General features: G+C 70.7%; 107 protein-coding genes and 4 tRNA genes (1 of these 111 running past the window's edge). 73 read left to right on the forward strand and 38 right to left on the reverse strand.

Annotated features, from left to right (window positions below; genetic code table 11):
- Positions 1-265: 265 nt before the first annotated feature.
- Positions 266-745 carry an SRPBCC domain-containing protein gene (locus ACFYXK_RS21885; protein WP_389412645.1) on the reverse strand — a complete coding sequence of 160 codons (480 nt, stop codon included), beginning with the start codon at positions 743-745 and terminating at the stop codon, positions 266-268.
- Positions 742-1,215, reverse strand: coding sequence for a VOC family protein (locus ACFYXK_RS21890; protein ID WP_389412646.1), 474 nt, complete (start codon positions 1,213-1,215; stop codon positions 742-744). The genes ACFYXK_RS21885 and ACFYXK_RS21890 overlap by 4 nt, the downstream gene beginning before the upstream one ends.
- Positions 1,216-1,280: 65 nt before the next feature.
- On the opposite strand from ACFYXK_RS21890, the gene ACFYXK_RS21895 reads away from it, so the two are divergent.
- Positions 1,281-1,724, forward strand: coding sequence for a MarR family winged helix-turn-helix transcriptional regulator (locus ACFYXK_RS21895; RefSeq protein ID WP_389412647.1), 444 nt, complete (start codon positions 1,281-1,283; stop codon positions 1,722-1,724).
- Between the two features lies 1 nt (position 1,725).
- Here the strand turns inward: ACFYXK_RS21895 and ACFYXK_RS21900 are convergent, their stop codons facing one another.
- Positions 1,726-2,115, reverse strand: coding sequence for a hypothetical protein (locus tag ACFYXK_RS21900; RefSeq protein ID WP_389412648.1), 390 nt, complete (start codon positions 2,113-2,115; stop codon positions 1,726-1,728).
- 291 nt (positions 2,116-2,406) lie between these two features.
- Between ACFYXK_RS21900 and ACFYXK_RS21905 the strand changes: the two genes are divergently transcribed.
- Entirely contained in the window at positions 2,407-4,083 is a 1,677-nt protein-coding gene (locus ACFYXK_RS21905) for a lytic transglycosylase domain-containing protein (protein ID WP_389412649.1), read from the forward strand.
- 198 nt (positions 4,084-4,281) lie between these two features.
- Here the strand turns inward: ACFYXK_RS21905 and ACFYXK_RS21910 are convergent, their stop codons facing one another.
- Positions 4,282-4,485, reverse strand: coding sequence for a cold-shock protein (locus tag ACFYXK_RS21910; RefSeq protein ID WP_030162033.1), 204 nt, complete (start codon positions 4,483-4,485; stop codon positions 4,282-4,284).
- A gap of 237 nt (positions 4,486-4,722) precedes the next feature.
- On the opposite strand from ACFYXK_RS21910, the gene ACFYXK_RS21915 reads away from it, so the two are divergent.
- The 4 genes from ACFYXK_RS21915 to ACFYXK_RS21930 all read left to right on the forward strand — a co-directional run bounded on the left by ACFYXK_RS21915 (position 4,723) and on the right by ACFYXK_RS21930 (position 9,621).
- The gene (locus ACFYXK_RS21915) at positions 4,723-5,586 is read left to right on the forward strand and encodes a menaquinone biosynthetic enzyme MqnA/MqnD family protein (RefSeq protein ID WP_389412650.1); all 864 of its coding nucleotides are present in this window, start codon (positions 4,723-4,725) and stop codon (positions 5,584-5,586) included.
- 268 nt (positions 5,587-5,854) lie between these two features.
- Positions 5,855-7,639: a serine/threonine-protein kinase gene (locus tag ACFYXK_RS21920; RefSeq protein WP_389412651.1), complete on the forward strand. Its 1,785-nt coding sequence runs from the start codon at positions 5,855-5,857 to the stop codon at positions 7,637-7,639.
- 87 nt (positions 7,640-7,726) lie between these two features.
- A complete protein-coding gene (mqnC, locus tag ACFYXK_RS21925; protein ID WP_266664913.1) occupies positions 7,727-8,926 on the forward strand; it encodes a cyclic dehypoxanthinyl futalosine synthase in 1,200 nt (399 codons plus the stop codon).
- Between the two features lie 44 nt (positions 8,927-8,970).
- Positions 8,971-9,621, forward strand: coding sequence for a hypothetical protein (locus ACFYXK_RS21930; RefSeq protein ID WP_389412652.1), 651 nt, complete (start codon positions 8,971-8,973; stop codon positions 9,619-9,621).
- Here the strand turns inward: ACFYXK_RS21930 and ACFYXK_RS21935 are convergent.
- Both ACFYXK_RS21935 and ACFYXK_RS21940 read right to left on the reverse strand, forming a co-directional pair.
- Entirely contained in the window at positions 9,587-9,928 is a 342-nt protein-coding gene (locus ACFYXK_RS21935; RefSeq protein WP_389412653.1) for a response regulator transcription factor, read from the reverse strand. The two genes, ACFYXK_RS21930 and ACFYXK_RS21935, sit on opposite strands and share 35 nt — an antisense overlap.
- Positions 9,929-9,988: 60 nt before the next feature.
- Entirely contained in the window at positions 9,989-10,948 is a 960-nt protein-coding gene (locus ACFYXK_RS21940; RefSeq protein ID WP_389412654.1) for a DUF3152 domain-containing protein, read from the reverse strand.
- A 191-nt stretch (positions 10,949-11,139) separates the two neighbouring features.
- Here ACFYXK_RS21940 and ACFYXK_RS21945 point away from each other — a divergent pair, with 191 nt between their 5' ends.
- Positions 11,140-11,832, forward strand: a complete 693-nt coding sequence (locus ACFYXK_RS21945; RefSeq protein WP_389412655.1) for a demethylmenaquinone methyltransferase — start codon at positions 11,140-11,142, stop codon at positions 11,830-11,832.
- Between the two features lie 5 nt (positions 11,833-11,837).
- Positions 11,838-12,749 (forward strand): glutaminase, encoded by a 912-nt coding sequence (locus tag ACFYXK_RS21950; RefSeq protein ID WP_389412656.1) that lies wholly within the window; start codon positions 11,838-11,840, stop codon positions 12,747-12,749.
- A gap of 31 nt (positions 12,750-12,780) precedes the next feature.
- Here ACFYXK_RS21950 and ACFYXK_RS21955 read toward each other — a convergent pair whose 3' ends face one another.
- Positions 12,781-13,317: a GNAT family N-acetyltransferase gene (locus ACFYXK_RS21955; protein ID WP_389412657.1), complete on the reverse strand. Its 537-nt coding sequence runs from the start codon at positions 13,315-13,317 to the stop codon at positions 12,781-12,783.
- 100 nt (positions 13,318-13,417) lie between these two features.
- Here ACFYXK_RS21955 and ACFYXK_RS21960 point away from each other — a divergent pair, with 100 nt between their 5' ends.
- A complete protein-coding gene (locus ACFYXK_RS21960; protein WP_389412658.1) occupies positions 13,418-14,701 on the forward strand; it encodes a geranylgeranyl reductase family protein in 1,284 nt (427 codons plus the stop codon).
- A gap of 57 nt (positions 14,702-14,758) precedes the next feature.
- Here the strand turns inward: ACFYXK_RS21960 and ACFYXK_RS21965 are convergent, their stop codons facing one another.
- Together ACFYXK_RS21965 and ACFYXK_RS21970 are read right to left on the reverse strand one after the other, a co-directional pair.
- Positions 14,759-15,040: a hypothetical protein gene (locus tag ACFYXK_RS21965; RefSeq protein ID WP_389412659.1), complete on the reverse strand. Its 282-nt coding sequence runs from the start codon at positions 15,038-15,040 to the stop codon at positions 14,759-14,761.
- Positions 15,041-15,235: 195 nt separating this feature from the next.
- On the reverse strand, positions 15,236-16,057 hold the full coding sequence (locus ACFYXK_RS21970; protein WP_389412660.1) for a C40 family peptidase: 822 nt from the start codon (positions 16,055-16,057) through the stop codon (positions 15,236-15,238).
- A gap of 758 nt (positions 16,058-16,815) precedes the next feature.
- Between ACFYXK_RS21970 and ACFYXK_RS21975 the strand changes: the two genes are divergently transcribed.
- Genes ACFYXK_RS21975 through nuoN form a run of 14 tightly spaced genes read left to right on the forward strand, consistent with a single transcriptional unit; the run spans position 16,816 to position 32,657 of the window.
- Positions 16,816-17,175: an NADH-quinone oxidoreductase subunit A gene (locus ACFYXK_RS21975; protein WP_030028256.1), complete on the forward strand. Its 360-nt coding sequence runs from the start codon at positions 16,816-16,818 to the stop codon at positions 17,173-17,175.
- Positions 17,176-17,190: 15 nt separating this feature from the next.
- The gene (locus ACFYXK_RS21980) at positions 17,191-17,745 is read left to right on the forward strand and encodes an NADH-quinone oxidoreductase subunit B family protein (protein WP_030298030.1); all 555 of its coding nucleotides are present in this window, start codon (positions 17,191-17,193) and stop codon (positions 17,743-17,745) included.
- A complete protein-coding gene (locus tag ACFYXK_RS21985; RefSeq protein WP_389412661.1) occupies positions 17,742-18,488 on the forward strand; it encodes an NADH-quinone oxidoreductase subunit C in 747 nt (248 codons plus the stop codon). The genes ACFYXK_RS21980 and ACFYXK_RS21985 overlap by 4 nt, the downstream gene beginning before the upstream one ends.
- Positions 18,488-19,813 carry an NADH-quinone oxidoreductase subunit D gene (locus ACFYXK_RS21990; protein WP_389412662.1) on the forward strand — a complete coding sequence of 442 codons (1,326 nt, stop codon included), beginning with the start codon at positions 18,488-18,490 and terminating at the stop codon, positions 19,811-19,813. The genes ACFYXK_RS21985 and ACFYXK_RS21990 overlap by 1 nt, the downstream gene beginning before the upstream one ends.
- On the forward strand, positions 19,810-20,574 hold the full coding sequence (gene nuoE / locus ACFYXK_RS21995; protein ID WP_389412663.1) for an NADH-quinone oxidoreductase subunit NuoE: 765 nt from the start codon (positions 19,810-19,812) through the stop codon (positions 20,572-20,574). Before ACFYXK_RS21990 ends, nuoE begins: the two co-directional genes overlap by 4 nt.
- Entirely contained in the window at positions 20,571-21,920 is a 1,350-nt protein-coding gene (gene nuoF / locus ACFYXK_RS22000; protein WP_389412664.1) for an NADH-quinone oxidoreductase subunit NuoF, read from the forward strand. Before nuoE ends, nuoF begins: the two co-directional genes overlap by 4 nt.
- On the forward strand, positions 21,917-24,424 hold the full coding sequence (locus ACFYXK_RS22005; RefSeq protein ID WP_389412665.1) for an NADH-quinone oxidoreductase subunit G: 2,508 nt from the start codon (positions 21,917-21,919) through the stop codon (positions 24,422-24,424). The genes nuoF and ACFYXK_RS22005 overlap by 4 nt, the downstream gene beginning before the upstream one ends.
- The gene (gene nuoH, locus ACFYXK_RS22010; protein WP_389412666.1) at positions 24,421-25,791 is read left to right on the forward strand and encodes an NADH-quinone oxidoreductase subunit NuoH; all 1,371 of its coding nucleotides are present in this window, start codon (positions 24,421-24,423) and stop codon (positions 25,789-25,791) included. The genes ACFYXK_RS22005 and nuoH overlap by 4 nt, the downstream gene beginning before the upstream one ends.
- On the forward strand, positions 25,784-26,401 hold the full coding sequence (nuoI, locus tag ACFYXK_RS22015) for an NADH-quinone oxidoreductase subunit NuoI (RefSeq protein WP_389412667.1): 618 nt from the start codon (positions 25,784-25,786) through the stop codon (positions 26,399-26,401). Before nuoH ends, nuoI begins: the two co-directional genes overlap by 8 nt.
- Positions 26,398-27,207 (forward strand): NADH-quinone oxidoreductase subunit J, encoded by an 810-nt coding sequence (locus ACFYXK_RS22020; RefSeq protein ID WP_383514300.1) that lies wholly within the window; start codon positions 26,398-26,400, stop codon positions 27,205-27,207. Before nuoI ends, ACFYXK_RS22020 begins: the two co-directional genes overlap by 4 nt.
- On the forward strand, positions 27,204-27,503 hold the full coding sequence (gene nuoK / locus ACFYXK_RS22025; RefSeq protein ID WP_054223348.1) for an NADH-quinone oxidoreductase subunit NuoK: 300 nt from the start codon (positions 27,204-27,206) through the stop codon (positions 27,501-27,503). Before ACFYXK_RS22020 ends, nuoK (ACFYXK_RS22025) begins: the two co-directional genes overlap by 4 nt.
- Before the next feature lie 12 nt (positions 27,504-27,515).
- A complete protein-coding gene (gene nuoL / locus ACFYXK_RS22030) occupies positions 27,516-29,411 on the forward strand; it encodes an NADH-quinone oxidoreductase subunit L (protein WP_389412668.1) in 1,896 nt (631 codons plus the stop codon).
- A 1-nt stretch (position 29,412) separates the two neighbouring features.
- Positions 29,413-31,005: an NADH-quinone oxidoreductase subunit M gene (locus ACFYXK_RS22035; RefSeq protein WP_389412669.1), complete on the forward strand. Its 1,593-nt coding sequence runs from the start codon at positions 29,413-29,415 to the stop codon at positions 31,003-31,005.
- 5 nt (positions 31,006-31,010) lie between these two features.
- A complete protein-coding gene (nuoN, locus tag ACFYXK_RS22040) occupies positions 31,011-32,657 on the forward strand; it encodes an NADH-quinone oxidoreductase subunit NuoN (protein WP_389412670.1) in 1,647 nt (548 codons plus the stop codon).
- 59 nt (positions 32,658-32,716) lie between these two features.
- Here the strand turns inward: nuoN and ACFYXK_RS22045 are convergent, their stop codons facing one another.
- The 8 genes from ACFYXK_RS22045 to fahA all read right to left on the reverse strand — a co-directional run bounded on the left by ACFYXK_RS22045 (position 32,717) and on the right by fahA (position 41,617).
- The gene (locus ACFYXK_RS22045; RefSeq protein WP_389412671.1) at positions 32,717-33,298 is read right to left on the reverse strand and encodes a Uma2 family endonuclease; all 582 of its coding nucleotides are present in this window, start codon (positions 33,296-33,298) and stop codon (positions 32,717-32,719) included.
- A gap of 90 nt (positions 33,299-33,388) precedes the next feature.
- Positions 33,389-36,118, reverse strand: a complete 2,730-nt coding sequence (locus ACFYXK_RS22050; RefSeq protein WP_389412672.1) for a fumarate reductase/succinate dehydrogenase flavoprotein subunit — start codon at positions 36,116-36,118, stop codon at positions 33,389-33,391.
- A gap of 29 nt (positions 36,119-36,147) precedes the next feature.
- Entirely contained in the window at positions 36,148-36,915 is a 768-nt protein-coding gene (locus ACFYXK_RS22055; RefSeq protein ID WP_389412673.1) for an ABC transporter ATP-binding protein, read from the reverse strand.
- Positions 36,916-36,955: 40 nt separating this feature from the next.
- Positions 36,956-37,804: an ABC transporter permease gene (locus ACFYXK_RS22060; protein WP_389412674.1), complete on the reverse strand. Its 849-nt coding sequence runs from the start codon at positions 37,802-37,804 to the stop codon at positions 36,956-36,958.
- Positions 37,801-39,153 (reverse strand): ABC transporter substrate-binding protein, encoded by a 1,353-nt coding sequence (locus ACFYXK_RS22065; RefSeq protein ID WP_389412675.1) that lies wholly within the window; start codon positions 39,151-39,153, stop codon positions 37,801-37,803. Before ACFYXK_RS22065 ends, ACFYXK_RS22060 begins: the two co-directional genes overlap by 4 nt.
- Positions 39,154-39,203: 50 nt before the next feature.
- Entirely contained in the window at positions 39,204-39,431 is a 228-nt protein-coding gene (locus ACFYXK_RS22070) for a ferredoxin family protein (RefSeq protein WP_389412676.1), read from the reverse strand.
- Between the two features lie 37 nt (positions 39,432-39,468).
- Positions 39,469-40,239, reverse strand: a complete 771-nt coding sequence (locus tag ACFYXK_RS22075; RefSeq protein ID WP_389412677.1) for a GntR family transcriptional regulator — start codon at positions 40,237-40,239, stop codon at positions 39,469-39,471.
- A gap of 151 nt (positions 40,240-40,390) precedes the next feature.
- Positions 40,391-41,617 carry a fumarylacetoacetase gene (gene fahA, locus ACFYXK_RS22080; RefSeq protein ID WP_389412678.1) on the reverse strand — a complete coding sequence of 409 codons (1,227 nt, stop codon included), beginning with the start codon at positions 41,615-41,617 and terminating at the stop codon, positions 40,391-40,393.
- Between the two features lie 141 nt (positions 41,618-41,758).
- Between fahA and ACFYXK_RS22085 the strand changes: the two genes are divergently transcribed.
- Positions 41,759-42,580 carry a Cof-type HAD-IIB family hydrolase gene (locus ACFYXK_RS22085; RefSeq protein ID WP_389412679.1) on the forward strand — a complete coding sequence of 274 codons (822 nt, stop codon included), beginning with the start codon at positions 41,759-41,761 and terminating at the stop codon, positions 42,578-42,580.
- A gap of 17 nt (positions 42,581-42,597) precedes the next feature.
- On the opposite strand, the gene ACFYXK_RS22090 is transcribed toward ACFYXK_RS22085, so the two are convergent.
- On the reverse strand, positions 42,598-44,628 hold the full coding sequence (locus ACFYXK_RS22090) for a CocE/NonD family hydrolase (RefSeq protein ID WP_389412680.1): 2,031 nt from the start codon (positions 44,626-44,628) through the stop codon (positions 42,598-42,600).
- Entirely contained in the window at positions 44,625-44,879 is a 255-nt protein-coding gene (locus ACFYXK_RS22095; RefSeq protein WP_389412681.1) for a hypothetical protein, read from the reverse strand. Before ACFYXK_RS22095 ends, ACFYXK_RS22090 begins: the two co-directional genes overlap by 4 nt.
- 190 nt (positions 44,880-45,069) lie before the next feature.
- Here ACFYXK_RS22095 and ACFYXK_RS22100 point away from each other — a divergent pair, with 190 nt between their 5' ends.
- From ACFYXK_RS22100 to ACFYXK_RS22115, 4 genes are all read left to right on the forward strand, one after another.
- Complete coding sequence (locus ACFYXK_RS22100; RefSeq protein ID WP_389412682.1) at positions 45,070-46,080, forward strand: polyprenyl synthetase family protein; 1,011 nt, start codon at positions 45,070-45,072, stop codon at positions 46,078-46,080.
- A gap of 174 nt (positions 46,081-46,254) precedes the next feature.
- Entirely contained in the window at positions 46,255-47,499 is a 1,245-nt protein-coding gene (locus ACFYXK_RS22105) for an outer membrane lipoprotein carrier protein LolA (RefSeq protein WP_389412683.1), read from the forward strand.
- A gap of 118 nt (positions 47,500-47,617) precedes the next feature.
- A complete protein-coding gene (locus tag ACFYXK_RS22110; RefSeq protein ID WP_229337077.1) occupies positions 47,618-47,821 on the forward strand; it encodes a ribbon-helix-helix domain-containing protein in 204 nt (67 codons plus the stop codon).
- Complete coding sequence (locus tag ACFYXK_RS22115; RefSeq protein ID WP_266626542.1) at positions 47,818-48,237, forward strand: hypothetical protein; 420 nt, start codon at positions 47,818-47,820, stop codon at positions 48,235-48,237. The genes ACFYXK_RS22110 and ACFYXK_RS22115 overlap by 4 nt, the downstream gene beginning before the upstream one ends.
- Positions 48,238-48,274: 37 nt before the next feature.
- Here the strand turns inward: ACFYXK_RS22115 and ACFYXK_RS22120 are convergent, their stop codons facing one another.
- The 3 genes from ACFYXK_RS22120 to ACFYXK_RS22130 form a co-directional block, all read right to left on the reverse strand.
- Complete coding sequence (locus ACFYXK_RS22120; RefSeq protein ID WP_389412684.1) at positions 48,275-49,591, reverse strand: M28 family metallopeptidase; 1,317 nt, start codon at positions 49,589-49,591, stop codon at positions 48,275-48,277.
- A 232-nt stretch (positions 49,592-49,823) separates the two neighbouring features.
- The gene (gene rarD, locus ACFYXK_RS22125) at positions 49,824-50,780 is read right to left on the reverse strand and encodes an EamA family transporter RarD (protein ID WP_389412685.1); all 957 of its coding nucleotides are present in this window, start codon (positions 50,778-50,780) and stop codon (positions 49,824-49,826) included.
- Between the two features lie 146 nt (positions 50,781-50,926).
- A complete protein-coding gene (locus ACFYXK_RS22130) occupies positions 50,927-51,781 on the reverse strand; it encodes an SDR family oxidoreductase (protein ID WP_389412686.1) in 855 nt (284 codons plus the stop codon).
- A 102-nt stretch (positions 51,782-51,883) separates the two neighbouring features.
- On the opposite strand from ACFYXK_RS22130, the gene ACFYXK_RS22135 reads away from it, so the two are divergent.
- Positions 51,884-52,246: a winged helix-turn-helix transcriptional regulator gene (locus ACFYXK_RS22135; RefSeq protein WP_389412687.1), complete on the forward strand. Its 363-nt coding sequence runs from the start codon at positions 51,884-51,886 to the stop codon at positions 52,244-52,246.
- Between the two features lie 71 nt (positions 52,247-52,317).
- On the opposite strand, the gene ACFYXK_RS22140 is transcribed toward ACFYXK_RS22135, so the two are convergent.
- The 5 genes from ACFYXK_RS22140 to ACFYXK_RS22160 form a co-directional block, all read right to left on the reverse strand.
- Positions 52,318-53,385, reverse strand: coding sequence for a 2-oxoacid:ferredoxin oxidoreductase subunit beta (locus tag ACFYXK_RS22140; protein ID WP_389412688.1), 1,068 nt, complete (start codon positions 53,383-53,385; stop codon positions 52,318-52,320).
- Positions 53,378-55,321: a 2-oxoacid:acceptor oxidoreductase subunit alpha gene (locus ACFYXK_RS22145; RefSeq protein ID WP_389412689.1), complete on the reverse strand. Its 1,944-nt coding sequence runs from the start codon at positions 55,319-55,321 to the stop codon at positions 53,378-53,380. The genes ACFYXK_RS22140 and ACFYXK_RS22145 overlap by 8 nt, the downstream gene beginning before the upstream one ends.
- A 287-nt stretch (positions 55,322-55,608) precedes the next feature.
- The gene (locus ACFYXK_RS22150) at positions 55,609-56,280 is read right to left on the reverse strand and encodes a response regulator transcription factor (protein WP_078622395.1); all 672 of its coding nucleotides are present in this window, start codon (positions 56,278-56,280) and stop codon (positions 55,609-55,611) included.
- 145 nt (positions 56,281-56,425) lie between these two features.
- A complete protein-coding gene (locus ACFYXK_RS22155; RefSeq protein WP_389412690.1) occupies positions 56,426-57,709 on the reverse strand; it encodes a sensor histidine kinase in 1,284 nt (427 codons plus the stop codon).
- A 239-nt stretch (positions 57,710-57,948) separates the two neighbouring features.
- Entirely contained in the window at positions 57,949-59,142 is a 1,194-nt protein-coding gene (locus ACFYXK_RS22160) for a sensor histidine kinase (protein WP_389412691.1), read from the reverse strand.
- 147 nt (positions 59,143-59,289) lie between these two features.
- On the opposite strand from ACFYXK_RS22160, the gene ACFYXK_RS22165 reads away from it, so the two are divergent.
- The 14 genes from ACFYXK_RS22165 (at position 59,290) to ACFYXK_RS22230 (ending at position 72,282) form a co-directional block, all read left to right on the forward strand.
- Positions 59,290-59,697: an NADH-quinone oxidoreductase subunit A gene (locus tag ACFYXK_RS22165; RefSeq protein ID WP_389412692.1), complete on the forward strand. Its 408-nt coding sequence runs from the start codon at positions 59,290-59,292 to the stop codon at positions 59,695-59,697.
- On the forward strand, positions 59,688-60,290 hold the full coding sequence (locus ACFYXK_RS22170; RefSeq protein ID WP_389412693.1) for an NADH-quinone oxidoreductase subunit B: 603 nt from the start codon (positions 59,688-59,690) through the stop codon (positions 60,288-60,290). Before ACFYXK_RS22165 ends, ACFYXK_RS22170 begins: the two co-directional genes overlap by 10 nt.
- Positions 60,287-61,507 (forward strand): NADH-quinone oxidoreductase subunit C, encoded by a 1,221-nt coding sequence (locus ACFYXK_RS22175; RefSeq protein WP_389412694.1) that lies wholly within the window; start codon positions 60,287-60,289, stop codon positions 61,505-61,507. Before ACFYXK_RS22170 ends, ACFYXK_RS22175 begins: the two co-directional genes overlap by 4 nt.
- On the forward strand, positions 61,504-62,463 hold the full coding sequence (locus ACFYXK_RS22180; RefSeq protein ID WP_383514247.1) for an NADH-quinone oxidoreductase subunit H: 960 nt from the start codon (positions 61,504-61,506) through the stop codon (positions 62,461-62,463). The genes ACFYXK_RS22175 and ACFYXK_RS22180 overlap by 4 nt, the downstream gene beginning before the upstream one ends.
- Positions 62,463-63,059 (forward strand): NuoI/complex I 23 kDa subunit family protein, encoded by a 597-nt coding sequence (locus tag ACFYXK_RS22185; protein ID WP_389412695.1) that lies wholly within the window; start codon positions 62,463-62,465, stop codon positions 63,057-63,059. The genes ACFYXK_RS22180 and ACFYXK_RS22185 overlap by 1 nt, the downstream gene beginning before the upstream one ends.
- Complete coding sequence (locus ACFYXK_RS22190; protein ID WP_389412696.1) at positions 63,056-63,652, forward strand: NADH-quinone oxidoreductase subunit J; 597 nt, start codon at positions 63,056-63,058, stop codon at positions 63,650-63,652. The genes ACFYXK_RS22185 and ACFYXK_RS22190 overlap by 4 nt, the downstream gene beginning before the upstream one ends.
- On the forward strand, positions 63,652-63,999 hold the full coding sequence (nuoK, locus tag ACFYXK_RS22195; protein WP_389412697.1) for an NADH-quinone oxidoreductase subunit NuoK: 348 nt from the start codon (positions 63,652-63,654) through the stop codon (positions 63,997-63,999). The genes ACFYXK_RS22190 and nuoK (ACFYXK_RS22195) overlap by 1 nt, the downstream gene beginning before the upstream one ends.
- Complete coding sequence (locus ACFYXK_RS22200; RefSeq protein ID WP_389412698.1) at positions 63,996-65,996, forward strand: NADH-quinone oxidoreductase subunit L; 2,001 nt, start codon at positions 63,996-63,998, stop codon at positions 65,994-65,996. The genes nuoK (ACFYXK_RS22195) and ACFYXK_RS22200 overlap by 4 nt, the downstream gene beginning before the upstream one ends.
- Positions 65,997-66,034: 38 nt before the next feature.
- Positions 66,035-67,600: a NuoM family protein gene (locus ACFYXK_RS22205; protein WP_389412805.1), complete on the forward strand. Its 1,566-nt coding sequence runs from the start codon at positions 66,035-66,037 to the stop codon at positions 67,598-67,600.
- A complete protein-coding gene (locus ACFYXK_RS22210) occupies positions 67,597-69,138 on the forward strand; it encodes an NADH-quinone oxidoreductase subunit N (protein WP_389412699.1) in 1,542 nt (513 codons plus the stop codon). Before ACFYXK_RS22205 ends, ACFYXK_RS22210 begins: the two co-directional genes overlap by 4 nt.
- Positions 69,139-69,392: 254 nt before the next feature.
- Positions 69,393-70,256, forward strand: coding sequence for a zinc metalloprotease HtpX (gene htpX, locus ACFYXK_RS22215; RefSeq protein WP_383514236.1), 864 nt, complete (start codon positions 69,393-69,395; stop codon positions 70,254-70,256).
- Positions 70,253-70,645 carry a YccF domain-containing protein gene (locus ACFYXK_RS22220; protein ID WP_266664815.1) on the forward strand — a complete coding sequence of 131 codons (393 nt, stop codon included), beginning with the start codon at positions 70,253-70,255 and terminating at the stop codon, positions 70,643-70,645. The genes htpX and ACFYXK_RS22220 overlap by 4 nt, the downstream gene beginning before the upstream one ends.
- A gap of 41 nt (positions 70,646-70,686) precedes the next feature.
- The gene (locus ACFYXK_RS22225) at positions 70,687-71,667 is read left to right on the forward strand and encodes a glycosyltransferase family 2 protein (protein ID WP_389412700.1); all 981 of its coding nucleotides are present in this window, start codon (positions 70,687-70,689) and stop codon (positions 71,665-71,667) included.
- An 87-nt stretch (positions 71,668-71,754) separates the two neighbouring features.
- Positions 71,755-72,282, forward strand: coding sequence for an SMI1/KNR4 family protein (locus ACFYXK_RS22230; protein WP_389412701.1), 528 nt, complete (start codon positions 71,755-71,757; stop codon positions 72,280-72,282).
- Here the strand turns inward: ACFYXK_RS22230 and ACFYXK_RS22235 are convergent.
- The 3 genes from ACFYXK_RS22235 to ACFYXK_RS22245 form a co-directional block, all read right to left on the reverse strand.
- Positions 72,266-73,513, reverse strand: a complete 1,248-nt coding sequence (locus ACFYXK_RS22235; protein WP_389412702.1) for an APC family permease — start codon at positions 73,511-73,513, stop codon at positions 72,266-72,268. The two genes, ACFYXK_RS22230 and ACFYXK_RS22235, sit on opposite strands and share 17 nt — an antisense overlap.
- Positions 73,514-73,531: 18 nt before the next feature.
- The gene (locus ACFYXK_RS22240; protein ID WP_389412703.1) at positions 73,532-74,959 is read right to left on the reverse strand and encodes a SulP family inorganic anion transporter; all 1,428 of its coding nucleotides are present in this window, start codon (positions 74,957-74,959) and stop codon (positions 73,532-73,534) included.
- Between the two features lie 203 nt (positions 74,960-75,162).
- Complete coding sequence (locus ACFYXK_RS22245; protein WP_030298135.1) at positions 75,163-75,651, reverse strand: YajQ family cyclic di-GMP-binding protein; 489 nt, start codon at positions 75,649-75,651, stop codon at positions 75,163-75,165.
- A 200-nt stretch (positions 75,652-75,851) separates the two neighbouring features.
- Between ACFYXK_RS22245 and ACFYXK_RS22250 the strand changes: the two genes are divergently transcribed.
- Positions 75,852-75,933: transfer RNA gene (locus tag ACFYXK_RS22250), tRNA-Tyr, on the forward strand.
- Between the two features lie 94 nt (positions 75,934-76,027).
- Here the strand turns inward: ACFYXK_RS22250 and ACFYXK_RS22255 are convergent.
- Complete coding sequence (locus ACFYXK_RS22255; protein WP_389412704.1) at positions 76,028-76,597, reverse strand: maleylpyruvate isomerase N-terminal domain-containing protein; 570 nt, start codon at positions 76,595-76,597, stop codon at positions 76,028-76,030.
- Positions 76,598-76,635: 38 nt separating this feature from the next.
- On the opposite strand from ACFYXK_RS22255, the gene ACFYXK_RS22260 reads away from it, so the two are divergent.
- Positions 76,636-77,073, forward strand: a complete 438-nt coding sequence (locus ACFYXK_RS22260; protein ID WP_389412705.1) for a DUF3574 domain-containing protein — start codon at positions 76,636-76,638, stop codon at positions 77,071-77,073.
- A 24-nt stretch (positions 77,074-77,097) separates the two neighbouring features.
- Here the strand turns inward: ACFYXK_RS22260 and ACFYXK_RS22265 are convergent, their stop codons facing one another.
- Positions 77,098-77,754 (reverse strand): SDR family oxidoreductase, encoded by a 657-nt coding sequence (locus ACFYXK_RS22265; protein ID WP_389412706.1) that lies wholly within the window; start codon positions 77,752-77,754, stop codon positions 77,098-77,100.
- Positions 77,755-77,821: 67 nt separating this feature from the next.
- Positions 77,822-79,132 carry an amidohydrolase family protein gene (locus ACFYXK_RS22270; RefSeq protein WP_389412707.1) on the reverse strand — a complete coding sequence of 437 codons (1,311 nt, stop codon included), beginning with the start codon at positions 79,130-79,132 and terminating at the stop codon, positions 77,822-77,824.
- Between the two features lie 496 nt (positions 79,133-79,628).
- Between ACFYXK_RS22270 and ACFYXK_RS22275 the strand changes: the two genes are divergently transcribed.
- From ACFYXK_RS22275 to ACFYXK_RS22320, 10 genes are all read left to right on the forward strand, one after another.
- Positions 79,629-79,701 (forward strand) — tRNA-Thr (locus tag ACFYXK_RS22275).
- A gap of 48 nt (positions 79,702-79,749) precedes the next feature.
- Positions 79,750-79,822, forward strand: a tRNA-Met gene (locus ACFYXK_RS22280).
- Positions 79,823-79,910: 88 nt separating this feature from the next.
- Entirely contained in the window at positions 79,911-80,075 is a 165-nt protein-coding gene (gene rpmG / locus ACFYXK_RS22285) for a 50S ribosomal protein L33 (protein WP_003956487.1), read from the forward strand.
- 122 nt (positions 80,076-80,197) lie between these two features.
- Positions 80,198-80,650, forward strand: a complete 453-nt coding sequence (locus ACFYXK_RS22290) for a MaoC family dehydratase N-terminal domain-containing protein (protein WP_389412708.1) — start codon at positions 80,198-80,200, stop codon at positions 80,648-80,650.
- Position 80,651: 1 nt separating this feature from the next.
- Positions 80,652-81,080 (forward strand): MaoC family dehydratase, encoded by a 429-nt coding sequence (locus tag ACFYXK_RS22295; RefSeq protein WP_383514215.1) that lies wholly within the window; start codon positions 80,652-80,654, stop codon positions 81,078-81,080.
- 102 nt (positions 81,081-81,182) lie between these two features.
- Positions 81,183-81,755, forward strand: coding sequence for a TetR/AcrR family transcriptional regulator (locus tag ACFYXK_RS22300; RefSeq protein WP_389412709.1), 573 nt, complete (start codon positions 81,183-81,185; stop codon positions 81,753-81,755).
- Positions 81,756-81,863: 108 nt separating this feature from the next.
- Entirely contained in the window at positions 81,864-83,321 is a 1,458-nt protein-coding gene (locus ACFYXK_RS22305) for a DHA2 family efflux MFS transporter permease subunit (RefSeq protein WP_389412710.1), read from the forward strand.
- Positions 83,322-83,356: 35 nt separating this feature from the next.
- On the forward strand, positions 83,357-83,761 hold the full coding sequence (locus tag ACFYXK_RS22310) for a DUF3291 domain-containing protein (protein WP_389412711.1): 405 nt from the start codon (positions 83,357-83,359) through the stop codon (positions 83,759-83,761).
- On the forward strand, positions 83,758-84,873 hold the full coding sequence (locus ACFYXK_RS22315; RefSeq protein WP_389412712.1) for a UDP-N-acetylmuramate dehydrogenase: 1,116 nt from the start codon (positions 83,758-83,760) through the stop codon (positions 84,871-84,873). The genes ACFYXK_RS22310 and ACFYXK_RS22315 overlap by 4 nt, the downstream gene beginning before the upstream one ends.
- A gap of 15 nt (positions 84,874-84,888) precedes the next feature.
- A complete protein-coding gene (locus tag ACFYXK_RS22320) occupies positions 84,889-85,305 on the forward strand; it encodes a hypothetical protein (protein ID WP_389412713.1) in 417 nt (138 codons plus the stop codon).
- A 3-nt stretch (positions 85,306-85,308) separates the two neighbouring features.
- On the opposite strand, the gene ACFYXK_RS22325 is transcribed toward ACFYXK_RS22320, so the two are convergent.
- Complete coding sequence (locus ACFYXK_RS22325; protein WP_389412714.1) at positions 85,309-86,328, reverse strand: adenosine deaminase; 1,020 nt, start codon at positions 86,326-86,328, stop codon at positions 85,309-85,311.
- A gap of 144 nt (positions 86,329-86,472) precedes the next feature.
- Positions 86,473-87,699, reverse strand: coding sequence for a pyridoxal phosphate-dependent aminotransferase (locus ACFYXK_RS22330; protein ID WP_389412715.1), 1,227 nt, complete (start codon positions 87,697-87,699; stop codon positions 86,473-86,475).
- 192 nt (positions 87,700-87,891) lie between these two features.
- Here ACFYXK_RS22330 and ACFYXK_RS22335 point away from each other — a divergent pair.
- The 9 genes from ACFYXK_RS22335 to ACFYXK_RS22375 all read left to right on the forward strand — a co-directional run bounded on the left by ACFYXK_RS22335 (position 87,892) and on the right by ACFYXK_RS22375 (position 100,272).
- Positions 87,892-87,964 (forward strand) — tRNA-Trp (locus ACFYXK_RS22335).
- A gap of 105 nt (positions 87,965-88,069) precedes the next feature.
- Positions 88,070-88,351, forward strand: coding sequence for a preprotein translocase subunit SecE (gene secE, locus ACFYXK_RS22340; protein ID WP_030298162.1), 282 nt, complete (start codon positions 88,070-88,072; stop codon positions 88,349-88,351).
- 84 nt (positions 88,352-88,435) lie between these two features.
- Positions 88,436-89,356, forward strand: coding sequence for a transcription termination/antitermination protein NusG (gene nusG, locus ACFYXK_RS22345; protein WP_389412716.1), 921 nt, complete (start codon positions 88,436-88,438; stop codon positions 89,354-89,356).
- 169 nt (positions 89,357-89,525) lie between these two features.
- Positions 89,526-89,960 carry a 50S ribosomal protein L11 gene (rplK, locus tag ACFYXK_RS22350; RefSeq protein ID WP_030154660.1) on the forward strand — a complete coding sequence of 145 codons (435 nt, stop codon included), beginning with the start codon at positions 89,526-89,528 and terminating at the stop codon, positions 89,958-89,960.
- 87 nt (positions 89,961-90,047) lie between these two features.
- Positions 90,048-90,776 carry a 50S ribosomal protein L1 gene (gene rplA / locus ACFYXK_RS22355; RefSeq protein ID WP_030767269.1) on the forward strand — a complete coding sequence of 243 codons (729 nt, stop codon included), beginning with the start codon at positions 90,048-90,050 and terminating at the stop codon, positions 90,774-90,776.
- A 385-nt stretch (positions 90,777-91,161) separates the two neighbouring features.
- A complete protein-coding gene (rplJ, locus tag ACFYXK_RS22360) occupies positions 91,162-91,692 on the forward strand; it encodes a 50S ribosomal protein L10 (RefSeq protein WP_099889951.1) in 531 nt (176 codons plus the stop codon).
- Positions 91,693-91,802: 110 nt separating this feature from the next.
- Positions 91,803-92,186 carry a 50S ribosomal protein L7/L12 gene (rplL, locus tag ACFYXK_RS22365; protein ID WP_328968991.1) on the forward strand — a complete coding sequence of 128 codons (384 nt, stop codon included), beginning with the start codon at positions 91,803-91,805 and terminating at the stop codon, positions 92,184-92,186.
- A gap of 606 nt (positions 92,187-92,792) precedes the next feature.
- The gene (gene rpoB, locus ACFYXK_RS22370) at positions 92,793-96,275 is read left to right on the forward strand and encodes a DNA-directed RNA polymerase subunit beta (protein ID WP_389412717.1); all 3,483 of its coding nucleotides are present in this window, start codon (positions 92,793-92,795) and stop codon (positions 96,273-96,275) included.
- Positions 96,276-96,372: 97 nt separating this feature from the next.
- Positions 96,373-100,272: a DNA-directed RNA polymerase subunit beta' gene (locus ACFYXK_RS22375; RefSeq protein WP_383514189.1), complete on the forward strand. Its 3,900-nt coding sequence runs from the start codon at positions 96,373-96,375 to the stop codon at positions 100,270-100,272.
- Between the two features lie 112 nt (positions 100,273-100,384).
- Here the strand turns inward: ACFYXK_RS22375 and ACFYXK_RS22380 are convergent, their stop codons facing one another.
- Complete coding sequence (locus ACFYXK_RS22380) at positions 100,385-102,847, reverse strand: YfhO family protein (protein WP_389412718.1); 2,463 nt, start codon at positions 102,845-102,847, stop codon at positions 100,385-100,387.
- 442 nt (positions 102,848-103,289) lie between these two features.
- On the opposite strand from ACFYXK_RS22380, the gene rpsL reads away from it, so the two are divergent.
- The 4 genes from rpsL (at position 103,290) to tuf (ending at position 107,648) form a co-directional block, all read left to right on the forward strand.
- Positions 103,290-103,661, forward strand: a complete 372-nt coding sequence (rpsL, locus tag ACFYXK_RS22385) for a 30S ribosomal protein S12 (protein WP_007265893.1) — start codon at positions 103,290-103,292, stop codon at positions 103,659-103,661.
- A 2-nt stretch (positions 103,662-103,663) separates the two neighbouring features.
- Positions 103,664-104,134, forward strand: coding sequence for a 30S ribosomal protein S7 (gene rpsG, locus ACFYXK_RS22390; RefSeq protein WP_007265894.1), 471 nt, complete (start codon positions 103,664-103,666; stop codon positions 104,132-104,134).
- A 39-nt stretch (positions 104,135-104,173) separates the two neighbouring features.
- Positions 104,174-106,306: an elongation factor G gene (gene fusA, locus ACFYXK_RS22395; RefSeq protein WP_383514184.1), complete on the forward strand. Its 2,133-nt coding sequence runs from the start codon at positions 104,174-104,176 to the stop codon at positions 106,304-106,306.
- Between the two features lie 148 nt (positions 106,307-106,454).
- Positions 106,455-107,648 carry an elongation factor Tu gene (gene tuf, locus ACFYXK_RS22400; protein WP_053788688.1) on the forward strand — a complete coding sequence of 398 codons (1,194 nt, stop codon included), beginning with the start codon at positions 106,455-106,457 and terminating at the stop codon, positions 107,646-107,648.
- 187 nt (positions 107,649-107,835) lie between these two features.
- Here the strand turns inward: tuf and rfbC are convergent, their stop codons facing one another.
- Together rfbC and rfbA are read right to left on the reverse strand one after the other, a co-directional pair.
- Positions 107,836-108,438, reverse strand: a complete 603-nt coding sequence (gene rfbC, locus ACFYXK_RS22405; protein ID WP_383514183.1) for a dTDP-4-dehydrorhamnose 3,5-epimerase — start codon at positions 108,436-108,438, stop codon at positions 107,836-107,838.
- The gene (rfbA, locus tag ACFYXK_RS22410) at positions 108,435-109,310 is read right to left on the reverse strand and encodes a glucose-1-phosphate thymidylyltransferase RfbA (RefSeq protein WP_383514182.1); all 876 of its coding nucleotides are present in this window, start codon (positions 109,308-109,310) and stop codon (positions 108,435-108,437) included. The genes rfbC and rfbA overlap by 4 nt, the downstream gene beginning before the upstream one ends.
- Positions 109,311-109,392: 82 nt before the next feature.
- Between rfbA and rfbB the strand changes: the two genes are divergently transcribed.
- The 5 genes from rfbB to ACFYXK_RS22435 form a co-directional block, all read left to right on the forward strand.
- A complete protein-coding gene (gene rfbB, locus ACFYXK_RS22415) occupies positions 109,393-110,370 on the forward strand; it encodes a dTDP-glucose 4,6-dehydratase (RefSeq protein ID WP_389412719.1) in 978 nt (325 codons plus the stop codon).
- Positions 110,367-111,299 (forward strand): dTDP-4-dehydrorhamnose reductase, encoded by a 933-nt coding sequence (rfbD, locus tag ACFYXK_RS22420; protein WP_389412720.1) that lies wholly within the window; start codon positions 110,367-110,369, stop codon positions 111,297-111,299. The genes rfbB and rfbD overlap by 4 nt, the downstream gene beginning before the upstream one ends.
- Complete coding sequence (locus ACFYXK_RS22425; RefSeq protein WP_389412721.1) at positions 111,296-112,627, forward strand: hypothetical protein; 1,332 nt, start codon at positions 111,296-111,298, stop codon at positions 112,625-112,627. The genes rfbD and ACFYXK_RS22425 overlap by 4 nt, the downstream gene beginning before the upstream one ends.
- A 68-nt stretch (positions 112,628-112,695) precedes the next feature.
- The gene (locus tag ACFYXK_RS22430; protein WP_389412722.1) at positions 112,696-113,382 is read left to right on the forward strand and encodes a glycosyltransferase family 2 protein; all 687 of its coding nucleotides are present in this window, start codon (positions 112,696-112,698) and stop codon (positions 113,380-113,382) included.
- Positions 113,382-113,447, forward strand: the beginning of a protein-coding gene (locus ACFYXK_RS22435) for a DUF2304 domain-containing protein (RefSeq protein WP_389412723.1). It continues 387 nt past the right edge of the window; 66 of the gene's 453 nt are visible here — the first part of the coding sequence; the start codon lies at positions 113,382-113,384; its stop codon lies beyond the right edge, outside the window. Before ACFYXK_RS22430 ends, ACFYXK_RS22435 begins: the two co-directional genes overlap by 1 nt.

The following is a 113,447-nucleotide window of genomic DNA, read 5'->3' on the forward strand; positions in this document are numbered from 1 at the left end:
GGAGCGCCCTTGAGGGACCGGCACGACACGGAAGGACAGTGGACTGCCGGGAAACCCCCGGACGCTCTCCCGACACCGGACGCGGGGATCCCGCCGGTGGGGTCCCCGCCCCGGGGGTGCAGCCGGGCCGTCGGTGCAACGGCCCGCGCGGGCCGGCCGTCACTTTTCGATCCGGCTGGTCGCAACAGCGCGCGGTCCCGCACGACGCGGCCCCCGACCTGCACCCGCCCCGCAGGCCGAGCCGCCCCGAGCCCCCTCCGCCCGCCTACGACGCGGGGCCGGTGAGGGCCTCGTCCTGGTTCGCCAGGACCTCGTGCCAGGCCGATTCGTGGGCGTCGCGGGCGGCTTCGTCGTAGAACCCGGCGTGGGTGAGGTGCAGCCGTGTGCCGATCGGGTGGGGGCTGAGCTCGACGGTGACCACCGTCTCGGCGCCGGCCGTGCCGGCCCGGCCCGTCACCCAGGTCAGCTCCACCAGCCGGTCGGGCACCAGGCGCAGGAAGCGCCCGTAGTGGGGGTGCCTGGTCCGCGGAGCCCCCGGCTCCTTCGCGAACTCCGTTTCGAAGAAGAACGGCGCGTTCACCTCGGCCGTCATCACCACCGAGCCCGGAGCGGCGAACCAGCGGTCGAACTCCTCGGTCCACGCCGCGTACAGGGTGTGCTCGGAAGCGATCATCGCGCGCTCGACGGTCAGCCGGTGGGGGCGCTCCGTCAGGTCGGGGACGCGGATCGGATCGGTGTCGGTCATGGCACCTCACCGTAGTGAGCGGGGAGCCCGGCGCCCGGCTGCGACGCTCGGTACGACTGGAGCTCCCACAGATTCCCCTCGGGGTCGCGGACCTGGGCGCTGCGCAGCGTCGGGCCCCACTCCGGGCGGTCGGCCGGCGGGCCGGCCGGGGCGGCGCCGCGGGCCAGGCAGGCGGCGTAGGCGGCGTCCACGTCCGGGACACGGCTGACCAGCATCGTGCGGTCGGCCGGGCCGGCCGGGCCGGTGGAGTGGACCGGGCCGGCGGCGCCGGCCGGTGCCGCCGTGGCGGCCATCGTCGCGCGGTCGAACAGTGCGAGCACGCCTTGGCCGTCCACGTCCCACGAGGCGTACGGGCCCTCGGCGCCGCCCCGTGTGCGCGTCGCGCCGAGCAGGGCGGGGAGCAGGGCGTCGTAGAAGCGGAAGGCGTCGCCGAAGCGGGCGACGAGGAGGCGGGTGTGCAGGGCGTCCATGGGGCTCCGTTCACGCGCAATCAGTAGGGTGACACCAATGATTGGTGTCACCCTACAATGTGGCCATGGTTGCCCCCTCGACGCCCCGACTGACCGCCCTCACCCCCTACTTGCTCTCCACGGTGGGCAAGGAGGCCCGCGCCCTCGTCGGCGACCGGGTCGCCGCGCGCGGTCTGCGGCTGTGGGACATGGCCGTGCTCGCGGCCCTCGCCGATCACGGGCCGCAGCCGCAGCGCGATCTCGCCGAGCGGCTCGACGTGCACCCGAGCGACGTGGTCAAGGTGCTCGACGGGCTCGCCCGGCTCGGATACGTCGACCGGGAGCGCGACACGGCCGACCGCCGCCGTGTCCTGGCGAGCATCGGCGAGTCGGGCCGGCGGCTGCTGGGCGAGCTGACCGCGGAGGTCGCGGCCGTCCGCGACGACCTGCTGGCCCCTCTCGACGCGGCGGAACGGGCCACCCTGCACGCGCTTCTGCTGCGCGTGCACACGCACGCGGCGAGCCGGTGATTCAGCGCTTGGGCAGGGCCCGGAGTACGGCCAGTTCCTCGGTGTGGCGGCGCAGGGCCAGGCTGACGGTGCCCGAGGTGTACTGGAAGACGCCGACGGCCGCGAGCGGGAGGGAGACCACGAGCATGCCGAGCAGGTCGGCCGAGTCCCGTGCGACCGCGCAGCGGTCGCCCTCGGCGTCGGCGTAGCTGCGCTTCCCGGAGTCCCCCTCGTCGTAGAAGACGCGGGAGGCGCACGTCCGGGTGCCGCTCGAGCCGAGGCTGAAGGGGGCGAACAGCTGGTACGCGAGCCAGAGCCAGATGCCCCCCGTCGCGATGAACAGGAAGACCCCCACGGTCCGCTTGCGTTCCGCCCGCTGGCGGAAGGTTATTTCGTACGCCTCAGCTGTCATGGGGGCCGAATCTAGCCGAATCCGGCCGGGCGGTCCGGATCCTTTCCTTCGCGCGCCGCGCCGCGCGCTCACGAGCCAAGAACGGTCAAAACAGGGAGTATTGGGGTGTTCCCGGCGCCTGTCTAGATCCTTTGTGCGTTCGGCCGTGAGGACCCGGTGAAGCCGAGACGAATGGTGTGTCACATCTGCCGGGGCAGCGGCGAGTCGTATCCGAATACCTGATAGACAGTGGATATCCACGGCTCGACCCGCCGTATACCTTGTCGGCCGCCTTGGGGGGATCGCCGCACTGTGAAGCCGCTTCACCGTCACCTCGTCAACACCTCGCGCAAGGTCCTGTGTACGGCCGCGCTCGCGGCCAGCCTGACGACCGCCGCCGTGGTGACCAACACGCCCACCGCCGACGCGGGCGAGTCCGAGCCCACCCCGGACAGCCCCCAGGCCACCGACCGCGGCGACGCCCGCCTCGACCTGCCCGACCCGCTCGCCGACCCTGCCGTACCGCCGGCCGGCACTGCGGGTGAGGGTGCCAGCGGCATTCCCGCGACCGCCCTCGACGCGTACCGGCGCGCCGAGGTCTCCGTGGCCGCCGCGCTCCCCGGCTGCAAGCTGCCCTGGCAACTGCTCGCCGGCATAGGCCGGGTCGAGTCCGTGCACGCCTCCGGCTACGGGCTCAAGGCCGACGGCTACACGGAGAAGCCGATCCGCGGTCCCCGCCTCGACGGCAACGGCTTCGCCGAGGTCAAGGACACCGACAAGGGCGAGTTCGACGGGGACGCCGTCTACGACCGCGCCGTCGGCCCGATGCAGTTCATCCCCTCCACCTGGGCCACGTGGGGCGCCGACGGCAACGGGGACTCCAAGCGCGACCCGAACAACATCTACGACGCGGCGCTGGGCGCGGGCCTCTACCTGTGCGCGGGCGACCGGAACCTCTCGGACCAGGCGCAGCTCGACCGGGCGATCCTCAGCTACAACAACTCGCGCGAGTACGTGAACACCGTGGTCGGGTACATGCACCAGTACCAGAACGGTGCCGCGGGCGTGCCGAACCCGCCCGTCGGGAACTACCCGACGCCGCCGGTGACGACGCTGCCGACGCCGTCGCAGACGAAGCCGAGCAATCCGGGCAGCCAGACGCCGAAGCCCACGCCGACCCCGACTCCGACCCCGACGCCCACGCCGTCGAAGCCGGCCGAGCCGCAGAAGCCCGCGCCGACCCCGACCCTGGCCAAGCTGGAGCTGCTCGGCAGCCCGGAGCTCAAGGCCGAGGCCGGGTCCGCGTTCACCGCGGTGCCGCGGATCAAGGCGGTGCTCAGCGACGGCAAGCCGGCCGCCGCGAAGCCCATCCTGTTCGAGCTCAAGGGCGACACGACGGGCAGCTTCATCGGCGCCGAGGGCAAGACCTTCCTCGTGGTCGAGACGGACGCCGAGGGCATCGCGGCCCTGCCCGGCCTGAAGGCCGGAGCCAAGGCGGGCGGGTTCACCCTGCGGGTGGCCGCCTACAACACCGAGGCCCAGCTCACGGTGAACTTCACCGGCACGGTCACGGCGAAGCCGGCGCCGGTCGCGGACAAGCTGACCCGTACCGACGCCGACGCGGCGAAGCCGCTGGAGGTCGTGGCCGGGAGCAGCTTCACGGGCGTGCAGGTCACGGCCACCGCCCAGGACAAGCCGGTGGAGGGTGCGCAGGTCACCGCCGGGCTGGTGGAGAAGAACCAGGACGGCGCGTGGGTGCCGGTGGACCCGGCGAAGGCCAAGGGCCCGTGGTTCAAGGACAAGGACGGCGCGAAGGTGACCAGCCTGCTGCTGGCCCCGGCCGGCGCGGACGGCAAGATCGCGCTGCCCGAGCTGTTCACCACGGACGTCGCCCCGGGCACGTACCACCTCCGCCTGATCACGAAGGACAACGTGGTCCTGGTCCTGGACCTGAAGGTCACGGCAGCCCCGACGACGCCTCCGGCGTAGCGGGCCCGCGCTCAGACGCAAGCCGCCCCGGTCACCGTGCAACGGTGACCGGGGCGGCTTGCGTACGAAGGCCCGATTTTGCCCGCAAAGGCCTCAAGGCGTTCGATGCAAAGGCAGGAGCCCCGCGACCTCCGTCGGAACGGAGGAGGCAGGGCTCCTTGGGTACTGCTATCCAACCGCGAGAGTTGGCCCAGGCGACTAGGCCGGGGTGACGTTCTCCGCCTGCGGGCCCTTCGGACCCTGCGTGACGTCGAAGTTCACCATCTGGTTCTCCTCGAGGGAGCGGAAGCCAGAGGCGTTGATCGCGGAGTAGTGGACGAAGACATCCGGGCCGCCGCCGTCCTGGGCGATGAAGCCGAAGCCCTTTTCAGCGTTGAACCACTTCACGGTTCCGGTAGCCATGAGCCCTCCTATGGGCCAAAGGGTCGCCCTGCTCCAGAACCTGCTAAGAAGTCTGAAAACTACAAAAGCCTGCGGGTCACATTCTCCGCAGGCCTCGTACTGCAAGGGAAACCAAACTGCAACTTGCGTCGAGCCTAGCACGCACACTGCGGCGGAGACCAGAGGGAAAGATCACGTCACCCGGACGTTTGAGGCCCGCCCGAAGGCTGACGCAGACCCGGGGGCTAGTCTCGCGATGTGGACGTCTATCGCAGCCGGCCCCGCGTCGGCCACATTCAGTTCCTGAACTGCCTTCCCCTCTACTGGGGACTGGCCAGAACCGGCACGCTGCTGGACCTGGAGCTGACCAAGGACACCCCCGAGAAGCTCAGTGAGCGGCTCGTCCAGGGGGACCTGGACATGGGTCCCATCACCCTCGTGGAGTTCCTCCGCAACGCCGACCAGCTCGTCGCGTTCCCCGATCTCGCGGTCGGCTGCGACGGCCCGGTCATGTCCTGCGTGATCGTTTCGCAGGTGCCGCTGGAGCGGCTGGACGGGGCCCGGGTCGCCCTCGGCTCGACCTCCCGCACGTCCGTACGCCTTGCCCAGCTGCTGCTTTCCGAGCGGTACGGGGTCCAGCCGGACTACTACACCTGCCCGCCGGACCTGGGCCTGATGATGCAGGAGGCCGACGCGGCCGTGCTGATCGGCGACGCCGCACTGCGGGCCTCGCTGCACGATGCGCCCCGGCTCGGCCTCGACGTGCACGACCTGGGGCTGATGTGGAAGGAGTGGACCGGACTGCCGTTCGTCTTCGCCGTCTGGGCCGCCCGCAAGGACTACCTCGCCCGCGAGCCGGCCGTCGTGCGCAAGGTCCACGAGGCCTTCCTCGACTCCCGCGACCTCTCCCTGGAAGAGGTCGCCAAGGTCGCCGAGCAGGCTGCGCGCTGGGAGGCCTTCGACGCCGATCTGCTCCAGCGGTACTTCACGACGCTCGACTTCCGCTTCGGACCCGAACAGTTGGCCGGTGTAAGGGAATTCGCGCGTCGCACGGGACCGACCACGGGCTATCCCGCGGATGTCGCGGTGGAGCTGCTGAGCGGGGTCGGCGCCAGCCTCTGATCACTTACGGCCTCTTGTGCTGATCGAATTACCGGGCGGTGGACCGGGTTCCGGTAGACGGGCCCGGTAGAGGGGTATCCCGTTTCCCGGGAATTCCCCCTCTTATCGCTTTTCTGTCCCGACCGGCAGGCCCTCGAGCAGCTGCCCGCCGGGTCGGAGCCCGCCGGATCCGCCCCCTGATCCGCCGGACACCCCCTAAGGTGCTCTTGGCGATCAGCGATCAGCGATCAGCGATCAGCGATCAGGGACCACGGGGGAGGGGCAAGCGATGCAGCCGCTCGAAGCCGGCGAACCGCGGACCATCGGCGCGTACCGGTTGCTCGGCCGGCTCGGCTCGGGTGGCATGGGGCGGGTCTACCTGGGGCGCAGTACCGGCGGCCGGACGGTGGCCGTCAAGATCGTGCACCCGCACTTCGCCTCCGACGAGGAGTTCCGCGCCCGGTTCCGCCGCGAGGTCGAGGCCGCCCGGCGGGTCGGCGGCGAGTGGACCGCGCCCGTGCTGGACGCCGACCCGCAGGCTCCGGTCCCGTGGGTGGCCACGGGGTACGTTGCGGGGCCCTCCCTGGGTGGCGCGGTGGCCGCGCACGGGCCCCTTCCGGAGGCCTCCGTACGGGCCGTCGGCGAAGGCCTGGCCCGCGCGCTGGTGGCCGTCCACGGGCTGGGGCTCGTCCACCGGGACGTGAAGCCGTCGAACGTGATGCTGACCCTCGACGGCCCCCGGCTGATCGACTTCGGGATCGCCCGCGCCACGGACGGCACGGCCTCGCTCACCTCCACCGGCGTCTCCATCGGCTCGCCCGGCTACATGTCGCCCGAACAGATCCTCGGCAAGGGGATCACCGGGGCGGCCGACGTCTTCTCGCTCGGCGCCGTGCTGGCCTTCGCGGCGACCGGGCAGCCGCCGTTCACCGGGGACAACTCGGCGACCCTGCTCTACAAGGTGGTCCACGAACCGCCGGACCTCGACGAGGTCCCGGCCGGCGGGCTGCGCGAGCTGATCGCCGCCTGCCTGGCCAAGGCGGCGTCCGACCGGCCCGCGCCGGAGGAGATCGCGCAGGCACTCGCCGGCGCTCTGAGCGTCCCCGGCTGGCTTCCCGCGCCCCTGGTGGAGGAGGCCAGCCGCGCGGCGGTCGCCCTGCTCGACCTGGAGGCCGCACCGGCCGGCCCCGCCGCGGCGCCCGGCTTCGAACCCGCTTCGGCGCCGGTGCCGTTCACGGCCTCCTCGTCCGGGGGACCGGCGGTCGGTTTCGGGGCGCCGGACCCCTCGTACGGGAGCGCGGCCGTGTCCGGCGCCGGCTCGGCGGGCACCTCGTACGGCCCGTACGGTCCGCCCGCGGACGCGGTGCACGGCCCCTACGGGCCGCCGCCGGGCGCCGTCCACGGCAGCCCCACCGAGACCGCCGGCGGGGGTGTGCCGCAGCCGCGGACCGCACCCGACCAGGCGCGCCAGGTCACCTTCAGCGCGGCCGGGCGGCGGTTCAGCTGCTCGCTGGTCCTCGCGGCGACGGCCGTCCTGGCCGTGCTGTCCGGGGGCGGGCTGTACGGACTCGGGCTGCTGCCGGGTACGGGCGGCGACTCCGACCAGCACGCGTCCGGGGACTCCGCAGCCACGCCCCCGGCGACGGCGGCGTCCGGCACCCCCGCCCCGACGGGCTCGGCCACGCCTTCGGCGGCCACGCCGACCGGCACCCGGGGCGACGTCCCCAAGGAGCTCACCGGCACCTGGAAGGGGACGGTCACCACCGCCCGCGCGGGGGTCTCCAGCGAGTTCCAGATCACCATCAAGGGCGGCAAGGTCGGCGAGGTCGTCGCCCGGGACAAGTCGATCCTCCCGCTCTTCGGCACCGACTGCAGCGGCGACTGGAAGCTCTCCTCCGCCACCGACCGCTCCCTCGTCCTCGACACGGCGGGCGGCCCCAACCCGGCCCCCGGCATCTGCTCCAACGGGTCCGCCGACGAGCGCTTCACCCTCAACGCCAACGGGACGCTCCACTACAAGTCGGGCGACGGCCCGGCCGGAAACCCCGAAGGCGACCTGACCCGCATCCCCTGAAAGCCGCGGACGGCCCCTGGCGTAGGCTGGATCGGTCCGTACCTCTTGACACACCGCCTTGACACACCGCCGAAAGGTGACGCACCGGTGACCGACCAGGCCGCTCTCCAGTCTGTCCTCGACCGCGCCGCCGCAGGGGGCCGGATCACCAAGGAAGAGGCGCTCGACCTCTACCGGCACGCCCCGCTGCACGCGCTCGGCCAGGCGGCCGACGCGGTGCGCCGCCGCCGCTACGCCGGCACCGAGCACATCGCGACGTACATCATCGAGCGCAACATCAACTACACCAACGTGTGCGTCACGGCGTGCAAGTTCTGTGCCTTCTACGCGGCCCCGAAGGACACCAAGAAGGGCTGGTCCCGCGACCTCGACGACATCCTGCGCCGCTGCGCGGAGACCGTGGAGCTCGGCGGCACGCAGGTGATGTTCCAGGGCGGGCACCACCCGGACTACGGCGTGGAGTACTACGAGGAGCACTTCTCCGCCATCAAGAAGGCGTTCCCGCAGCTGGTCATCCACTCCCTCGGCGCGTCCGAGGTCGACCACATGGCCCGCATCTCCGGCGTCTCCGCGGAGGAGGCCATCCGCCGCATCCACGCGGCCGGCCTCGACTCGTTCGCGGGCGCCGGCGCCGAACTCCTGCCGGAGCGGCCGCGCAAGGCGATCGCCCCGCTGAAGGAGTCCGGCGAGCGCTGGCTGGAGATCATGGAGATCGCCCACAAGCTGGGCGTGGAGTCCACCTCCACCATGCTCATGGGCACCGGCGAGACCAACGCCGAGCGCATCGAGCACATCGCGATGATCCGCGACACGCAGGACCGCACGGGCGGCTTCCGCGCGTTCATCCCGTACACGTACCAGCCCGAGAACAACCACCTCAAGGGCCGGACCCAGGCGACGGTCTTCGAGTACCTGCGCATGATCGCGATCGCGCGGCTCTTCCTCGACAACATCGCCCACATCCAGGGCTCCTGGCTGACCGTGGGCAAGGAGGCGGGCCAGCTCTCGCTGCACTACGGCGCGGACGACCTCGGCTCGATCATGCTCGAGGAGAACGTGGTCTCCTCGGCCGGGGCCAAGCACCGCTCCAACCGCCAGGAGATCATCGACCTGATCCGCAAGGCGGGCCGCGTCCCCGCGCAGCGCGCGACGACGTACGAACACCTGCTGGTGCACGACGACCCGGCGAACGACCCGGTCGACGACCGCGTGGTCTCGCACATCTCGTCCACGGCGATCGAGGGCGGCACGGCGCACCCCGAGCTGAAGCTCATCTCGACGAACTGACGACTCGACGATCCGAGACGGACTGACGACGGACTGACGCGCCCGTGCTGACCCTCCACACCGCCGAACTGCTCGTCCCGGGGGCGGGTTCCGCCGCGCTGCCCGGCGGGGCCGTCCTCGTCGACGGCGACCTGATCGCCCGCGTGGGCCCGTACGCGGAGCTCGCCGCGGAGTTCCCGCACGCGCGGGTCCGGCGCTGGCCCGGTGTGCTGACCCCGGGGCTGTTCGTGCGCGGGGCGGACGTGCTGCTGGAGCGCACGTACTACCCGGACGACCCGTACGAGACCGCCGAGCTCGGCGCCGACCCGATCACCGGCGCCGAGGCACTGGCCGGCCTGTTGCCGACCGAGTCCCGCTGGGGCAACAGCGCCCGCCGGGCCACGCAGAAGCTGCTGGCCCGCGGGGTGGTGGCGGTGGCCGGGCGGCTCACGATCCCGGCGGTGCGGACGGCGGTGGTCCGCTCGGGGCTGACGCTCCTCCCGCCGGCGGCCGCGGTGTCCCCGGGCCCGCCCTCGCTGGACCCGTTCGCCGGCCGGGACAGGGCCGAGCAGGCCTTCTTCGGCATCCTGGAGCCGGGCGCCCCGGCCCGTTTCGCGGTGTTCGCGGTACCCGACGCCGAGGCGCTGCTCGCCCGGGGCGCCGCCACCTGCGTGGCCACGGTCATCGCGGGCCGCCTCCTCCACCGCCGCCGCTAGGCAGTGTCCTCCCGGGGCCCGTCCTCCGGATCGGGCGCTGGGTTCTGCCGCCCTCGCGGGCCAGGGCGGCCAGGAGGCAGGCCTGGAGGCGGCTGATGCCGCCCAGTTTCGCCCGTATGTTGTGGACGTGGAACTTGACCGTGCTGACGGACAGTTGCAGCTCGCCGGCGAGTTCCGCGTTCGAGGCGCCCGTCGCGAGGCACAGGAACACGGTCGACTCCTGCTCGGTGAGCTGGACCTCCGGCCGCACCTCCTCCCCCGTACGGGGCGGAAACCAGGCGGGGACGCTGAAGCTGACGACACGCACGTTTCCACTCCTCGCCCCGGCCGATGCCCGAATCGTCGACTCATCGGCTCTCCCTGTGCCCTAAGGGACGGGCGGTCCCGACAGGTAGGTTCCATTTCCGTCGAACGGCCATGCGTTGGCCTCGCAGCCGAGCAGCCCCTTGATCTGCTGCATCATTGCCGGGGCGCGCTTTCCGGGGCCGGGGCAGGTCTCGTGGTCGCGGCCTATCTCGTGGCCCACCTCGTGGTTGACGATCAGCGCCCGGTACTCCTCCACGGCGCCCTTGAACTGCGGTGATCCCTCCAGCCAGCGCTTGAGGTTCACCACGACCGTGTGACCGGCCCGGCAGTTCGTCTCGCCGATGAGCTCCGGGGTGACCACCTCGCACAGCCGGTCGGTGGTCTTGGGTGTGGCGATCTTCACCGTGAAGTCCACCGGCTGGCCGGCGCCGACGAGCTGGAAGCCGTACGCCGGGTCCTTGGTCCAGCCGCGGGGGTCCCCGAGGATCGCCTCCACCGACTGGGCGGCGGCGTTGGGGTCGACCCCGCTGCCCTCCTCGACCTCGATGCGCCAGCGGCGTGCGGGCCCCTTGCCCTGCGGCTGCCCCGAGCGGGAGGAGGCCGCGAACACCCCCGGCCCGGACTGCGGGACGGTGGAGGCCGAGCTGCCGCCGCCGGGCTTCGAGGTCGCGCCGCCCGGGTCCGGCGAGGCCGGGGCGGAGGACTGCCCGGGCGCGGGCGCGCCGGACGAGGCCGACGGGGACGGAGCGGCGGCGGGGTCCCGGTCGGGCGATGCGGAGGCCGGCGCGGCCACGCTGTCGGAGACGGAGGCGGCGTCGTCCAGCGGCACGATCGCGTACGCGGTCGCCGAGAGGGCGACCACCGCGGCCGAGCCGAGGACGGTACGGCGCAACCGCCTGCGCCGCTCGGCCCGGCGCTGGGCGCGGGGGCCGAGGGCGGAGCGTCGACCGGTGGAATGGCCTGCCGGCATCGTGAACCCTTTGTTCGGCAATATCTTCATGATCTTCACGAACGTGTTCATGGAAATGCTCGTGAATGTCGTGTTTCGGTAGGCCTTGTCAGGCCCTACCGGCCAGTCAACGCGGACGCGCGGGCTCCGCGTAACTGTCCTTCGGGCCAGTTGTGCCCCCGGCGGTGGGGCGTGGGGGCGCCTGCGAGAATGGCCCGGTATCAGCCCACCCGCACCGCACCGCACCTGAGGGGCCAACGCCAGTGACCCGCGCTTCCCTGGACAAGCAGCCGCACGAAGTCGCCTCCATGTTCGACGGTGTGGCGGCGAACTACGATCTCACCAACGACGTCCTCTCCCTCGGGCAGGCCCGCCTGTGGCGCAAGGAGGTCGCCAAGGCGGTCGGTGCGCGTCCGGGGCACACGGTGCTGGACCTGGCCGCCGGAACCGCGACCTCCTCGCTGCCGTTCGCCGCGACCGGCGCCTACGTCGTCCCCTGCGACTTCTCCCTCGGCATGCTCCGCGAGGGCAAGAAGCGGCACGCCTGGCTGCCGCTGACCGCGGGCGACGCGACGAAGCTGCCGTTCAAGGACGACGTCTTCGACACCGTGACGATCTCCTTCGGGCTGCGCAACGTCCAGGACACCGACGCCGCGCTGCGCGAGCTGTACCGGGTGACGAAGCCCGGCGGCCAGGTCGTCATCTGCGAGTTCTCCCAGCCGACCTGGGCGCCGTTCCGCACGGTGTACGTGGAGTACCTGATGCGCGCCCTGCCGCCGGTGGCCCGCGCCGTGTCCTCCAACCCCGACGCGTACGTGTACCTCGCCGAGTCGATCCGCGAGTGGCCGGACCAGCCGGCGCTGGCCGGGCTGCTGCAGAAGGCCGGCTGGTCCAAGGTCGCCTGGCGCAACCTGAGCGGCGGGATCGTCGCGCTGCACCGCGGTTCCAAGGCGTAGGAGGCGTGGACTACCAGGCCCTCCTGGAGCAGATCGCGGCGGACGTCGCCCCGTTGGTGGGCAGCGGCACACCGGCCGAGTACATCCCGGCGCTCGCGTCCGTGGATCCCGGGCAGTTCGGGATGGCCGTCGCCGATCTCGACGGCAACGTCTTCGGGGTGGGGGACTGGCAGGTTCCGTTCTCCGCCCAGTCCATCACCAAGGTCTTCGCCCTGGCCCTGGCGCTGGCCGAGGGCGGCGACAGCCTGTGGGAGCGGGTCGGCCGCGAGCCGTCGGGCAACCCGTTCAACTCCCTCGTGCAGCTGGAGTACGAGAACGGGATCCCGCGCAATCCGTTCATCAACGCGGGCGCGCTCGTGGTCACCGACCGGCTGCAGACCCTGACGGGCGACGCGAGCAGCGAGCTCCTGAAGTTCCTCCAGGAGGAGAGCGGCAACCCGGACCTCGGCTTCGACGCGGAGGTGGCGGCCTCGGAGCACGAGCACGGGGACCGCAATGCCGCGCTGGCCCATTTCATGGCCTCGTACGGGAACATCGACAACCCCGTGCCGGCGCTGCTGGACCACTACTTCTGGCAGTGCTCGATCGAGATGTCCTGCGCGGACCTGGCGCGGGCGGGGCGCTTCCTGGCCCGCCACGGGCTGCGCGCGGACGGCTCCCGCCTCCTCACGCGCAGCGAGGCGAAGCAGGTCAATGCGGTGATGCTGACCTGTGGGACGTACGACGCGGCGGGGGAGTTCGCGTACCGCGTCGGCCTGCCGGGCAAGAGCGGCGTGGGCGGCGGGATCGTGGCGGTCGTCCCGGGCCGCTGCACGCTGGCCGCGTGGAGCCCGGGCCTCGACCTCCACGGCAACTCCGTCGCGGCGGCAGCCGCCCTCGACCGCTTCACGACCCTGACGGGCCTTTCCGTCTTCTGACCGCCCGCCCGCTCCCCGGAGCCGGCGGGGGTCACTCCGGGGCGAGGGACAGTTCGTAGCGGCGGCCGTAGCGGACTGCGTTCGGCAGGAGGAAGCGCTCCGCGAGCTTCATGCCCAGCCGCTCCGCGACCGCGATCGAGCGCCTGTTCTCGTCGTTGATCATCGCCACCACCTTCGGAACGCCCGCCTCCCGCAGCCGGTCGAGGGTGGCCAGCGCCGCGGCGTACGCGTAGCCCCGGCCCCAGGCGGAGCGGGCCAGGCGCCAGCCGATCTCGATCTCGCCCACCGGGCCCCACTCCTTCTCCGCCGGCCACGGCTGCGCGCCCGTGAAGCCGATCACCGCACCCTCCGCGTCCAGCAGCGTCCACAGGCAGTAGCCGAGCAGTGCGTCGTGCATCCGCTGCCGCGCGGTGAACTCCTCGTACAGGGACAGCTCGGCGGGGCCGCCGAGGAACTCCATGACATCGGGGTCGTCGAAGACCCCGTGCCAGGCCCGCGCGTCCTCATCGGTGGGCACGCGCAGCTGTACGACGGGGAGCGAGGCGGGCGAAGCAGGCGAGGTGGTCATCGGGGGGCAGCCCTTCGGGTTCGTGATCTCTCTCGCTGCATAGACTGCACATGTCCTGTGCCGTTGGGCACCCCTTATCGAGCCTTCGGGAGACCCCGCAGTGACCGAGCCCCTCTCCGAACACTCCGCGGATGTGATCGTCGTCGGAGCCGGGCCCGCCGGCTCGACCACCGCCTACTACCTCGCCAAGGCCGGACTGGACGTCCTGCTGCTGGAGAAGACGGCCTTCCCGCGCGAGAAGGTCTGCGGCGACGGCCTGACCCCGCGCGCCACCAAGCAGCTGGTGGCGATGGGCATCGACATCTCCGAAGAGGCCGGCTGGCTCCGCAACAAGGGCCTGCGGATCATCGGCGGCGGCCAGCGGCTCCAGCTGGACTGGCCGGAACTCGCCTCCTTCCCGGACTACGGACTGGTCCGCAAGCGCGACGACTTCGACGAGACCCTGGCCCGCCAGGCCCAGAAGGCCGGCGCGCGCCTGTACGAGCGCTGCACCGTCGGCGAGCCCGTCCGCGACCCGCGCACCGGCCACATCACCGGCGTGCACGCCAAGCTGGGCGAGGAGAAGACCCCGGTCACCTTCAGCGCCCCGCTGGTCGTGGCCGCCGACGGCAACTCCTCCCGTCTGTCGCTGGCGATGGGCCTGCACCGGCGCGAGGACCGCCCGATGGGCGTCGCGGTCCGGACGTACTTCACCTCGCCCCGGCACGACGACGACTACCTCGAGTCCTGGCTGGAGCTGTGGGACCGGCGCGGTCCGCAGGACCGGCTGCTGCCCGGCTACGGCTGGATCTTCGGCATGGGCGACGGCACGTCCAACGTCGGCCTCGGCATCCTCAACTCCTCCTCCGCCTTCAAGGAGCTGGACTGGCGCGAGGTCCTCAAGGCCTGGTGCGCGTCCATGCCGGCGGACTGGGGCTACACCCCCGAGAACATGACGCAGCCGATCCGCGGCGCGGCCCTGCCGATGGCCTTCAACCGGCAGCCGCACTACACCAAGGGCCTGCTGCTGGTCGGTGACGCGGGCGGACTCGTCAACCCGTTCAACGGCGAGGGCATCGCGTATGCGATGGAATCGGGGCAGATCGCGGCCGACGTCATCGTGCAGGCGCACGCCCGGGCCACTCCGGCCCAGCGCGAACTGGCGCTGCACAGCTACCCGAAGGTGCTCAAGGAGACCTACGGCGGCTACTACACGCTCGGCCGCGCCTTCGTGAAGCTGATCGGCAACCCGAAGGTCATGAAGGTCGCCACCCAGCGCGGCCTGACCCACCCGGTCCTGATGAAGTTCACGCTGAAGATGCTCGCCAACCTGACCGACCCGGCGGGCGGCGACGCGATGGACCGCATCATCAACGGCCTCTCGAAGGTGGCCCCCAAGGCCTGAGCCGCGCTGCGCCGAGGAGCGGGCCGGGCCGGGATTCCACCGGTCCGGCCCGCTTCGTCACTCCCGGCCCCGCCGGGTCCGGTCCCCGTGGGCCGGCTGCCGCGGGCCGTGGACCGTCCGTACGCAGCGGGCCACCAGCACCGTCCCCCACACCAGCAGCGCGCACGCAACGGCCCAGCCGAGCCCCAGAATGACGGGATGTCCGGGTTTGTGCCACGGGCGGGTGGTGTTCAGCAGCCAGCCGCCGATGGCGAGCAGGAAGAGCCCGGCGGCGGCGGGTACGGCCGTCGGGTCGGCGCCCTCCCCGCCGGAGCCGTGTTCCTCGTACGCGTCGGTCATTGCGGTCCGGCACCTCCTGGCCTGAATCGGGCGCTGCGCACCGCCATCCTCTCAGGGCGCCGGCGAACGCGGAAAGGGCCGGCACTCCGCCCCCGAGCGGGGGAGTGCCGGCCCTCGGGCCGTGCCGAGACGTGCCTGAGACGCGCCTGAGAGGGGCTCAGGAGCCCCTGGGGAACCTCAGGGGACGTCAGGGGGTCAGAGGACGCGGCGGGCGCCCGTCGGCGGGTCGTAGCTCAGGGAGCGCTCGACGATGCCCGTGCCGGAGTTCTGGGCGCCCACGAACTTGCCGCCGCCGACGTAGATGGCGACGTGGTAGGCGCTGCCGCTGGGGCCCCAGTACAGGATGTCGCCCGGCTGCAGGGCGCTCAGGGAGACCGCGGAGCCCCTCGTGGACTGGTCCTGCGACACGCGCGGCAGGGAGACGCCGGCCTGGCGGTAGGCGGCCTGGACGAGACCGGAGCAGTCGAAGGAGTACGGGCCGGTACCGCCCGAGATGTACGCCTTGCCGACCTGCGCGCGGGCGAAGTTGACGATGGCGGCGGCGGAGCCGGCGGCCGGGGCGGCCACGGTGTCCTCGTCGTTGGACGCGGCGGTGCTCTGCAGCGAGCCGCGGGCGGAGCTGCGGGTGGCGCGCTCGGCCACGGCCTTGCGGTCCGCCTCCTCCTTCGCCTTCTTCTCGGCGTCGGCCTTCTCGGCGTCTTCCTTGGCCTTCTTCGCCTCGGCGGCGGCGCCGGTGCGCGCCTGCTCCTCCTGGGAGCGCAGCTCACCGGTGACGGCGGCGGCGGCCGTGTTCTCGGCGGCGGTGGTGACGGCGGAGGAGACGTCGGCGGCCAGGTCCAGGTTCAGGACCGGCATTTCGAGCGTCGTCTCGGTCACGGGCTCGGACGGGGACGCGCTCGCCGTGCCGGCCATCGCCAGGGTGCTGAGGACGCCACCGGCAACTCCGGCGCGGACCGCGAGCTTCGAGGCGCTGCGACGGGGCTTCCGGTGGCTGGGTATGTGAGCGGTGTGGGACATGAGGACAACCGCTATCAGGGCGTCCGGGGTCCCTTCAAGAAACGTGGTCTGCGCCACAGTTGCGCGCGAAGCGGGCTAACCGGGCGCGTCGCGCGTCTTATTGACGCCGTAACGGACGTATCGGACACCCCTTCATAAGGCTGTGATCAAGGGGTTTCCGCAATAAGTCCGAATTGATCTGCGGCCTACCATCCCTGCGCACAGATGGCCAAGCCCTCTTTCGGAACCAAGAATTCGACGTGGCGCAGGTCACAGGAATGTCTCGCTGTGAGGGCGCTGTGGCCTGTCCGTGACCCAGCCGTGAAGTTGCCGTGCGGTGGGACCCGGCGCTCGTGAACGTGTGCACGCGTCCACTCCCGTCCCCGGGGGCTCCCCCGACCGGGCGACGCGGCTTCCTTTACCCTGCAAGGCTTGATGGCGCAAATTTGCCTGCACCCGACATCGTTTGATAGTGCCGCCCGCCTTCTACCTGCGGTAACGGGGTCGGATGTCACCTTTGGTGATCATGTGGATGCTTCGCGTATGAAGATCACAGCTCATCGGACTTCATGATCGTTCGTCAGGTGGTGGAGATCACAAACTCCTTGTTGTTACCCGTGTCGCAGATCACAGACCGACGGGCATAAGATGCGCAGCAGTCCGGCTTGTGAACTGCCTCACATGCAAGTGCTCGATCACAGCGTGATCTTCGCGAGGCGGCTCGCTCGGCGCCGGCACAGCGGTCCAACGGTCAAGGACGACTGGAAGGAGCGAGGAGCGTGAATGCGTACGCGCCCATCCTCGTGCTCGGCGCCCTCGGCGCAGGGTTTGCGATCTTCTCCGTGGTCATGGCCACGCTGATCGGCCCAAAACGGTACAACCGGGCGAAGCTCGAGGCGTACGAGTGCGGCATCGAGCCGACGCCCACGCCGGCCGGCGGCGGTCGCTTCCCCATCAAGTACTACCTGACGGCGATGCTGTTCATCGTCTTCGACATCGAAGTTGTCTTCCTCTACCCCTGGGCCGTCACCTTCGACTCCCTGGGGATCTTCGGGCTCGTCGAGATGCTGCTCTTCGTGCTCACCGTCTTCGTCGCCTACGCCTACGTGTGGCGCCGCGGCGGCCTGGAATGGGACTGAGGGGCTGAATTTCCCATGGGACTGGAAGAGAAGCTGCCGAGCGGCTTTCTGCTGACCACCGTCGAACAGGCCGCGGGCTGGGTGCGCAAGTCATCCGTCTTCCCCGCGACCTTCGGCCTGGCCTGTTGCGCCATCGAGATGATGACCACCGGAGCGGGCCGGTACGACCTCGCCCGCTTCGGCATGGAGGTCTTCCGCGGCTCCCCGCGCCAGGCCGATCTGATGATCGTGGCCGGCCGGGTCAGCCAGAAGATGGCGCCGGTGCTGCGGCAGGTGTACGACCAGATGCCCGCTCCCAAATGGGTCATCTCCATGGGGGTTTGTGCATCTTCGGGCGGAATGTTCAACAACTACGCGATCGTCCAGGGCGTCGACCACATCGTCCCCGTGGACATCTATCTGCCCGGCTGCCCGCCCCGCCCCGAGATGCTGATCGACGCGATCCTCAAGCTCCACCAGAAGATCCAGGGCGGAAAGCTCGGCGTGAACCGGGAAGAGGCGGCCCGCGAGGCGGAGGCGGCGGCCCTCAAGGCGCTTCCCACGATCGAGATGAAGGGGCTGCTCCGGTGAGCGACACGAGCGAAAACACCCCGGGCACCGGCGACAACGGCAACGGGAACAACGTTCCTGCCCCGAGGGGCTCCGCCGGCGGCCCCGAGGTGATCGGCGTCCGCAAGGGCATGTTCGGGGCCCGGGGCGGCGGTGACACCAGCGGCTACGGCGGCCTCGTCCGCACCGTGGCCATGCCCGGCGCGAGCCACCGCCCGTACGGCTCCTACTTCGACGAGGTCGTCGACGAGCTCGAAGGGGCACTGGAGGAGCAGGACCTGCTCCCGGAGAACGCGATCGAGAAGGTCGTCGTCGACCGGGGCGAGCTGACGCTCCACATCGCCCGCGAGCACCTCGTCCGCGTCGCGAAGACCCTGCGCGACGACCCGGCCCTGCGCTTCGAGCTCTGCACCGGCGTCTCGGGGGTCCACTTCCCCGACGACAAGAGCCGCGAGCTGCACGCCGTCTACCACCTGCGCTCCATCACCCACGGCCGGGTGGTGCGCCTGGAGGTGGGCACCCCGGACGCCGACCCGCACATCCCGTCGCTCGTCTCCGTCTACCCGACGAACGACTGGCACGAGCGCGAGACCTACGACTTCTTCGGCCTGGTCTTCGACGGGCACCCGGCGCTCACCCGGATCATGATGCCGGACGACTGGCAGGGCTTCCCGCAGCGCAAGGACTACCCGCTCGGCGGCATCCCCATCGAGTACAAGGGCGCCCAGATCCCGGCTCCCGACCAGCGGAGGTCGTACAGCTGATGTCTACGTCAAACCACGCCTCCGCTCGCGAGACGACCGAAGGCACCGTGTACACCGTCACCGGCGGCGACTGGGACGAGATCGTCCAGTCCGCCGCCAAGGCCGACGACGAGCGGATCGTCGTCAACATGGGTCCGCAGCACCCGTCCACCCACGGAGTGCTCCGGCTGATCCTGGAGATCGACGGGGAAACGGTCACGGAGGCCCGCTGCGGCATCGGCTACCTGCACACCGGCATCGAGAAGAACCTCGAATTCCGGAACTGGACGCAGGGCACCACCTTCGTGACGCGCATGGACTACCTGACGCCGTTCTTCAACGAGACGGCGTACTGCCTCGGCGTCGAGAAGCTGCTCGGCATCACCGACCAGATCCCGGACCGCGCCACCGTCATCCGCGTCCTGCTGATGGAGCTCAACCGGCTCTCCTCCCACCTGGTGTGCATCGCCACCGGCGGCATGGAGCTGGGCGCGACCACGATCATGATCTACGGCTTCCGCGACCGCGAGCTGATCCTCGACATCTTCGAGCTGATCACCGGCCTGCGCATGAACCACGCGTTCGTCCGCCCCGGCGGACTCGCCCAGGACCTGCCCCCGGGCGCCGTCGACCAGCTGCGCGACTTCCTCAAGACCATGAAGAAGAACCTGCCGGAGTACGACAAGCTCGCCACCGGCAACCCCATCTTCAAGGCCCGCATGCAGGACGTCGGCTACCTCGACCTCACCGGCTGCATGGCGCTCGGCGCCACCGGCCCGATCCTGCGCTCCGCCGGCCTGCCGCACGACCTGCGCAAGGCGGATCCGTACTGCGGCTACGAGACCTACGAGTTCGACGTGCCGACCACCGAGACCTGCGACTCCTACGGGCGCTTCCTGGTCCGCCTGGAGGAGATGCGCCAGTCCCTGCGGATCGTCGAGCAGTGCCTGGAACGGCTCGAGCCGGGCCCGGTCATGGTCGCCGACAAGAAGATCGCCTGGCCGGCGCAGCTCGCGATGGGCCCGGACGGCCTCGGCAACTCGCTCGACCACATCAAGAACATCATGGGCACCTCCATGGAGGCCCTCATCCACCACTTCAAGCTGGTGACCGAGGGCTTCCGGGTGCCGGCCGGACAGGCCTACGCGGCCGTCGAGTCCCCGAAGGGCGAACTCGGCGTCCACGTCGTCTCCGACGGCGGCACCCGCCCCTACCGGGTCCACTTCCGCGACCCGTCCTTCACCAACCTGCAGGCCATGGCCGCGATGTGCGAGGGCGGCCAGGTCGCCGACGTCATCGTCGCCGTCGCCTCCATCGACCCCGTGATGGGAGGCGTCGACCGATGACAGCCAATCCGACCGGTCAAGGGGTGAGTCTGGGCATGCCCCAGCTTCCGGCCCCCGATTTCCCGGCCGACGTACGCGCCCGGCTCGAAGCGGACGCGAAGGAGGTCATCGCCCGCTACCCCGACAGCCGCTCCGCGCTGCTGCCGCTGCTGCACCTGACCCAGTCGGAAGAGGGGTACGTCTCCCGCACCGGCATCCGGTTCTGCGCCGAGGTCCTCGGGCTGACCACCGCCGAGGTCACCGCCGTCGCCACCTTCTACACGATGTACCGGCGGCGGCCCTCCGGCGACTACCAGGTCGGCGTCTGCACGAACACCCTGTGCGCGGTCATGGGCGGCGACGCCATCTTCGACGAGCTCAAGCAGCACCTCGGGGTCGGCAACAACGAGACCACCCCCGACGGCAAGGTGACCCTCGAGCACATCGAGTGCAACGCGGCCTGCGACTACGCCCCCGTGGTGATGGTCAACTGGGAGTTCTTCGACAACCAGACCCCCGAGTCCGCCAAGGCGATGGTCGACGACCTGATCGCCGGCCGTCCCGTCGCGCCGACCCGGGGCGCGCCGCTGTGCACGTACAAGGAGACCGCCCGGATCCTGGCCGGCTTCCCGGACGCGCGCGAGGGTGTGGTCGAGGCGAGCGGCGGCGCCGGCCCCGCCTCCCTGATCGGCCTGCGCATCGCGCGCGGCGAGAGCACGCAGCTCGGCAAGGTCGTGCACCCGCGTGGTGAGGCTTCGGCTGCCACCGAGGAGGGGGAGTGATGACGGTGACTGCCGAAATGCATGAGAACGGCGCCCCGGAGAAGCTGCTGGCGCCCGTGCTGTCGGCGTTCTGGGACGAGCCGCAGTCGTGGACGCTGGACACCTACCGGCGGCACGAGGGGTACGAGGGCCTGCGCAAGGCGCTCGCGATGACCCCGGACGATCTCATCGCATACGTGAAGGACTCCGGTCTGCGCGGCCGCGGCGGCGCGGGCTTCCCCACCGGAATGAAGTGGCAGTTCATCCCGCAGGGCGACGGAAAGCCGCACTACCTCGTCGTGAACGCGGACGAGTCGGAGCCGGGAACCTGCAAGGACATCCCCCTTCTCTTCGCCAACCCACATTCCCTCATCGAGGGAATGATCATTGCCTGCTACGCGATCCGGTCGGAGCACGCCTTCATCTACCTGCGCGGCGAGGTCGTGCCGGTACTGCGGCGCCTGCACGAGGCGGTGCGCGAGGCGTACGAGGCCGGCTACCTCGGGGAGAACGTTCTCGGGAGCGGACTGAAGCTCGACATCACGGTGCACGCGGGGGCGGGCGCGTACATCTGCGGCGAGGAGACGGCACTCCTCGACTCCCTCGAAGGCCGGCGCGGTCAGCCCCGGCTGCGTCCCCCCTTCCCCGCCGTCGAGGGGCTCTACGCGTGCCCCACTGTCGTCAACAACGTGGAGTCGATCGCCTCGGTTCCCGCGATCCTGAACAAGGGCAAGGACTGGTTCAAGTCGATGGGGACCGAGAAGTCCCCCGGCTTCACCCTGTACTCGCTCTCAGGGCACGTCGCCGGACCCGGCCAGTACGAGGCCCCGCTCGGCATCACCCTGCGCCAGCTGCTCGACATGAGCGGCGGGATGCGCCCCGGGCACCGGCTGAAGTTCTGGACCCCGGGCGGCTCGTCCACCCCCATGTTCACGGACGAGCACCTGGACGTCCCGCTGGACTACGAGGGCGTCGGCGCGGCCGGCTCCATGCTCGGCACCAAGGCCCTCCAGTGCTTCGACGAGACGACCTGCGTGGTGCGGGCCGTCACCCGCTGGACCGAGTTCTACGCCCACGAGTCCTGCGGCAAGTGCACCCCCTGCCGCGAAGGCACGTACTGGCTGGTCCAGTTGCTGCGCGACATCGAGGCCGGCAAGGGCGTCATGTCCGACCTCGACAAGCTGAACGACATCGCCGACAACATCAACGGCAAGTCGTTCTGCGCGCTCGGCGACGGCGCCGCCAGCCCGATCTTCTCCTCGCTCAAGTACTTCCGCGAGGAGTACGAGCAGCACATCACGGGCAAGGGCTGCCCCTTCGACCCCAGGAAGTCGACCCTCTGGGCTGACACGGAGGTGAACGCATGACCGTCACCACTAATGCTCCGACCGGTGGCGGAGAGGCCGCCGTACCGCCCGAGGACCTGGTGTCCCTGACCATCGACGGCATCGAACTGTCGGTGCCCAAGGGGACCCTGGTCATCCGGGCCGCCGAGCAGATCGGCATCGAGATCCCGCGGTTCTGCGACCACCCCCTCCTCGACCCGGTCGGCGCCTGCCGCCAGTGCATCGTCGAGGTCGAGGGCCAGCGCAAGCCGATGGCGTCCTGCACCATCACCTGCACCGACGGCATGGTCGTCAAGACGCAGCTGACCTCCCCGGTCGCCGAGAAGTCCCAGCGCGGCGTGATGGAGCTGCTGCTCATCAACCACCCGCTGGACTGCCCGGTCTGCGACAAGGGCGGCGAGTGCCCGCTGCAGAACCAGGCGATGTCCCACGGGCAGAGCGACTCGCGTTTCGAGGGCAAGAAGCGCACGTACGAGAAGCCGGTCCCGATCTCCACCCAGGTGCTGCTCGACCGCGAGCGGTGCGTGCTGTGCGCGCGCTGCACCCGGTTCTCGACCCAGGTGGCCGGCGACCCGATGATCGAGCTGCTCGAGCGCGGCGCGCTCCAGCAGGTCGGCATCGGCGAGGGCGACCCCTTCGAGTCGTACTTCTCCGGCAACACCATCCAGATCTGCCCCGTCGGCGCCCTCACCTCGGCCGCCTACCGGTTCCGCTCCCGCCCGTTCGACCTCGTCTCCTCCCCGAGCGTGTGCGAGCACTGCGCGGGCGGCTGCGCGACCCGGACCGACCACCGCCGCGGCAAGGTGCTGCGCCGGATGGCCGCCGAGGACCCCGAGGTCAACGAGGAGTGGATCTGCGACAAGGGCCGCTTCGGGTTCCGCTACGCGCAGCGCCCCGACCGGCTCACCACCCCGCTGGTGCGCGGCACGGACGGGGTCCTCGCCCCGGCCAGCTGGCCCGAGGCCCTGGAGGCCGCGGCCGCCGGACTCGCCGCCGCGCGCGGCCGGGCCGGGGTCCTGACCGGCGGGCGGCTCACCGTCGAGGACGCGTACGCGTACGCCAAGTTCGCCCGCGTCGTCCTCGACACCAACGACATCGACTTCCGGGCCCGGATCCACAGCGCGGAGGAGGCCGAGTTCCTCGCCGCCACCGTCGCCGGCACCGGGAAGGACCTCGACGGCCGCGGTGTGACGTACGCGAAGCTGGAGGCGGCGCCCGCCGTCCTGCTCGCCGGCATCGAGTCCGAGGAGGAGGCCCCCGGCGTCTTCCTGCGGCTGCGCAAGGCCCACCGCAAGCACAAGCAGCGGACCTTCGCCCTCGCCCCGTACGCCACCCGCGGCCTGGAGAAGGCGGGCGGCACCCTGCTGGCCGCCGCCCCCGGCACCGAGCCCGAGTGGCTCGACGCGCTGGCCACCCGGACCGGCCTGGAGGCCGGCGGGGCCGGGGCCGCCGACGCGCTGCGGCAGGCCGGCGCGGTCATCGTCGTCGGGGAGCGCCTCGCCGGGGTGCCCGGCGCGCTGACCGCCGCCGTACGGGCCGCCGCGGCCACCGGCGCGCAGCTGGTGTGGATCCCGCGCCGGGCCGGTGAGCGGGCCGCCGTCGAGGCGGGCGCGCTGCCGTCCCTGCTGCCGGGGGCCCGTCCGGCCACCGATCCGCGGGCCCGCGACGAGGTCGCCACCGCCTGGGGGCTGGACGAGCTCCCGCACCGCTACGGCCGTGACACCGGCCAGATCGTCGAGGCCGCGGCCGGCCGCGAGCTCTCGGCCCTGCTGGTCGCCGGCGTCGAGGTCGCGGACCTGCCGGATCCGGCCCGGGCGCTGGTCGCCCTCCAGGAGGCCTTCGTGGTCTCGCTGGAACTGCGGCCCGGCCAGGTCACCGACCACGCCGACGTGGTCTTCCCGGTCGCCGCGGTCGCCGAGAAGGCCGGCGCGTTCATCAACTGGGAGGGCAGGGTCCGGCCGTTCGAGGCCGCGCTCAAGCCCGACCAGATGACCCGCAGGCTCGCCCCCGCCGACGCCCGCGTGCTGCACATGCTGGCCGACGCGGCCGACCGGCCGATCGCGCTGCCCGACGTACACGCCGTACGCCGCGAGCTCGACGCGCTCGGCCCGTGGACCGGGGAGCGGGCCGCAGGGCAGTCCGCGGACACCGCGCCGCTGCCCCGCCCCGGGGCGGGCGAAGCGGTCCTCGCGGGCCACCGGCTCCTCCTCGACCAGGGCCGGCTCCAGGAGGGCGACGACGCCCTGGCCGGCACCCGGCACGAGGCGAGCGCCCGGCTCTCGGCCGCCACGGCCGCCGAGACCGGCGTCAAGGACGGCGACGTCCTCGCGGTGACCGGCCCGGCCGGCTCGGTGGAACTGCCGCTGCGGATCACCGAGATGCCGGACCGCGTGGTCTGGCTCCCGCTGAACTCCACCGGCCACGGCGTCCTCGCCGACACCGGGGCCCACCCGGGCACCCTCGTACGGATCGGCCCGGCGACCCCGGCCGACAGCAGCGGCACCCCTGCGGAGGTGGGCGCGTGAACGCGGTACAGCTCGCGGCCGAGGACCTCTCCCTGTTCGGCAGGGACGTCTGGTGGCTGGTCGTCGTCAAGGCGGTGTTCTGCTTCGCCTTCCTGATGGTGACCGTGCTCTTCTCCATCGTGTGGGAGCGCAAGGTCGTCGCCTGGATGCAGCTGCGCATCGGCCCCAACCGGCACGGGCCCTGGGGCATGCTCCAGTCGCTCGCCGACGGCGTGAAGCTGATGCTCAAGGAAGACATCATCGTCAAGCGGGCCGACAAGGTGGTGTACGTCCTGGCCCCGATCATCGCGGCGATCCCGGCCTTCATGGCCATCGCGGTGATCCCCTTCGGCCCGGCCGACGACGAGGTCTCGATCTTCGGCCAGCGCACCACGATGCAGCTCACCGACCTGCCCATCGCGATGCTCTACATCCTCGCGGTCGCCTCCGTCGGCATCTACGGCATCGTCCTGGCCGGCTGGTCCTCGGGCTCGACGTACCCGCTGCTCGGCGGCCTGCGCTCCTGCGCGCAGATGATCTCGTACGAGATCGCGATGGGCGCGGCCTTCGCCTCCGTCTTCCTCTACTCCGGGTCGATGTCGACCTCGGCGATCGTGGAGGCGCAGGCCGACCGCTGGTACATCGTGCTGCTGCCGGTCTCGTTCATCATCTACGTGATCACGATGGTCGGCGAGACGAACCGGGCGCCGTTCGACATGCCGGAGTCCGAGGGCGACCTCGTCGGCGGCTTCAACACCGAGTACTCCTCCATCAAGTTCGCGCTGTTCATGCTGGCGGAGTACGTCAACATGGTCACCGTCTCGGCGGTCTCGGTCACCCTCTTCCTCGGCGGCTGGCGGGCCCCGTACCCGATCAGCCACTTCTGGGAGGGCGCGAACCACGGCTGGTGGCCGATGCTCTGGTTCGTCATCAAGGTCCAGCTGCTGCTGTTCTTCTTCATCTGGCTGCGCGGCACGCTGCCCCGCGTGCGCTACGACCAGCTGATGAAGCTCGGCTGGAAGGTCCTGATCCCGGTCTCCGTGGTCTGGCTGATGCTGGTGGCGACCGTCCGGGCGCTGCGCAACGAGAACTACGACTTCTCGGAGATCGTCCTGTACGTCGGCGGCGCCGTCGTCGCGATCCTGCTGCTGTCCTTCGTCGCGGACCTCTTCCGCGACCGGAAGGAGAAGGCGGCCGCCCAGCAGGCCGACGAGGCCTCCGCGGCCGAACCGTTCGACCCGCTGGCGGGCGGGTTCCCCGTACCGCCCAAGCCCGGCCAGCACCTGGCACCCGTACCTCGCAGGCGGCCCCGCAGTGAGCGGGAGCTGATTGTCAGTGGCGGGACGAATACTGACAGTGACCGAGAGGAGGGTGCTGAGAATGCCTGACGCGGAGCGGAACGAGAAGAACGAGAAGAACGACACCTGGCAGAACCCGGTGGCCGGCTTCGGCGTGACCTTCAAGGCCATGTTCAAGAAGCGCCTCACCGAGCAGTACCCGGAGCAGCAGAAGACGACCGCTCCGCGCTTCCACGGACGGCACCAGCTGAACCGGCACCCGGACGGTCTGGAGAAGTGCATCGGGTGCGAGCTGTGCGCCTGGGCCTGTCCCGCCGACGCCATCTACGTGGAGGGCGCGGACAACACCGAGGAGGAGCGGTACTCCCCGGGTGAGCGGTACGGCCGGGTCTACCAGATCAACTACGCCCGCTGCATCCTGTGCGGGCTGTGCATCGAGGCCTGCCCGACGCGGGCGCTGACGATGACGAACGAGTTCGAACTGGCCGACGCCAGCCGCGAATCGCTCATCTACACCAAGGAGCAGCTGCTCGCCGGCCTGACCGAGGGCATGGTGGAGTCGCCGCACTCGATCTTCCCCGGCATGGACGAGCAGGACTACTACCGCGGGCTGGTGACGGGGGCGGCTCCCGGGACGGTGCGCCAGACGGCCGTTTCGAAGGGCGAGCAGGCGGCGCCCTCCGAGGAGGTGCAGGCATGAGCGCCCTCGCAGCGGCCACCTCGACCTCCACGGGCGAGGCGGTCCAGTTCTGGGTCCTCGGCACCGTCGCCGTCATCGGCGCGCTGTCCACGATCCTGATGAAGAAGGCCGTGCACAGCGCGCTGAGCCTGGCCGGGACGATGATCATCCTGGCGGTCTTCTACCTCGCCAACGGGGCGTACTTCCTGGGCGTGGTCCAGGTCATCGTCTACACCGGCGCGATCATGATGCTCTTCCTCTTCGTGGTCATGCTCGTCGGCGTCACCGCCGCCGACTCGCTGAAGGAGACCCTCAAGGGGCAGCGCTGGCTGGCCGCCCTGTGCGGGCTCGGCTTCGGCGTCCTGCTGATCGCCGGCATCGCCAACGCCGGGCTCAGCCACTTCAACGGGCTCGGCCGGGTCAACTCCGCCGGGCACGTGGAGGGGCTGGCCACGCTGATCTTCACCAAGTACGTGTTCGCCTTCGAGATCACCGGCGCGCTGCTGATCACGGCCGCCGTCGGCGCGATGGTCCTCACCCACCGCGAGCGCACCGAGCGGGCCGCCACGCAGCGCGAGCTCGCCGAGCGGCGCGTGCGCGAGGGCGTGCAGCTCCCGCCGCTGCCCGCGCCCGGCGTCTACGCCCGGCACAACGCGGTGGACGTCGCCGGTCTGCTGCCGGACGGCACCCCGTCCGAGCTGACCGTCAACAAGACGCTGCGCGCCCGCGGCCAGATCCGGGACGTCTCCAGCGAGGCGCTGAACGACCTGAAGGCGCTGGAGCAGGCGTCGGCCGAGCGGCTCGGCCGTGAGGAGGCCTCGAAGTGAACCCGGTCAACTACCTGTACCTGTCGGCGCTGCTGTTCACCATCGGCGCCGCCGGAGTGCTGATCCGGAAGAACGCGATCGTGCTGTTCATGTGCATCGAGCTGATGCTCAACGCCTGCAACCTCGCCTTCGTCACCTTCTCCCGGATGCACGGCAACCTCGACGGCCAGATCATCGCCTTCTTCACGATGGTCGTCGCCGCCGCGGAGGTCGTGGTGGGCCTCGCGATCATCGTGTCGCTGTTCCGTACCCGCCACTCGGCCTCGGTCGATGACGCCAGCCTGATGAAGCTGTAAGGGGCGCTCACAGTGGAGAATCTGATTGGGCTGCTCATCGCGGCGCCCCTGCTCGGAGCGGCGGTGCTGCTCTGCGGCGGCCGCCGCCTCGACAAGGCCGGCCACTGGCTCGGCACCCTCCTCGCCGCCGCCTCCTTCGGGATCGGCGCGGCCCTGTTCGCGGACATGCTCGGACGCAGCGCCGACGACCGCACCCTGTACCAGAAGCTGTACACGTGGATCCCGGTCGAGGGCTTCCAGGCGGACGTCGCCTTCCAGCTCGACCAGCTGTCGATGAACTTCGTCCTGCTGATCACCGGGGTGGGCACGCTCATCCACGTGTACTCGATCGGGTACATGGAGCACGACGAGCGCCGCCGCCGCTTCTTCGGCTACCTCAACCTGTTCCTCGCGGCGATGCTGCTGCTGGTCCTCGCCGACAACTACCTGCTGCTGTACGTCGGGTGGGAGGGCGTCGGCCTCGCCTCGTACCTGCTCATCGGCTTCTGGCAGCACAAGCCCAGCGCGGCGACCGCCGCGAAGAAGGCCTTCCTGGTCAACCGGGTCGGCGACATGGGCCTGTCGATCGCGATCATGCTGCTGTTCACCACCTTCGGGACCTTCGCCTTCGGGCCGGTGTTCGCCTCCGTGGGCAACGCCACCGAGGGCAAGCTGACGGCGATCGCCCTGATGCTGCTGCTCGCCGCGTGCGGCAAGTCGGCCCAGGTGCCGCTGCAGTCCTGGCTCGGCGACGCGATGGAGGGCCCGACCCCGGTCTCGGCCCTGATCCACGCGGCGACCATGGTGACGGCGGGCGTGTACCTGATCGTCCGCTCGGCCGCCGTCTTCAACGGGGCGCCGGACGCCCAGCTGGTGGTCACCATCGTGGGCGCGGTCACGCTGCTCTTCGGTGCGATCGTCGGTTGCGCGAAGGACGACATCAAGAAGGCCCTCGCCGGGTCGACGATGTCGCAGATCGGCTACATGATCCTGGCGGCGGGCCTCGGCCCCGTCGGGTACGTCTTCGCGATCATGCACCTGGTGACGCACGGCTTCTTCAAGGCCGGCCTCTTCCTCGGCGCGGGTTCCGTCATGCACGGGATGAACGACGAGGTGGACATGCGCAAGTACGGCGCCCTGCGCAAGTACATGCCGGTCACCTTCGTCACCTTCGGCCTCGGCTACCTGGCGATCATCGGCTTCCCCGGTCTGTCCGGCTTCTTCTCCAAGGACATGATCATCGAGGCGGCCTTCGCCAAGGGCGGCACCCAGGGCTGGATCCTCGGCGGGGTCGCCCTGCTGGGTGCCGGCATCACCGCCTTCTACATGACCCGGGTCATGCTCCTCACCTTCTTCGGGGACAAGCGCTGGCAGCCGGACGCGAACGGCCACGACCCGCACCCGCACGAGTCCCCGAAGTCCATGACGATCCCGATGGTCATCCTGGCGTTCGGGTCGGTCTTCGCCGGCGCGTTCTTCGAGATCGGCGAGCGCTTCCTGAAGTGGCTGGAGCCCGTCACCGGTTACGAGCACGGCAACTCGCCGGTCAGCGCCATGACGGTGACCGCGTCCACCATGGTCGTCCTGGTCGTCGGCGTCGGCATCGCCTGGTCGATGTACGGCCGCAGGCCCGTGCCGGTGCTCGCTCCGCGCGGCTCGCTCCTCACCCGGGCGGCCCGGCGGGACCTGCTCCAGGACGACTTCAACCACGTCGTGCTGGTGCGCGGCGGGGAGCACCTGACCCGCTCGCTCGTGTACGTCGACCACAGCCTGGTCGACGGGGTGGTCAACGGGACGGCCGCCTCGGTCGGCGGACTGTCGGGCCGGCTGCGCAAGCTGCAGAACGGCTACGCCCGCAGCTACGCGGTCTCGATGTTCGGGGGCACGGCGATCCTCATCGCCGCGACCCTGCTGATGAGGGCGGTGTGAGATGAGTTTCCCGCTTCTGACGGTGACGGCCGCGGTCCCCGCGGTCGGCGCCGTCCTGACGGCGGCCGTCCCGGCCGCCCGCAGGACCGCCGCCAAGTGGCTGGCGCTGCTGTTCTCGCTGGCGACGCTGGCCCTGGCCGTGCTCGTCGCGGTCCGTTTCGAACCCGGTGGCGCCCGCTACCAGCTCACCGAATCACACGCCTGGATCGCCGACTTCGGCGTCCGCTACGAACTGGGCGTCGACGGCATCGGGGTGGCGCTGATCGCGCTCACCGCCCTGCTGATCCCGTTCGTGATCGCGGCCGGCTGGAACGACGCCGACCCCCTGGAGACGCAGTCCACGCGCTGGCGGCCGACACAGGGCTTCTTCGCCCTGATCCTGCTGGTCGAGGCGATGGTGATCATCTCCTTCGAGGCCACCGACGTCTTCCTCTTCTACATCTTCTTCGAAGCCATGCTCATCCCGATGTACTTCCTCATCGGCGGCTTCGGGGACCGGGCCCACACGGGGTCCGACGAGAACGCGGCCGCGCAGCGCTCGTACGCGGCGGTCAAGTTCCTCCTGTACAACCTGGTCGGCGGCCTGATCATGCTGGCCGCGGTCATCGGGCTGTACGTGGTCGCCGGGAACTTCTCGCTCCAGGAGATCGCCGCCGCCCGGGCCGCGGGCACGCTCGACATGACGACCAACACCGAGCGGCTGCTGTTCCTCGGGTTCTTCTTCGCCTTCGCGGTGAAGGCCCCGCTGTGGCCGCTGCACACCTGGCTGCCGAACGCGATGGGCGAGTCCACCGCCCCGGTCGCCGTACTGATCACCGCGGTCGTCGACAAGGTCGGCACCTTCGCGATGCTCCGCTTCTGCCTCGGGCTGTTCCCCGACGCCAGCAAGTGGGCCACGCCGGTGATCCTCGTACTGGCCCTGATCAGCATCGTCTACGGCGCGCTGGTCGCGGTCGGGCAGCGGGACATCAAGCGGCTGGTCGCGTACGCCTCGATCTCCCACTTCGGGTTCATCATCATGGGCATCTTCGCGATGACCTCCCAGGGGCAGTCGGGCGCGACGCTGTACATGGTCAACCACGGGCTCTCGACGGCCGCGCTGATGCTGGTGGCCGGCTTCCTGATCTCGCGCCGCGGCTCCCGGCTCATCGCCGACTACGGCGGTGTGCAGAAGGTGGCCCCGGTACTGGCCGGCACCTTCCTGATCGGCGGCCTCGCCACCCTGTCGCTGCCGGGCCTCGCGCCCTTCGTCAGTGAATTCCTGGTCCTGGTCGGCACGTTCGCCCGGTACCCGGTCATCGGCATCATCGCCACCATCGGCATCGTGCTGGCCGCGCTCTACACCCTGGTGCTCTACCAGCGCACGATGACCGGTCCCGTGACGGAGGAGGTCCGCCCGATGAAGGACCTGCGCCTGCGGGAGGTACTGGTGGTCGCCCCGCTGATCGCGCTGCTGATCGCACTGGGCGTGTACCCGAAGCCGCTCACCGAGATCGTCAACCCGGCCGTGGAGTACACCATGTCCGACGTACACCAGAAGGACCCGAAGCCAGAGGTGGCCGTCGAGGCCAAGAACGGGGAGGCGGCGAAGTGAGCACCATGGCTGCTGCCCAAGGGCTGCTGACGCTGGCGGCCGCGGAACCGGCCGACCGGATCCCGGCCCCGCACATCGAGTACGCGCAGCTCGCGCCCACGCTGATCGTGGTGGGCGCGGCGATCGTCGGAGTCCTCGTCGAGGCCTTCGTACCGCGCAAGTCCCGCTACTACGTCCAGGTGTTCCTCGCCGTCGCCGCGCTGGCCTCGGCCTTCGCGGCGGTCGTCGGCCTGGCCGCCGGCGGGTACGCGAGCGACAAGGCGCACATCGCGGCGATGGGCGCGGTGGCCGTGGACGGCCCGGCGCTGTTCCTGCAGGGGACCATCCTGCTGGCCTCGATCGTCGCGGTCTTCACCTTCGCCGAGCGGCGCCTGGACCCGGCCGCACACGGCAACCGGGTGGACTCCTTCGCCGCGCAGGCTGCGTCCGTACCGGGCAGCGAGAGCGAGAAGGCCGCCGTCAAGGCGGGCTTCACCACCACCGAGGTCTTCCCGCTGGTGCTGTTCGCGATCTCCGGGATGCTGATCTTCCCGGCGGCCGACGACCTGCTGACGCTGTTCGTGGCCCTCGAGGTCTTCTCCCTCCCGCTGTACCTGCTCTGCGCCGTCGCCCGCCGCCAGCGGCTGATGTCGCAGGAGGCGGCGGTCAAGTACTTCCTGCTCGGGGCCTTCTCCTCGGCCTTCCTGCTCTTCGGCATCGCGCTGGTCTACGGGTACGCGGGCTCGGTCTCGTACGCGGCCATCGCCGACGTGGTCGACGGCACCGTCACGAAGATCGACCCGGCGCTCGCCGACACCATGGGCAACGACGCGCTGCTGCTGATCGGCGGCGCGCTGATCCTGATGGGCCTGCTCTTCAAGGTCGGCGCGGTCCCGTTCCACATGTGGACCCCGGACGTCTACCAGGGCGCTCCGACCCCGGTCACGGGATTCATGGCGGCGGCTACGAAGGTGGCCGCGTTCGGCGCGCTGCTGCGCCTGCTGTACGTGGTCCTCCCGGGCCTGCGGTGGGACTGGCGGCCGGTCATGTGGGGCGTGGCCATCGTGACGATGCTGGCCGGCGCGGTGATCGCGGTGACCCAGACCGACGTCAAGCGCCTGCTGGCGTACTCCTCGATCGCGCACGCGGGCTTCATCCTGGCCGGTGTGATCGCGACGTCGGCGCAGGGCGTCCAGTCCGTCCTCTTCTACCTGCTCGCCTACTCCTTCGTGACGATCGGCGCCTTCGCGGTGGTCACGCTGGTGCGCGACGCGGGCGGCGAGGCGACGCACCTGTCCAAGTGGGCGGGCCTGGGCCGCCGTTCCCCGATGACGGCGGCGGTCTTCGCGGTGTTCCTGCTGGCCTTCGCCGGCATCCCGCTGACGTCCGGCTTCGCCGGCAAGTTCGCCGTGTTCAAGGCGGCGGCGGAGGGCGGCGCGGGTGTGCTGGTCGTGGTCGGTGTCATCTCGTCCGCTATCGCCGCGTTCTTCTACATCCGGGTGATCGTCCTGATGTTCTTCAGCGAGCCCAAGCCGGACGGCCCGACGGTGGCCGTCCCGTCGCCGCTGACGATGACGACCATCGCGGTGGGCGTGGCGGTGACCCTGGTCCTGGGTGTGGCCCCGCAGTACTTCCTGGACCTGGCGGGCCAGGCGAGCACGTTCGTCCGCTGACGCCCGCGACACGACTGGGCCCGGCTCCCTTGGGGGGAGCCGGGCCCAGGTGCGTTTCCTCACCGGGCAGCCGTGAGGTCGAGGTCAATGCCGCACGGCACCGAAACTTCGAGCCGGTCACGGAAGATGCCGGTGGCCACGTACGCCTGTGTGGCCGGGTCGAGTTCGTACACGTGGACCACGGCTCGGCCGTCGTCGTTCTCCACCCGCCAGAGGTGCGGGATCTCGGCGCGGGCGTACTTGAGCGGCTTGCTGTGCCGGTCGCGCGGGAGGGAATCGAGGGAGACGACCTCGACGGCGAGCCGCACGAACTCTGCAGGAAGGCGGGTCTGCTCCATGCTCTGGATGGCAGCTTCGTCGACCACGATGACATCGGGCTCGAGCCGGTTGTGACGGTCGATGTCGATCGTGAACTCGCGCATGACCTCAAGCCTCGGTGGGATCAGCGCCTCGAGGCGGTAGTTGATGAAGCTGACCGTCCGCATGTGGAAGAGGGTCTGCGGACTCCTGAAGACCAGGCTTCCGTCGATCAGTTCGGTGTGCGGCGGCAAGTCGGGGAGAAGGTCGAGGTCGTCTGCCGTCCAGCCGACCGTAGGGGGGATCGGCCAGCGATATGCCGACTCGATGTCCTCGGGTTCCATGCAGGGGAGTCTCCCGGGCTCGCCGGACTATCGCCGGAGATCCTTCCGGGCCCGTCCACACGTGTGAACGGGCCCGGAATGTTGACGCCGTCAGTGGCGACTGGCATATGCGCGGACATCTGCGTCCGGATCCGAGGTGGCCGTGGCCAGGGCCGTGCGGGCCTCCGGGACGGTGCGGTGGGTCCGGAGGGAGAGGACGGCGGCCTTGCGGACGTCCGCGTTGTCGTCCTTCAGGGCCGAGGCCAGGGCCGGTACGGCCTGCTCCGGAACCGCGGCGGACAGCGCGGCGGCCGCGCCCGCGCGGACCTGCCAGGCCGGGTCGGCCAGGGCCGCCACCGCCGTCGCCGCGTAGGCGCCCGGGCAGCCCGTCGCCGCCAGCGCCGCCAGGGCCGCGGCGCGGACCAGCGGGTCCGGGTCCGTGAGGAGCGGGTCCAGCGGAGCCGGGGCCGGGGCGTGGACCGCCGCGAGGCCCTTGGCCAACGCGACCCGGACCTCCCGCGCCGGATCCGCCGCGGCCCGCGCGAGGGCGTCGACGGCGTCCACCGAGACCAGCGCCCGGACCGCGTGGATGCGGACCTCCGGGTCGGGGTCCGCGAGGGACTGCGCGTACAGGCCGGCGCCGCCGAGGCGCAGCGCGCGCAGGGCCTCCAGGGAGGCCGCTCGCACCACCGGATCCGGTACGGCCAGTGCCGCGCGCAGGGCGGCCCCCAGCTCCGGATCACCCGGCAGGACCTCCAGCAGCTCCCGCAGCGAGCCCGCGGCGGCCGCCCGTACCGCAGGGGCCGGGTCGGCCAGGGCGGCGGCCAGGGCCGGCCCGGCGCCGGCCGGGACGGTCTCGGTGACCACGCCGACGGCAGCGGCCCGCACCGCCGGATCGGCATCGGTGAGGTACGGGCGCAGGGCCGTCAGGTCCGGGGACTCCTCGGCGAGGCCGAGCAGTTCGAGGATCCGGGGCGAGGGGCCGCTGCCCACTGCGCCGCCGGCCGCGTCGGCCGCGGCCACGGACGGCGCGGCCGGCGGCACCGGGTCGGCGGCCGGGTCGGCACCGGGCGCGGTCCCCGCCGTGGCCACGCCGACCAGTTCGACCTCGCCCAGGTGGCGGGACGCCCCGCCCGTCGGCGTGAATTCGGGGACGGGGACCACGTACGGCTCCACCGGCCGGGCCGTGAACTCCATCGCCCCCGAAGCCGACTTGCGCAGATCCAGGTGGTGCAGCCAGCCCGCGTCGTCGCGCTCCGGGTGGTCGAGGCGCTCGTGGTACAGGCCCCAGCGGGACTCCGTCCGCGCCAGCGACGCCCGCGCCGCCATCTCCGCGCAGTCCCGGATGAAGGACACCTCCGCGCACCGCATCAGCTCGTGCGGGCTCTGCGCCCCCATCTCCTCGATCTCGCCGCTCATCCGGGTGAAGGCCTCCACGGCGAGGGAGAGCTTCGCACCCGTCTTCGGCGGGGCCACGTAGTCGTTCACGAAGCGCCGCAGCTTGTACTCCACCTGCGGCTGCGGCGGCCCGTCCGGCCGGCGCAGCGGACGGTAGACCAGCTCGTGCGCCGCCGCCACCTGGTCCGCGGGGAGCGGGCCCTCGTACGCCGTGTACTGCGCCGCGTCCTCGCCCGCCAGGTCGCCGAAGACGAACGCCCCGATCATGTAGTTGTGCGGTACCGAGGCCAGGTCCCCCGCCGCGTACAGCCGCGGCACGGTGGTGCGTGCGTGGTCGTCGACGCGCACGCCCGACGCCGAATGCCCCCCGCACAGTCCGATCTCGGAGATGTGCATCTCGATGTCGTGCGTGCGGTAGTCGTGGCCGCGGCCCGCGTGGAAGGTGCCGCGGGTCGGCCGCTCCGTGGTGTGCAGGATCGATTCGAGGGAGGAGACGGTCTCCTCGGGGAGGTGGCTCAGCTTCAGGTACACCGGCCCCCGGTCCGAGGCGAGTTCGGCCGCGAACTCGGACATCATCTGCCCCGACCAGTAGTCGGAATCGACGAACCGCTCGCCGTGCCGGTTGACCTGGTAGCCGCCGAAGGGGTTGGCGACGTACGCGCACGCCGGCCCGTTGTAGTCCTTGATCAGCGGGTTGATCTGGAAGCACTCGATCCCGGTGAGGGCCGCGCCCGCGTGGTAGGCCATGGCGTAGCCGTCGCCCGCGTTGGTCGGGTTCTCGTACGTCCCGTAGAGGTATCCGGAGGCGGGGAGGCCGAGCCGGCCGCAGGGGCCGGTCGCGAGGATGACCGCGCCCGCGCGGACCGTCACGAAGGCGCCGGTACGGGTGTTGAAGGCGGCCGCGCCGATGGCCCGGCCGTCCTGCGGCGAGGTGAGGACCCGGACCGGCATCACCCGGTTCTCGATCCGGATCCGCTCGCGCATCTCGCGGCGGCGCAGCTGCCGGTAGAGGACCTTCTTGACGTCCTTGCCCTCGGGCATGGGCAGTACGTACGAGCCGGAGCGGTGGACCCGGCGGACCGCGTACTCGCCGTGCTCGTCCTTCTCGAACTTCACCCCGTACGACTCCAGGCGCTGCACCATCGCGAAGCCGCGGGTGGCGGTCTGGCGGACGGCGGACTGGTCGACGACGCCGTCGTTGGCGCGGGTGATCTCGGCGACGTAGTCGTCGGGCTCGGCGCGGCCGGGGACAACCGCGTTGTTGACCCCGTCCATGCCCATCGCGAGGGCGCCGGAGTGGCGCACGTGCGCCTTCTCCAGCAGCAGGACCCGCGCGCCGCGGCCCGCGGCGGTCAGGGCCGCCATGGTGCCGGCGGTGCCGCCGCCGATGACGAGGACGTCGCAGGAGAGTTCCTCGGCGTCGGCGATCGCGGGGATGTCCATGGTGGGGGCTGCCCTTCGGGGGTCGGCGGTCACAGGGAGGAGAGGATCCGGCGGCGGAGGGCCGAATGATCGGCGGACCGGTCGCGCGGAAGCGGTACGTCGACCACGGTCCCGGTGTGCAGCAGCGCGACGCGGTCGCCCACGAAGAGGGCCTCGTCCACGTCGTGGGTGACGAAGACGACCGTCGCCCCGGTGCCGGCGAGGACGCCGACCAGGAGGTCCTGCATCCCGGCACGGGTCTGGGCGTCGAGCGCTCCGAAGGGCTCGTCCATGAGGACGGTGCGGGGGTGCGCGGCGAGGGCGCGGGCCAGCTGGACGCGCTGGCGCTGTCCGCCGGAGAGCTGGTGCGGGAGCTTGTGCGCGTGCTCCGCCAAGCCGGCGCGGGCCAGCCAGTCCCCGGCGGTCCGGCGCCGCTCGGCGCGGGGCACCCGCCGGACGGCGAGGGGCAGTTCGACGTTCCCCCGTACGGTGCGCCACGGCAGCAGGGCGTCGTCCTGGAAGACGAGCGCCCGGTCGGCGCCGGGCCGGGTGATCGGGGTTCCGTCCTGCGTGACGGTGCCGGCGAGCGGGGGCAGCAGCCCGGCCAGGGTGCGCAGCAGCGTCGACTTCCCGCATCCGGAGGGCCCCACGACGGCCAGGACCTCCCCGGGCCGGATGTCGAGGTCGAGCCCGTCGAGGACGGCCGGGCCGCCGGGACGGCCGAGCCGGACCCGGTCCAGCCGGAGGGCGGCGCCGGGCGGCGCGTCAGCCGCGGTGGCGGGGCCGCGGGTGGTGGCTGGGGCCGCATGTGCGGACATGGGGGGACCTCCTGTGCGTGGTCGAATGCCGGTCGGCGCCTCAAACGCCGGCGGGGCTGGCAGGGCGCTGCGCGTCTGCCGGCTGCCTTGAGTGCCCGGCGGGCGGCCCTGCGGAGGGGCGCTCGGTCCGGGTCGGGAGCCAGTGGGTCAGGCGGCGGCCCAGGCGTTCCACCGCCGTCGAGGTCAACCAGCCCAGTGCGCCGATCGTGGCCATGCCGACGAAGACCCCCGGGTAGTCCACCACCGTGTAGTCCTGCCAGGTGCGGTAGCCCACCCCGTACTCGCCCGAGATCATCTCCGCCGAGATCACGCAGATCCACCCGACCCCGATCCCGACCGACAGGCCCCCGAAGATCCCGGGGAGCGCCCCGGGCAGGACCACCGACAGCAGGATCCGCCCCCGGCCGCCGCCCATCGTCAGGACCGCCTCCTCCCAGACCGGGGACAATGCCGCCACCGCGTGGCGGGTCGACACCAGGACCGGGAAGAACGCCGCCGTGCACGTGATGAACACGATCCCCTGCTCGTTCGAGGGGAAGAGGAGGATCGCGACCGGGACGAGCGCGATCGCCGGGATCGGGCGCAGGACCTCCAGCACCGGGCCGAGCACGTCCGCCGCCACCCGCGAGCGGGCGATCGCCGTGCCCACCGCCACCCCCAGCACCGCCGCCAGGGCGAAGCCCGACACGATCCGGCCCAGGCTGGAGAGAAGGTCCTGCCAGTACGGACCGGTCGACGCCCGTTCGGCGAGCTTCGCCGCGACCTCCGCCACCGTCGGGAACTGCCCGAACCGGAGCCAGAGTTCCACATCCAGCGAAGTCAGCAGCTGCCACGCCACCAGGGCCGCCCCCAGCGAAGCCACGCGCAGCAGCCGGCGCCCCGGGGTCATGAGGCGATGCCTCCGGCTTCGGCGAAGCTCACGATCCGCGCCCCGGACCCGTTGTGCTGGTCGACGTACGAACGGGCGCCCGACCGGGTGACGAAGGCCCGCAGTTCGGCGCCCTCCGCCACCCACACCGCCTTGTCGGCGAACCAGAGGGTTCCGGTCACCGCGTCCGGCACGTACGCCGCCCGGACGTCGGCGCCCTTCAGGGCCTTCAGGAGGGCCGCCGGGGTGTCGAACGTCCGGGTGGCGGGCTCGTTCTTCAGCCACAGCTCGGGGCGGGCGGGGGCCGCCGCCGGGTAGTCCGCGTCCGGCACGGCGCGCTTGAGCGGCGCGGGGTCCACGAACGCGTCCACGTCGACGTCACCGACCAGCTTCGCGTCCCTGAGGACCGGCACGTCCTCCTTCAGCGCCGCCAGCAGCTCCGGCCGCAGCGCCGGATCGAAGGTCGCGATCCCGTTCGCGCCGTTGTACAGGTACACGACCTCCGCCGGCAGCCCGGTCTCCTTCGCCACCGACTCGGCCGCCGCGACCGGCTGCGTCCGCAGGTACTCGGTCGCCCTGCGCTGCGCGCGCAGGAAGTCGTCCAGTACGCCGGCCCGCTGCGCCGCGAACTCCTGCCGCACCGTGACCCCGTGGAAGGTCGGCAGGTTCAGCTCGGCGCCGTCGTAGAGCGCCCTGGCCTTCCCCTCGTACGCGAGCTGCCCCGGCCAGGCCACGAACTGCGACAGCGCGTCCGCACTGCCCGCCTGGAGGGCCGAAGCGCCCACGCTGGGCTGCTGGTTGAGCTTCTGGATGCCGCTCGAAGGATCGATCCCGGCCCGCTGCAGGGCCCGTACGAGGGTCCCGTCCGCGGCGGAGCCGACCGAGGTCGACACCTTCTTGCCGCGCAGGTCGGCCAGTGACTCGAACGTCGCGTTCGGCGCGGTGACGACGGTGTTCAGGCCGCCGCGCAGGTTGTAGCCGGTCACGGAGACGAGGCGGGTCGGCTGCTTCAGCTCCTTGCCGCGCGCCGCGTTGATCAGGAGAGGGAAGTCGCCCATCGAGCCGATGTCGATCTTCCCGGCGGTCATCTGGGCGGTGATGGGCGCGCCCGTGGCGTAGTCCTGCCAGTCGACCTTGTAGGTGACGCCGTCCTTCCTGCCGCGCGCCGCGAGCTCCTGCTCGAAGTAGCCGAGGGAGCGCAGCAGGGTGCCGGCGGTGACGGTGTTGATGGTCTTGGACTGGTAGCCGACGGTCACGGTCACGGTCCCGGGGCCGTCCGCCCCGGAGGCGTCCCCGCCGCACGCGGTGGCCAGCGGAGCGAGGAGCAGCAGGGCGAGGGCGGCGGGTGCGAGAGCTCTCGTACGGAACATCGGATGGGGGCCTTTCACCGGGGTTGCAGGGGGCGCCGGATTCGCCCGGGTCACCGGAGCAGGTACGGCATGTTGACGGTCACCGCGCCCGTGGGGCAGCGGGCGGCGCACGGGCCGCAGTACCAGCACTCGTCCACGTGCATGTAGGCCTTGCCGCTGTCCTGGTGGATCGCGAGGGAGTCGAGCGGGCACATGTCGACGCAGAGGGTGCAGCCGTCGATGCACAGGGACTCGTCGACGGTCACGGGCACGTCGCCGCGCTGGGGGACCAGAGGCATGGCTGTCTCCAGGAAGGAAGGTGGGGGAACGCGGGGCTCAGAGGGAGCGGCGGAGCAGGCCGCTCATGGTGATCCGGTCGCCGCGGAAGCGGATGAACTCCAGGTCCACGGGCCGGCCGTCGCCCAGATGGGTGAGCCGCTCCAGCATCAGCACGGCGGCCCCGCGCGGGGCCTGCAGGACGGCGGCGGAGTGCGCGTCGGCGTTGACGGCCTCGAGGGTGATCTCGGCATGGCCGAGGGGCTGTCCCGTCAGGGACTCCAGCAGCCGGAAGACGTCGGTGTTCTCCAGGTCGCAGCCGAGCAGTTCGGCGCCGATGTCCAGGGGGACGTACGTCAGGTCGAGTGAGAGCGGGAGCCCGTTCAGGCGCCGCAGCCGCTCGATGTAGAGCACGTCGGCGTGCTCGGGAACCCGCAGCCGGGCGGCGACCGGGGCGGGGGCGCGCACGGGGCCGACGGTGCGGACCTCGTTGGTCACCCGGCCGTGCTCGTGCAGGGTTTCGGCCAGGCCCTGGAGGCGGTCGAGGCCGTGGGGGTACTTCTCGCAGACGACGACGGTCCCGACCCCGGGCCGGCGTTCGACGAGCCGCTCGCCGCGCAGCAGGTCGAGGGCCTGGCGGACGGTGTTGCGGCCCGCCCCGTAGTCGGCGGCGAGGGAGTCCTCCAGGGGGAGGACCCCGCCGGGGTAGCCGCCGGCCAGGATCTGGTGGCGCAGCAGGTCGGCGAGCTGCCGCGCCTGGTCCGCGCGCAGTCGCCGCCGGCGCGCGGCGGCGACCGGGACGGTGTGCTCACGGGTGCGTTCGGCTGGCATGGCAGGGAACATACCGATGGCTTCCGGCCAGTGGTGTTGCCGCAGTGTTGCGCCACCGCGTGCCCTCAGCCGGAGGGTCGTGACCTGCTACGACGCCGGGGTGGCGGAAAGATCCGCCACCCCGGTGAGGCTGTTCGTCCCGAGGGGCGGACTAGCGGGATCCCACAATGCGGCCGGTGACCTCGCCGAGGCCCACGCGGGTGCCCTCGGGGCCCGGGGCCCAGGCGGTCAGGGTGACCGTGTCGCCGTCCTCGAGGAAGGTGCGCTTGCCGTCGGCGAGCTCGATGGCGTCCCGCCCGTTCCACGTCAGCTCCAGCAGCGAGCCGCGCTGTGCGACCTCGGGGCCGCTGACCGTGCCCGAGCCGAAGACGTCGCCGGTGCGCAGGGAGGCGCCGTTGACGGTCATGTGCGCGAGCTGCTGGGCAGCGGTCCAGTACATCGTCGCGAACGGCGGCTGCGCGACCTCCTGCCCGTTGATGGACACGGTGATGTGGAGGTCGAAGCCGCCGGGCCGGTCGGCGTCGGCGTCGTCGAGGTAGGGCAGGAGGGGGAAGTCGCGGGCCGGCGGGGCGACCCGGGCCGCCTCGAGGGCCTCCAGCGGGGTCACCCAGGCGGAGACGGAGGTGGCGAAGGACTTGCCGAGGAAGGGGCCCAGCGGCACGTACTCCCAGGCCTGGATGTCGCGCGCCGACCAGTCGTTGAGCAGGAACAGCCCGAACACGTGGTCCTCGAAGGCGCCCAGCGGCACCGGGCTGCCCTGCTCGGACGGGGTGCCGACGACGAAGCCGACCTCGGCCTCGATGTCGAGCTTGACGGACGGGCCGAAGACGGGCGCCGGGTCGGCCGGGGCCTTGCGCTGCCCGGACGGGCGGACGACGTCGGTGCCGGAGACGACGATCGTGCCGGAGCGGCCGTGGTAACCGATCGGCAGGTGCTTCCAGTTGGGGGTGAGCGCGTCCCCGTCCGGGCGGAACATCCTGCCGACGTTGGTGGCGTGGTGCTCGCTCGCGTAGAAGTCGACGTAGTCGGCGACCTCGTACGGCAGGTGCAGGGTGACGGCGTCCAGCGGGACGAGGTGCGGCTCGACCGTCACGCGGTGGCCGGGGTCGGTCACCCAGGCGGTCAGCGCGCGGCGCACGTCGCGCCAGGCGGTGCGGCCGGCGGCCAGCAGCGGGTTGAGCGAGGACTGCCCGAGCAGCGCGGCGTACGGGGAGCCGAGCGCGGCCGCGGCCGCCCCCGCGTCGAGCACGTGTCCGCCGATGCGCACACCGATGCGACGGCGGCCGGGCTCCGCGGAGGTGGAGAAGACGCCGTACGGGAGGTTGTGCGGCCCGAACGGGTCGCCCTCGGGCACATCGAGGGGGCTCTGCTGGGGCATGGGGTACTGCCTCGCTTTCGACGCGGTCCGGGGGTATCCCGGTGGGCTGGTTGATACGTTACGTGGCCAGTGGGGCCTGCGGGAGGCCGGATTCGGGCTCTATTTGTAGGACTTGTCCAAAGGGGTCCGTATCCTTGCGCCGTGACTTCCGCCCCGCTTTCGGCCCTCCGCTATGCCCTGATCGCCACTGACCTGGACGGGACCCTGCTGCGCGCCGGAGACACCGTCTCCGCGCGGTCGTACGCGGCGCTCGCGACGGCGCGCGCCGCCGGCGCCCAGCACATCATCGTCACCGGGCGCCCCGTTCCACAGGTCCGCCACGTCCTGGACGACCTCGGCTACACAGGGCTCGCGGTGTGCGGGCAGGGCGCGCAGGTGTACGACACGGCGTGCGCGCGCCTGTTGCACTCCGTTCCGCTGGACCGGGACCTGGCGGAGGTGGCGCTCGGGAAGATCGAGGCGGAGATCGGCGAGGTGTACGCGGCGGTCAACCAGGAGGGGGTGGACGCCGAGATGCTGATAGGGCCGGGCTACCGGATGTGGCACCCGCACCTGCCGACGGTCCGGGTGCGCCGGCGCGCCGACCTCTGGGCCGCGCCGATCAACAAGGTGCTGCTCCAGCACCCGGAGCTGGACGACGACGAGCTGACGCGGGTCGCCCGTTCGGTGGTCGGGGACCTGGTGAACGTGACGATGGCGGGGGAGCACACGGTGGAGCTCCAGCCGCCGGGGGTCAGCAAGGCGAGCGGGCTGGCCCTGGCGGCGGAGGTGCTGGGCGTCGGCCCGTCGTCGACGATCGCCTTCGGCGACATGCCGAACGACATCCCGATGTTCGCGTGGGCGGCGCACGGCGTGGCGATGGCCAACGCCCACCGCGAACTGATCGCCGTGGCCGACGAGCTGACCCTCTCGAACGAACAGGACGGCATCGCGGTGGTCCTGGAACGCCTCTTCGCCGACTGATCCGGCCCGCCGGGCCGTCAACCGGCGGCGCGCGGCAACCGCCGCTCCCACGTCCGGTGGAACACCACCTCGTCCCCCTCCCGGCACACCAGCTCGTTCGAGGTCACGAACCCGCCCTCGTCGCACGAGATCTCCGACCGGGTCTCGATACGGGTGTCCCACCCCGACTCCGGCCGGTGCAGCCGGATCCGCCAGTCCGAACGGGTCCGGGCCGACAACGGGTCCGCCGAGTCGATCTCGTACACCTCCAGCGCGTCCTCCCCGTACTCCAGCCCGTCCGGATACACCCGCGTCCCCCCGTACCGCGGGTCCACCTCCAGCCGCCACCGCCCGCGCGCGACGTCCCGTACGACCAGCCGCTCCGGCCGCGGCTCGTCCAGCGTGGCCGGGACGACGACGCCCAGCGGCTCCGACTGCTCCGGCGGCTCGAAGCCGATGTGCGGATCCGGTCCGGCGGCGGCACGGACCGGCAGGACCAGCGCACTGCCGGCCGGATCCAGCGTCCACCCCGCCTCCGACCCGGCCCGCGGCCAGATCCACGGCCAGTACGCCGAGGACAGCGCGAGCCGGATCCGGTGGCCCGCCGCGAAGCGGTGCCCGATGCCGCTCAGCTCGAAGACCACGTCCTCGTACGCGCCCACCGGCCACGGCACCGCCTTGTCCCGGCCCAGCCGGGCCGAGAGGTTCAGCGCGCCCCGGGTGACCAGCGTCGAGGAGCCGTCGGGCGCCACGTCGCACAGCCGGGCCACCACCTGCCCGTACGGGACGTCCATCCGCAGCCGGGCGGTCACCTGCGCACGGCCCAGGATCTCCACCGGCTCGCGCCCCACCGGGAATTCGAAGCAGGCCGACTTCGCGTCCTCCTCCCGCTGGTCCGGCGGCAGGTCCGCGTCGTTGCCGAACGGGAGGAACCGCCCCGCGTCCAGCCCCGTGTGCTGCGGGGAGGCCACGGCCACCGGCGCACCCCGGAGCGCGTACGTGACGGGGGTGACGGCGGGGGAGGGCCACGCGGCGTCCCCGACCCAGCGGCCCGGCAGCACCTCGTACGTCGTCGCCGGCGGATGGGACTCCGAGATCCAGGAGCGCAGCAGGGGCTCGTCCATCACCCCGTTGTCGGCGCCCTTCAGCCAGTGGTCCCACCACCGCAGGGTCTCCTGGAGGAACCCGATCGCGGGTCCGGGCGGCAGCCCCCGGTCCGGGTACTGGTGAGGCCACGGGCCGATCAGCCCCCGCACCCGTTCGGCGGGCAGATGGGAGACCAGCCGCAGGACCGCGTCCCGGTACGGGTCGTGCCAGCCGCCCACCGCGAGGACGGCCGCGCCGATCGCCGGGTAGTCCTCGCAGACGCTGCCGTGGCGCCAGTAGCCGTCCCGCGTCTGATGGGCCAGCCAGGTGTGGATCAGGGGTTCGACGGATTCCAGCCGCGCCAGCCACTGCTCGCGCCAGCCGTCACCGGCGAACAGCGGGTCCGGCGGGCGCGCCGCGAAGGCCAGCATGGTCGCCGCCCACGCGTGCATGTCCACGGCCAGCACCGAGCCGCCCATGTAGTGGACGTCGTTGTCGTACCGGTCGTCCGTCGAGCAGACCGTGACGACCGCCTTCAGGGCCTTCGGCGCCAGAGCAGCGATCTGGAGGGAGTTGAACCCGCCCCACGAGATCCCGAACATCCCCACCGATCCCGTGCACCACGGCTGCGCCGCCAGCCACTCCACCACCGCGACCCCGTCGGCCAGCTCCCGCGCGTCGTACTCGTCGCCCGGGTTCCCGCCGCTGCAGCCGTGGCCGCGTACGTCCACCCGTACGGAGGCGTAGCCGTGGCCGGCGTACCAGGGATGGCGCTGCCGGTCCCGCGGGGCGGTCCAGTCCGTCAGCCGGTACGGCAGGTACTCCAGCAGGGCCGGAACCGGCTCGTCCGTCACCGGGCGCCAGATCCGGGCGTACAGCTCCACTCCTGCCCCAGGGCCTTCGGCCCGGGAGGTACCCCCAGGCATCGGGATCCGGACGTCCTCGTGCGTGGCCTCGTACGGGAACTCGGTACGGATGATCATGCGGGAACCACCTCGTTCGCCTCAGTGGACGGGGCGGACAGCGAGCGGCTCATGGTCAGCCGGCCGGCGGCGGCCATAAGGGTGGCGAACGCGCCGACGACGGAGACGAGGTGGACCATGGTCCCGTAGGCCGCCGAGACGGAGGCCGCGGTGCCCGGGGCCGCCCCCGGGCCGTCGGCGGGCGGCGGCTGGTCCGCCTCCGGGCCGACCGGTTCCGCCGGGTTCCCCATTTCGGTTGCAGTTCTGGACAAAACGCATTCTCCGGTTGTTTCGGCTCCTAATGAACATACCGGTGTGCATCGGGCGCTGCGCGGGTGGCGACATGGCGGGCGCTCTCGGTGATCGAAAACAGACCGGATACGCTGGCTTGAGTGATGGCAGCGACACATCGACAATCCAGGTGATCGTCAGCGTGATCGTCAGCAGACAGGAGTACCCCTCGTGACCGTCGTCGGGCCGTTCGGACTGAGCGTGCGGGACCAGGCTCTTGAGACCGATGTCCAGGCCGGACTGGCCGCCGTCGAGGCGGGTCTGCTGGAGGCCACCAAGAGCGAAGTCCCCTTCATCACCGAGGCCGCACAGCATCTGGTCCGGGCCGGAGGCAAGCGGTTCCGGCCGCTGCTGGTGATGCTCGCCTCGCGGTTCGGCGATCCCTACGCGCCCGGGATCGTGCCCTCCGCGGTGGTCGTCGAGCTCACCCACCTGGCGACGCTCTACCACGACGACGTCATGGACGAGGCGGACGTGCGCCGCGGTGTGGCCAGCGCCAACGCCCGCTGGGGCAACTCGGTGGCCGTCCTGACGGGTGACTTCCTGTTCGCCCGCGCCTCGCACATCCTGGCCGACCTCGGGCCGGAGGCCGTCCGCATCCAGGCCGAGGCCTTCGAGCGGCTCGTGACGGGCCAGATCCTGGAGACGGCCGGCCCGCGCGACGGCCGCGACCCGGTCGCCCACTACCTCGACGTCATCGCCGGCAAGACCGGCTCGCTGATCGCGGTCTCCGGCCGCTTCGGCGCGCTCATGTCCGGCGCCGACGAGTCGGTCGTCGACATCCTGACCCAGTACGGCGAGCGCCTCGGCACCGCCTTCCAGCTCGCCGACGACGTCCTCGACATCGCCTCCGACTCGCACGAGTCCGGCAAGACCCCGGGGACGGACCTGCGCGAGGGGATCCCGACGCTGCCCGTGCTGCGGCTGCGCGAGATGGCGGCCCAGGGCGGCGACCCCGACGACCTGGAGCTCGTGGGCCTCCTGGACGGCGATCTGGCCGACGACGCGCGGCACGCCGAGGTGCTCGCCCGGCTGCGCGTGCACCCCGCGCTGGAGCAGGCCCGCCGCGACACCATCCGGTACGCGCAGGACGCGCGCGCCACGCTCGCCCCGCTGCCGGAGTGCTTCGCGAAGTCGGCGCTCGAGGAGCTGTGCGACGCGGTGGTGCACCGCGCCGGCTAGGAGCCGTTCGGCAGGGCGAGGGCCCGGCATCCCCTACGGGTGGGGGATGCCGGGCCCTCGTCGTGTCATCCCTGGGGCGTACGCGGAGTTGGCCCCGGGGAGTGACGCCCCGACCCCCACCCCTTTGGTCAGATGGAGACACACCAGAACGGGTGACAAAGAGGTAGGGCAGACATGGCAACGAACGCAAAGACCCGCAAGGCCGCCCGGTACGCCGTACCGGTCGCGGTGGCGGGTGTGGCCGCCGCGACCGTGGCGATGGTCCCGGCCTTCGCGAACTCCGGCAGCCCGGACCTGCCGAAGGTGACGGCGCAGCAGCTCATCGAGAAGGTCGCGGCCTCGGACGCGCAGCAGCTGTCCGGCAGCGCGAAGATCAGCACCGACCTCGGTCTGCCGACCCTGGCGAGCGGGCTGCTCGGCGGCGGGGGCGTCGCGGGCGGCTCGGCCAACCCCGAGGACAAGATCGCGCAGCTGGCGAACGGCACGCACACCGTGCGCGTCGCGGCCGACGGCCCGGACCGCCAGAAGCTCACGTTCGTGGACGGCAAGGACGAGTACAGCCTCATCCACAACGGCGCAGACGTCTGGGGGTACGACAGCAAGGCCAACGAGGTCTGGCACGAGAAGGACACCGAGGGCGCGGCGCACGGCAAGGACCAGCAGGGCAAGGACCACAAGAAGACGGCCGACCGGATGGGCGGCGCCTCGCCCCAGCAGCTGGCCCAGGACATCCTGAAGGCCGCGGGCCCGACCACGGACATCAGCGTGGGCGACACCGCGCAGGTGGCCGGCCGGAACGCGTACCAGCTGGTGCTGAAGCCCAAGCACGGCGGATCCACGGTCGGCTCGGTCAAGATCGCGGTGGATGCCCAGAACGGCGTGCCGCTGCGGGTGCAGCTGCTGGCCGCCGAGGGCGGCAAGCCGATCGTCGACGCCGGGTTCACCAAGGTGGACTTCGCCAAGCCGTCCGCCGACACCTTCGCGTTCACCGCGCCCAAGGGCGCCAAGGTGACCGAGGGCGGGGCCGAGGCGGGCAAGGGCGGCGCCGGCCACGGCAAGGAGTTCAAGGGCCTGGAGTCCTTCCCCGGCCTCGACGCCCTGACCGGCGGCGCGGGCCTCCCGGGCGGCAAGGGCGGCGAGACGAAGGTGATCGGCGAGGGCTGGTCGACCATCGCCCGGATCGACACGGGCGCCGGCAAGGGCCTCCAGGACCTGGAGAAGTCGGCGAACGACAAGAACGCGCCGAAGGAGGCCAAGCAGTTCCTCGACTCCCTCGGGGGCAAGGTCACCGGCAAGTTCGGCGAGGGCCGGGTCTTCAAGACCCGCCTGGTCAACGCCCTGATCACCGACGACGGCAAGGTCTACGTCGGCGCGGTCACCAAGGACGCGCTGGTGAAGGCGGCCGACGCCAACAAGTAGCCGCAGCAGGGCGGGTGCGAGCGTAGGACTGTCCGAAGGGTGGGCGGGGACTGTGTCCCTGCCCACCCTTCGGCCGTTCCGGCCCCGTGTACAGCAGGCCCGCTGTACCGTGAAAAGCATGTCGAGACACGTCACCATCCGCCTGGACGAAGAGTTCCACGAGCGCCTCAAGGCACGCGCGGCGGCACTGGGGACGACGGTCACCGCGCTGATCACCGAGGTGACGGAACGCGAACTCGACGAGGACCGGAAGAACTTCCTTTCCGGCATCGAGGAGTTCGCCGACCACTGGAGCTACTTCCAGGAGCGGTTCGGCAATTGAAGATCACCATGGAGTGGGCCTGGACCGCTCTGGCCCACCATCTCCCGTCCGATCCCGCCGTGTGGGATCCCTCCGGGGTGGCCGCCGCGGTCGCCCGGCACCAGAACGACCTCGTCCTGGTACCCGAACAGCCCGCCCCGGACACCGCGTGGCGGGCCGCCGCGTTTCTGCACACCCTCGCGGTGTGCCCCGCGCTGGAATCGCCGATGAACGAGTTCTACGCGGCCGCCGCCACCCGCTCGTACCTGCGGGTGGCGGGAGCCAAGCAGCTGCCCTCGCCGGAGGACCTCGGCGATCTGGTGGAGGCGGCGAAGCTGGGCCGCGCGGACATCGGCGCGGTGGCCGAGGAGCTCCGCGCGCTGATACGGGAGCCGCTGACGGTCCCGCCGCAGGCCCGCACGGAGGACGCGCCCTGAGCCGGTGCGCCCTGAGCCGCGCCCCCCGGGGCGAGCGCTAGAAGGTGATCTTCCAGCTGTTGATGTAGCCGACGTCCTGCGCCGCCCCGTCCTTGGCCTGGAGCTTCCAGACACCGTTGGCCACCTCGCTCGAGGCGTTGACGGTGTACGTCTGGACGAGGTTGTCGGCGCTGCCGCCGCTGCGGTTGTGGAGGTTGTAGACGGTGCCGTCCGGGGCGATCAGGTCGACCACCAGGTCACCGCGGTAGGTGTGGACGATGTTCACGTCGACCTTGGTGGTGGCCGGGGCGTTGCCCGTGACGCCGGAGACCGTGATCGGCGAGGTCACCGCGGCGCCGGGGGAGTCCGGGATGTTCACGTCCGCCGTGTTCTCGAAGGACGGGCCGGGCGGCACCGGGGTGGCCGCCCCGAGGTTCCAGATCGCGTAGGCGATGGCGTCGGAGTTGCGGTCCAGGGCGGTGTCGTCGATGTTCGCCGAGGTGTCGCAGGAGGAGTGGTAGCAGCGGTCGAAGGCCTGCCCGGAGGTGCCGCCCCACTTCTGCGCCTGGGCCGCCGTCTTGGTGTAGTCGGCGCCGGAGAACAGGCCGCCGACCGGGATGCCCGCGCTCTTGAACGGGGCGTGGTCGGAGCGGCCGTCGCCCTCGGTCTCGATCTCCGTCGGGATGCCGAGCCCGGCGTAGTAGTTCTTGAAGGTCTGCTCGATGGTCGGGTCGTCGTCGTAGACGAAGTAGCCCGGGTTCGGCGAGCCGATCATGTCGAAGTTCAGGTAGCCGGAGATCTTCGCCTTCTCGGCGCTCGGCAGGTTGTTCACGTAGTACTTCGACCCGACCATGCCGAGCTCCTCCGCGCCCCACCAGCCGAACCGCAGGTGCTTGGTGGGCTGGAGCTGTGCGCGCGAGACGGCCAGGGCCGTCTCCAGGATGGCGGCCGAGCCGGACCCGTTGTCGTTGATGCCGGGACCGGCGGTCACCGAGTCCAGGTGCGAGCCGGACATCAGCACCGAGTTCGGGTCGCCGCCCGGCCAGTCGGCGATCAGGTTGTAGCCGGTCGCGCCGCTGCTGGTGAACGTCTGCAGGGTGGTGGTGAAGCCGGCCGCGTCCAGCTTGCCCTTCACGTAGTCGATCGAGGCCTTGTAGCCCGCCCTGCCGTGGGCGCGGTTGCCGCCGTTGGCGGTGGCTATGGACTGGAGCTGTGCCAGGTGTGCCTTGACGTTGGCCACCGGGATGTCGGGCGGTGTCGGCGCCGCGGCCGCCGCCGTGGGGGCGGCGAGTGCGGCGGGGGCGGTGGAGGCGAACAGGCCGGCGACCGCGATCGCGGTCACGGCGGCGAGACGCCGGGAGACGGACAGGCTCATGTGGGGGACTCCGGGATTCCGTTGGGGATTGAACGGAACGTGCGGGGTGGCGCAAGTGAGCGATCGTGCGTCAGTGCGAGCCTGATGTTCAGTGGAAGCGTGACGGCCCGTCAAGACCGAGATCCGGTCAGGGTGGTTCGGAAAACGGACGATCCCCGCCACGGGAGTTCCGTAGCGGGGATCGTGAGGGTATGGGGGCGGGGCGCCCGGCGCTGCCCGGTGCTGCCCGGTGTTACGCGGGCTCGGGCTCGGGCTCCGGGGCCGTCGCGGGCCGGGCGGCCCGGGCGGCTTCGAGACGGGCCCGGGTCTTGCCCGCCGTGCGCAGCGCATCCCAGGTCAGCAGCGCGAGCGCGGCCCAGACCAGGGAGAACCCGGCCCAGCGCTCGGGCGGCATCGCCTCGTGGAAGTACACGACACCGAGCCCGAACTGGAACACCGGGGCCAGGTACTGGAGCAGCCCGAGCGTGGACAGCGGGACCCGGATCGCGGCCGCCCCGAAGCAGACCAGCGGGATCGCGGTGACCAGCCCGGTCGCGGCGAGCAGCGAGGCGTGCCCGAGTCCCTCTGCGGCGAAGCTCGACCGGCCCTGCGCGCCCAGCCACAGCAGGTAGCCGAGGGCGGGCAGGAACAGCAGCGCGGTCTCGGCGGCGAGCGACTCGACCCCGCCCATGTTGAGCTTCTTCTTGATCAGCCCGTAGGCGGCGAAGGAGAAGGCCAGCACCAGCGAGATCCACGGCGGCCGCCCGTACCCGACGGCGAGCACCACCACCGCGGCGACGCCGATGCCGACCGCCGCCCACTGCGCCCGGCGCAGCCGCTCACCGAGGACCAGCACGCCGATCGCGATGGTGACGAGCGGGTTGATGAAGTAGCCCAGGCTGGCCTCGACGACCGCGCCGTTGTTCACGGCCCAGATGTACAGGCCCCAGTTCACTGAGATCACCGAGGCGGCGAGCGCGGTCAGGCCGAGCTTGCGGGGCTGGCGCAGCAGCTCCCGTATCCAGCCCCAGCGGCGCATGGCCAGCAGCAGTATCCCCACCACGCCCAGCGACCACACCATGCGGTGGGCGAGGATCTCGACGGCCCCGGACGGCTTGAGCAGCGGCCAGAAGAGGGGGACCAGCCCCCACATTCCGTATGCGCCGAATCCGTAGAGCAAACCCGTGCGCTGCTCGTTTTCCGCCTTCACGGGGCCTCCAGTCACATTCCAGCCAACTTCACGAAGGTAGCGCCGGACGAGCCGGATGTCATGCCCGTAGGCAGGAGATACTCATGACACCTCCGAGGCCTTGTGCGGCCGGGGCCGCGCGGGCCCGCGCCGCGGCCGGTCCCGGCTCAGGCCAGGGCGGAGCTGATCGCGTGGGCCACCGGGGTCGTCGGACGGCCGATGAGCCGGGACAGGTCCCCGCCGGTGTGGGCCAGCCGGCCGCGGGAGATCGCCGCGTCCACGTCGACGAGGATCGCCGCGAAGCCCTCGGGGACCCCGGCGCCGGTCAGGATCGACAGGTGCGCGTCGGCCGGGACCTCGGTGTACGCGACCTCCTTGCCGGACTGGGCCGCGATCTCGGCCGCGTACTCCGCCAGGCTCCACGCGGTGTCGCCGGAGAGCTCGTACACCCGGTTCAGGTGGCCCTCGCCGGTCAGCACGGCGGCCGCCGCGGCGGCGTAGTCCGCCCGCGCGGCGGAGGCGATCCGGCCCTCGCCCGCGCTGCCCACCACCGCGCCGTGCTCCAGGACGGTGGCGAGGTGGTGCGTGTAGTTCTCGTGGTACCAGCCGTTGCGCAGGAAGGTGTGGGGGAGGCCGGAGTCGAGGATCGCCTGCTCGGTGACCTTGTGCTCGGCGGCCAGGTCGAAGTCGGCCTCGGGGCCGCCGAGGATCCCGGTGTACGCGAGCTGGGCGACGCCGGCGGCCTGCGCGGCCTCGATCACCGCGGTGTGCTGCGGCACCCGGCGGCCGACCTCGTTGCCGGAGATCAGCAGGACGCGGTCGCCGGAGCGGAAGGCGGCGGCCAGGGTCTCGGGGGCGTCGTAGTCCGCGACGCGGACCTCCACGCCGCGCTCGGCCAGGTCGGCGGCCTTCTCCTTGCTGCGGACGACGACGGCGACGCGCTCGGCGGGGACCCGGGTCAGCAGCTCCTCGACGACGAGGCGGCCGAGGGCTCCGGTGGCTCCGGTGACGACGATGCTCATGGGGTGCGCTCCTTGCGTTGGGGCCTTGCGTTGGGGTGTGACACCACCGTAAAAGGAAGCGCTAACCTTTCGTAAGTACCCACTTCAAAGTAAGGTACTGGTATGAAGGTAAGCGGCAAGCCCCCGATGTGCCCGTCCCGCGGAGTGCTGGAGCACGTCACCAGCCGCTGGGGCGTACTGGTCCTGGCCGCCCTCGTCGAGCGCTCGTACCGGTTCAGCGAACTGCGCCGGGAGGTGGGCGGCGTCAGCGAGAAGATGCTGGCCCAGACCCTGCAGACGCTGGAGCGCGACGGATTCCTGCTGCGCGACGCCAAGCCCGTGATCCCGCCGCGGGTGGACTACTCGCTCACCGAGCTGGGGCGCGAGGCCGCCGAGCAGGTCTGGGCCCTCGCCCGGTGGACCGAGCGGCGCACGGCCGACGTCCAGGCGGCCCGCGCCGCGTACGACGAAGCCCGGAGCTCCTGAAGCAGGAACTCCGGGCCGGGCCGGCTCGGGTCGTACGCCGGTACGGGCGTACGGGGGACGCGTCGCAGGGGTCAGCCGACGACCGTCCACGTGTCGTTGCCGGTGAGCAGGGTGCTGAGGTCGCCCTTGCCCTTGTTGTCGACGGCCGTCTCGAGCTGCTCGGCCATCAGCGTGTCGTAGACCGGCCGCTCCACGCTGCGGAACACCCCGATGGGCGTCTGGTGCAGGGTGTCGGGGTCGGCCAGCCGGGACAGCGCGAACGCGGTCGTCGGGCCGGCGGTGTGCGCGTCGTGGACCAGGATCCGGGACTCGTTCTCCGGGGTCACCGCGACGACCTCCAGCTCCCCGGTGGCCTGGTTGCGCACGACGCCCTTGTGCCCGTCGACGCCGAAGCGGATCGGCTGCCCGTGCTCCAGCCGGATCACCGCCTCCTGCGCCTGCGTGCTGTCCTTGAGGACCTCGAAAGCACCGTCGTTGAAGATGTTGCAGTTCTGGTAGATCTCCACCAGCGCCGTGCCCTGGTGGTCCGCGGCCGCCCGGAGCACCTCGGTGAGGTGCTTGCGGTCGGAGTCGACGGTCCGGGCCACGAAGGAGGCCTCGGCGCCGAGCGCGAGGGACACCGGGTTGAAGGGGGCGTCCAGCGAGCCCATCGGCGTGGACTTGGTGATCTTGCCGACCTCGGAGGTCGGCGAGTACTGGCCCTTGGTCAGTCCGTAGATCCGGTTGTTGAAGAGCAGGATCTTGAGGTTGACGTTGCGGCGCAGCGCGTGGATCAGGTGGTTTCCGCCGATGGAGAGCGCATCGCCGTCACCCGTGACCACCCACACCGACAGGTCGCGGCGCGAGGTGGCCAGGCCCGTGGCGATCGCCGGGGCGCGGCCGTGGATGGAGTGCATTCCGTACGTGTTCATGTAGTACGGGAAACGGGACGAGCAGCCGATCCCGGAGACGAAGACGATGTTCTCCTTCGCCAGTCCGAGCTCGGGCATGAAGCCCTGGACGGCCGCGAGCACCGCGTAGTCGCCGCAGCCGGGGCACCAGCGGACCTCCTGGTCCGACTTGAAGTCCTTCATGGACTGCTTGGCCTCGGCCTTGGGGACCAGCGAGAGCAGGTGGGGGGCGTCGGTCACCTCAGTCATTGATGGCCTCCTCGAGAACCTTCGCGAGCTGCTCAGCCTTGAACGGCATTCCGTTGACCTGGGTGTACGACTGGGCGTCCACCAGGTACTTCGCCCGGATCAGGGTGGCGAGCTGCCCGAGGTTCATCTCCGGCACCACTACCTTGTCGTAACGCTTCAGGACCTCTCCGAGATTCCTCGGGAAGGGGTTGAGATGGCGCAGGTGCGCCTGTGCGACCGGGGTCCCGGCGTTGCGCAGCCGGCGGACGGCGGCGGTGATCGGGCCGTAGGTGGAGCCCCAGCCGATGACGAGGGTGCGGGCCTGGTCGGGGTCGTCGACCTCGAGGCCGGGGACCTCGATGCCGTCGATCTTCGCCTGGCGGGTGCGGACCATGAAGTCGTGGTTGGCCGGGTCGTACGAGATGTTGCCCGTGCCGTCCTGCTTCTCGATGCCGCCGATCCGGTGCTCCAGGCCCGGCGTGCCGGGGACCGCCCACGGGCGGGCCAGCGTCTGCGGGTCGCGCTTGTACGGCCAGAAGACCTCGGTGCCGTCCGCGAGCTGCTGGTTCGGGCTCGTCGCGAAGGGCGTCTTCAGGTCCGGGAGGTCCGCGATGTCCGGGATCCGCCAGGGCTCGGAGCCGTTCGCGAGGTACCCGTCGGACAGCAGGAACACCGGCGTCCGGTACGTCAGCGCGATCCGCGCCGCGTCCAGGGCCGCGTCGAAGCAGTCCGCCGGGGTCTTCGGGGCCACGATCGGCACCGGGGCCTCGCCGTTGCGCCCGTACATGGCCTGGAGCAGGTCGGCCTGCTCGGTCTTGGTCGGCAGGCCCGTGGAGGGGCCGCCGCGCTGGATGTCCACGATGAGCAGCGGCAGCTCGAGCGAGACCGCGAGCCCGATCGTCTCGGACTTGAGCGCGACGCCGGGGCCGGAGGTGGTGGTCACGCCGAGGGCGCCGCCGAAGGCCGCGCCGAGCGCCGCGCCGATGCCGGCGATCTCGTCCTCGGCCTGGAACGTGCGCACGCCGAAGTTCTTGTGCTTGCTCAGCTCGTGCAGGATGTCCGAGGCCGGGGTGATCGGGTACGAGCCCAGGTAGAGCGGCAGGTCGGCCTGCCGGCCCGCCGCGATCAGCCCGTAGGCGAGGGCCAGGTTCCCGGAGATGTTGCGGTAGGTGCCGGTCGGGAAGGCCCGCGTCGCCGGTGCCACCTCGTAGGAGACGGCGAAGTCCTCCGTCGTCTCGCCGAAGTTCCAGCCGGCCCGGAAGGCGGCCACGTTCGCCTCGGCGATGTCGGGCTTCTTCGCGAACTTCTGCCGCAGGAAGTGCTCCGTGCCCTCGGTGGGCCGGTGGTACATCCAGGACAGCAGGCCCAGCGCGAACATGTTCTTGCTGCGCTCGGCCTCCTTGCGGGAGAGCCCGAAGTCCTTCAGTGCCTCGACCGTGAGGGTCGTCAGCGGCACCGGGTGGATGTTGTAGGCGCCCAGCGAGCCGTCTTCCAGCGGTGAGGTCTCGTAGCCCACCTTGGCCATCGGGCGCTTCGTGAATTCATCGGTGTTGATGATGATCTCGGCGCCGCGCGGGACGTCTGCGATGTTCGCCTTCAGCGCCGCCGGATTCATCGCCACCAGCACGTTCGGGGCGTCGCCCGGCGTGAGGATGTCGTGATCGGCGAAATGCAGCTGGAACGAGGAGACACCCGGCAGGGTGCCGGCAGGGGCGCGGATCTCGGCCGGGAAGTTCGGCAGCGTGGAGAGGTCGTTCCCGAAGGAAGCCGTCTCCGAGGTGAACCGGTCACCGGTGAGCTGCATACCGTCACCCGAGTCACCTGCGAACCGGATGATCACCCGGTCGAGGCGGCGTACTTCCTTGCCGCTCGGGCCCGGGGCTGTCCGTTGTTCGCCGACTACAGCCCCTTCGGCCCCGTCGGCCTGTTCGGCTGGGCTACTGACCTGGCTGGTCACTGAACTGGACCTCCTTCGAGGCTTGGCGTTCCCGCTCCCAAGGTCAACCCTACGTCGGTAGGAGTGGCCTCCTCGGGGGACGCTCGTATTCTGGACCGTCGTCTGCGGCGGTCTGTCGAGAGAATTCCGCGGGATTCCGCGGAATTCCGAGAGATTCCGAGATTGCGTGCCGTGCAGAAATAGTGCGAGCTCCCTGCGGCCAGGTGCGGTATCGCCGTACCTGACAGAGTGTCAGTTGATCAAGGTTTTGATCAATGCCCCCGTGTTTCGGTCAGGTGGTGTTCCGATCAGGACCGCAGGTAGGTGAGGACGGCCAGGACTCGCCGGTGGTCCCCGTCGCTCGGGGACAGTCCGAGCTTCATGAAGATGTTGCTGACGTGCTTCTCCACCGCTCCGTCGCTGACCACGAGCTGCTTGGCCACCGCCGAATTGGTGCGGCCCTCGGCCATCAGGCCCAGCACCTCGCGCTCGCGCGGGGTCAGCCCGGCCAGCACGTCCTGCTTCCGGCTGCGCCCGAGCAGCTGGGCGACCACCTCGGGGTCCAGGGCGGTGCCGCCCCGGGCCACGCGTACGACGGCGTCCAGGAATTCCCGTACGTCGGCCACGCGGTCCTTGAGCAGGTACCCCACCCCGGTACTGGAACCGGCCAGCAGTTCGGTGGCGTACTGCTCCTCCACGTACTGCGACAGCACGAGCACGCCTATCCCGGGATGCTCCCGGCGCAGCCGTACGGCGGCCCGTACGCCTTCGTCGGTGTGCGTCGGCGGCATCCGTACGTCGGCCACCACCACATCCGGCAACGCGTCCTCGGCCGCCAGCTCCGCCACCGTCTTGATCAGGGCTTCCGCGTCCCCGACGCCGGCCACGACGTCATGCCCCCGGTCGGTCAGCAACCGGGTCAGGCCCTCGCGCAGCAGCACTGAATCCTCGGCGATGACCACCCGTACCCTGTCTTCCACGATCCAGCAGCTCCCGCGTTCACACGTTCCCCGATGTCCCTGACTCAGCCAAGCATCCCAGCCTCGAGGACGGATGTAGGCGAGACCGGATCAACGCGTGGCCGCGGGAGCGGAAGTCGCGGTGCCGAGGGGGTTTGTCCGCGATCTACCTGGTACGCCAGGGGAGCTCGGCGGTGACGGTGGTCCCGCTGCCGGCCGGCGAGTCCACGACCAGCACCCCGTCCACGGCGTCCAGCCGCTCGGCCAGCCCCGCCAGCCCGGTGCCCGCGGCGCCGGTGCTCGCCCCGCCGCGCCCGTCGTCCGCGACCTGGATCAGCAGCCGGTCCCCGGACCTCCACACGTCCACACCCGCGGTACGGGCCCCGGAGTGCTTGCTGATGTTCTGCAGCAGCTCCGAGACGGTGAAGTACGCGATCCCCTCCACGGCGGAGGCGGGCCGGTCCGGCAGGTCCACGGACACCCGCACCGGCACCGCGCACCGGGAGGCCACGGAGGACAGGGCGGCGTCCAGGCCGCGGTCCGTCAGCACGGCCGGGTGGATCCCGCGGGCCAGGTCGCGCAGCTCCTGGAGGGCGATCTTCACCTCCCCGTGCGCCTCGTCCACCATGCGGGCGGCGGCGCGGGGGTCCTCGGCGAGCTTCTCCTTCGCCAGCCCCAGGTCCATGGCCAGTGCCACGAGGCGGGCCTGCGCGCCGTCGTGCAGGTCCCGCTCGATGCGCCGCAGGTCGGCGGCGGCGGTGTCGACCACGACCCCGCGGTCCGACTCCAGCTCCGTGACGCGGTGGTCGAGGCGCGACGGCCCGAGCAGCCCGCCGACGAGGACGCGGTCGACGGTGGTGAGGGCCCGCACCACCCAGGGCGTGACCAGGGTGAGCCCGAGCCCGACCAGGCAGGTCAGGGCGATGTCGAGCGGCGTGTCCAGGTACATGGTGTAGCCGTCGTTCTGGAACAGCTGCAGCCCCGGCCAGTCGGTGTAGGCCGGGAAGACCCAGAACCACAGCGGGTACAGGAGGAAGGCCCATCCGTACGCCCAGAACACCAGTGCCACGGTGAAGGCGAAGAGCGCCCACGGGAGGTGGATCACCGCGTACAGCGCGTGCCGCCAGGCGCTGCCGCTCTTGAGCATCGCGCCCATCGCGGCGAGCGGACCCCGCTTCCCGGCGCGGACGGGCGCGGGCTCGGCGATGTCGACCCCGAGCAGGCCGCGCACCCGGGCCCGCTCGACCCGCCCGAACCCGCGGCACATGGCGAGCACCCCGGCGAGGACCGGGACCCCGAGGAAGGTGACGAGCAGCCCGGCGCCGAGACTGACGCCGGTGATCGCGAGCGAGAAGTACAGCACGCTCAGTGGCAGTCCGAGCATCAGGTACCCGAACTCCCGCCAGGTCCGCCCCTCGAGAGGAGCCCGCAACGCACGCCCGAAACCCATGTCCAACCCGCCCTCTCGACACTTTCCGCAACCACCCCCAACCCTCCCGCCCGGGAGCCTCCCGAACCATCGGGCGGGTAGGCGTCCCCAGGGTGGGGATAACCCCACCCCCTCCGAGCCGGCGCCACCGGACCCGGCCCCCCAAGGCCCACCCCCGAAGACGGGGGCGACGTGAACGAGCGGGACCCCCGCCCACACCTCGGACGGGAGTCCCGGTCAAAAGGCCGCGGTCGGCGGAATCAGCCGCGCCCGCGCCACGGCAGCTCCGCCGTCACCACCGTCCCCTCCCCCTCGGGGGAGTCGACGACGAACACCCCGTCCACGGCCCGGAGCCGCTCCGCCAGCCCCGCCAGCCCCGAGCCCCCCACCTCATCGGCCCCGCCCCGCCCGTCATCCGAAACCCGGATCAGCAACCGCCCCGAAGCGGTCCCGGAGGTCCGCCACACCTCCACGCTCGCGCTCCGCGCCCCCGCATGCTTGCTCACGTTCTGCAGCAGCTCCGACACCGTGAAGTACGCGATCCCCTCGATCGCGGCCGCAGGCCGCTCCGGCAGATCCACCGCCACCTTCACCGGCACCACGCACCGCGAAGCCACCGAGGACAGCGCCGCATCCAGTCCCCGGTCCGTCAACACCGCCGGGTGGATCCCCCGCGCCAGGTCCCGCAGCTCCTGCAGCGCCAGCTTCACCTCCCCGTGCGCCTCGTCCACCATCGCCGCCGCCCCTTCGGGATCCTCCAGCAGCTTCTCCTTGGCCAGGCCCAGCCCCATCGCCAGCGCCACCAGCCGCGCCTGCGCGCCGTCGTGCAGATCCCGCTCGATGCGCCGCAGGTCGGCCGCCGCCGTGTCGACGACCACCCCCCGGTCCGACTCCAGCTCCGCGATCCGCCGCTCCAGCTCGTCCGAGGGCGACAGCAGCCCCCGTACCATCAGCCGGTCCACGTTCGACAGCCAGCGCACCACGTACGGCAGCACCGGCCACAGCACCAGCAGGCCGACCAGCGCCACCGCGAAGGTCAGCACCCCCCACGGCAGCCGCACCAGCTCGTACAGCACGGTCCGCCAGGCCACCGGGTCCTTCACGCCCGCCCACAGCCAGGGGAAGAACCCGCCGGCCCGCCGCGGCCCCGGCAGCGGAGTGGGTTCCTCGACCCGTACGCCGAGCAGCGTGCGCGCCCTCGCCCGCTCCAGCCGTCCCAGCTGGCGGGACAGGAGCAGACCGCCGGCGAGCAGCGGAAGACCGATCGCGGTCACGGACAGGCCGCCCGCGGTCGCCACCATGGTCACGGTGTAGACGAACCCGACGAGGGCGAGCGGAAGATTGCTCAACAGATGGACGGTCTCTTTCCACGCCACGGCCCCCAGGGCCGGGCGTACGCGAGGAGGCCGGTCGTTGTCGGGACCCTGGTGGGAGACTTGAATGCGCGCGGTCATGCGCCCCAGCCTGCCAATATCGCCCCGCGGGTGCCATGGGGCAGCCGGGCCGCAGTAAACGGGGGATAACCCCACCCTGTGTGGACCAGGCCCTAGACTCCCGTCCGTACCAGATCGTCGACAGTGGCCAAGGAGCGAGGAACGGACGTGCCCGACCCAACGGTATCGACCGTAATCGTGCTCGCAGCAGACTATTTCCGGAGTTATTCGGTCGTCGGCCTGCTGGCCGTCCTCGGTGTGCTCTTCGTGGCCGTCGCGTTCGGCGCGGGCCGCCTGCTGAGACCGGTCGTCCCGACCCCTGAGAAGCTGCTGACGTACGAGTGCGGTGTGGACCCCGTCGGCGAGGGCTGGGCACACACCCAGGTCCGCTACTACGTCTACGCGTTCCTCTACGTCATCTTCGCCGTCGACTCGATCTTCCTCTTCCCGTGGGCGACGGTGTTCGCCGCCGCCGGTTACGGCGCCACGACGCTCGTGGAGATGTTCATCTTCCTGGGCTTCCTGGCCGTCGGCCTGCTCTACGCGTACAAGAAGGGCGTCCTCGAATGGACGTGACACCGGCCGTGACGCCGGCCGAGCCCCAGCTGCTCCCGGAGCCCAAGAGGCTGGGAGTCCTCTCCCGCCTCGCCCCGGAGCCCATGAAGGTGGTCCTGAACTGGGGCCGCCGCTACAGCCTGTGGGTCTTCAACTTCGGCCTCGCCTGCTGCGCGATCGAGTTCATCGCCGCGTCGATGGCCCGGCACGACTTCATCCGGCTGGGCGTCATCCCCTTCGCGCCCGGCCCGCGCCAGGCGGACCTGATGATCGTCTCCGGCACGGTGACGGACAAGATGGCCCCGGCCGTCAAGCGGCTCTACGAGCAGATGCCGGAGCCGAAGTACGTCATCTCCTTCGGCGCCTGCTCCAACTGCGGCGGGCCGTACTGGGACTCCTACGCGGTGACGAAGGGCGTCGACCAGATCATCCCGGTCGACGTCTACGTCCCCGGCTGCCCGCCGCGCCCGGAGGCGCTGCTGCAGGGCATCCTCAAGCTCCAGGAGAAGATCGCTCGGGAATCGCTGGCGGACCGCTATGCGGCGGGGCCGTCGGTCGCACAGCTCACCAGCGGCCTGGTCACCGCGCCGCCCGCACCGGGGGCCGGCGCATGAACCTCTACGACTCCCTCCCCGACGCCGCCGCGACCGTCTTCGGCGCGGAGGCGGTGGCCGAGTACGCGTACGACGTCCTGACCGTCGACGTGCCGGTCGGCAGCTGGATCCCGTCGCTCGAGATCGCCCGGGACAAGCTGGGCTGCACGTACTTCGACTGGCTGAGCGCGGTGGACGAGCCGGGCACCGGCTTCCGGATCTGCGCCCACGTCGTGTCCCTCGAGAACCGCCGCGTACGCCGCCTGCTCCTGCGTACGACGGTCCCGCACTCGGCGCCCTCCCTCCCGTCCGCGGTCGCGATCTACGCGGGCGCGGAATGGCACGAACGCGAAACGTACGAGATGTTCGGGGTGACGTTCTCGGACCACCCGCACCTGGTCCCCCTCCTCCTCCCGGAGAACTTCGAGGGCCACCCGCTGCGCAAGGACTTCGTCCTGGCCGCGCGCGTCGCGAAGGCCTGGCCGGGCGCCAAGGAGCCGGGCGAGGCGCACGACCCCGACGCCCCGAAGCGCCGCCAGATGCTCCCGCCGGGCGTCCCCGACCCCAACGACTGGGGCCCGCTCAAGGGCCAGCTCCCGCCGGCCCCCACCCGCCCGGCCCGCACCGCCCGCGCCCCCCGCGAGGGCGCCCCGACCCGCCGCCCCCGCCCGGGAGCGGACGCCCCGGCCGCGCCGGGGGCAGCCGCCCCGGCCGAGGCCGAGGCGCAGCCCGCGGCCCCGCGCCCGGCGCGGCGCACCCGCACGGCATCGGACGGCTCGGCCAGCCAGGCCGTCCCGCCCGCGGAGGCCGCAGCGCCGCTTGTCGCCCCGGGAGCCGACGCCGGGCCTCAGGCCGTCCCCCCGGGACAGCCGGAAGCCGGGGACGCCGACGCGCCGCAGGCCGACGCTCCTGCGCGTCCGGCGCGCCGCGCCCGGTCGGCAGCCGACGGCTCGGCGAGCCAGGCGGCCGCCGGCCGCACGGTGGCGCCGGGCAGGCGCCCGGCCCCCCGCAGCGCGGACGCCCCCTGGCACAACCCCCAGCCCGCCTTCGCGGACCAGGACTCGGCACAGGAACCGGAGCCCCGGCCCGGCTCCGCATCCCCGGCCGACCCGGGCCCGAAGCCCGAGCCGAAGCCCGAGGCGAAGCCCGAGCCGAAGGCACCCGCACCCGGCGCGGAGCCCGAGGACGGGACCGGCCACACCCCTGAATCCGAATCCGACAACGGAGGCGACGCGTGAACGACGTCCTCGACGTCGCCCTGCGACTCATCGTCGTCTTCGCCGTCTTCCTCGTGCTCCCGCTCGTCGTCGGGCAGACCGAGCACAAGGTGATGGCGCACATGCAGGGCCGCCTCGGCCCCATGTACGCGGGCGGCTTCCACGGCTGGGCCCAGCTCGTCGCCGACGGCGTGAAGTTCGCGCAGAAGGAAGACGTCGTCCCGGCGGGCGCCGACCGCCGCATCTTCCAGCTCGCCCCCGCCGTCGCCCTGCTCCCGTACCTCCTCGTCCTCATCGCCGTCCCCATCGGCCCGGGCGAAGGCGCGGTCGGCCAGGTCATCGACGCCGGGCTCTTCTTCGTGCTCGCCGTCATGGGCGTCGGCGTCCTCGGCAGCCTGATGGCCGGCTGGGCCTCCGCCAACAAGTTCTCCCTGCTCGGAGGCCTGCGCACCGCCGCGCAGCTCCTCGCGTACGAGCTCCCCATGCTGCTCGCCGCCGCCTCCGTCGCCATGGCCGCAGGGACCGTGTCCCTCCCCGGCATCGTCGACGCCTTCCAGTGGTGGTGGCTGCCCTGGCAGATCACCGGCGCGCTCGTCTTCTTCACCGCAGGCCTCGCCGAACTCCAGCGTCCCCCCTTCGACATGCCCGTCGCCGACTCCGAGATCATCTTCGGCGCGTACACCGAGTACACCGGCCTGCGCTTCGCGCTGTTCCTGCTCGCCGAGTACGCCGGCATCGTCGTCCTCTGCGCCCTCACCACCGTCCTGTTCCTCGGCGGCTGGCACGGGCCGATCGCCGACGGCTGGGTCTGGACCCTCCTCAAGACCGCGGTCCTCGCCTTCGTCGTGATCTGGCTCCGCGTCACCTACCCGCGGCTGCGCGAGGACCAGCTCCAGAAGCTCGCCTGGACCACACTCATCCCGCTCGCGCTCGCCCAGATCGCGCTCACCGGCATCGTGAAGGTGGCGATCAGCTGATGCCCATCCCCGGATCCGGCCTGGCCAAGGGCCTTGCCGTCACCCTGCGCACCATGACGAAGCGCGCGCACACCGCCCAGTACCCCGAGGTGCAGCCCGAGCTCCCGCCCCGCACCCGCGGGGTCATCGGACTGTTCGAGGAGAACTGCACGGTCTGCATGCTGTGCGCCCGCGAGTGCCCCGACTGGTGCATCTACATCGACTCCCACAAGGAGACGGTCCCGGCTGCGGCCCCCGGCGGCCGCGAGCGCAGCCGCAACGTCCTCGACCGGTTCGCCATCGACTTCTCCCTGTGCATGTACTGCGGCATCTGCATCGAGGTGTGCCCCTTCGACGCCCTCTTCTGGTCGCCGGAGTTCGAGTACGCGGAGACGGACATCCTCGAACTCACCCACGAGCGCGACAAGCTGCGCGAGTGGATGTGGACCGTCCCGGCACCGCCCGCCCTGGACCCGGCCGCCGAGGAGCCCAAGGAGATCGCCGCCGCCCGCAAGGCAGCGGAGAAGGCCGAGGCCGCCGCCGCGGCAGCCGCCGCTGCCGCCGAGCCCGCCGAGCCCGGGACCGATGCCCCGAACACCCCGGAGGGAGACGCGTGACCCCCGCAGCCACCGCCCTGGCCGCCACGGCGACGGGCAACGGGTTCCTCTCCCCGACCGGTGTGGAGATCGCCTTCGTCCTGGTCGGCCTCGCCACCCTCGGCGCGGCCGCGATCACGGTCACCACCAAGCAGCTCGTGCACGCCGCCCTCTGGCTGGTCGTCGCGCTCGGCGGGATCGCCGTCGAGTACCTGCTGCTGACCGCCGAGTTCATCGCCTGGGTCCAGGTCCTGATCTACCTCGGTTCCGTGGTCGTCCTCCTCCTCTTCGGGCTGATGCTCACCAAGGCCCCCATCGGCCGCTCCCCGGACGCCGACTCGAACAACCGCTGGGTCGCCCTCGGCGTCGCCCTCGTCGCGGCCGCCGCGCTCGTCTGGGTCGTCGTCGACGCGTTCCGCACCACCTGGATCGATCTCGACGGCCCCGCCCAGGGCTCCACCCAGGTGACCGGCGAGATGCTCTTCCAGCACTGGGTACTGCCCTTCGAAGCGCTCTCCGTCCTCCTCCTCGCGGCCCTGATCGGCGCCATCGTGCTCTCCCGCAGGGACGCCGCCGCCGGTGGGCCCGACGACAAGAAGGGGCAGCAGCGCTGATGCACCTCGCCTATCCCGCCGTGCTCGCGGCGCTCCTCTTCTGCACGGGCCTGTACGGAGTGCTCGCCCGCCGCAACGCCATCCTGGTCCTGATGTCCGTCGAGCTGATGCTCAACGCCGTCAACCTCAACCTGGTGGCCTTCGACGTCTGGCTGCGCGACACCCTCCACGCCGGCCAGGCCCTCACCCTCTTCACGATCGCCATCGCCGCCGCCGAGATCGGCATCGGCCTCGCCATCGTGCTGATGGTGTACCGCAACCGCGGCACCTCGGACGTCGACCGGCTGCGCGACACCGCCGAGGGCCGCGAGCCCGCCCCGAACAACCAGAGCGAGGTCACCGCGTGAGCACCACGACCCTCGCGGTCCTCGTCCCGCTCCTGCCCTTCCTGGGCGCGGTGGCGGGACTGCTGTTCGGCCGCAGCGCACCCGGGTTCGTCCGGCCCCTCGCCGTACTGCCGGCGCTGGCCGCGGCCGTACTGGCCGTGCTCGTCGCCGTCCGCCAGGGCGGCGGCACGCCGATCGTCGCCTCGACGGAGCTGACCCCGACCGGCTCGGTGCCGATCGACCTCTCGCTCTACCTGGACGGCTTCGCCGCCCTGGTCGCCGTGCTGGTCGGCGTCGTCGCCACCTGCGTACAGCTCTACTCGACGGCGTACCTCCGCGAGGACCCGCGCTACCCCTCGTATGCCGCTCTGGTGTCACTGTTCACCTCCGCCATGCTGCTCGTCGTCTACTCCGGCGACCTGATGGTGCTGCTGGTCGGCTGGGAGATCATGGGCATCTGCTCGTACTTCCTCGTCGGCCACTACTGGGAGACCGAGGCGGCCCGCTCCGCCTCCCTCAAGGCCTTCCTCGTCACCAAGCTCGGCGACGTCCCCTTCCTGATCGGCCTGTTCGCGCTCGCCGCCGACGCCGGCTCCTTCGAGATCACCAAGATCCTCGGCACCGTCGCCGCCGGCGGACTCGACCACCCGACGCTGATCGCGCTCCTCCTGCTCGCCGGCGTCGCGGGCAAGTCCGCGCAGTTCCCGCTGCACACCTGGCTTCCGGACGCCATGGCGGGCCCCACCCCGGTCTCCGCGCTGATCCACGCCGCGACGATGGTCGCCGCCGGTATCTACTTCGTCGCCCGCCTCCTCCCGGTCTTCGCGGCCTCCCGGGCCGCACTGGTGGTCATGGCCGTCATGGCGGCCGTCACGATGCTCGGTTCCGGCCTCGCCGCCCTGGCCCAGGACGACATCAAGCGCGTGCTCGCCTACTCCACGGTCGGGCAGCTCGGCTACATGCTCGGGGCCCTGGCCGTCGGCGACCGCGGCGCCGCCATCTTCCACCTCCTCTCCCACGGCGCCTTCAAGGCGCTTCTGTTCCTCGGTGCGGGCGTGATCATCCACGCCGCCGGGACGAACTCCCTGGCCGCCATGTCCCGGATGGACGGCCTGGCCAAGCGCATCCCCGACGCCTTCTGGACCATGACGATCGCGCTGCTCGCGCTCGCCGCGATCCCGCCCTTCGCCGGCTTCTTCTCCAAGGAAGCCGTCCTCGTCGCCGCCGAGCACGCCGCCGGCGGGCACTCGGAGTCCGCTCCCAGCGCCGCCGGCTGGGTCGTGCTCGTCGCCGGCGTGCTGACCGCCCTGCTCACCGCCGCCTACGCCACCCGGCTGTGGCTGATGGCCTTCCGCGGCCGGGGCGCCGCCGCCCCCGACCACGGCAAGGAGCCCGTCGCCATGACCGGCGTGCTGTGGCTGCTCGCGATCCCGACGATCGGCTTCGGCCTCGCCGCGGGCCCGATCGCCGACTGGTTCGACGGCAACGCACTCACCCCGTCCCTGACCACCTCGGTCCTCGGCACGGGAGCCGCCGCCGTCGGCGCAGTGCTGACCTACGCCCTCTGGCAGCGGGCCACGGCCAAGGCCGCCGCCGTCGGGTACGGAGCCGGCGCGTCCGCGTCCGCCGCCGCAGCGGAGTCCGCCGCCGAGACCCCCGAGGTCGCCGAGGTCACCCACGACCACCCCGCCGTCCCGGCCGGAGCGGCCCCCGACCCCGGCCGGGCGCTGCTCGGCCCGCTGCACCGCCACGCGGCCGACGGCTTCCACCTCGACGCCGTCTACGACCGGCTGTTCGTCCGCCCCGTGCGCGCCGCCGCGAGCCTCGTCCGCTTCCTCGACCGCGAGGTCGTGGACACGTACGTCCGCGGCGCGGGCGCCGGCCCCCGGCTGCTCGGCAGCCTCGTGCGCCGGGCCCAGACCGGCAACGTGCAGAGCTACCTGAGCGCCCTGCTCGCCGGCGCCGTGGTCCTGGCGATCGCCACCGCCGTCCTCGCCAACGTCAACGCCGGATCGTGAGCCGTGAGTCAGCCGTGATTGATATCAGCCCGTCCGTGATGCAGTTCCTTCTGGCGTTCGTCGTGGCCGCACCGCTCCTCGGCGCCGCCGCGGCCCTCCTGCCGGCCCCGCCCGGCCTCAAGGGCAAGAGCCCCGAACAGGCCGTGCTGCGCCACGGCGTGACCGTGACCGGCGTGATCCTCGCCGCGGCGATCGCCCTCGCCCTCGGCTTCGACCACGACGCCCCGGCCCGCTTCCAGGCGACCACCGACATCAGCTGGATCCCGGCCCTGGACGTCCGGATCCACCTCGGCATCGACGGCATCTCGCTCCCCCTCCTCCTGATGACCGCGCTGCTGTTCTTCCTCTGCGCGCTCTACAGCTACTTCAAGTTCCCCGAAGGCCCCTCCCCGAAGGCCTTCGTCGCCCTGCTCCTCGTCCTCGAGTCCGGCACCCTCGCGACCTTCGCCGTCCTCGACCTGCTGCTGTTCTTCCTCGCCTTCGAGATGGTCCTCATCCCGATGTACTTCCTCATCGCCCGCTGGGGCGGAGCTCAGCGGCAGGCCGCCGCCTGGAAGTTCATCCTCTACACCCTCCTCGGCTCCGTGGTCATGCTGCTCGGACTGCTGCTGATCGGGCTGAACAGCGGCACCTTCGACATGGTGGCCCTCGCCTCCGACAACGGCCGCGAACTGAGCCACACCACCCAGCTCCTGGCCGTCCTCGCCATCGGCATCGGCCTCGCCGTGAAGACCCCGATGTGGCCGCTGCACAGCTGGCTGCCCGACGCCCACACCGCCGCGCCCACCGTGGGCTCCGTCCTGCTGGCCGGCGTGCTGCTCAAGATGGGCACGTACGGTTTCGTGCGCATCCTGATCCCCGTCACGCCCGACGGCATGGCGACCTTCGCCCCCTACCTGGGCGCCTTCGCCGCCATCGGCATCGTCTACGGGTCCCTCGCCTGTCTCTCGCTCGCCCGCAAGGGCAACAAGGGCGACCTCAAGCGCCTCATCGCATACTCCTCCGTCGGCCACATGGGCTTCGTCCTCCTCGGCATCGCCTCGATGACTCCCACCGGCGTGAACGGCGCGCTGTTCGCCAACATCGCGCACGGTCTGATCACCGGCCTTCTCTTCTTTCTTGTCGGTGCGCTCAAGGACCGTTACAAGACCGCCGATCTGGACACCCTCGCCGGAGCCACCGGGGCCGCCCTCTACGGCCGCGCCCCCCGCCTCGGCGCCCTGCTCGCCTTCGCCGCCGTCGCCTCCCTCGGCCTGCCCGGCCTCGCCGGCTTCTGGGGCGAGATGCTGGCCCTGTTCGGCGCGTTCGACCCGGCCGAGGGCCTGTCCCGGCCCGCGTTCCTCACCTACATGGCCTTCGGCGCGTTCGGCACCCTGCTCACCGCCGCCTACCTGCTGATCGTCGTACGGCGCGTCTGCATGGGAGACCCCAAGGCCCGGCCCGAGCCCGGGCCCGCGCTCGAACTCGCGGACATCCGGCACTACGAGTTCGCCGCCTGGACCCCGCTCGCGGCCCTCACCGTCCTCGCCGGCCTGTGGCCCGCTGTCCTCCTCGGCCTCACCGACCCGGCCGTCCAGAAGCTCCTCGCAGGAGGCAACGCATGACGGCCCTGTCCGCCCTGTCCGCGGCCCCGGCCGCCGAGACCGTGAGCCACGTCCAGAGCGTCGACTGGCTCGCGATCACCCCCGTGGTGCTCCCCGCCGCCGTCGCCCTGGTCGTCCTGGTCGCCGACCTCTTCGTACCGGAACGGCTCAAGCCGCTGCTCGGCTGGCTCTCCGTCGCCGGCCTCGCCGCCGCGACCGCCACCCTGCTGCCGCTGCGCGCCGGCGACCGCGCCACCTTCTGCCTCGCCACCGACCCCGGTGCGTGCAGCTACACCGCCGACCACTTCACGCTCGTCATCCAGTTCCTGGTGCTGGCCGGCGCCCTGGTCACCGCCCTGCTGTCGGTCACCACCGTCCGCGACGCGCGCATGCCGGCCGGCGAGTACTGGTTCCTGCTGCTGTCCTCCGCCGCCGGCGCCGCCCTGCTGCCCGCCTCCCGCGACCTCGCCACCCTGATCGTCGCCCTCGAAGTCGCCTCGCTGCCCGCTTTCGCCCTCGTCGGCATGCGCCGCGGCGACCGGCTCTCCTCCGAGGCCGCCCTCAAGTTCTTCCTCTCCTCCGTCACCGCCACCGCCGTGTCGCTGATGGGCGTCAGCTTCGTCTACGCCGCCACCGGCTCCCTGCACCTGACCCAGGTCGCCGACCGCCTCGAGGACGTCCCCGGGCAGCTCGACACCCTCGCCATGGCCGGCGTCGCGCTCACCCTCGTCGGCTTCGCCTTCAAGACCGCCGCCGTCCCGTTCCACTTCTGGGTCCCGGACACCTACATCGGCGCGCCGCTGCCCATCGCGGGCTACCTCTCCGTGATCGGCAAGGCCGTCGGCTTCACCGGCCTCATCCTCGTCACGGTGATCGCCTTCCCGGCGTACTCCGACATCTGGGGCCCGGCCCTCGCCGTCCTCGCCGCGCTCACCATGACGCTCGGCAACGCCGCAGCCCTGCGCCAGCGCGCGGACCGGCCGGGCAGCGCCGTCCGGCTGCTCGCCTGGTCCTCGGTCGGCCAGGCCGGCTACCTCCTGGTCCCGATCGCGGCCGCCGCGTACTCCGATCGCGACCAGATCGGCTCCACCGTCGCGTACGCCCTCATGTACGCCGCCGTGAACCTCGGCGCCTTCGCCGTGGCCGCACTGGTCGCCCGTACGAAGCCGCTGAACCGGATCGACGACTACCGCGGCCTGTACGCCGAGCGCCCCGCCGCCGCCCTCGCGCTGGCCTTCTTCCTGCTCTGCCTGGCCGGCCTGCCGCCGGGCCTCATCGGGCTCTTCGCCAAGGTCACCGTCTTCCGCTCCGCGGTCGACGCGGGCCTGGGCTGGCTGGCCGTGGTCATGGCGGTCAACGTCGTCATCGCCCTGTACTACTACCTGCGCTGGACGGCCCTGCTGTTCCGCGCCCCGCTCAGCCCCGCCGAGGCCGCCCGTACGAAGGCCCCGTGGCCGGTCACCGCCGCGATCGCGATCACGGCCGTCACCGCCGTGGTGCTCTCGGGAGCCCCGCAGCTGGTCCTGCGCTTCGCCGCGGGCAGCCTGTTCCCGCAGTAGCCGCTCACAGACCCGTACGCCGGCTCCTACGCCGGCCCGCCCGCCGGTCCGGCCGTACGCCGTGACCCGTACGGAGCAACGCCCGCCGCCGCACCGCCGCCCCGGACACCGGGGCGGCGCCCCCGGCACGCGCCTGGGAACCAGATGCCCTCACCTCGCGTTGACCGAGGAGGGAGGGTCCACTGGACCGTAGGCCCTCAGATCCGCAGATCCTGGACGGGGGTCCCCCTGCCGCACCATTTGGAGGGCGTACCGTGCACCGCCGGCACAACGGGCTGAAGACCGCCGTACTCCTCGGCGGGCTGTCCGCACTCATCATCCTCATCGGAAGCTTCTTCGGGCGGGGCGGCCTGATCATCGCCGTCCTCGTCGCCCTCGGGACGAACGCGTACGCGTACTGGAACAGCGACAAGCTGGCTCTACGCGCGATGCGCGCCCGCCCCGTCAGCGAGTTCGAGGCCCCCGCGCTCTACCGCATGGTGCGCGAACTCTCCACCTCCGCGCGCCAGCCCATGCCGCGGCTCTACATCTCGCCGACCGACGCGCCGAACGCCTTCGCCACCGGCCGCAACCCGCGCAACGCCGCGGTCTGCTGCACCGAGGGCATCCTGCGCATACTCGACGAGCGCGAGCTGCGCGGGGTGATCGGCCACGAGCTGAGCCACGTCTACAACCGCGACATCCTCATCTCGTCCGTCGCCGGAGCCCTCGCCTCCGTCATCATGTTCCTGGTGAACTTCGCCTGGCTGATCCCGATCGGCCGGTCGAACGACGACGAGGGGCCCGGCATCCTCGGCATGCTGCTGATCATGATCCTGGGCCCGTTGGCCGCGTCCGTGATCCAGCTGGCCATCAGCCGTTCGCGCGAGTACGAGGCCGATGCGTCCGGTGCCCAGCTCACCGGCGACCCGCTCGCCCTGGCCAGCGCCCTGCGCAAGCTGGACGCCGGCGTCAAGCAGCTCCCGCTGCCCCCCGAGCCCAGGCTGGAGACCGCGAGCCACATGATGATCGCCAATCCGTTCCGCCCGGGTCAGGGCCTTTCTAAGATGTTCTCCACGCACCCACCGATGGCCGAGCGCATCGCCCGGCTCGAACAGATGGCAGGCCGTAGTCAGTGAAGACCATCCTCAACATCATTTGGCTCGTCCTCAGCGGTGTCTGGCTGTTCCTGGGCTACTGCCTGGCGGGCGTGCTCCTGTGCATCACCATCATCGGCATCCCGTTCGGCATCGCGGCCTTCCGCATCGCCGTGTACGCCCTCTGGCCGTTCGGCTACACCACGGTCGAGCGCCGGGACGCGGGCGCCGCGTCCTGCATCGGCAACGTCCTGTGGCTGGTCCTGGCGGGCTGGTGGCTGGCCCTCAGCCACATCGTCACCGGCATCGCCCTGTGCGTCACGATCATCGGCATCCCGTTCGGCATCGCCAACTTCAAGATGGTCCCGCTCGCCCTGCTCCCGCTGGGCCGCGAGATCGTCCCGACCGACGCGCCGTTCGCCTCCCGGTAGACGGCACGGCGGCGAGGGAACTCACGGGCAGGGAGAAGTCAGTGTCGGCTGCGAGCACGGCCACGACCCTGTCGGTCATCGTGCCGATGTACAACGAGGAGGAGGCCCTCCCAGCCCTGGTGAGCCGCCTGCGGCCGGTGCTCGACGACACCGGGGTCCCGTACGAGGTCCTCGCGGTCGACGACGGCAGCACCGACCGCACCGCCGAACTCCTCGAGAAGTTCCGTACGGACTGGCCCGAGCTCCGCATCGTCCGGCTGCGCGGCAACTCCGGCCACCAGGCCGCCCTGCGGGCCGGGCTGCACAGCTCGGTCGGGGCGTACGTGGCCAGCATCGACGCCGATCTCCAGGATCCGCCGGAGAAAATACCGGAGATGCTGGACCTGGCCCGGTCCGAGAACCTCGACATCGTCTACGGCGTCCGCTCCGACCGCAGCACCGACACCGGCTTCAAGCGCCGCACCGCCGCCGCCTACTACTGGCTGATGCGCCGCCTGGTCGGCAAGCAGGTGCCCGCGCAGGCCGGCGACTTCCGGCTGCTCAGCCGTGAGGCCGTCGAGGCCCTCAAGGCCCTGCCCGACCAGCAGCAGGTCTACCGGCTGCTGGTGCCCTGGCTCGGTTTCCCGAGCGGGCAGGTCACCTACCGCCGGGCCGAGCGGGTGGCGGGCGAGACCAAGTACCCGCTGAGCAAGATGATCCGCCTCGCCGTGGACGGCATCACCAACTTCTCGGCCGCCCCGCTGCGGCTTGCGACCTGGCTCGGCGTCATCAGCTTCGTCACCTGCCTCCTCATGATCGTCTGGACGCTGGTGGTGTTCCTGCTCGGCAAGACCGTGCCCGGCTGGACCTCGCTGTTCGTCGGCATGCTGTTCCTCGGCGGCGTGCAGCTGATCTGCGTCGGGCTGCTCGGCGAGTACATCGGCAGGATCTACACCGCCGTACAGCGCCGGCCCACGTACTTCATCGGGTACGACTCGGCGCGCGACGACTCCGGCAAGGGGCCGGAGGAGACGCCGAACTGACGGCCGCTCCGGGGCCCGGAGTGCGCTCTCCCGGAGGCGCCGGTGCAGGTCAGGGCGATTGTCAGTGGCGTGGGCCACTATGAACGCATGAACGAGACCGAGCAGTTGCTGGAGCAAGTCGCCCGACACGTCCGCGGCTTCGGGCCCGAGGGCGGCACCTTGGTGCCGGGACGCCTGCCGGCTCCCGCGGACCCGGCTGCGCTGCGTCGGGCCGAGGGCATGCTCGGCTTCGCCCTGCCCCCGCTCCTGGCCGGTCTCTACACCCGGATAGCGGACGGCGGGTTCGGCCCGGAGTACGGACTGCTCCCGCTGGAGGCCGCCGTCGTGCAGTACACCGCGATGCGCGCCTCGGACTGGGGCTGGCCCGAGGGCGTCCTGCCGATAACCGACTACGGCTGCGCCATGCTGGGGTGCGTGGACTGCCGCTCCGAGACCGGACGGGTCCTGCTGTTCGAGCCGAATCCGGGCGATCCCGACCTCGCCTGGTACACGGACTCGCCCGCCCTCGCCGACTGGCTGCGCGGCTGGCTCGACGGCACCGCCTGGTTCTGCGACGACTCGGAGGAGGCGGGTCTGGAGATGACCCCCTGGGCGGAGTTCAGATCCCGCGTCTGAGCCCGCCGCGCACCGCGTAGGCGGCGGCGCCCACGGCCAGCACCGCAGCCCCCGCGACCGCCGACGCGAGGGGCAGCGCGCAGGCCAGCACGACACAGCCGGACAGCCCGACCGCTGCCACGGCCCGGCCCTTGAGATCTGAATCGAGAGTCCACGCGGAAGCGTTCGCGATCGCGTAGTAGGCGAGCACCCCGAACGAGGAGAAACCGATCGCACCCCGCAGATCGGTGGTCGCCGCGAGCACCGCCACCACCGCACCCACGGCGAGCTCCGCACGGTGCGGCACCTGATGCCGCGGATGTACGGCGGCCAGCGCGCGGGGGAGATGGCCGTCCCGGGCCATCGCCAGGGTGGTCCGCGACACCCCGAGCACCAGGGCCAGCAGCGAGCCCAGCGCCGCCAGGGCCGCCCCGGCCCGGACCACGGGGGTCAGTCCGGGCCGTCCGGCCGCCCGGACCGCATCGGCCAGCGGGGCCGTCGAAGCCGCCAGGGCGTCGGCGCCCAGCACCGACAGCGCGGCCACCGCCACCGCGGCGTACACGAGCAGGGCGATCCCCAGGGCGAGCGGCACCGCCCGCGGGATCGTGCGCTCCGGATCGCGCACCTCCTCGCCCAGGGTGGTGATCCGGGCGTATCCCGCGAAGGCGAAGAACAGCAGACCGGCCGCCTGGAGCAGGCCGCCGACGCCGCCCCCGGCCAGGCCGCCGAGCCGTCCCGCGTCGGCCGCGCCGGAGGACAGGCACACCACCACGACCCCGGCCAGCACGGCCAGTACCACCGCCACGATCACCCGCGCGATCCGGGCGGACTTCTGCAGGCCTCCGTAGCTCGCGGCGGTCAGCGCCACCACCGCCGCGACGGCCACCGCGTGCTGCTGCTCCGGCCACACGTACGCCCCCACGGTGAGCGCCATCGCCGCACACGAGGCGGTCTTGCCGACGACGAAGCCCCAGCCGGCGAGATGTCCCCAGAACGGGCCGAGCCGCTCCCGCCCGTACACGTAGGTGCCGCCGGAGGCCGGATACCGGGCGGCCAGCCGCGCCGAGGAGTGCGCGTTGCAGTAGGCGACCGAGGCCGCCACCGCGAGGGCGGCGAGGAGAGCTCCGCCCGCGGGACCCGCCGCGCCCGCCGCCGGGGCGAGCGCGGCGAAGATACCCGCCCCGACCATCGCCCCGAGCCCGACGACCACGGCGTCGAAGACTCCCAGGGTGCGCTTCAGCTCGTTGTCCACGGGCGGAGGGTAGCGGGGCTAGATGACGCCCTCCCGGCCGGGCAGCGGCGGCCGGTTCTGCTCCCACCCGTGGAGTGCGGTCAGACAGGCGTGGTCCAGGTGGCGGAGCCCGCTGAGGTCGAGGCGAACGGGCTGGCCGGCCGGCAGCGCGTCCAGCGCGTCGAGCAGCTTCGGCAGCCGCAGGAAGCTGGCGCTCCCCATCACCTGGACGTGGAGCTCCCCGCCCTCCCACACCTCCTCGATGTGCACCTGGGAGGTCTCCCAGGCCGCCTTGACCACGGCCAGCCCCAGCCCGACCAGCACCCCCTCGAAGAGGTTGGTGGCAACGATCGCGGCGGCCGTCGCCACCAGCACCACCGCCTCGCCCCGGTGCGTCCGCCACAGGCCCGCGACGGCCCGGGCCGGCAGCAGCTTCCATCCGGCGTGCAGCAGCACCCCGGCCAGTGCGGCGAGCGGCACCACTTCGAGCAGCTGGGGGAGCGCGACGGCGAACAGCAGCAGCCAGCCGCCGTGCAGGACCCGCGACGCCCGGGTGCGGGCCCCTGCTTCCACGTTGGCGGCGCTGCGCACGATCACGGCGGTCATCGGCAGCGCCCCGAGCAGTCCGCAGATGGTGTTGCCGACGCCCTGCGCCATGAGCTCCCGGTCGTAGTGGGTCCGGGCCCCGTCGTGCATCCGGTCCACGGCGGCCGCGCTGAACAGGGTCTCGGCGGAGGCGATCAGCGCCAGGGCGATGACGGTACCGAGGGCCCCGGCAGAGGCCAGCAGCCCGAAGTCCCCCCAGCCGGGCGGGGCCACGGCGTCCAGGACCCCGGTCACGGTCACCTTCTCGACGGGCAGCCGCAGCAGCACCGACACGGCGGTGGCGGCCGCCACCCCGACGAGCGCGCCCGGCACGAGCCGCAGCCGGGCAGGCATCCGGCGCCAGGCCACGAGCACGGCGACGGTTCCGGCCCCGAGCGCGACGGCGGACCAGTCGGCCTGCCCGGCGAGCCCCGGCGCCGCGGCCAGCTTCTCCAGGGTTCCGCCGGGGGCCTGCACGCCGCCCAGGGCGTACAGCTGTCCGGCGATCAGCACGAGCCCGATCCCGGCCAGCATCCCGTGCACGACGGCGACGGAGATCGCCCGGAACCACCGGCCGAGCCGCAGTGCCCCCATGCCCAGCTGCAGCACCCCGGCGGCCAGCACCAGGACCCCGAGCGCGCGGGCACCGTGCGTGTGCACCGCCTCGTAGACGAGCACGGTGAGCCCGGCGGCCGGCCCGCTCACCTGGAGCGAACTCCCCCGGAACCACCCGGTGACCAGCCCGCCCACCACCCCGGTGACGATGCCCAGCTCGGCCGGCACACCGGAGGCGACGGCCACGCCCACACAGAGGGGCAGCGCGACGAGCGCCACGACGACGGACGCCCCGAAGTCTTCGCGAAACGTGTCGACTCCAGGCATCCGAGAACCTCCCCTGTCCAGCGGTGATGATTGCCACCAGAGTGGTGGGCGCGCGCAGGGCTCCCCAAGTGCCCATCGGGGGCCGCTGAGGCGCATGCGCCGCGCACGCCGGGCACGTGATCCGCACTCCCCCGGAAACGGCCGCGGCCCGGCGGTCCTGGAAGGACCGCCGGGCCGCCGGACGGCAGGGGTGGGGACCGCGATCAGCGGTAGTTCACGAACTGGATCGCGAAGTCCAGGTCCTTGCCCTTGAGCAGCGCCTGGACGGCCTGCAGGTCGTCACGGCTCTTGGAGCTGACACGCAGCTCCTCGCCCTGCACCTGGGCCTTGACGCCCTTGGGACCCTCGTCCCGGATGATCTTCGCGACCTTCTTGGCGTTCTCCTGGGAGATGCCCTCCTCGATGGAGGCGAAGATCTTGTACTCCTTGCCGGACAGCTGCGGCTCGCCGGCGTCGAGCGCCTTCAGCGAGATCCCGCGCTTGACCAGCTTGGTCTCGAACACGTCGAGGACGGCCTTGACGCGCTCCTCGGAGTTCGCCTCCATCAGGATCTTCTCGCCGGACCAGGCGATGGTGGCGCCGGTGCCCTTGAAGTCGTAGCGCTGCGAGAGTTCCTTGGCGGCCTGGTTGAGGGCGTTGTCGACCTCCTGCCGCTCGACCTTCGAGACGATGTCGAAACTGGAGTCGGCCATGTGCTGTGGCTCCTTGAAATCGGCTGTCATTGCCCCGGAGGGCGCGGCCGGACATCCCCGGCCCGCTCCGCAAAGCCTAGCCACCGCACCCACCCGCAGCGCTGATCAATCCGGTGGCGAAGCACCCCCGCACATCAGGTATTGTTTACGTCGTTGCCGGGGAGCGCCGCCGCAAGGCGGAAAAAACGGCAGCGTCTCTTGGCGGTGTGCCCGAGTGGCCAAAGGGAGCAGACTGTAAATCTGCCGGCTCAGCCTACCCAGGTTCGAACCCTGGCGCCGCCACGCGATGTGAGACCCCCGTACTGCGGAAACGCAGTACGGGGGTCTTCTCGCATGCCCGGTGATCCGAACGCGGGGGTTCCGCGTCCGGATCGGGTCAGGGCGTGGGGGACACGCGCCAGGACCAGGTGGTGCGGCGGGGGTGGGTCGGCAGGGCCAGGCGGCCGGCCGACCAGAGGAGGACCTCCGGGGCCGGGCCGGACGGGGAGTCCGGGAAGAGGCGGGCCAGGACCGGGGCCGAGAGGCCGGCCGGCGGAAGCCAGGGCAGGGCGAGGCCCCGGGTGATGTCGTACGTGTGGAGCAGGATCTCCGCCACGCCCATCGCCGCGAAGCCCCCCGGATCGCAGGGGCCCCAGTGCCAGGCCCGCGCGGACTTCGGCGCCGCGTCCACGGCCGTGCCCAGCAGCCGGGCCGCCGCCGAGACCACCTGGAGGACCGCCTCGGGCGGCGTGGCCTCCCGTACGCGCAGGTCCAGCGGCAGATAGGCGTCCGAGGGCAGTGCGGCCACCTGGGCGGCGTACGCCAGCAGGTCGTGCGCGACGTGCGCGGCCGTCGTCCAGCAGGTCCAGTCGAGCGAACCGGCCTTCACCTGCCAGTCCCGTCCGGTGTGCGGGGCCAGCGCCGACACCATTTCGGCTGCCGCCCGTTCGACGTCGGAGCCCGTCATCGGCCGCATCGTCCTGATCCCCTGTTCGTTCTCCGGTCGTGAACTTCATTTCTGACACGCGCGGGAAGGTCGGCGGGGGCGTGCTCCTCGCCCTCCTCGGAGCCGGGATCCCGGCCCTGGTCGGGGCAGCACTGCACAGCCATCCGGGCGAGCCCTACCAGGAAACCAGGCTCTACTTCGGGACCGAACGCCCGGGCGGCCGGGAGCCGGTCACGGAACAGGAGTTCATGCGTTTCCTGGACCGCGAGATCACCCCCGCCTTCCCCGAGGGCCTCACCCTCCAGGACGGGCACGGCCAGTGGCAGCGGGACGGCAAGGTCATCCGCGAGACCTCGTACGAGGTGGTGGTGCTGTACCCGGAGAAGGAGGCCGACGAGCGCAGCGCGCGCATCGAGCGGATCCGGCAGGCCTACGAGGACCAGTACCAGCAGGACTCCGTCGGGCGCTCCGACGACAAGGTGACCGCCGAGTTCTGAGGGTGCCTCAGGGAGCGCGCCCCCTCAGTTGCCCGCGACGCCCTTGACGGCCACCGCCACCGGGGTCGAGCCCTCGACCAGCTCCAGGGTCAGGCCGGCCGTCGCCGGGGTCTCGACCAGCTCCGCCAGCACGGCCGCCACGTCGTCCCGCGACACCGCTCCGCGGCCCGTCCGCGCCTCCAGCCGCACCTGCCCCGCCCCCGGGTCGTCGGTCAGCGACCCGGGCCGCAAGACCGTCCATTCCAGGCCCAACCGCGTCCGTACGTGGTCGTCCGCCTCACCCTTCGCCCGCAGGTAGAAGTCGAAGACGTCGTCACCTTCGCGGTGCGCGTCCGCCCCCATCGAAGAGACCATCAGGAAGCGCCGCACCCCCGCCCGTTCGGCCGCGTCCGAGAAGAGCACCGCCGCGCCCCGGTCGACGGTGTCCTTGCGCCCGACACCGCTGCCGGGACCCGCGCCTGCCGCGAACACCGCCACGTCCGCGCCCTGCAGGATGCCCGCCACATGCTCGACCGAAGCCGACTCCAGGTCGCAGAGCACCGGTTCGGCGCCCGCCTCCCGCAGGTCGTCGCCCTGCCCCCGGTCGCGGATGATGCCCGCGACCTCGTACCCGCGCGCGGCGAGCAGTCGCTCCAGCCGCAGCGCGATCTGACCGTGTCCACCCGCGATGACGATGCGCATGCCCCGACCGTACGACGAGCCGGGCGCCCCCGCCCGCGAAAGTGTCCGGCGGCGGGCCGGCGAACGGTCAGGGACCGGGCTCCACACGGCCCTGCCGGGGCAGGTCCAGGGCCACCGCGACCGCCGAGTCGCAGTACTCCCGTACGGCACTCGTCCGGGCTACCACCCGACCCCGGTGGATCACGATCCGGCTGTAGGCCAGCGACAGCACGCCCGAGATCCGGTCCCCCCGTACGGCCAGCAGCTCCGCCGGGAACCCGGCCTCCACCCGGACTTCCGGCAGGCCCATGGCCTCCCGGGCGGCGCCGCTGACCGACGCGTAGGCCTCCGCCGCCCGCAGCCCGCCCTGGGAGGCCAGCAGGAACGCGGCCTCCAGCGGGTCACCGCGGCCGACCGGGTTCCCGGCGTCCCGCAGCGCCCCGCTGCCGGCCGCGACCCGGACCCCGGCGGCGCGCAGCAGCCGTACGGGCGCGGTGCGCAGGCCGCGCCGTTCCAGGGCCGCGCAGTCGCCCTGGGGCAGGCACGTGACCCGTACGCCGGCCGCGGCCAGCTGGTCGGCGGCCCGGTGCGCCACGTCCAGCGGGAGCCGCGACAGCCCCCCGCAAGGGCCGATCGTCACCCCCGGGCGCAGTCCGCCGGCCATCGCCGCGAGCCGGGCCAGGCGGCCGGGATCGTCACCGTCCGTGTGCAGGTCCACGGGGCAGCCGTGCTCGGCGGCCAGTTCCAGGACGGCCTCGAGGAAGCCCGTCGGGTCCGGGTCCAGGTCCGGGCAGCCGCCGATGACGGAGGCGCCCATCTTCACGGCGTCCCGCAGCATGGCGAACCCGTCGGCGCCGGCGAGCCCGGTGAGGAGGCGGGGCACGGCGACGGCGGTCAGGTCGGTGAGCCCGCGCAGCGAGCGGCGGGCCTGGAGCACGGCCTCCATGGGGCCGAGGCCGTGCACGTCGCCGATCCGGACGTGGGAGCGCACGGCGGTGGCGCCGTGCCCGAGCTGGAGCAGGGCGGCCTCGGTGGCCCGGCGCTGGACCTCGTCGGGCGTGTACGAGACGGGCCCCTCGCCGTCGGCGGTCAGCGCGGTGTCCCCGTGGGCGTGCGGCTCGGCGGGTGCGGGGAGCAGCAGGTAGCCGCCGAGGTCCACCCGGGAGAGGGCGGGAGCGGGAAGGCTGCCCGCCGTGCCGACGGCCTGGATCCGTCCGCCGCCGAGCCGGACGTCGACCGTACGGCCGTCCGTGAGGCGGGCCCCGGTGAGCAGGAGGGTGGTGGACTCGGCGGCGGCCGCGTTCGCGTTGCCGGTCGGGCGCTGCGGCCCGTGGCCGCCGCCCTCGCCTCGGCCCTTGCGCGGGGAGGAGGACGGCTGCTGCGGCTGGCTGTCGGACATCGCGCTCCTGCGGTGGCTCGGGCGGTTCCTGGGCCGGGTGGCCGCGGCCTGCGGCCCAAGATCACGCAGCGTGCTCAGAGCCTAGGGCGCGGGGCTCTCCGCTTCACGGAGGAGCGCAATAGTCGTACCGGTGTGGTGCCCACGCGCCGTGGCGCCCGCCGGCACGCCCCGTCGGCAGGGGGTGGCCCGGCGGGGCGTCATGCGCTTCACCTGCTCCGGGTGTGTGACCCCTGTCTCACGTGCCCCGGGTGCGCGGCCTCGTGGGGGCCGCTTCGGGGCGCGCTCCCCGAACAAGTCGCGTCCGACGGGCCGCTTCGTGGGCGCTCGACGTGTCGCCGGGGGCGGCGGGTTTGTGAGCCCGGCCACAATCCGGCCCGAAAAGGGCTCCGGGGCCGCTCGGGGGCTGATCGGGAAAGCCTTGCCCGCCCCCTCGGAGCCCAGTCCCCGCAAAGGATTTGGGCGATGGGCGGGCAACCGTGTAATGTCTTCATCGCTCGCCCCAATAGCTCAGTCGGTAGAGCGTCTCCATGGTAAGGAGAAGGTCTGCGGTTCGATTCCGCATTGGGGCTCTGGTGAGAGAGGCCCCCCACCCTCGGGTGGGGAGCTGATCACATCAAAGCGGCGTAGCTCAGTCGGTAGAGCAAGCGGCTCATAATCGCTGTGTCACCGGTTCAAGTCCGGTCGCCGCTACCCACAGTAGCCGATTGCGGGGTCGGTCTCCCGATCGGCTACTCTTTTATGCGTTCATCCGTCCCATAGTCCGTCAAGGAGCACTCACGTGGCTGCCACCGACGTCCGCCCGAAGATCACGCTGGCCTGCGTGGAGTGCAAGGAGCGGAACTACATCACCAAGAAGAACCGGCGTAACAACCCGGACCGTCTTGAGATGAAGAAGCACTGCCCGCGCTGCAACTCGCACACCGCGCACCGCGAGACCCGCTGACCCCAGCGAAGTCTCGAATAACAGGCACCGTCATGAGGTCGTCCCCTTCATCGGGGGGCGGCCTCGTGTCGTTTCCGTGATCGTTTTCCGTGACCGTCTTTTTCAACAGGAGGTAGGGAGCCATGGCGCTCGACCAGTCCTTCGTGGGGCGTAGCTACCCGCCCACCGATCCGTACGAGGTCGGCCGGGAGAAGATCCGCGAATTCGCGGTTGCGGTGGGTGACGCGAATCCCGTCTACACCGACCCCGAAACCGCCAAGGCGTTCGGTCACCTGGATGTGATCGCTCCGCCGACTTTTGTGTTTGCGATCACGTTCGCGGCGGCCGGCCAGGTCGTGGAGGACCCGCAGCTGGGTCTGGACTACAGCCGCGTCGTGCACGGCGACCAGAAGTTCGCGTACTCGCGCCCCGTGCGTGCCGGTGACCGGCTCTCGGTGACCTCCACGATCGAGGCCGTGAAGTCGATGGCGGGCAACGACATCATCGACATCCGCGGCGAGGTCCACGACGAGACCGGCGAGCACGTGGTGACGGCGTGGACGAAGCTCGTCTCCCGCGCCCCCGAGGAGGCCTGAGATGACTGCGCAGATCAAGTACGCCGACGTCGAGGTCGGCACGGAGCTGCCGGCGGCGTCCTTCCCCGTGACGCGGGCCACGCTCGTGAGGTACGCGGGTGCCTCGGGTGACTTCAACCCGATCCACTGGAACGAGAAGTTCGCCAAGGAGGTCGGACTGCCGGACGTCATCGCGCACGGCATGTTCACGATGGCCGAGGCGATCCGCGTCGTCACCGACTGGGTCGGCGACCCGGGGGCGGTCGTGGAGTACGGCGTGCGGTTCACGAAGCCGGTGGTGGTCCCGAACGACGACGCGGGTGCGGTGATCGAGGTCACGGCCAAGGTCGCCGCGAAGCTGGACGACAACCGCGTGCGGGTCGACCTGACGGCGATGAGCGCGGGCCAGAAGGTCCTGGGCATGTCCCGGGCCCTGGTCACCCTGGCCTGACCTTCTCCGGGCCCCGCCCGGACCCGGTGCCGCCGCCTGCACCTTTGCGGCTGCGGCGCCGTGGGGTTGACGAAGTTAGTGATTGAGTACTAACTTCGAGGCATGGCAAGGATGAGTGCGGACGAGCGGCGCGAGAGCGTCATCCGGGCGGCGATGCACGAGTTCGCCCGGGGCGGCTACTACGGGACCTCCACCGAGGCGATCGCCAAGCGCGTCGGCGTCTCGCAGCCGTACCTGTTCCGGCTCTTCCCCAACAAGCCCGCCATCTTCCTCGCCGCCGCCGAGCGCTGCCTGCGCGACACCCGTGAGGTGTTCGCGGCCGCCGCCGAGGGGCTCGAGGGCGAGGAGGCCACGCACGCCATGGCCGCCGCGTACGTCCGGCTCATCGCCGAGGATCCGGACAAGCTCCAGATGCAGCTCCAGATGTACGTCACCGTCGCCGCCGCCGAGGCTGCCGGCGACCACCAGCTCGGTGAGCTCGTCCGCAAGGGCTGGATGGACCTCTGGGACACGGTCCACGTGCCCCTCGGCGGCGACGTGAACGAGACCACGACCTTCATGGCCTACGGAATGCTGATCAACACCCTGGCCGCGATGGGCTTCCCGCCCGGGCACCGGGTCTGGGGAGGGCTGTACCCCGCTCTGGTCCAGGACCCGGATCAGCCGGGGGAGTGAGCCCGGTTCGATCCGGTCCGCCCTCCCTGTGCGGCACCTTTTCATGCGCATGAAAGTTAGTCAGCAATAACTAACAGTTCGGTCCTCACCCGTTCCCAGGGGGAAAAAGTGAACGATACGCACGGCACTGCGCTCCGCGGCTCCGCCGTCTGGGCCCTCGTCCTCACCTCCGTGGCCGGCTTCATGGCCGCCCTCGACAACCTCGTCGTCACCACCGCCCTCCCCGCCATCCGCAAGGACCTCGGCGGAGCGCTGGAGGACCTGGAGTGGACGGTGAACGCGTACACGCTCACCTTCGCCGTCCTCCTGATGTTCGGCGCGGCCCTCGGCGACCGCTTCGGCCGGCGCCGGCTCTTCATGGCCGGCCTCGCGATATTCACCGGAGCCTCCGCCGCGGCCGCCCTGTCGCCCGGCATCAACGAGCTCATCGCCGCCCGCGCCGTCCAGGGCGTCGGCGCCGCGATCATGATGCCGCTCACCCTCACCCTGCTCACCGCCGCCGTCCCGGCCGCCCGCCGCGGCATGGCCCTCGGCATCTACGGCGCCGTCGGCGGCCTCGCCGTCGCCAGCGGCCCGCTCATCGGCGGCACCCTCACCGAGCACATCTCCTGGCAGTGGATCTTCTGGCTGAACGTCCCGATCGGCCTGGCCCTGATCCCGCTCACCCGCCTCAAGCTGACCGAGTCCACCGCCCCGGGCGCCCGTCTCGACGTGCCGGGCACGCTCCTCATCAGCGGCGGCCTCTTCGGCATCGTCTACGGCCTCGTCAACGCCAACGCCCACGGCTGGACCAGCGCCCCGGTGCTCACCAGCCTGATCGCCGGCAGCGCGCTCGTCGGCGGATTCGTCGTCCACGGCTTCCGCCACGCGAACCCCATGCTGCCCATGCGCCTCTTCCTGGGCCGCGGCTTCCTCGGGATCAACGCGGCCAGCCTGCTGATGTACCTGGGCATGTTCGGCTCGATCTTCCTGCTCAGCCAGTTCCTCCAGGGCGTCGCCGGGTACTCGCCCACCCAGGCCGGGCTGCGCATGCTGCCCTGGACCGCCATGCCGATGATCGCCGCCCCGATCGCGGGCATCCTCTCCGACCGGATCGGCGGCCGCCCCGTCGTCGCCACCGGGCTCGCCCTGCAGGCCCTCGGCCTCGGCTGGTTCGCGACGATCCTCAGCACCGACGTCTCGTACGCCGCCCAGCTCCCGGCGCTGATCCTCAGCGGCATCGGCATGGGCCTGTTCTTCGCCCCCGCCTCCAACATCCTGATGTCCACGGTGTCCCCCTCCGACCAGGGCAAGGCCTCCGGCGCCAACAGCGCCCTGCGCGAGGTCGGCGGTGCCCTCGGTGTCGCGGTCCTGGCCTCCGTCTTCTCCGCCCAGGGCGGCTACGAGTCCCCGCAGGCCTTCACCGACGGGACCGTGCCCGCGCTGTGGATCGGCGCCGCCGCAGTGGCCGTGGCAGCCGCCTTCGCCCTGCTGGTCCCGGGCAAGGGAGCCCGCAAGGCCGTCGCCCCCGACGCCCCCCTCACCTCCGCCCCCGTCCTCGCCGACAAGGTCCCCGCCGCGCGCTGACCGGTAGCGGACCACCACGGAAAGGAGTCCACGCCATGCCCGACATCCCCTGGTCCACGCCCACCCCGCCCGCCCCCGGCACCGAGGTCTACGTCATGGCCTCCCGCTTCGAGACCGAGACCCTCGCCGGCGCCTTCCGGTTCTTCCTCAGGTCGCCCGGCATCATCCGCCAGATCCGCTCCGCCCCCGGCGCCCACGGCGTCGCCCTGCGGGCCCGGGTCTTCAGCCGGACCTTCCTGACCCTCTCCGCCTGGCAGGACCGCGACGCGCTCCACCGCTTCGCCCGCAGCGAGCCGCACCGGTCCAGCTCCCGCGCCGCCGCCGCGTTCATGCGGGAGTCGGCCTTCACCTTCTGGACCGCGCCGGCCTCCGCGCTCCCGATCACCTGGGCCGAGGCCGAGCGCCGGCTGGCCGAAGACGGACGGGAAGCCCGCTCGTGACGTACGGTCCGTGGCCCCGCAGGGATGCGAGGGGTACGGACCGTACTCTTGTCCACGTGCAGGAACTCCACGACGCCCCCCTCGCCCCCCTGACCACCTTCCGCCTCGGTGGCCCCGCCACCCGTCTGGTCACCGCGACCACCGACGCCGAGGTGGTCGACGCCGTCCGCACCGCGGACGAGAGCGGCACCCCGCTCCTCGTCATCGGCGGCGGCAGCAACCTGGTCATCGGCGACCGCGGCTTCGAAGGCACCGCCCTGCGCATCGCGACGACCGGCTTCCACCTCGACGGCACCACCCTGGAGCTCGCCGCCGGCGAGAACTGGAGCGACGCCGTCGCCCGCAGCGTCGAGGCGGGCCTGGCCGGCATCGAGTGCCTCGCCGGAATCCCCGGCTCCGCCGGTGCCACCCCGATCCAGAACGTCGGGGCGTACGGCCAGGAGGTCTGCGACACCATCACCGAGGTCGTCGCGTACGACCGCACCCGGCGCGAGACGGTCACACTGGCCGCCGCCGAGTGCGCCTTCTCGTACCGCGACAGCCTCTTCAAGCACCAGCCCGAGCGGTACGTCGTCCTGCGCGTCCGCTTCGCCCTGGAGGACGCGGGCGGCCTGTCCGCGCCGATCAAGTACCCCGAGACCGCCCGCGCCCTCGGCGTCGAGGCCGGCGACCGGGTCCCGGCCGCGCAGGCCCGCGAGACCGTACTGCGCCTGCGCGCAGGCAAGGGCATGGTCCTCGACCCCGCCGACCACGACACCTGGTCCGCCGGCTCCTTCTTCCACAACCCGATCCTGAGCGACGAGGCGTACGCCGCCTTCCTCGCCCGCGTCCAGGACCGGCTCGGAGCCGAAACCACCCCGCCCGCGTACCCCGCCGGCCACGGCCGTACGAAGACCAGCGCGGCCTGGCTGATCGACAAGGCCGGTTTCACCAAGGGCTACGGAACCGGCCCCGCCCGCATCTCCACCAAGCACACCCTCGCGCTGACCAACCGCGGCGAGGCCACCACCGAGGACCTCCTCGCCCTGGCCCGCGAGGTCGTCGCGGGCGTCCACGCGGCCTTCGGCGTCACCCTGGTCAACGAGCCGGTGACGGTCGGCGTCAGCATCTGAGGAGTCCCGGCCGCCATGCTCTGTCCACTGCACGGGGCCGGTACGGACCCCACCCGCCTGGTGGGACGCACGATCAGCAGGATCGTCGCGTCCTGGCACGTCTACGAGGGCGAGCGCTCCGAGGCGCCGCTCGACGTCTGGCTGATCGACAGCGAGGGCGATTCCACCCGGATCAGCACCGGGTCCGACCGGTGCCTGATCGTCGAATCCGCGCCGCCCCACGAGCCGTACGACATGGGGGAGTGGGGCCGGATCGAGGTCGGCGAGGACCTCGGCGACCACCCGTTCCTGCGGCACCTCGGCGACACGGTGGCAAGCGTGGCCGAGTTCGCGGCGCCGGAGACCGGGCGCACGCAGCTGGAGATCGGCTTCCCCGACGGCGACCGGGTACGGGCCGACTGCTGGGAGGGCGACCTGCGGCTCACCCGGTGACCGTCAGGAAGCCAGCCAGTGGTCGATCCCGGCCAGCAGCTTGTCCTGCACGTCCTCCGGCGCCGCGCTTCCGCGCACCGACTGCCGGGCCAGCTCGGCGAGCTCCGCGTCCGTGAAGGCGTGGTGGCGGCGGGCGATCTCGTACTGCGCCGCCAGCCGGGATCCGAACAGCAGCGGGTCGTCCGCGCCCAGCGCCATCGGCACCCCGGCCTCGAAGAGGGTGCGCAGCGGGACGTCCTCGGGCCGCTCGTAGACCCCGAGGGCGACGTTCGACGCCGGGCAGACCTCGCACGTGATCTGCCGGTCCGCGAGCCGCTTCAGCAGGCGCGGGTCCTCGGCGGCCCGTACGCCGTGGCCGATGCGGGAGGCGTGCAGATCGTCCAGGCAGTCCCGTACGGAGGCGGGTCCGGTGAGCTCGCCGCCGTGCGGAGCCGCGAGCAGGCCGCCCTCGCGGGCGATGGCGAAGGCCCGGTCGAAGTCGCGGGCCATGCCGCGGCGCTCGTCGTTGGAGAGCCCGAAGCCGACGATGCCGCGGTCGGCGTAGCGGACGGCGAGGCGGGCGAGGGTACGGGCGTCGAGGGGGTGCTTCATGCGGTTGGCGGCGATGAGGACCCGCATGCCGAGCCCGGTCTCGCGGGAGGCCGCCTCGACGGCGTCCAGGATGATCTCGACGGCCGGGATCATGCCGCCGAGCAGGGGGGCGTAGGACGTGGGATCCACCTGGATCTCCAGCCAGCCGCTGCCGTCCCGTACGTCCTCCTCGGCGGCCTCGCGGACGAGGCGGCGGATGTCCTCGGGCTCGCGCAGGCAGGAGCGCGCGGCGTCGTAGAGGCGCTGGAAGCGGAACCAGCCGCGCTCGTCGGTGGCGCGGAGCTTGGGCGGCTCGCCGGCGGTGAGGGCCTCGGGGAGGCGGACGCCGTACTTGTCGGCGAGCTCCAGGAGGGTCGATGGGCGCATCGACCCCGTGAAGTGCAGGTGGAGGTGGGCTTTCGGCAGAAGCGTGAGATCGCGTACGTGCTCCATCTGGTGATCCTGCCGTACCGCTGCGCCCGGCGGGAGGGGGTTTTACCTTTTGGGGGCTTGCCCGAACGCGAGAGCGGGGCCGGATGCGGCTGAGCGGCGCCGCCCCGGTGGGGCTGCGCCGCTCGGATCCGGCTGCCCGGCGCTCTAGGCCTTGGCCTCCGCGAGGAGCTTCTGGATGCGGGACACGCCCTCGACCAGGTCCTCGTCGCCCAGGGCGTAGGACAGGCGCAGGTAGCCCGGGGTGCCGAAGGCCTCGCCCGGGACGACCGCGACCTCGACCTCGTCCAGGATCAGGGCGGCGAGCTCGACGGAGCTCTGCGGGCGCTTGCCGCGGATCTCCTTGCCGATGAGCTCCTTGACCGACGGGTACGCGTAGAACGCGCCCTCGGGGGTCGGGCAGAAGACGCCGTCGATCTCGTTGAGCATCTTCACCATCGTCTGGCGGCGCCGGTCGAAGGCCTTGCGCATCTCCGCGACCGCGTCGAGGTTGCCCGAGACGGCGGCCAGCGCGGCGACCTGGGCCACGTTGGAGACGTTGGAGGTGGCGTGCGACTGCAGGTTGGTCGCCGCCTTGATGACGTCCTGCGGGGCGATGACCCAGCCCACGCGCCAGCCGGTCATCGCGTACGTCTTGGCGACGCCGTTGACGACGATGCACTTGTCGCGCAGGGCCGGGACCAGCACCGGCAGCGAGGTGAACTTCGCCTCGCCGTAGACGAGGTGCTCGTAGATCTCGTCCGTGAGGACCCACAGGCCGTGCTCGGCGGCCCACTCGCCGATCGCGCGGGCGTCGGCCTCGCTGTAGACCGAGCCGGTCGGGTTCGACGGGGAGACGAACAGGACGACCTTGGTGCGCTCGGTGCGGGCGGCCTCGAGCTGCTCGACGGACACGCGGTAGCCGGTGGTCTCGTCGGCGACGACCTCGACCGGGACACCGCCGGCGAGGCGGATCGACTCGGGGTAGGTGGTCCAGTACGGAGCCGGGACGATGACCTCGTCACCCGGGTCCAGGATGGCGGCGAACGCCTCGTAGATCGCCTGCTTGCCGCCGTTGGTCACGAGGACCTGCGACGCGTCGACCTCGTAGCCGGAGTCGCGCAGCGTCTTCGCGGCGATCGCGGCCTTCAGCTCGGGCAGCCCCCCGGCCGGCGTGTAGCGGTGGTACTTCGGGTTGCGGCAGGCCTCGACCGCGGCCTCGACGATGTAGTCCGGGGTCGGGAAGTCGGGCTCGCCCGCGCCGAAGCCGATGACCGGGCGCCCGGCGGCCTTGAGGGCCTTGGCCTTGGCGTCCACGGCGAGGGTGGCGGACTCGGAAATGGCGCCGATACGGGCGGACACCCGGCGCTCGGAGGAAGGCGTTGCAGAGGTCATGCGGCCAATCGTCCCAGACGCCCCAGAGGCGCCGCACACCGTTTCAGTCATCGGACGGAGCAGCCTGCAATGTGCTCTGTTCGACGTCAGGGCCCGGACCACGTACACTCACCTGTCGTTGGACCCCGCCGATCACTCCAGAGCGCGAGCACTCCGTGCACTCGTCTGGATGCGGTAGGTTGGGGGACGCAAAGGGTCGTAGCTCAATTGGTAGAGCACTGGTCTCCAAAACCAGCGGTTGGGGGTTCGAGTCCCTCCGGCCCTGCTCCACACTCCTTCTCGGACGTGTGCGCAGGTACGTACTTCGATGCAACGCCGTGCGGCGCAACCGGGCGCGGCTACGGCCACGACCCGGATTCAGGTGAGAGACGTGACGGACGCCCTGGGCTCCATCGACATGCCTGACGCCGAGGACGACACCCGCGAGAAGAAGGCCCGAAAGGGCGGCAAGCGCGGGAAGAAGGGTCCTCTGGGCCGGCTTGCACTGTTCTACCGCCAGATCGTCGCGGAGCTCCGCAAGGTCGTCTGGCCGACGCGCAATCAGCTCACGACGTACACCACCGTGGTGATTGTCTTCGTCGTCATCATGATCGGTCTGGTGACCGTGATTGACTATGGGTTCCAGGAAGCCATCAAGTTCGTCTTCGGCTGATCCCCGCGGAGGGCGGCGCCTTGATGGGTGCCGCCCGTTTTCGCATGTTCGACCACCTTTTGTATCCAGGAAGAAGCAGCCACCGTGTCTGACCCGAACCTGAACGCGAGCCACGACTCCGTCGAGTCCGTCGAGGACGCGCTCGACATCGTCGAGGCGGCAGACGCTGTGGACCCGGACGAGGTCGAGCTCGCCGACGCCGAGGCCGGTGTCGCCGCCGAAGAGGCCGCGCTGCACATCGAGGACGAGGTCGACGCCGAGTCCGAGGACGACGCCGAGGTCGAAGAGGCCGCCGACGAGGACGAAGAGGCGGCCGAGGAGACCGAGGCAGCCGACGAGGTCGAGGCCGAGGCCGCCGAGGAGACCGAGGCCGAGCCCGCCGAGCCCGTCGACCCCATCCAGGCCCTGCGCGAGGAGCTGCGCCTCCTGCCCGGCGAGTGGTACGTGATCCACACCTACGCCGGCTACGAGAAGCGCGTGAAGGCCAACCTGGAGCAGCGCGCCGTCTCGCTGAACGTCGAGGAGTTCATCTACCAGGCCGAGGTGCCCGAGGAAGAGATCGTCCAGATCAAGAACGGCGAGCGCAAGAACGTCCGGCAGAACAAGCTGCCCGGCTACGTTCTCGTCCGCATGGATCTGACGAACGAGTCCTGGGGCGTCGTCCGCAACACCCCCGGTGTCACCGGCTTCGTCGGCAACGCGTACGACCCGTACCCGCTGACGCTGGACGAGATCGTCAAGATGCTCGCCCCGGAGGCGCAGGAGAAGGCCGCCAAGGCCGCCGCGGAAGAGGCCGGCCTGCCCGCGCCCGCCGTCAAGCGCACCATCGAGGTCCTGGACTTCGAGGTCGGCGACTCGGTCACCGTCACCGACGGCCCGTTCGCGACGCTGCAGGCGACCATCAACGAGATCAACCCCGACTCGAAGAAGGTCAAGGGCCTCGTCGAGATCTTCGGTCGCGAGACTCCGGTCGAGCTCAGCTTCGACCAGATCCAGAAGAACTGAACTGATCTTCTGAAGCAAGCTTCCGGACAGGTCAGATCGCCCCGCAAAGGGCGGTCTGACCTGCTCGGTTTTTAGCCCCGCTCCGATACCCGTTATCGTGGTGCGGTATGCCTCCATCCGGATGACCGGATCGGCGGCGAAAAACTCTCACTAGGACCCGGAGAGAGCAATGCCTCCCAAGAAGAAGAAGGTCACGGGGCTTATCAAGCTCCAGATCAAGGCCGGTGCGGCCAACCCGGCTCCGCCGGTCGGCCCCGCGCTCGGTCAGCACGGCGTCAACATCATGGAGTTCTGCAAGGCCTACAACGCCGCGACCGAGTCGCAGCGTGGCATGGTCGTGCCGGTGGAGATCACGGTCTACGAGGACCGCACCTTCACCTTCATCACCAAGACTCCGCCGGCCGCGCGCCTGATCCTCAAGGCCGCGGGCATCGAGAAGGGCTCCGGCGAGCCCCACAAGACCAAGGTCGCCAAGCTCACCGGCGCCCAGGTCCGCGAGATCGCCGAGCTGAAGATGCCCGACCTCAACGCCAACGACGTCGACGCCGCGATGAAGATCATCGCCGGCACCGCGCGCTCGATGGGCGTCACGGTCGAAGGCTGATCCAGCCACCCCAGCACCACCAGTGGTAGGACCAAGCGCTGGTCCGCACCACGACTCCATGCCTGAAGCCGAAATACAGGAGCAGAAGTGAAGCGCAGCAAGACTCTCCGCGCTGCGGACGCCAAGGTCGACCGGGAGAAGCTGTACGCCCCGCTCGAGGCCGTCCGTCTCGCCAAGGAGACCTCCACGACCAAGTTCGACGCCACCGTCGAGGTTGCCTTCCGCCTGGGTGTCGACCCGCGCAAGGCCGACCAGATGGTCCGTGGCACCGTGAACCTCCCGCACGGCACCGGTAAGACCGCCCGGGTCCTGGTCTTCGCGACCGGTGACCGTGCTGCGGCCGCGGAAGCCGCCGGCGCCGACATCGTCGGCGACGACGAGCTGATCAACGAGATCGCCAAGGGCAACCGCCTGAACGAGTTCGACGCGGTTGTCGCCACCCCGGACCTCATGGGCAAGGTCGGCCGCCTCGGCCGCGTGCTCGGTCCCCGTGGCCTGATGCCGAACCCGAAGACCGGCACCGTCACCATGGACGTTGCCAAGGCTGTCACCGAGATCAAGGGTGGCAAGATCGAGTTCCGTGTCGACAAGCACTCGAACCTGCACTTCATCATCGGCAAGGTCTCCTTCTCCGATGAGCAGCTGGTCGAGAACTACGGTGCGGCCCTGGACGAGATCCTTCGTCTGAAGCCGTCCGCCGCGAAGGGCCGCTACGTCAAGAAGGCCGCCCTGAGCACCACGATGGGCCCCGGCATCCAGCTGGACTCGAACCGCACCCGGAACCTCCTCGTCGAGGAAGACCCGGCCGCTGTCTGAGCCCCCCGCTGAGCCTCCGGCTCACCTGAGTGGCTGAAACGGGCCCCTCGCCCCCTCACAGGGCGGCGAGGGGCCCGTTTTCTTGCTCCGGGACGGCCTCCGGGCGCAGCGGGCCGGGGCCGCCGGCCTCGGCCGCTGACCGATTTGCCTGACCGGTGCCGGGTCGCGTAGTCTTCACCAGAAGCCAAAGACCGCTGGTCGTTGCCGTGCCCGCAAGGGTTCGGTGGCCGAAGGATCCGCTGACTGCGGACGACCCGCGTAGGTGACTGTGGAAGGTTCCCGGAATTCGTTCCGGTTGAGCCACGCCCTGGCGCCTGCGCCGGGGCGTTTCTTATTTCAGCCCCTTCTGAGCGGTCCTCATCACCCGGAAGGAGGCGAACGCACCATGCCGACGCCCAACAAGGCTGCATCGGTAGCCGAGCTCAAGGACGCGTTCCAGAGCTCGAACGCCGCCGTGCTGACCGAGTACCGGGGTCTCACCGTCGCGCAGCTCAAGACGCTGCGTCGCTCCCTTGGTGAGAACGCCCAGTACGCCGTGGTGAAGAACACGCTGACCAAGATTGCGGCCAACCAGGCCGGGATCACCGCGCTGGACGAGCACTTCGCTGGTCCGACCGCGGTCGCCTTCATCACCGGTGACCCGGTGGAGTCGGCGAAGAGCCTGCGTGACTTCGCCAAGGAAAACCCCAACCTCATCATCAAGGCGGGTGTCCTTGATGGTAAGGCGCTCACCGCCGATGAGATCAAGAAGCTTGCGGACCTCGAGTCCCGCGAGGTTCTGCTCAGCAAGCTGGCCGGCGCGTTCAAGGGCAAGCAGTCCCAGGCTGCCTCGCTCTTCCAGGCGCTGCCGTCGAAGTTCGTCCGCACTGCGGAAGCGCTTCGCGTCAAGCTCGCCGAGCAGGGCGGTGCCGAGTAATTCGGCTCGCGCACTGATCCACGCCGCCTAGTGCGTGGGTCGTAGCGGGCCGTTACGCCCGCCTCTATATACATCCGGCACCTGCCGATTTAGTGGAAGGATCGCCCATCATGGCGAAGCTCTCTCAGGACGACCTCCTCGCCCAGTTCGAGGAGATGACCCTCATCGAGCTCTCCGAGTTCGTGAAGGCCTTCGAGGAGAAGTTCGACGTCACCGCCGCCGCGGCCGTCGCCGTTGCCGGTCCGGCCGGCCCGGGCGCCGTTGCCGAGGCCGAGGAGGAGAAGGACGAGTTCGACGTCATCCTCACCGGTGCGGGCGACAAGAAGATCCAGGTCATCAAGGTCGTGCGTGAGCTGACCTCCCTGGGCCTGAAGGAGGCCAAGGACCTCGTCGACGGCACCCCGAAGCCGGTCCTCGAGAAGGTCAACAAGGAGGCCGCCGAGAAGGCTGCCGAGTCCCTCAAGGCTGCCGGTGCGGCCGTCGAGGTCAAGTAACACCTCCGGGGCCCTCTGAGGCCCCAACCAAGGGCGATCACCCGTAAGGGTGGTCGCCCTTTGGCGTATCCGCAGTGCCTGACTTGCCCTGGTCCCGTTGGGGAGTAGGGTGATCATCGTTGCCCCGCGGTCGGGTCCGGAGATGATCCGCACGGAGCAGGGGGCCTTGACGAACGGCACGCGGCGCGCAATTCTCAGACCCGTTGCGGGATCGGTCCGCCCGATCCGGGATCCGGGACACGGATCCGAGATCCGAGGCATGGATCGGCTACGAAGAGGGCAGTACTGATACGCGCTCTGTAGGTACGGGCCGCAATGTGGGACGCAGGATCGCAGGGTTGCAGGGTTGGTTTAGACGACATGGGGAAGGCCTGTTGCCGGTTTCCGGAAACCTGGTCTGGACATCAGTGAGCCAAGTGGCTACACTGACCCTTTGCGCTGCCTGTTAGCTGCCCCCTGCCCGTCGCCAGGGGCATGCCCACGCTCGAGCACACTTGATTGATACGCCCTGACCAGGCCTTATCGGCCAGATCAGGCGGGCCGTCTTCTGTGTCAGCTGGGACCGGTACGCGCGTAGTGAGTCCGAGCCCTCGGAAGGACCCCCTCTTGGCCGCCTCGCGCAACGCCTCGACCAATACGAACACCGGTGCCAGCACCGCCCCGCTGCGCATCTCCTTTGCAAAGATCAAGGAGCCCCTCGAGGTTCCGAACCTCCTGGCGCTGCAAACCGAGAGCTTTGACTGGCTGCTCGGCAATGCAGCCTGGAAGTCTCGCGTCGAGTCGGCGCTCGAGAGTGGACAGGACGTTCCCACCAAGTCCGGTCTGGAAGAGATCTTCGAGGAGATCTCGCCGATCGAGGACTTCTCCGGTTCGATGTCGCTGACGTTCCGCGACCACCGGTTCGAGCCGGCGAAGAACTCCGTCGACGAGTGCAAGGAGCGCGACTTCACGTACGCGGCGCCGCTCTTCGTCACGGCCGAGTTCACGAACAACGAGACCGGTGAGATCAAGTCTCAGACGGTCTTCATGGGCGATTTCCCGCTCATGACCAACAAGGGCACCTTCGTCATCAACGGCACCGAGCGTGTCGTGGTGTCGCAGCTCGTCCGTTCCCCCGGTGTCTACTTCGACTCCTCCATCGACAAGACGTCCGACAAGGACATCTTCTCCGCCAAGATCATCCCGTCCCGGGGTGCCTGGCTGGAGATGGAGGTCGACAAGCGCGACATGGTCGGTGTCCGCATCGACCGCAAGCGCAAGCAGTCCGTCACCGTCCTCCTGAAGGCTCTCGGCTGGACCACCGAGCAGATCCTCGAGGAGTTCGGCGAGTACGAGTCCATGCGCGCCACCCTGGAGAAGGACCACACCCAGGGCCAGGACGACGCGCTGCTCGACATCTACCGCAAGCTGCGCCCGGGCGAGCCGCCGACCCGCGAGGCCGCTCAGACGCTGCTCGAGAACCTCTACTTCAACCCGAAGCGCTACGACCTCGCGAAGGTCGGCCGCTACAAGGTGAACAAGAAGCTCGGCGCCGACGAGCCGCTCGACGCCGGTGTGCTGACCACCGACGACGTCATCGCGACGATCAAGTACCTGGTCAAGCTGCACGCGGGCGAGACCGAGACGGTCGGCGAGTCGGGCCGGGAGATCGTCGTCGAGACCGACGACATCGACCACTTCGGCAACCGTCGTATCCGCAACGTCGGCGAGCTCATCCAGAACCAGGTCCGTACGGGTCTGGCCCGTATGGAGCGCGTCGTGCGCGAGCGCATGACGACTCAGGACGTCGAGGCGATCACGCCGCAGACCCTGATCAACATCCGGCCGGTCGTCGCCTCCATCAAGGAGTTCTTCGGCACCAGCCAGCTGTCGCAGTTCATGGACCAGAACAACCCGCTGTCGGGCCTGACGCACAAGCGTCGTCTCAACGCCCTCGGCCCGGGTGGTCTGTCCCGTGAGCGGGCCGGCTTCGAGGTCCGTGACGTTCACCCGTCGCACTACGGCCGCATGTGCCCGATCGAGACGCCCGAAGGCCCGAACATCGGTCTGATCGGCTCGCTGGCCTCCTACGGCCGGATCAACCCGTTCGGCTTCATCGAGACCCCGTACCGCAAGGTCGTCGAGGGTGTCGTCACCGACGAGGTCGACTACCTCACGGCCGACGAGGAAGACCGCTTCGTCATCGCCCAGGCGAACGCCGCCCTGAACGATGAGATGCGCTTCACCGAGAACCGCGTCCTGGTCCGCCGTCGTGGTGGCGAGATCGACTACATCGCCGGCGGCGACGTCGACTACATGGACGTCTCGCCGCGCCAGATGGTGTCCGTCGCGACCGCGATGATCCCCTTCCTCGAGCACGACGACGCCAACCGTGCCCTCATGGGCGCGAACATGATGCGCCAGGCCGTTCCGCTCATCAAGGCGGAGGCGCCGCTCGTCGGCACCGGCATGGAGTACCGCTGTGCGGTCGACGCCGGTGACTCGATCAAGGCGGAGAAGGACGGTGTCGTCCAGGAGGTCTCGGCCGACTACATCACCGTCGCCAACGACGACGGCACGTACACCACGTACCGCGTCGCCAAGTTCTCCCGCTCGAACCAGGGCACCTCGGTCAACCAGAAGGTCATCGTCAACGAGGGCGACCGGATCGTCGAGGCCCAGGTCCTCGCCGACGGCCCGGCCACCGAAGAGGGCGAAATGGCCCTCGGCAAGAACCTGCTCGTCGCGTTCATGCCGTGGGAAGGCCACAACTACGAGGACGCGATCATCCTGTCGCAGCGCCTCGTGCAGGACGACGTCCTCTCCTCGATCCACATCGAGGAGCACGAGGTCGACGCCCGTGACACCAAGCTGGGCCCCGAGGAGATCACCCGGGACATCCCGAACGTCTCCGAAGAGGTCCTCGCCGACCTCGACGAGCGCGGCATCATCCGCATCGGTGCGGACGTCGTCGCCGGCGACATCCTGGTCGGCAAGGTCACGCCCAAGGGTGAGACCGAGCTGACCCCGGAGGAGCGCCTGCTCCGCGCGATCTTCGGTGAGAAGGCCCGCGAGGTGCGTGACACCTCGCTCAAGGTGCCTCACGGTGAGATCGGCAAGGTCATCGGTGTCCGCGTCTTCGACCGCGAGGAGGGCGACGAGCTTCCTCCGGGCGTGAACCAGCTGGTCCGCGTCTACGTCGCCCAGAAGCGCAAGATCACCGACGGTGACAAGCTCGCCGGCCGCCACGGCAACAAGGGTGTCATCTCCAAGATCCTTCCGATCGAGGACATGCCCTTCCTCGAGGACGGCACCCCGGTCGACATCATCCTGAACCCGCTGGGTGTCCCGTCCCGAATGAACCCGGGACAGGTCCTGGAGATCCACCTCGGCTGGCTCGCCAGCCGCGGCTGGGACGTCTCCGGCCTGGCGGAGGAGTGGGCCGAGCGTCTGAAGGTCATCGGTGCCGACCGCGTCGAGCCCGGTACCAACGTCGCCACCCCCGTGTTCGACGGCGCCCGCGAGGACGAGCTCGCCGGCCTGTTCGAGCACACCATCCCGAACCGCGACGGTGACCGCCTGGTCCTCCCGTCCGGCAAGGCGCGCCTGTTCGACGGCCGCTCCGGCGAGCCGTTCCCGGACCCGATCTCGGTCGGGTACATGTACATCCTCAAGCTCCACCACCTGGTCGACGACAAGCTCCACGCTCGGTCGACCGGTCCGTACTCGATGATCACGCAGCAGCCGCTGGGTGGTAAGGCGCAGTTCGGTGGCCAGCGCTTCGGTGAGATGGAGGTGTGGGCGCTCGAGGCTTATGGCGCCGCTTACGCCCTCCAGGAGCTGCTGACCATCAAGTCCGACGACGTCACCGGCCGCGTGAAGGTCTACGAGGCCATCGTCAAGGGCGAGAACATCCCCGAGCCGGGCATTCCCGAGTCCTTCAAGGTGCTCATCAAGGAAATGCAGTCGCTCTGCCTCAACGTGGAGGTGCTGTCCTCGGACGGCATGTCCATCGAGATGCGCGACACCGACGAGGACGTCTTCCGCGCGGCGGAGGAGCTCGGTATCGACCTGTCCCGGCGCGAGCCGAGCAGCGTCGAAGAGGTCTGACGGGCCTGACGGGGGGCTCGCTCAAGAGCCCCCCGTCATCCCCGGGACCGTTCAGACCATGATTGAGACTCGACCCCGAAAGAGGGATTGACGCACAGTGCTCGACGTCAACTTCTTCGACGAGCTGCGGATCGGCCTTGCCACCGCGGACGACATCCGAACCTGGTCGCACGGCGAGGTCAAGAAGCCGGAGACCATCAACTACCGCACCCTCAAGCCCGAGAAGGACGGACTCTTCTGCGAGAAGATCTTCGGTCCTACCCGGGACTGGGAGTGCTACTGCGGCAAGTACAAGCGTGTCCGCTTCAAGGGCATCATCTGTGAGCGCTGTGGCGTCGAGGTCACGCGCGCCAAGGTGCGTCGTGAGCGGATGGGCCACATCGAGCTTGCCGCTCCCGTCACCCACATCTGGTACTTCAAGGGCGTCCCGTCGCGCCTTGGCTACCTGCTGGACCTCGCGCCGAAGGACCTCGAGAAGGTCATCTACTTCGCCGCGTACATGATCACGTTCGTCGACGACGAGCGCCGTCAGCGCGACCTGCCGTCGCTGGAGGCCCACGTCTCCGTCGAGCGCCAGCAGATCGAGAACCGCCGCGACGCGGACCTCGAAGGCCGTGCCAAGAAGCTCGAGACCGACCTGGCCGAGCTCGAGGCCGAGGGCGCCAAGGCCGACGTGCGCCGCAAGGTGCGCGAAGGCGCCGAGCGCGAGATGAAGCAGCTCCGTGACCGCGCCCAGCGCGAGATCGACCGCCTCGACGAGGTGTGGAACCGCTTCAAGAACCTCAAGGTCCAGGACCTCGAGGGCGACGAGCTGCTCTACCGCGAGCTGCGCGACCGCTTCGGTACGTACTTCGACGGTTCGATGGGTGCCGCGGCGCTGCAGAAGCGCCTGGAGTCCTTCGACCTCGAGGAGGAGGCCGAGCGCCTCCGCGAGATCATCCGTACCGGCAAGGGCCAGAAGAAGACCCGTGCGCTCAAGCGCCTCAAGGTCGTCTCCGCGTTCCTGCAGACCAGCAACAGCCCCAAGGGCATGGTGCTCGACTGCGTGCCGGTCATCCCGCCGGACCTGCGTCCGATGGTGCAGCTGGACGGTGGCCGCTTCGCGACCTCCGACCTGAACGACCTGTACCGCCGCGTGATCAACCGCAACAACCGTCTGAAGCGCCTCCTCGACCTCGGTGCCCCCGAGATCATCGTGAACAACGAGAAGCGCATGCTTCAGGAGGCCGTGGACGCCCTCTTCGACAACGGTCGTCGTGGTCGTCCGGTGACCGGTCCCGGCAACCGTCCGCTGAAGTCCCTGAGCGACATGCTCAAGGGCAAGCAGGGTCGATTCCGTCAGAACCTCCTCGGCAAGCGCGTGGACTACTCCGCGCGTTCCGTGATCGTCGTCGGTCCGCAGCTGAAGCTGCACCAGTGTGGTCTGCCCAAGGCCATGGCGCTGGAGCTCTTCAAGCCGTTCGTGATGAAGCGCCTGGTCGACCTGAACCACGCGCAGAACATCAAGTCGGCGAAGCGCATGGTCGAGCGCGGCCGCACGGTCGTGTACGACGTGCTCGAAGAGGTCATCGCCGAGCACCCGGTGCTGCTGAACCGTGCACCCACGCTGCACCGCCTCGGCATCCAGGCCTTCGAGCCCCAGCTGGTCGAAGGCAAGGCCATCCAGATCCACCCGCTCGTCTGCACCGCGTTCAACGCGGACTTCGACGGTGACCAGATGGCCGTGCACCTGCCGCTCTCCGCGGAGGCGCAGGCCGAGGCCCGCATCCTGATGCTGTCCTCGAACAACATCCTGAAGCCGGCCGACGGCCGTCCGGTCACGATGCCGACCCAGGACATGGTCCTCGGTCTGTTCTTCCTGACCACCGACGGTGAGCTCCGTGACACCAAGGGCGAGGGCCGCGCGTTCGGCTCCACGGCCGAGGCGATCATGGCGTTCGACGCCGGCGAGCTCGCGCTGCAGTCGTCCGTCGACATCCGCTTCCCGGTGGGCACCATCCCGCCGCGCGGCTGGGTGCCGCCGGTCGCCGAAGAGGGCGAGCAGGAGTTCCAGCCGGGCGACAGCTTCCGTCTGCGCACCTCCCTGGGCCGCGCGCTCTTCAACGAGCTGCTGCCCGAGGACTACCCGTTCGTCGACTACTCGGTGGGCAAGAAGCAGCTCTCCGAGATCGTCAACGACCTGGCGGAGCGCTACCCCAAGGTCATCGTGGCGGCGACGCTCGACAACCTGAAGGCGGCCGGCTTCCACTGGGCGACCCGTTCGGGCGTCACCGTGGCCATCTCCGACGTCGTCGTGCCCGAGGCCAAGAAGGGCATCGTCGCGGGCTACGAGGCGATGGACGAGAAGGTCCAGAAGCAGTACGAGCGCGGTCTGATCACCAAGGACGAGCGCACGCAGGAGCTCATCGCGATCTGGACCAAGGCGACCAACGAGGTTGCCGAGGCGATGAACGCGAACTTCCCCAAGACGAACCCCATCTTCATGATGGTTGACTCGGGTGCCCGAGGAAACATGATGCAGATGCGACAGATCGCCGGTATGCGTGGTCTGGTGTCGAACGCGAAGAACGAGACCATCCCGCGTCCGATCAAGGCGTCCTTCCGTGAGGGCCTCACCGTTCTGGAGTACTTCATCTCCACGCACGGTGCCCGTAAGGGTCTGGCGGACACCGCCCTGCGTACCGCCGACTCGGGTTACCTGACCCGTCGTCTGGTGGACGTCTCGCAGGACGTGATCATCCGCGAGGAGGACTGCGGCACCGAGCGCGGCCTGAAGCTGAAGATCGCCGTTCGCGGCGAGGACGGCGTGCTGCGCAAGGCCGACGACGTCGAGACCTCGATCTACGCCCGCATGCTGGCCGAGGACGTCGTCATCGACGGCAAGGTCATCGCGCCGGCCAACGTCGACCTCGGTGACGTCCTGATCGACGCCCTGGTCGCCAACGGCGTCGAGGAGGTCAAGACCCGCTCGGTCCTGACCTGTGAGTCCGCGGTCGGCACCTGTGCCTTCTGCTACGGACGCTCGCTCGCCACCGGCAAGCTGGTCGACATCGGTGAGGCGGTCGGCATCATCGCCGCCCAGTCCATCGGTGAGCCCGGTACCCAGCTGACGATGCGTACCTTCCACACCGGTGGTGTGGCCGGTGACGACATCACGCAGGGTCTGCCGCGTGTCGTCGAGCTCTTCGAGGCCCGTACCCCGAAGGGTGTCGCCCCGATCTCCGAGGCCGCCGGCCGCGTGCGGATCGAGGAGACCGAGAAGACGAAGAAGATCGTCATCACGCCGGACGACGGCAGCGACGAGACGGCCTTCCCGATCTCGAAGCGCGCCAAGGTCATCGTGCACGAGGGTGACCACGTCGAGGTGGGCCAGAAGCTCACCGCGGGTGCCACCAACCCGCACGACGTGCTGCGCATCCTCGGCCAGCGTGCGGTCCAGGTCCACCTGGTCGGCGAAGTCCAGAAGGTCTACAACTCGCAGGGCGTGTCGATCCACGACAAGCACATCGAGATCATCATCCGGCAGATGCTCCGCCGCGTGACGATCATCGAGTCCGGCGATGCGGAGCTCCTGCCGGGCGAGCTCGTCGAGCGCTCGCGCTTCGAGACCGAGAACCGTCGTGTGGTCACCGAGGGCGGTCACCCCGCCTCCGGCCGTCCGCAGCTGATGGGTATCACCAAGGCCTCGCTGGCGACGGAATCCTGGCTGTCGGCCGCCTCCTTCCAGGAGACGACCCGAGTCCTGACGGATGCGGCGATCAACGCCAAGTCCGACAGCCTCATCGGCCTCAAGGAGAACGTCATCATCGGTAAGCTCATCCCGGCCGGTACGGGCCTCGCCCGCTACCGCAACATCCGGGTCGAGCCCACCGAGGAGGCGAAGGCCGCGATGTACTCGGCCGTCGGCTACGACGACATCGACTACTCGCCCTTCGGCACCGGCTCCGGCCAGGCTGTCCCGCTGGAGGACTACGACTACGGCCCGTACAACGGCTAAGAGCTCGTAAGAAGAAGCCCCCCGCTGCTCCGAGAGGAGCGGCGGGGGGCTTCTTCTTGTCCGGCCCCCGGTGTCCGGGGCCCGGGGGATTCCCCGGGGCCTTGGGACGCCGTCAGGCGCGGCGGCGGCGGAGGCCTGCCACCGTGGCCGATGCGAGGGCCAGGAGGGCCAGGGTGGCGGCTGCCAGGCCCGGGGTGAGGCCCTTGGGGGTGAACGCGCAGGAGACCTTGTCCGTGCCTGCGGGGATGTCCACGGAGACCAGGCCGTGGAAGCTCTTCACCGGGGCCGTGCACTGCCAGCCGGGGACGTCGGTCATCGCGAAGACCGCCGTGCCCCTGGCGCCCTTGGGGAGGGTGGCCTCGACGCTGTGGCCGGCGGCGGTCACTTCGGTGGCGCCGGTGGACTTCAGCGAGGTGATCGCCGTGTCCAGGGCGGCGCGGTCCAGGCAGCCGACGGGGTGCTCGCCCGCCGTCGCGTCCTTCGTGCCGGTGTTCACCGCCACCGCGACCCTGCCGTCCGCGGGGACCTCGCCCAGCCTGACCACTCCGGTCATCCGGTCTTCCAGGGGGCGGGAGGTGCCGGCGGAGGCGAGCGTGCCGTAGAGCTCGGGGGAGAACCAGTAGGCCTCGGAGCCGGGGGTGCACTGGGCGGCGTACGTCTGCTCCGTGGCGCTGCCGCCCCGGGTGACCTGCGGGACCTGGTAGACGGTGGCGCCCAGGACGTTCTCCTGGCGGGCGTAGACGCTGTCGGCCGGGTTCGGGGAGGTGTAGGCGGCGCTGCGGACCGTCACCAGGGGAGGGGCGGGGAAGCGGGTGGCCGTCCAGGTGTCCTTCGCCGGGCCGGGGCGGACCCGGGCGCCGATCGCGAAGATCGCGTCGAGCACCGGGCTGTCGGCGCCGAAGAAGGTCCGGCCGTCGTTCTTGAAGCCGTACCCGAGGGGCTCCAGGGCCCGGTACGTGGCCTCCGGCAGGTAGCTGCTGTAGTACTGCGGGCCCTCGGCCCGCAGGGCGAGGGCGTCGTTGTACGAGGTCTGCGGCGCGCCCGAGTCCGTCCGGTACGCGGGCCAGCCGTCCACCTGCCGGACGGCGTCGAAGTGGGCGCCGATCGAGCGGTTCGAGGTGGCGACCGGCTTCGCCCAGCGCTCGCGGGCCCGGCGGGCGTCCGCGCCCGCGGCCGCCACCGTGGACTCCGCGAAGACGACGCCGACCATGAGGACCGCGGCCACGGGGATCAGCACCCGGTGCTTCGCGCCCAGCGACAGCAGGGTCAGGGCGAGCAGCGAGACTCCGCCGCCGATCAGCACCGCGTGCCAGGTCCAGCCGCCGAAGTCGTCGGTGTGGCGCAGGACGAAGGTGGCCGCGACCAGCAGGGCGGCCGTCAGTGCCAGGTGGAGCGGGCGCGGGCGGTGGGCCAGCGCCAGCCAGGCCAGGATCACGACCATGCCGCTGAAGACGAAGGCCTCGCGGTACGGATTGCCGTTCGGCACCGCCAGCCCGTGCCACAGGTACTGGGTCGGCGGGAACTGGAACGAGGCGAGGACGAGCAGCGTGGCCGCGGCCCACACCAGGCGGGTCTTCCTCGCGATGGCGGCGTTGAAGAGGAACGATCCGGCGAGGATCAGGCCCAGCGAGGCCACGTACAGCCGCGGCCGGCCGCCCCACAGGTGGGTGGCCGGGAGCATCCCGGCCAGGAAGACCTCGATCCGCACCGGCTCGAAGGCCCCGGCCTGGGTGGGCTGCGCGGACCCGCTGGACAGGAACGACGGCAGCAGCAGCGGGAGGGTGAGCGCGATGCCCGTCGCGGCGGCGCTCGAGGCCCGCCACAGGGCGCGCAGCCGCTGCCGGCCGGTCATGTCCCGGGTGATCAGGCGGATGCCCAGCAGGACGCAGGCGGCCATCGTCGCCATCATCGCGGTGTAGAAGTTGCCGAACCAGGCGAGCGCGACGAACAGCGCCACCCCCGGCCAGCGGCGCTCCTCCAGGCACCACTCGACGGCGATGCCGAGCAGGGGGAGGGCGACCAGGCCCCACAGCCACATGGGGATGTACGAGGCGTCGCTGAGCGCCCAGCCGCACAGGCCGTAGCAGGCGCCGAGGACCCCGCGCTGCCACCACGGGCCCGGGTGCAGCTTGCCGAGGTAGACCGTCATGACGGCGGCTGCGGCGCCCATCGTGATTGGGGTGACCGCGAAGACGGCGAGGTCGACGTGCGCGCGCGGGACCAGGACGGCCAGCCAGGAGAACGGGTTGCCGAGGTACGTGTAGTAGTCGGACAGGAACTGCTGGCCGAAGCCGCCGCGCCAGGTGAAGAGCACGTCGCCGGCGGCCTGCCCGTGGACCAGGTCCCACAGCGCCCGGTGGAAGGGCACGTACTGGTTGGCCTGGTCGTTGAGGGCCCGGCCGGTGTTGCCGAAGGGGAAGGTGCCGCGGGCCGCCCAGGCCGCGCAGAACGCCGCCGAGGTGACGAGGAACGCGAGCAGGGGCCCGTACGGGCGGGCGGATCGCGGGGACCGGCGGCGGGGCGACGGGCGGACCGGACTGTCGGCGGCCGTCGGCTCCGTGGTGACCGTCCGCAATGTCCCGCTCCCTGGTGGTTGGTCGTGCCGGTTGGGGTGAATCGCTGAATTCGCTGCATCGCTGAATGCCGAGGCAGTTTAGTTCGCGGGGAGGGCCGCTTCGTCCGGCATCGCGTACCACGCCTTTACCACATGCGCGAGTCGGAGCGGCCACACGAGGGCCTCGCCCAAGTGGCACATGACCGGCGGCGATGTCCCGGCCGTCCCGCGCGGGCCTTTGTTTTGACCGGATGGGATGCGGTAGGTACGCTCAGACCTTGTGCCTGGGGTGTGCCTGGGCTCCTGTGCGTGTCCATCAACCGCATGAGAGCCGGATCAGCCACCGCGATCCATGCGTTTCCGTGCTTGCGCGGAGTCCCGCCGGATCCGACACACCCGACCGCGTGGGTCGGCAAAGTTCCAGGTTAGCTTCACTACACGGCACACAGAAACCGGAGAAGTAGTGCCTACGATCCAGCAGCTGGTCCGTAAGGGCCGGCAGGACAAGGTCGAGAAGACGAAGACGCCCGCGCTTGAGGCTTCGCCCCAGCGCCGTGGCGTCTGCACGCGTGTGTTCACGACCACCCCGAAGAAGCCGAACTCGGCGCTCCGTAAGGTCGCGCGTGTGCGTCTGACCTCCGGCATCGAGGTCACCGCTTACATTCCGGGTGAGGGACACAACCTGCAGGAGCACTCGATCGTGCTCGTGCGTGGTGGCCGTGTGAAGGACCTGCCGGGTGTTCGTTACAAGATCATCCGCGGTGCGCTTGACACCCAGGCTGTCAAGAACCGCAAGCAGGCCCGCAGCCGCTACGGCGCCAAGAAGGAGAAGTAAGAATGCCTCGTAAGGGCCCCGCCCCGAAGCGCCCGGTCATCATCGACCCGGTCTACGCATCTCCTCTGGTGACCTCGCTCATCAACAAGATCCTCCTGAACGGCAAGCGCTCCACCGCCGAGCGCATCGTCTACGGCGCCATGGAAGGCCTCCGCGAGAAGACCGGCAACGACCCGGTCATCACGCTGAAGCGCGCGCTGGAGAACGTCAAGCCGTCCCTCGAGGTCAAGTCCCGCCGTGTCGGTGGCGCGACCTACCAGGTCCCCGTCGAGGTCAAGCCGGGTCGTCAGTCGACCCTGGCCCTCCGCTGGCTCGTGGGTTACTCCCGCGCCCGCCGTGAGAAGACCATGACCGAGCGCCTCATGAACGAGCTGCTCGACGCCTCCAACGGTCTTGGCGCTGCCGTCAAGAAGCGCGAGGACACGCACAAGATGGCCGAGTCCAACAAGGCCTTCGCGCACTACCGCTGGTAGTCCCACCCCACATCGAGACCGAGAGAAGACCGAAGCCTTATGGCTACCACTTCGCTTGACCTGGCCAAGGTGCGCAACATCGGCATCATGGCCCACATCGACGCGGGCAAGACGACCACCACCGAGCGCATCCTGTTCTACACCGGTGTGTCGTACAAGATCGGTGAGGTCCACGACGGCGCCGCCACGATGGACTGGATGGAGCAGGAGCAGGAGCGTGGTATCACCATCACGTCTGCCGCGACGACCTGCCACTGGCCGCTCGAAGATGTTGACCACACCATCAACATCATCGACACCCCCGGTCACGTCGACTTCACCGTCGAGGTGGAGCGTTCGCTCCGCGTCCTCGACGGCGCCGTCACCGTCTTCGACGGTGTGGCCGGCGTTGAGCCGCAGTCCGAGACCGTTTGGCGTCAGGCGGACCGCTACGGCGTGCCGCGCATCTGCTTCGTCAACAAGCTCGACCGCACCGGCGCCGAGTTCCACCGCTGCGTCGACATGATCAAGGACCGCCTCGGTGCGGTTCCGATCGTCATGCAGCTCCCCATCGGTGCCGAGGCCGACTTCCAGGGTGTCGTCGACCTCGTCACGATGAAGGCGTTCGTCTGGTCCGCCGAGGCGACCAAGGGCGAGATGTACGACATCGTCGACATCCCGGCCACGCACACCGAGGCTGCTGAAGAGTGGCGCGGCAAGCTGGTCGAGACCGTCGCCGAGAACGACGACGAGATCATGGAGCTCTTCCTGAACGGCGACGAGCCGTCCGTGGAGCAGCTGCACGCCGCCGTCCGTCGCATCATCCTCGGCTCCGGCAAGGGCAAGGGCGAGCCCACGATCACCGCGGTGTTCTGTGGCACGGCGTTCAAGAACAAGGGCGTTCAGCCCCTGCTCGACGCCGTCGTCCGCTACCTGCCGTCGCCCCTGGACATCGAGGCCATCGAGGGCCACGACGTCAAGGACCCCGAGGTCGTCGTGAAGCGCAAGCCTTCCGACGAGGAGCCCCTCGCGGCGCTGGCGTTCAAGATCATGAGCGACCCGCACCTCGGCAAGCTCACCTTCGTCCGGGTTTACTCGGGCCGCCTGGAGGCCGGCACTGCGGTGCTGAACTCCGTCAAGGGCAAGAAGGAGCGCATCGGCAAGATCTACCGCATGCACGCGAACAAGCGTGAGGAGATCGACTCGGTGGGCGCCGGCGACATCGTCGCCGTGATGGGCCTGAAGCAGACCACCACCGGTGAGACGCTGTGTGACGACAAGAACCAGGTGATCCTGGAGTCCATGGACTTCCCGGCGCCGGTCATCCAGGTCGCCATCGAGCCCAAGTCCAAGGGTGACCAGGAGAAGCTGGGTGTCGCCATCCAGCGTCTCGCGGAGGAGGACCCCTCCTTCCACGTTCACTCGGACGAGGAGACGGGCCAGACCATCCTCGGCGGTATGGGCGAGCTGCACCTCGAGGTGCTGGTCGACCGTATGAAGCGCGAGTTCAAGGTCGAGGCCAACGTCGGCAAGCCGCAGGTCGCGTACCGCGAGACCATCCGCGGCACCGTCGAGCGTCACGACTACACGCACAAGAAGCAGACCGGTGGTACCGGTCAGTTCGCCAAGGTGCAGATCGCGATCGAGCCCATCACCGAGGCCGACGGCCCGGCGTACGAGTTCGTGAACAAGGTCACCGGTGGCCGCGTGCCGAAGGAGTACATCCCTTCGGTCGACGCCGGTGCGCAGGAGGCCATGCAGTTCGGCATCCTGGCCGGCTACGAGATGACGGGCGTCCGCGTCACGCTTCTCGACGGTGGCTACCACGAGGTCGACTCCTCCGAGCTCGCGTTCAAGATCGCCGGTTCGCAGGCCTTCAAGGAGGCCGCGCGCAAGGCGTCCCCCGTGCTCATGGAGCCGATGATGGCCGTCGAGGTCACCACCCCTGAGGACTACATGGGTGACGTCATCGGTGACATCAACTCCCGCCGTGGCCAGATCCAGGCCATGGAGGAGCGTCACGGTGCTCGCGTCGTGAAGGGCCTCGTGCCCCTTTCGGAGATGTTCGGCTACGTCGGAGACCTCCGCAGCAAGACCTCGGGTCGCGCCAGCTACTCGATGCAGTTCGACTCCTACGCCGAGGTTCCCCGGAACGTCGCCGAGGAGATCATCGCGAAGGCCAAGGGCGAGTAACTCTTCCGAGTACACGCTTTAGGCTTGTCACCGGAGCCTCTGGGGCAACAGGAGTAACCCTCCGTTGCCCCGGAGGGGCCGGCTTTCCAGCAAAGATCACCTGGCGCCGATGAGTAAGGCGTACAGAACCACTCTCCAGGAGGACCCCGTGGCGAAGGCGAAGTTCGAGCGGACTAAGCCGCACGTCAACATCGGCACCATCGGTCACATTGACCACGGTAAGACGACCCTCACGGCCGCCATTACCAAGGTGCTGCACGACGCGTACCCGGACCTGAACGAGGCCTCGGCCTTCGACCAGATCGACAAGGCTCCTGAGGAGCGCCAGCGCGGTATCACCATCTCCATCGCGCACGTCGAGTACCAGACCGAGGCGCGTCACTACGCCCACGTCGACTGCCCGGGTCACGCTGACTACATCAAGAACATGATCACCGGTGCCGCGCAGATGGACGGCGCGATCCTCGTGGTCGCCGCCACCGACGGCCCGATGCCGCAGACCAAGGAGCACGTGCTCCTGGCCCGCCAGGTCGGCGTCCCCTACATCGTCGTCGCCCTGAACAAGGCCGACATGGTGGACGACGAGGAGATCCTGGAGCTCGTCGAGCTCGAGGTCCGTGAGCTGCTCTCCGAGTACGAGTTCCCGGGCGACGACCTGCCGGTCGTCCGCGTCTCCGCGCTGAAGGCCCTCGAGGGCGACAAGGAGTGGGGCGAGAAGCTCCTCGGCCTCATGTCCGCCGTCGACGAGGCCATCCCGACCCCGCCGCGTGACACCGAGAAGCCGTTCCTCATGCCCGTCGAGGACGTCTTCACGATCACCGGTCGCGGTACGGTCGTCACCGGCCGTATCGAGCGTGGTGTCCTGAAGGTCAACGAGACCGTCGACATCATCGGTATCAAGGAAGAGAAGACCACCACCACGGTCACCGGTATCGAGATGTTCCGCAAGCTGCTCGACGAGGGCCAGGCCGGTGAGAACGTCGGTCTGCTCCTCCGTGGCATCAAGCGCGAGGACGTCGAGCGCGGCCAGGTCATCATCAAGCCCGGTTCGGTCACGCCGCACACCGAGTTCGAGGCCCAGGCCTACATCCTGTCGAAGGACGAGGGTGGCCGTCACACCCCGTTCTTCAACAACTACCGCCCGCAGTTCTACTTCCGTACCACGGACGTGACCGGCGTCGTGACCCTCCCGCAGGGCACCGAGATGGTCATGCCGGGCGACAACACCGAGATGTCGGTCGCGCTGATCCAGCCGGTCGCCATGGAGGAGGGCCTGAAGTTCGCCATCCGTGAGGGTGGTCGTACGGTCGGCGCCGGCCAGGTCACCAAGATCACGAAGTAATTCGTGTTCTGACCTGGTAGCTCGCGCGAGCGGGCACCATGTTTGACAGAAGGGCCCCTTCCCCACCGCCTCGGCGGCGGGGGAGGGGCCCTTCGTCGTACGGGCGGGCAGGACGTACGGCGTACGAGCAAGGGCCGCACCCCCGATCACGGGGTGCGGCCCTTGCTCGTGTGCTGCGGGGGAGCGGTCAGCCGGTGACGCGCAGGGACTCGGTGAACTCGTTGCAGACGGCGTAGTCGGGCAGCAGGCCCGACTCGATGGCCTCGGCCAGCGACGGCGCGGCCTCGTCGCGGGCGGACAGCAGCGGGACGTCCGCCGGCCAGTCGATGCCCAGATCCGCATCGAGCGGGTGAACCGAGTGCTCGCCGGTCGGGTTGTACGTCTCCGAGCAGAGGTACGAAAGCGTGGCGTCGTCGCTCAGCGCGCAGAAGCCGTGCCCCAGGCCCTCCGGGATGTAGACCGCGCGGCGGTCCACGTCGTCCAGCCGGACACCCTCCCAGCGGCCGAAGGTCGGCGAGCCGACCCGCAGGTCCACGATGACGTCGAGCACGGCGCCCCGTACGCAGGTCACGTACTTGGCCTGGCCGCGCGGTACGTCGGCGAAGTGGATGCCGCGGACCACACCGCGCGAGGACACCGAGAGGTTCGCCTGCGCCAGGTTCAGCGGGTGGCCGACTACCTCGGACAGCTTGTCGAAGCGGTACCACTCGGTGAACAGCCCGCGCGGGTCGCCGTGCAGCTGCGGGGTGATCTCGTAGGCGCCCTCTATCGAGAGCTGACGGAACTTCACCGGGAGGACTCCTCGTCGAGCAGGCTGATCAGGTAGTCGCCGTAACCGCTCTTGAGCAGCGGCTGGGCCAGCTCGCGCAGCTGCGCGGAGTCGATCAGGCCGGCCCGCCAGGCCGCCTCCTCGATGCAGCCGATCTTGAAGCCCTGGCGCTCCTCGATCACGCGGACGAACTCCGAGGCCTGGACCATGGAGACGAAGGTCCCCGTGTCCAGCCAGGCGGTGCCGCGGTCGAGGATGGTGACATTCAGCTCACCGGCCTGGAGGTACGCGTCGTTGACCGCGGTGATCTCCAGCTCGCCGCGCGCGCTGGGCTTCAGGGTGCGGGCGATCTCCACGACACGGTTGTCGTAGAAGTACAGACCGGGCACCGCATAGCGGGACTTGGGCTTGACCGGCTTCTCCTCGATGGAGATGGCCTGGCCGTTCTCGTCGAACTCGACCACGCCGTACGCCGTCGGGTCCGCCACCGGGTACGCGAAGACCCGGCCGCCCTTGGAACCGGTGTGCTCCGCCAGGCGGGTACCGAGACCGCTGCCGTGGAAGATGTTGTCGCCGAGGATCAGGGCGACGGACTCGTCGCCGATGAAGTCGGCGCCGAGCACGAAGGCCTGGGCGATGCCCTCGGGGCGCTCCTGGACCGCGTACTCCAGGCGGATGCCGAACTGGGAGCCGTCGCCGAGCAGTCGCTCGAACTGGGCACGGTCCTCCGGCGTGGTGATGACGAGAATCTCGCTGATTCCGGCCATGACCAGGGTGGAGAGCGGGTAGTAGATCATCGGCTTGTCGAAGACGGGGAGCAGCTGCTTCGAGACTGCCCGGGTCAGCGGCCAGAGTCGGGATCCGGTGCCACCGGCCAAGAGAATTCCACGCATGGGCACAACCCTATGCGAGAGCGCGGGGGCGGCGTGGTCCGGGCCGGAACGGTGGTGTACGAGCGGCTAGACTCTTCGTATTATGCGCATCCTCGTGACCGGCGGCGCCGGCTTCATCGGTTCAGAATTCGTTCGCCAGCAGCTCGGTGCAGACGCATCGGCCCAGATCACGGTCTTCGACAAGCTGACCTACTCCGGTGTCGAAGCCAATCTCGCCCCGGTCGCGGACCACCCCGGTTACACCTTCGTCAAGGGCGACATCTGCGACGCCGAGGCCGTCGACCAGGTCATGCCCGGACACGACGTCGTGGTGCACTTCGCGGCGGAGTCCCACGTGGACCGCTCGATCGCCGGCGCCGGCCCGTTCGTGATGACCAACGTCGTGGGCACGCAGGTCCTGCTGGACGCCGCCCGCAAGCACGGCGTCGGCCGCTTCGTCCACATCTCCACCGACGAGGTGTACGGCTCGATCACCGAGGGCTCCTGGACCGAGGAGTGGCCCCTGGTCCCGAACTCCCCGTACTCCGCCTCCAAGGCCTCGTCCGACCTGCTGGCCCTGGCCTACGCCCGCACGCACGGCATGGACGTCGTCGTCACGCGCTGCTCCAACAACTACGGGCACTACCAGTTCCCGGAGAAGGTCATCCCGCTGTTCGTCTCGAACCTGATGGACGGCAAGAAGGTCCCGCTGTACGGCAACGGCGGCAACGTCCGCGACTGGCTGCACGTCTCCGACCACTGCCGCGGCATCGACCTGGCCATGCGCAAGGGCCGCGCCGGCGAGGTCTACAACATCGGCGGCGGCACCGAGCTCACCAACAAGGAGCTCACCGGCGTGCTGCTCGAGGCGGCCGGCCTCGGCTGGGACATGGTCGAGCACGTCGAGGACCGCAAGGGCCACGACCTGCGCTACTCCATCGACATCAGCAAGATCGGCGCCGAGCTCGGTTACGCCCCGCAGGTCACCTTCGAGGACGGCATCAAGGCCACCATCGAGTGGTACCGCGAGAACCGCGCCTGGTGGGAGCCGCTGAAGGCGAAGGCGGCCCTGCAGAAGTGAGGACCAACTCGTTCGCCGGCCGCTGGCTCGTCACCGGCGCCGCCGGGATGCTCGGCCAGGACGTCCTGACCGTCCTGAAGCACGCCGGCATCGAGGCCGTGGGCCTGCGCCGCGCAGACCTCGACATCACGGACCCGGCCGCCGTCCGGGCCGCCGTCGAAGGCGCCACCGTGGTCGTCAACTGCGCCGCCTGGACCGACGTGGACGGAGCCGAGACCGCCGAGGAAGCCGCCACCGCCGTCAACGGCACCGGCGTGCGCGTCCTCGCCGAGGCCTGCGCCGCCGCCCACGTGCGCCTGCTGCACGTCTCCACCGACTACGTGCTCCCCGGCGACGCCACGGAGCCGTACCGCGAGGACGCCGAGACCGGCCCGCTCAACGCGTACGGGCGCTCCAAGCTGGTCGGCGAGCAGGCCGTCGCCGAACTGCTGCCGCAGGACGGCTACATCGTGCGCACCGCCTGGCTGTACGGCGAGCACGGGCCGAACTTCGTCGCCACCATGCTCAAGCTGGCCGCCCAGCGGGACACCCTCGACGTGGTCGACGACCAGCACGGCCAGCCCACCTGGTCCTACGCGCTGGCCCGCCAGCTGGTCGAGCTCGGCCTGGCCGCGCTGAGGGGCTGGGCCATGGGCGGGATCTACCACGGCACCGCGAGCGGCCGGACCACCTGGATGGGGCTCGCCCGCGAGACCTACCGGCTGAGCGGGCTCGACCCCGAGCGGATCCGGCCGACCACCTCCGCCGCGTTCGTACGCCCGGCCGCCCGCCCGGCGTTCAGCGTGCTCGCGCACGACCGCTGGGCCGACGCGGGCCTGGCCCCGCTCGCCGACTGGCACGAGCAGCTCGCCGAGGCGCTCGCCGCCCCCGCGTTCACGGCGCTGGCCGACTCGGCCAAGAACGGCAGTGCGAACGGCAGTACGGGATGAAGTCCCTGCTGAGCAGGCTCACCGCGGCGCTGCCGCCGGGCACCGTCGCGGTGGCCGGCGGCACCGTCGTGCTCGGTGCGGCCTCGTACGTCCACCTGGGCGTGGCCGGGTACAGCCTGTCCACGGAGGCCGTGGCGAACGTCTCGGTGCTGTGGACGATCGTCATGGCGCTCGGGCTCGGCATCTTCTTCCCGATCGAGCAGGAACTCACCCGGATCGTCGCCGCCCGCGTGGTGCTCGGCCAGGGCGCGGCCCCCGTGCTGCGCCGGGCCACGCTGCTGACCGCGGGGATCCTCGGCACGACCCTGCTCCTGCTCGCCGTCGGCGCGGGCCCGATCGCGGACCTGCTGTTCCACGGCGACCGCGGTCTGGTGGCGGCCCTCGGCGGAGCCTTCACCGGCATGGCCGTCTGCTACCTCACCCGCGGTGTGCTGGCCGGCCTCGGCCGGTTCGGCGCGTACGGCACCCAGTTGGCCGTCGACGGCGGGCTGCGCATCGCCCTCGCCTTCGGCTGCGCGGTGTCCGGGCTGCACTCCGCGCTCGCCTTCAGCCTGGTCCTGGCCGTGGCGCCGGTCGCCGCGACGCTGATCACCCTGCCCGCGCTGCTGCGTGCGGTGGAGCCCGGCGAGGAGATCGCCTGGCGGGAGCTGACCGGCGGGCTCGGCCTGCTGATCTGCTCGACCCTGCTGTCCCAGGTCGTCGTCAACGCGGCGGTGATGAGCACCAAGTTGCTCGCCCCCACCGACAGCGTGCTGATCGCGGCGCTGCTGAACGCGCTGGTCCTGGCCCGGGTGCCGCTGTTCGTCTTCGGCTCGCTCCAGGCCTCGCTGCTGGGCGGGCTCACCGCCGCCTACACGGCCGGCGACCGGGCGGCGTTCTCCGCGATGCTGCGCCGGATCGGCGTGGTCGTCGGGCTGTTGGGGCTGCTCGGCGGCGTGCCCGCGACCGCCCTCGGCCCCTGGCTGATCGAGGTCCTCTTCCATGCCAAGCCGGCGCTGGGATGCCTCGACTTCTTCCTTTTGTCCGCCGGCACCGTGGCGTACATGTTCGCGATGGTGCTCGGACAGGCGCTGATGGTATTCAAGCGGCACAACCTGCAACTGCTCTGCTGGGCCATCGGCACCGTCGTCCTGATCGGCATCACTTTTGCTCCGGGCGACGTTGCCGTGCGCGTCACCCTGGCCTACGCTCTCGGGTCCCTTGCCACCGTGCTCGGTATGCTGGCCGTGCTGAGGCTGAGGTTCCCCGGAGCTGCTCCGGGCGTGACCGAAGGACCCGGGCACAAGGTCGCCGCAAGCCCACTGGGCGCCGGAGCGGTCGGGGAGTGACCATGCCGGCTTCCGACGTCCCACCGATCACCGAGCACGCGCACGTGCCACATTCCGCTGGAGCTACCGTGTCCCAATACGACGATGTCTGGCTGGTCATACCGGCCTATAACGAGGGCCAGGTGATCGCCGATGTGGTCGAAGGAGCGCGTGCGACCTTCCCGAACATAGTCGTCGTCGACGACGGCAGCTCCGACAACTCTGCCGAGCACATCGCGAAGACCGGCGCCCACCTGGTGCGGCACCCGGTCAACCTCGGCCAGGGCGCTGCCCTGCAGACGGGCCTCAAGTACGCGCTCGCCCAGCCCGGTGCGCGCTACTTCGCGACGTTCGACGCGGACGGCCAGCACCAGACGCACGACGTCGAGAAGATGGTCCGGGTGCTGCGCGACGACGAGGCCGACGTGGTCCTCGGTTCGCGCTTCATCGAGCAGAACGGCCAGGTGCCGTGGATCAAGCGCGTCGTGCTGCGCACGGCCGCGTCGGTCAGCCCGACCGCCCGCAAGCTGAAGCTCACCGACTCGCACAACGGCCTGCGCGTGCTCAGCCGCAAGGCCGCCGAGCAGCTGGACATCACCATGAACGGCATGGCGCACGCGTCGGAGATCGTCGGTTTCCTGGCCGGGTCCGGCCTGCGCGTCACCGAGGTCCCCGTCGACATCCTCTACACCGAGTACTCGCGCGCCAAGGGCCAGTCCCTGATCAACGGCGTCAACATCATCTTTGACATCACGATGCGGGAGCGAAGCCGCTGATGAAGTACTTCTGGATCCAGCTGCTGCTCATCGCGGGCTCGGTGTCGATGGCACTGATGTTCATA

It is taken from the genome of Streptomyces sp. NPDC002209, from assembly GCF_042890265.1.
GTDB lineage: Bacteria > Actinomycetota > Actinomycetes > Streptomycetales > Streptomycetaceae > Streptomyces.

Excerpts from the sequence above, each read along its gene's own strand:
- ACFYXK_RS22160 (WP_389412691.1), bottom strand. The coding sequence starts at position 59,142 with ATGACCGCGCGCATTCAAGTCTCCCACCAGGGTCCCGACAACGACCGG.
- fusA (WP_383514184.1), top strand. The coding sequence starts at position 104,174 with ATGGCTACCACTTCGCTTGACCTGGCCAAGGTGCGCAACATCGGCATC.
- ACFYXK_RS22185 (WP_389412695.1), top strand. The coding sequence starts at position 62,463 with ATGCCCATCCCCGGATCCGGCCTGGCCAAGGGCCTTGCCGTCACCCTG.
- ACFYXK_RS22005 (WP_389412665.1), top strand. The coding sequence starts at position 21,917 with ATGACCGTCACCACTAATGCTCCGACCGGTGGCGGAGAGGCCGCCGTA.
- nuoN (WP_389412670.1), top strand. The coding sequence starts at position 31,011 with ATGGCTGCTGCCCAAGGGCTGCTGACGCTGGCGGCCGCGGAACCGGCC.
- ACFYXK_RS22055 (WP_389412673.1), bottom strand. The coding sequence starts at position 36,915 with ATGTCCGCACATGCGGCCCCAGCCACCACCCGCGGCCCCGCCACCGCG.
- ACFYXK_RS22070 (WP_389412676.1), bottom strand. The coding sequence starts at position 39,431 with ATGCCTCTGGTCCCCCAGCGCGGCGACGTGCCCGTGACCGTCGACGAG.
- ACFYXK_RS22045 (WP_389412671.1), bottom strand. The coding sequence starts at position 33,298 with ATGGAACCCGAGGACATCGAGTCGGCATATCGCTGGCCGATCCCCCCT.
- ACFYXK_RS22290 (WP_389412708.1), top strand. The coding sequence starts at position 80,198 with ATGGCGCTCGACCAGTCCTTCGTGGGGCGTAGCTACCCGCCCACCGAT.
- ACFYXK_RS22155 (WP_389412690.1), bottom strand. The coding sequence starts at position 57,709 with ATGGGTTTCGGGCGTGCGTTGCGGGCTCCTCTCGAGGGGCGGACCTGG.
- ACFYXK_RS22175 (WP_389412694.1), top strand. The coding sequence starts at position 60,287 with ATGAACCTCTACGACTCCCTCCCCGACGCCGCCGCGACCGTCTTCGGC.
- ACFYXK_RS22245 (WP_030298135.1), bottom strand. The coding sequence starts at position 75,651 with ATGGCCGACTCCAGTTTCGACATCGTCTCGAAGGTCGAGCGGCAGGAG.
- ACFYXK_RS22265 (WP_389412706.1), bottom strand. The coding sequence starts at position 77,754 with ATGCGCATCGTCATCGCGGGTGGACACGGTCAGATCGCGCTGCGGCTG.
- ACFYXK_RS22320 (WP_389412713.1), top strand. The coding sequence starts at position 84,889 with ATGCTCTGTCCACTGCACGGGGCCGGTACGGACCCCACCCGCCTGGTG.
- ACFYXK_RS22140 (WP_389412688.1), bottom strand. The coding sequence starts at position 53,385 with ATGACTGAGGTGACCGACGCCCCCCACCTGCTCTCGCTGGTCCCCAAG.
- ACFYXK_RS22240 (WP_389412703.1), bottom strand. The coding sequence starts at position 74,959 with ATGCCTGGAGTCGACACGTTTCGCGAAGACTTCGGGGCGTCCGTCGTC.
- ACFYXK_RS21970 (WP_389412660.1), bottom strand. The coding sequence starts at position 16,057 with ATGTCCCACACCGCTCACATACCCAGCCACCGGAAGCCCCGTCGCAGC.
- ACFYXK_RS22130 (WP_389412686.1), bottom strand. The coding sequence starts at position 51,781 with ATGAGCATCGTCGTCACCGGAGCCACCGGAGCCCTCGGCCGCCTCGTC.
- ACFYXK_RS22310 (WP_389412711.1), top strand. The coding sequence starts at position 83,357 with ATGCCCGACATCCCCTGGTCCACGCCCACCCCGCCCGCCCCCGGCACC.
- ACFYXK_RS22020 (WP_383514300.1), top strand. The coding sequence starts at position 26,398 with ATGAGCGCCCTCGCAGCGGCCACCTCGACCTCCACGGGCGAGGCGGTC.
- ACFYXK_RS21890 (WP_389412646.1), bottom strand. The coding sequence starts at position 1,215 with ATGGACGCCCTGCACACCCGCCTCCTCGTCGCCCGCTTCGGCGACGCC.
- ACFYXK_RS22255 (WP_389412704.1), bottom strand. The coding sequence starts at position 76,597 with ATGACGGGCTCCGACGTCGAACGGGCGGCAGCCGAAATGGTGTCGGCG.
- rfbB (WP_389412719.1), top strand. The coding sequence starts at position 109,393 with ATGCGCATCCTCGTGACCGGCGGCGCCGGCTTCATCGGTTCAGAATTC.
- ACFYXK_RS22205 (WP_389412805.1), top strand. The coding sequence starts at position 66,035 with ATGCAGTTCCTTCTGGCGTTCGTCGTGGCCGCACCGCTCCTCGGCGCC.
- ACFYXK_RS22210 (WP_389412699.1), top strand. The coding sequence starts at position 67,597 with ATGACGGCCCTGTCCGCCCTGTCCGCGGCCCCGGCCGCCGAGACCGTG.
- ACFYXK_RS21990 (WP_389412662.1), top strand. The coding sequence starts at position 18,488 with ATGTCTACGTCAAACCACGCCTCCGCTCGCGAGACGACCGAAGGCACC.
- ACFYXK_RS21920 (WP_389412651.1), top strand. The coding sequence starts at position 5,855 with ATGCAGCCGCTCGAAGCCGGCGAACCGCGGACCATCGGCGCGTACCGG.
- ACFYXK_RS22230 (WP_389412701.1), top strand. The coding sequence starts at position 71,755 with ATGAACGAGACCGAGCAGTTGCTGGAGCAAGTCGCCCGACACGTCCGC.
- ACFYXK_RS22105 (WP_389412683.1), top strand. The coding sequence starts at position 46,255 with ATGGCAACGAACGCAAAGACCCGCAAGGCCGCCCGGTACGCCGTACCG.
- nuoE (WP_389412663.1), top strand. The coding sequence starts at position 19,810 with ATGACAGCCAATCCGACCGGTCAAGGGGTGAGTCTGGGCATGCCCCAG.
- ACFYXK_RS21980 (WP_030298030.1), top strand. The coding sequence starts at position 17,191 with ATGGGACTGGAAGAGAAGCTGCCGAGCGGCTTTCTGCTGACCACCGTC.
- rfbA (WP_383514182.1), bottom strand. The coding sequence starts at position 109,310 with ATGCGTGGAATTCTCTTGGCCGGTGGCACCGGATCCCGACTCTGGCCG.
- rplJ (WP_099889951.1), top strand. The coding sequence starts at position 91,162 with ATGCCGACGCCCAACAAGGCTGCATCGGTAGCCGAGCTCAAGGACGCG.
- ACFYXK_RS21900 (WP_389412648.1), bottom strand. The coding sequence starts at position 2,115 with ATGACAGCTGAGGCGTACGAAATAACCTTCCGCCAGCGGGCGGAACGC.
- nuoK (WP_389412697.1), top strand. The coding sequence starts at position 63,652 with ATGCACCTCGCCTATCCCGCCGTGCTCGCGGCGCTCCTCTTCTGCACG.
- ACFYXK_RS22325 (WP_389412714.1), bottom strand. The coding sequence starts at position 86,328 with ATGGAGCACGTACGCGATCTCACGCTTCTGCCGAAAGCCCACCTCCAC.
- ACFYXK_RS21955 (WP_389412657.1), bottom strand. The coding sequence starts at position 13,317 with ATGACCACCTCGCCTGCTTCGCCCGCCTCGCTCCCCGTCGTACAGCTG.
- ACFYXK_RS22090 (WP_389412680.1), bottom strand. The coding sequence starts at position 44,628 with ATGATCATCCGTACCGAGTTCCCGTACGAGGCCACGCACGAGGACGTC.
- ACFYXK_RS21965 (WP_389412659.1), bottom strand. The coding sequence starts at position 15,040 with ATGACCGACGCGTACGAGGAACACGGCTCCGGCGGGGAGGGCGCCGAC.
- ACFYXK_RS21940 (WP_389412654.1), bottom strand. The coding sequence starts at position 10,948 with ATGAACACGTTCGTGAAGATCATGAAGATATTGCCGAACAAAGGGTTC.
- ACFYXK_RS22110 (WP_229337077.1), top strand. The coding sequence starts at position 47,618 with ATGTCGAGACACGTCACCATCCGCCTGGACGAAGAGTTCCACGAGCGC.
- ACFYXK_RS22295 (WP_383514215.1), top strand. The coding sequence starts at position 80,652 with ATGACTGCGCAGATCAAGTACGCCGACGTCGAGGTCGGCACGGAGCTG.
- ACFYXK_RS22330 (WP_389412715.1), bottom strand. The coding sequence starts at position 87,699 with ATGACCTCTGCAACGCCTTCCTCCGAGCGCCGGGTGTCCGCCCGTATC.
- ACFYXK_RS22120 (WP_389412684.1), bottom strand. The coding sequence starts at position 49,591 with ATGAGCCTGTCCGTCTCCCGGCGTCTCGCCGCCGTGACCGCGATCGCG.
- rplL (WP_328968991.1), top strand. The coding sequence starts at position 91,803 with ATGGCGAAGCTCTCTCAGGACGACCTCCTCGCCCAGTTCGAGGAGATG.
- ACFYXK_RS21885 (WP_389412645.1), bottom strand. The coding sequence starts at position 745 with ATGACCGACACCGATCCGATCCGCGTCCCCGACCTGACGGAGCGCCCC.
- ACFYXK_RS22035 (WP_389412669.1), top strand. The coding sequence starts at position 29,413 with ATGAGTTTCCCGCTTCTGACGGTGACGGCCGCGGTCCCCGCGGTCGGC.
- ACFYXK_RS22065 (WP_389412675.1), bottom strand. The coding sequence starts at position 39,153 with ATGTTCCGTACGAGAGCTCTCGCACCCGCCGCCCTCGCCCTGCTGCTC.
- ACFYXK_RS22300 (WP_389412709.1), top strand. The coding sequence starts at position 81,183 with ATGGCAAGGATGAGTGCGGACGAGCGGCGCGAGAGCGTCATCCGGGCG.
- nuoI (WP_389412667.1), top strand. The coding sequence starts at position 25,784 with ATGCCTGACGCGGAGCGGAACGAGAAGAACGAGAAGAACGACACCTGG.
- rplK (WP_030154660.1), top strand. The coding sequence starts at position 89,526 with ATGCCTCCCAAGAAGAAGAAGGTCACGGGGCTTATCAAGCTCCAGATC.
- ACFYXK_RS22060 (WP_389412674.1), bottom strand. The coding sequence starts at position 37,804 with ATGACCCCGGGGCGCCGGCTGCTGCGCGTGGCTTCGCTGGGGGCGGCC.
- ACFYXK_RS21895 (WP_389412647.1), top strand. The coding sequence starts at position 1,281 with ATGGTTGCCCCCTCGACGCCCCGACTGACCGCCCTCACCCCCTACTTG.
- ACFYXK_RS22170 (WP_389412693.1), top strand. The coding sequence starts at position 59,688 with ATGGACGTGACACCGGCCGTGACGCCGGCCGAGCCCCAGCTGCTCCCG.
- ACFYXK_RS22050 (WP_389412672.1), bottom strand. The coding sequence starts at position 36,118 with ATGGACATCCCCGCGATCGCCGACGCCGAGGAACTCTCCTGCGACGTC.
- ACFYXK_RS22270 (WP_389412707.1), bottom strand. The coding sequence starts at position 79,132 with ATGTCCGACAGCCAGCCGCAGCAGCCGTCCTCCTCCCCGCGCAAGGGC.
- ACFYXK_RS22135 (WP_389412687.1), top strand. The coding sequence starts at position 51,884 with ATGAAGGTAAGCGGCAAGCCCCCGATGTGCCCGTCCCGCGGAGTGCTG.
- ACFYXK_RS21910 (WP_030162033.1), bottom strand. The coding sequence starts at position 4,485 with ATGGCTACCGGAACCGTGAAGTGGTTCAACGCTGAAAAGGGCTTCGGC.
- rpsG (WP_007265894.1), top strand. The coding sequence starts at position 103,664 with ATGCCTCGTAAGGGCCCCGCCCCGAAGCGCCCGGTCATCATCGACCCG.
- fahA (WP_389412678.1), bottom strand. The coding sequence starts at position 41,617 with ATGCCCCAGCAGAGCCCCCTCGATGTGCCCGAGGGCGACCCGTTCGGG.
- ACFYXK_RS22425 (WP_389412721.1), top strand. The coding sequence starts at position 111,296 with ATGAAGTCCCTGCTGAGCAGGCTCACCGCGGCGCTGCCGCCGGGCACC.
- ACFYXK_RS22075 (WP_389412677.1), bottom strand. The coding sequence starts at position 40,239 with ATGCCAGCCGAACGCACCCGTGAGCACACCGTCCCGGTCGCCGCCGCG.